The sequence below is a fragment of the Jannaschia rubra genome (assembly GCF_001403735.1).
In the GTDB taxonomy this organism is placed as follows: domain Bacteria; phylum Pseudomonadota; class Alphaproteobacteria; order Rhodobacterales; family Rhodobacteraceae; genus Jannaschia; species Jannaschia rubra.
Genome location: NZ_CXPG01000024.1, coordinates 1 through 87,071 on the forward strand (window position 1 = coordinate 1; position 87,071 = coordinate 87,071).

An 87,071-nucleotide genomic window follows, 5' to 3' on the forward strand; every position below is an offset into this window, starting at 1 on the left:
AACGGCTACTGCGGNCGCGGATCGCCGATCACCGGCCTGTGCCACAGCGTCGACGATGCGGGCGAGGAACACTCGGCCGACCTCGAACTGGGTCTCGACGGCAAGCCCTATACGGCCATCGGCTACATGAACGGTCTGGGTGCCGTCGTCACCGAACAGGCGGACGGCAGCTATTTCGGAACCCGGCCCGTGCTGACGCAGGAGCAGGCGCAGGATCCCGACTACCTGCAGCAGGCGACGCTTCCCCTCTCGTCCGAGACGCATTCCCCGGTCGACGTGGCGATCTACGCAAGCGGGCCTTGGGCGCATCTGTTCGACGGCACCGTCGAGCAGAGCTATGTCTATCACGTGATGAAGCACGCCGTAGAGGCCGAATAAGGCCAGAAAAGGTGCCGGCCCCACGGCCGGCACCTGCCGTCCTGCGCCGGATGACCGGATCGCGTGAGACACGGGGTCAGGGCAGGGCAGGGCCATCTCCGGCTGCGTCCCGGCCGCCGAAGGCACGCCCGGACGGCGACAGGCGCCGTGCCGGAAGCTCCCTTCGTGCCACGACGAGGCCGCAAGACGGGTCCGCATGGGGGCGCCCGTCGGAGCATCGGCCACCCGCACCGGACCGCTCGACCGGGTTCATGCCCCCTCACCCACGCCTCGAAGGACGCGCCGGCATGAGTGTGGACCCGGGTCCGTCATGGCAGCGCCGCCGCACGGGTCCGACCCGGTGACGGCAAGGATGTCGGGGATCGTCCGTCGCTCCATCGGTCGAGACGTGCCCGCGCCGCAGTTTCGGCGTCGCCGGATCGGCAGTTGGCCGACACGCAGAGACCCCCGCCCACCCCGCGCGGCGGTCGGCCCGCCGATGGCCCATCCCGGGCAAACCGGCCGCGTGGGCCATCCGCCCGCATCGCGCCCGACAGCACCGGGGGCGCCGATGGAAAGGGCCGCCGGTCCCCCGGCGGCCCTCCCCTGCCCTGCCGCGGTCTCTTGCGGCCGAAGCTATTCCTTCGTCTCGCCCCGCACTTCGGCGGCGCCGTTCACCACCGCGCTCTGGAGCGCGATGACGCGCGAATGGTAGGGATAGACCATCTCGGCGAAGTCCGCCTGCGAGTTGTAGACGCGGGCAAAGAACTCGTCGCCGTCGATATAGTCCTGCACGACCTCGTTCTGCGCTTCGATGAACAGGTCGTAGTACTCCTCGGGCGTGTCGAGCACGTTGATCCCCTGTTCCTCGTAGTCGCGCACGGCCAGCGCGTTCTCGTGCAGGTTGGTGGCGTTCGTCATCGCCACATTGGCCAGCGCCGCCGTCTCGATGATCGCCTTCAGATCGTCCGGCAACCCCTCCCAGAGCGCGCCGTTGATCAGAAGCTCGCCCACGTCGGTCTGCTGGTGCAGGCCCTGGAGATAGTAGTATTCCCAGATGTTGCTCAGGCCGAGGTTCTTGTCGTCCGCCGGTCCGATCCATTCGGCCGCATCGATGGTGCCGCGCTGCGCGGAGGGGACGATGTCGCCGCCCGGCATCGCCACGGCGGGCACGCCCATCGCGTTGTAGGTCTGCCCCGCGATCCCCGGCGGGGCGCGATACTTGATGCTGCGGAACTCCTCCATGCTCTCGAACGGCCGCGAGAACCAGCCCAGCGGGTCCGGCCCCATCGGCTGCACGAGGAACGGCACGACGTCGAGGCCCATCACCTCCTGCACGAGTTCGGTATAAAGCTCCCGTCCCTCGCCGGCGTAATACCATGACATCAGCGAGGGCTGGTCCATCCCCGTGCTCGCCGGCACGTTGGAGAACAGCACGAAGGCCGAATGTTTCCCCGACCAGTAGTGCGGCCAGGCATAGCCCGCGTCGATCACGCCGTTGCTGACCGCATCAAGGATCTCGAAGGCCGAGACCTCGGCCCCGTCCGGCAGCACCTCGATCTGCAGACGGCCGCCGGACATGGCTTCGGCGCGTTCTGCGAAATCCTCGGTCAGCTTGAAATACAGGCTCGAATTGGGAACGGCGGTCTGGATGTTGATGGTATGGGTCTCGTCCTGCGCGTGCAGCGCCCCAGCCGCGAAGACCGCGGCAATCCCGATGGCGCCCGCGCCCGTCAAAGTTCTCGTCATCTGTTATCCTCCTCCTGTCGATTGCGATTGTCGGGCCGCCTGGTCCTTCGTGCCGTCGCGGCCCCCTGCCCTGCCCTCCTCCTCAATTCGCCAGCGCCCGCGGCAGCCACAGCACCAGTTCCGGAAACGCCACCAGCAGCAGCACGACGAAAAGCTGCAGCGCGACGAACTGCGTCATGCCGACGTAGATGTCGCTCATCTTCCATTGCGGCACGACGCCCTTGAGGAAATAGGCCGACAGCGCCATCGGCGGCGTGAGCCACGATGTCTGGAGCGTGACCGCCACGAGGATGCTGAACCACAGCGGGTCATACCCCATTTCAACCATCGTCGGCAGGAAGATCGGCACGATCACCAGGACGATGGGGATCCATTCCAGCGGCGAGCCCAGCACGAAGACGATGCCCAGGATGATGAGCAGCATCACCGTGGGCGAGAACGGCAGCGCCAGCAGGAACTCGGTCAGGAGCCGCGCGCTGCCCAGCCGCGAGAAGACCGCCCCGAAGAAGTTGGCCGAGCCCAGAAGGAACATGATCATCGCCGACAGGACGAGCGTGCTGTAGACGCAGCGCTTGAACGCGGCCCAGCTCATCCGGCGATAGAGAAGCGCCAGCACCAGCGAGGCCAGCGCCCCGCTTGCCGCCGCATCCGTCGGCGTGGCGATGCCCGCGATGATGACGCCCAGCGTGAAGGTGATGACGACGATCACCGGGATCACGCCGAAGAACAGCTCCCGGAACTTTTCGGCGGCCGTGGTCTCGCTGATTTCCGCGGCCGTCAGCGGCGGCCCCAGGTCCGGGTTCAGATAGCTGCGGACGAGCGTGTAGATGATGTAGACGGTCGACAGCATGAGGCCCGGAACGATGGCGGCCGTGAACAGGTCCGTCACCGGCACGCCCACCACGGGCCCCATCACGATCAGCAGGATGCTCGGCGGGATCAGTACGCCCAGCGTCCCCCCCGCCGCGATCGCGCCCGCCGACATGCGGATGTCGTAGCCCGAGTTCTGCATGATCGGCGCCGCCATCACGCCCAGCACCGTGACCGAGGCACCGACGATGCCGGTCGCGGCGGCAAAGACCGTCGCCACCAGCAGCACGACCAGAAAGAGAGATCCCCGCACCCGCCCCAGCAACAGCCGCAGCGCCTTGAACATGCGCTCCATCAGGCCGGACTGCTCCAGGATGAACCCCATGAACAGAAACAGCGGAACGGCCGCCAGCGTCGTGTTCCGCATCAGCGCGAAGAACTGGAACTGCATCAGCGAGACGACGCGCTCGCCCATGCCGAACCAGCCGAACACCAGCGCGATGAAGATGAAGGTGAAGGCCATCGGGTATCCGGTCAGGATGCCGACGAAGGCGAGGCCGAGGGCGACCAGACCGAGGACCGCGTCGCTCATGGGTGCCCGTCCTCGTCGCGGAAGCGCCGGTTGGACGCGATGCTGTAGTAGCTCTTGAGCAGTTCCGAGATGCCCTGGATGAACAGAAGCGCGCCCGTCAGCGGCATCACCGACTTGAGCGGATAGATGATCGGCATCATCGGGCTCGTGGGGATGCGCTCGCCCTGCTGCCACGACGTCGCGGCATATTCGAACGTCGCCACGGTGAAGAAATACATCGCCGGAAAGAACAAGAACAGCGTGAACGCCCCGTCGATGATGCCCTGCCACCGCGGCGACAGGATGTTGAACAGGAAATCCGCCCGCACGTGGCTGTCGAGCCCGAGCGTATAGGCCGCGCCCAGCATGAACAGCGCCCCGTAGAGCATGAAGGTCGCGTCATAGGCCCACATCGTCGGACTGTTGAACACGAACCGCGCGATCACCTCGTAGACCAGCGCGCCCACCATCGGCACGATGAGCCAGGCCGCGGCCTTGCCGACGATCATCCCCGGAATATCGAGGATCCGCGTTGCACGTCGCAATCGGCGCTCGTGCGCCTCGCTCATGGACATCCGCGGCTCCTCCCTGATCCGCGTGACGCGGGGCAAGGCGGCCCCTACCCGGCCCCCGCTCCGCTCTCCCGTTTCGGAAAAAACGAGACTTCCAGGCTCATTGAGCAGAGATTTGCAACGATTCGCAATGTTTTTCGCGCAGGACCGAATCGGGGGCGGGCGATTCCCCCGCGCGGGCGGCGATCAGTCCGCGACGATCAGCCGGGACAATTCGGCCGAAGCCGCCCGCATCTGCGGCACGAAGGCCAGGGCCCGGTCGAGGTCGAACCGCTGCGTCGGCGCATGGAACGACAGCGTGCTCATCAGCCGCCCGTTGGTCTCCAGCACGGGCACGGCCAGCGCCACCATCCCGCCGATGAACTCCTCCGCATCGGTCGCATGCCCCCGCTTGCGGATGTCGCGCAATTCGGCCCGCAGCCGCTGTGGTTCCGTGATCGTGGCGGGCGTATGCGCCTCCAGGTCGGCCGCCGCCAGATAGCGCTCCAGATGCCGTTCGGTCAGGGTGCTGAGATACATCTTGCCGCTGGCGGTGCAGTGGAACGGAACCTGCGTGCCGATGGGCAGCTGGATCCGCAGCGGCCATTCCGTCTCGACCCGTTCGAGATAGGTCATCGCCGTCCGGTCGGGCAGCGCGATGTTGCAGGTCTCGCCGATCTCGCCGGCCAGCCGGGTCAGGATGGCGATGCGCGCCGTCCGCACCCGCAGCGACGACAGGATGCCGCCCGCGATCTCCCGCATCCGGCGGCCGGGGGTATAGCTTCGCCCGTCTATGTCGCGCTGCAGGAATCCGGCCTCCTCCAGCGTCGCGAACAGGCGGTGGATCGTCGGCTTGGGCAGGCCCAGACCCTCGTTCACTTCCGTCGGCGTCACCGGCACCCCGGCCCGCGCGACCCCCTCCAGGACCAGCAGCAAGCGCAGACTGGGAAGCGATGTGGCTTGATCGGCATCGGTCACGGCGCGGCTCCCCTCTGGCGACGGCACTTCAGACCACGAAACGGCGGCATCCGGAAGGCTGCCCCAAGACGCTCGCAGTAATTGAAACTTGCGGTCTCATTTATCGACATGCTACGGCTTCTTCAGGCATTCCGTCCAGAGGAGACCGGCATGGACAGCCTGACGGCCGATTACGTCATCGTTGGCGCGGGCTCCGCCGGCTGCGTGCTGGCGAACCGCCTCAGCGCGGACCCCGCGATCCGGGTCATCCTGCTCGAAGCGGGGGGGCGCGACTGGAACCCGTGGATCCACATCCCGGTCGGCTACTTCAAGACGATGAACAACCCCTCCGTCGACTGGTGCTACACGACGGAGCCTGACCCCGGCCTGAACGGCCGCCGGCTCGGCTGGCCGCGCGGCAAGGTGCTGGGCGGCTCCTCGTCGCTCAACGGGCTGCTCTACGTGCGCGGGCAGCCGCAGGATTACGACCGCTGGCGGCAGATGGGCAACGCCGGCTGGGGCTGGGACGACGTCCTGCCGCTGTTCAAGCGCGCCGAGGGGCAGGAACGCGGCGCCGACGCCTACCACGGCGCCGACGGGCCGCTGCATGTCTCGAACATGCGCCTGTCGCGGCCGATCTGCGACGCCTGGGTCGCCGCGGCCCAGAATGCGGGCTTCCCCTTCAACCCCGACTACAACGGCGCGGCGCAGGAAGGGGTGGGCTACTTCCAGCTCACCGCGCGCAAGGGCCGGCGGTGCAGCGCGGCCGTGGCCTATCTGAACCCGGTGCGTCGGCGGCCGAACCTGCGCATCGTGACCCACGCGCAGGCCGCGCGCATCGTCGTGCGGGACGGCCGCGCCACCGGCGTCGCCTTCCGCGACCGGAGCGGCACCGAAAGGACCGCCGACGCCCGCGCCGAGGTCATCCTCTCGGCCGGTGCCATCGGCTCGCCGCAGCTTTTGATGCTGTCGGGCATCGGCGAGGCGGCGCATCTGCGCGACCACGGCATCGACATCGCCGCCGACCTGCCCGGCGTGGGCCGCAACCTGCAGGATCACCTGCAGGCGCGCCTTGTCTACAAGTGCAACGAAAAGACGCTCAACGACGAGGTTCGCAGCCTGATGAACCAGGCCGGCATCGCGCTCCGATACGCGATGTTCCGGTCCGGCCCGATGACCATGGCCGCCAGCCTCGCCACCGGCTTCCTTCGCACCTCCGACCGCGTCGACACGCCCGACATCCAGTTCCACGTCCAGCCCTGGTCCGCCGACAGCCCCGGCGAAGGCGTGCACCCGTTTTCCGCCTTCACCACCTCGGTCTGCCAGCTCCGCCCCGAAAGCCGGGGCGAGATCCGGCTGAAGTCGTCCGATCCGGCGGCCTATCCCGCCATCCATCCCAACTATCTCGCCACGGAAACCGACCAACGAACCATGGTCGAAGGCATCAAGATCGCGCGCCGGATCGCCGCCGAACCGCCGCTCGCCGGCAGGATCACGACCGAGTTCCGACCCGGCCCCGCCGCGCAGGACGACGCGGCGCTGCTCGACTGGGCGCGCAACTCGGCCACCACGATCTACCACCCCACCGGGACGTGCCGGATGGGTGCCGACCGCCAGGCGGTCGTCGATGCCCGGCTGCGCGTCCACGGCATCGCGGGCCTGCGCGTGGCGGACTGCTCGATCATGCCCGAAATCGTCTCGGGCAACACCAATGCCCCGGCCATCATGATCGGCGAAAAGGCGAGCGACCTGATCCTGGCCGACCGCCGCGCCCCCTCCCCTGCCCCGCAGGCCGCGGGCGCCCGCTGATGCCGCGCCCGCCTGCGCCGCTCAGGCGATGCCCGCGCCGCCCGTGACGCCGTAGACCTCGCCCGTGATGTAGCTGCCCTCCTGCGACGCCAGCAGAACGTAGACCGGCGCCAGTTCCACCGGCTGCCCCGGACGGCCGAAGGTGCTCCACCCGCCGAACTTCTCGACCTTTTCCTGCGGCGATCCGCCGCTGGGATTGAGGGGCGACCAGATCGGGCCGGGTGCGACCGCGTTGACGCGGATGCCCTTCTCGATCAACTCCGAGGACAGCCCCTTGGTGAAGGCGACGATGCCGGCCTTGGTCGCGGCGTAATGCAGGATCGACGCCGAGGGATCATAGGCCTGGGTCGAGGCCGTCGTGACGATCGACCCCCCGGCGGGCATGATCTTCGCCGCCTCCTGCGTCATCCAGAACAGCGCGTAAAGGTTCGTCCGCATCGTCGTGTCGAAGTCGTCGCTGGTCAGTTTCTCGAACGATTCAAAGAACTTCTGATGCCCCGCATTGACGATCAGGATGTCGAGCCCGCCCAGCTCCTCCGCCGCACGCCCGGGCAGGTCGCGGGCATCGCTCTCCTCGCTCACGTCGCCGGGCAGCGAGATGCCCTTGCGCCCCGCCTTCTCGATCAGGGCAATCACCTCGTCGGCGTCGGGCTGCTCCTCGGGCAGATGGGAGATGGCGACATCCGCCCCCTCGCCCGCGAAGGCGATGGCGACCGCGCGCCCGATGCCGGAATCCCCTCCTGTTATCAATGCCTTGCGCCCGGAAAGCTTACCCGAGCCCTCATAGCTGTCCTCGCCGTGATCCGCCGGCGGCTCGAGCTTCTTGGCCAGCCCCGGCGCGGGTTGGGGCTGCTTGGGGAACGGGGGTTCAGGATACTGCTGTCGCGGGTCCTGCATCTTGTAACGGTCGGCCATGGGTTCCTCCCTGGGCTGTTCAGCGCGGCGATCCCTCAACGACCCGACGCGCGTCCTTGTTCACGGCCCGACGAAGGTTTCACGTCGCAGGGCCGAGCCCCCTGCCCGCCCGGCACTCCGCGGCCTGGCGCGACCCGTAGCCGGAGCGGCGATTTCCCCGCGGGGAAATCAACGCTCCAACTCGCGGAAGAACGCCTCGATCGCCGCTTGCAGGCGGTCCTGCGGCACGTTCGAGAAATCCATCCGTGCCCGGATCTCGACCTTGCCGTCGGCCGCCGTGCAGCGCGCACCCGGCCCCACCGGCACCGACAGCGACACCCGCCCCCGCCGCGCCGCCTTGGGTGCCCCGCGCGGCTTGGGCGCGGCGGTGAACCCCTCCACGGCGGCGCGCAGGATCGCCCCTTCGGTCGCCGCGTCACGGTTCGGGGCGGCGCTCAGGTCGCCCAGAAGGCGGTTCATGGCGTCGATGTCGCCCTCGATCAGATCGGCAAGCTTCAGGCCGAGCGCGCGGGGAAGCGCCTCCGGATGCTCGATCGCCTTGCCCATCCGGCGCAGCAGCAGCGCGAAGCGCCGCACGTAGGACCGCTTCTGCGCCGAGGTCGAGGCGTAGAGACGGTTCACCGCCTCGTCCACGTCGGCGCAACCATCGACATGGTCGTCGGCGTAGGCGATGGCGAGCGCGGCCATTTCGGCGAAGGAGATATCCTTGCGGACCAGATTCTCGTCCACCATCCGCCGGTAGAGCGCGCCCTCCCCCTCGCCGTCGGTCAGCAGCGCCGCCGGGATGCGCGCCCACCGCGGGTCGCCCGTCTCCTCCAGCAGCGCCTTGTAGGCCGCGAGCCGGCGAAAGCCTTCGATCAGGTCGTGCCCGCCCCCGGGTCGCGGCGCGACGCGGATCGGATTCGACAGGCCGATGGCCAGCAGCGAGGTCTTGAGGTCGTCGAGGTCCGGATCGCCCCGCGTCGAGCGGTCGCGCACCAGCCGGTGCACGTTCACCTCCTCGACCGGCACGCGGTCCACCACCAGCCCCTCGCGCTTGAGGCGGACGAACTCATGCGCTAGCGCGTCGTTCTCGGCCCGGATGTCGGCTTCGACCTGCTTGCGATGGCGCAGCGCATCGCCCGTCTCGCCGATGGCGGCGGCCATCGGGCCGCGGCGGCGGGGGAACATGGCCTTGGATTCATATTCGGCGGGCAGGTCGTCTTTCCCCGCGGGGAAATCCGCCGCCGGTTCCTCGGGCAGATCGACGTCGAAGACGCGGCGCTTGCGGCTCATGGCAGTTCCTCCAGCTGGGTCCAGGCGGCGAGGACGTGGGTCTTGAACTCGTCATAGGCCGCATCGAAGGTCGAGCGGGCGCGTCGCCATGTCTCGCGCGTCATGTCGCGGTAATCGATCTCATAGACCGACGACAGGAAGCGGCCCGATTGTTCGACCGCACGGGTATGCTCGATCGGATGCGCGGTCATCCGGTCGCCGAAGACCTTGCCGAAAGCGTCGCGCATCGCCCGGTGCAACTCGTTTCCGGGCTCGTAGCGCGTCAGTAGGAAGCGCACGTCGAGGAACGCCTTATGCGATTTCCCCGCGGGGAAATCCGTCCCCGTCTCGAAATCGTCCAGGTCGGCGAGCGCCTCCGACAGCTGCCCGATGAAGGAGGTGGTGGAGTCGTATTCCCAGTAGCCAGGCCCGGAGGGGATATAGAGGATGTCGGCGGCGAAGACGGCGTTCATGCTCTGGTAACCGATGGCCGGGGGGCAGTCGAAGATGACGATGTCGTAGCCGTCGGGCGGCAGCGCATCGAGCCAGCGTTCGACGGCGGCGAAGAAGGACCAGTCGGGATTGACGTGGCGGTACTGCGCCGAAGCGAACTCGACGAAGGCCGCATTGGCGCAGGAGGGCACGATGTCGATGGTCGGCCAGCAGGTCGGGCGGATGAAGTCGCCCACGCGCAGATCGCCCAGGCCCGTCTCGGCGATCGAGGCGGGCACGCGGCGGCGGGGCAGGGCACGGCCCGATTCGGCGCCTTCCGCCACGCGGTTCATGCGCTCGGTCTCGCGCATCAGATCGCGCGCCATGATGCCCCAGACGGTCTGCTCCTCGGTCACGTCGGTCAGGCCCATCGAATGCGACAGCGTGGCCTGCGGGTCGAAGTCGATGCAGAGCACCCGATAGCCGTCGAGCGCGGCGGCATGGGCCAGATGCAGCGCGGTGGTGGACTTGCCCGCGCCGCCCTTGAAGTTGGCGACGGCCACGCGGACCGCGCGGCGGTTGGCGGGGCGTTCCGGCTGGAGCGACTTGCGGTTGATCCGCATCCGGCGGCGCAACTCGTTGATCTCCTCGAGCGAGAACCAGCGCTGCCGCCCATCGGGCTCGACCTCGCCCGAAGGCAGCGAGGGGTCGGCGGCGAGACGGCCGCGAAACGTGTTCTGATTGACGCGGAAGATCAGCTCCGACACCTCCCAGGAGGAGAAGCGGCGCAGCGTCTTGGCATGCTCGGGCGAGAAGGTCTGCCGGCGGATGTGCCCCTGCATCCGCAGCGACGAATCCCGCAGCGCCCCGAGATCGGCGTGATCGAACATGTCCTACCTCAACGTTCTTGCATCATCGAAACCGGATTACGCCGAAGTTGACGATCCTGCAATCTTTGATCACGCTGTGGCAGGGTTCGGCTTTCCCCGCGGGGAAAAGGCGCCGGGCGGGCGGGCCAGCGGGGCAGGGCGGGTCGAAGGTGATTCGCGGTTGCGGGACGAAGCGGGCCGATCTTGGGGGGACAGCCCGGCGAGGCCCCCAGGGATTGAGGAGACACGGTGTGCTCATTGGGGGACACCCAGCCCGTCCCCCAATACCTGTCCATACCGATTCTTCTGGAGGAATGGGCGAAGGGAAAGGGAGGCTCTTGACAGGGAGGCTGCTCACAACGCTAATCCGGCATAATGAATGAAGAACGACCGGAGGGGCGGCGATGGCGGGGGCGAGCAGCCCGGCGGGCACGGCGCAGGGCAGGGGCCCCGCCTTCAAGTACGACCTGCTGACGGCCCTCGGGGCGCATGCCTGCCGGTCGGACAAGCATGCACAGCGGTTGGTGCTGCGGCTGATGACGCTGGTGACGGCGCGCTATGACTGGCGGCACGACCGGCTCAGCACCGGCCAGCGCGAGATCGCCGCGCTCTGGGCGGTGGACGAACGCACCGTCAAGCGCGAGATGGCCAAGCTGCGCGAGCGCGGCTGGCTGGTCCTGCGGCATCCGGCGGCGCGGGGCAGGGTGGCCTGCTACGGGCTGGGCGTGCCGGCGATCCTGGCGGATACGTGCGGAGCCTGGGGCGCGGTCGGCCCGGATTTCGAGGCGCGGTTGGCGGGGCCTGTGCCGGAAGGGCAGGGGGCCAACGTCATTCCCTTTCCCGAAGGGTCCGGTCCCGGCGGTGAGGCGGGCATGACCGGGCCCTGGGGCGAGGTCGCGGCACGGTTCCGGGCGGCGGATGCGGCGGCGCATGCGGCCTGGATCGCGCCGCTGCGGTTCGAGGGCGTGGCCGACGGCGTGCTGCGCCTGCGGGCGCCCTCCGCCTTCCATGCCTCCTTCGTGCGGACGCATCTGGCGGGAACGCTGGCGGACCTGGCGCGGGGGGTGGCCTCGTCGGTCGAGGTGCTGGCCTGACGGTGCCGGCGGGCGGGCGTCAGGGCGCGGTCAGCCCGGGCGCGTCGAGCACGACGATGCAGTCCAGACCCGGCACGGCGACGATGGCGACCGCCAGCCAGCGTGTTGCCCTCCTTGCCCTCCTCGCGCGCGCGCGGTGGCGATCATCGCGTCGAGTTCGCTGTCGATGCGGGTCTCGACCTCGTTCCGGTAGAGGTGGTCGGCCAGACAGGGGTGGAAGGGGGGGCTCGGCGGTTCGAGCCTGTGGGGCAGGGGGCTTGCGGGATACTGCGGCCGGAGCGGCGAGGCGGAGCCCGACCGGTTCGGGCGTGGCGTCACCTTTTGCGGCGAGGGAACGCAATGCACGAAGCTGCTGGGCCAGCACCCCACGGCCTGGACCTTCGACAGTCAGGTCATGGGAATCCGCCCCCGGAAAGGGAGAGGCCGTCCGCCGGTCGGCGCGACACGGTTCGGGATCAGGATGCCTCCGGGCGAGCGGGAAGGTCGAGGTTTCCGGTGGCGAGGAACCGCTCAAGCGCATCCGTCCAGGGGGCCAGATCGAGCTTTTCCGAAGCGAGCCAGTCTTCGTTGTAGTAGGTATCGGTGTAGCGCGCGCCGCTGTCGCAGATCAGCGAGACGAGGGAGCCGGTCTGCCCGCGCCTTATCATCTGCGACGCGATCCAGCACAGGCCGAAGAAGTTGGTGCCGGTCGACCCGCCGACCCGTCGGAAGATCCGGTCGGACAGGATCCGCATGGCCGCGATGGAGGCGGCGTCCGGCACGCGGATCATGTGGTCGATGACATCGGGCAGGAAGGACGGCTCCACGCGCGGCCGGCCGATACCTTCGATCCGGGAAGGCCGCGGGCAGGTCACGCTCCGGTCCCCGCTGCGATAGCAGTCGAAGAAGGCGGAATGTTCCACATCGACCACGCAAAGCCGCGTCGGCAGGTTGCGATAGCGGATGTAGCGTCCGAGGGTGGCCGAGGTGCCGCCTGTGCCCGGGCTCATCACGATCCAGTCGGGAACGGGGTTCTCCTCGCCCTCCATCTGCTCGAAGATGCTTTCGGCGATGTTGTTGTTTCCGCGCCAGTCCGTCGCCCGCTCGGCGTTGGTGAACTGGTCGAGATAGTGGCCACCCGTCTCATCCGCGATCTTCTGCGCGCAGTCGTAGACCATCGCGGCATTGTCCACGAAATGGCACTGGCCGCCGAACTGTTTGATTTCCGCGATCTTCTGGCGCGAGGTCGAGTGCGGCATCACCGCGATGAAGGGCAGGCCGAGAAGGTCGGCGAAATAGGCTTCGGACACGGCGGTGGAGCCGGAGGATGCCTCGACCAGCGTCGTGCCGCGCCCGATGCGGCCGTTGCAGATGCCGTAGAGCACCAGCGATCTTGCGAGCCGGTGCTTCAGGCTGCCGGTGGGATGGGTACTTTCGTCCTTGAGGTAGATGGATATTCCGTCAAGGCCCGGAAAGCTGGGGTTGATGAGGTGGGTATCGGCCGAGCGTCGCGCGTCGCCTTGCAGGATGCGGATGGCCCGTCGCTGCCAGTCGTCCCGGACCCGATCGGGCAGGGGCGGGAACGGGTCGGCCGGGGCCTTCTGTTGCTGATGCTCGGTCATCTTGCCATGTCCTGCTGCCGCGTCGCGCTGAAGTCGAACGGCCGCCTGCGAGCCGCGTCCATCAGGCCGTGCATAGCGGCCCACGACGTCGAAGTCATGTCGCGCGCGGATGATGTGGTCGCCACCCACGCGGCATGACGTTCTTTGTCTGCGCCATGCCGTGCCCTGCGCGCGGGCAGGTGGCGACGCGTCAAGCCGCCGATCCAGTCGCCTGTCCTGCACACGCGTCGATGGCGGCTCTGGCCGAGGCGTGCGACGTGCCGGACGAGGTCTTGAGGACGATCGTGCCTGGACCTTCGCCCGCAACGTCCGTGTGTCGTTCTGCATGTCGGGCAAGAGGGCGCCCGCGGGCGGGACGTCGGGAATGGTGTCCGGCGACATCGCATGAAGGGCGTCGATCCTCCTGTCAGGCTTCCCCTCCGAGATCGTCGCATCCGCTTTCCGGACACAATCGGCCTTTTCGGTCGGGGCCTTGGTGATCTTGATGTTCGGCACGACCTTTTTCTCCCTGCGCCACCAGAGCGCGGCCGGCGTTCGACGCGGAAACGTGGCGTGCGTCGCCGCGGTTCGATCCGCGATTTCGCTCTGGCTGTCCGCGAGGAGAGAACCGGATGGTGTTTGCCGAGCGTGGAACCTTGCGGGCGTGAGGGGGACAAGGCCAGGATGAAGCCGGCGTCGGGTTCGTTCTATCCGGTCATGCCGGTCGCACTTGGGTGCGACGGAGCAGGCGTCGACCCGGCTACTTCGGGATCGGCATGTGGATCGTCGTCGTATAGGTCGCCCCATCCGAGCGCGAGGCGATTTCGGCGCCGATCTGCGGCGCCAGTTGCCGTATGAGCAGCGAGCCCAGCCGGGAGGACGGGATGGCTCCGTCCTTGCGCAATTCCACGATGGCGTTGGACAGGGTGATCCGCACGCCGTCGGACCCGATCCCCGCGGACAGGCGGATATCGGACGGCCCCGCCCGTGCGATGCCGTATTTCAGGGCATTGGTCAGAAGCTCGTTCAGGATCAGCGCGAGCGTCACCGCCTCATCGCTGTTCAGCGACAGGTCGTCCTCGACACCCTGAAGGACCAGATCATCCGTCCCGAGGCTGGCGCTGTCGCGCGTATATTCGACGATCCGCTCCATCAACGACCGGAGGGAGACCGTCGTCTGCCGATCGCCCATCTGCATCAGACCGTGAATGCTGGAGATGGCGCGGACCCGCGCCTCGAGGTTCTTGAGGGCGTCCCGCGCCTCCCCGACCGAGACATCGTCGGACTTGAGGGCGCGCGCCTCTATCCGGATCATCGCCAGGGCGATGGCAAGGCTGTTCTTGATCCGGTGATTGGCCTCGGCGACCAGCGTCTCGCGGATGGCGTTCTCGCGCTCGAGCGCGCGGCGGTTCTCCTCGATGTCGGTCAGGTCGATGAAGGTTCCCACCAGCTTCGGCCGCCGGTCGGCGGGATCGGTCGCGATTTCGCCGCGGATGCGGATGAACCGTTCGGACCCGTCGGGGATCCGGACGCGGTAGTCGAAGGAGGCGATTTCGCCCTTGGGCGCAGCGAACACCCGCTCCACCTCCGCGTGGACGCCACCGACGTCATCGGGGTGGACGCGGTCGAAGAAGGGGCCGGCATCGTCGCCGATCTCGCCGGGCCCGAACCCGAACATCTCGTCGACGGCGGTGCTGCGATCGAAGCGCCCGGTTTCGGGGTCGAAGCTGAAATAGCTGAGCGCCGCGGTCGATTGCGCGGCGCGGCGCAGGGACTCCGACAGCCGATCCGACAGCACGGTCGCGGTGACGTCCTGCGCGATCTGAAGGATCGCCACCAGACGGTCCTGCCGCTGGACCGGCGACAGGCGCATCTGCCAGTGATGTTCGGCGTAGGTGCCATCCGTCCTGAGGATGTCGAAGCGGTAGGGGCCGATTTCCTCGGGCATGCCGGTGGCGCGAATGCGGTCGACCGCGTCGCGGATGGCATCCATCGCAGCGGCGCCGCCGTCTTCCTCGGTCGGGGGAAAGGCCTGGAACATGCCTTGGCCGGCCACGTCGCGGCCGACGGATCCCGAGATGACGGCGTGGGCCCGGTTGCGCCAGACAAGCGTCAGTCTTTCGTCCGACCGGAACAGGAGGACGGCGATCGGCGCCTGGTCCAGGGCCGCACGGAGGCCGGCTTCGTCGACCAGACCGTCATCCCGGCCGTCCTGCCCCGAACTCATGCCCCTGATCCCGTCCCCTCGATGCCGAATGCGCGAGATAAACGAATTCCGGAACCGAAATCAACATTGCTGTCACCAGCATTTTTCCGAAGTTTTCGTCTCATCCGACAGACCGCCTTGCCGGTAGCCGGGAACCCGAACACCCTCGGCATGGGCCGCGCCTTCACGAGGCGGCGTTGCGGCAGGAGGCTTGCCCATCCGGCCCGTCGAGCACCATGGCTTCACGTCATGGGCCGTCCGGGGTCGGAGCTGTGCACCATTCCCCGTTCACCGCCGCCATCGACCCTCTTTCGGCTCAACCGATCCAGTTTTCGACACGCAGCCCCCGAACCCGGCTGAACTCTCCGACATTCGCCGTCACGACGACCGCTCCCGAGGCGAGGGCATGGGCGGCGATGAGCATGTCATTGGGCCCGATCGGCGTTCCCGCGAGTTGCAGCGCGTTGCGGATGCGGCCGTATTCCGCATCGGCCGGCAGGTCGAGCGCAAGCACCGGGATGCTTTCCAGTATCGCCTCGATCTGGGTCGTCAGCTTCGCGGACCCCTTCTTGGCACAGCCGAAGCGCAACTCGGCCGCGACGACGATGCTCGTGCAGATCGCGTCCGGCCCGACCTCGGCGATGCGGTGGGACACGCGCCCCCGGGGGTTTCGAGCCAGTTCGGACACGATGTTCGTGTCCAGCATGTAGACCTCGCTCACAAGTCGACGTCCCTCACCGGCGGCAGATCGTCGTCGATGTCGGGAAACCCGTCCTGCGGCGCGAGCGGCTTGAGCCCGGCCAGCACCTCGAGCAGGTTCTTCCGGCGCACAGGCTCGATCACCAGCCGGTCCCCGTCCCGGTGGATCATCACCGAGGTGCCGGGCAGTTCGAAATCGGCCGGAATGCGAACGGCCTGGCTTTTGTTGTTGCGAAAGAGCTTCGCTTCACGCGACGACGACTGTTGCTGCGGCACGGCGACCTCCCCCGCTGGGTTGCATATGCTTGTGCATATACATCTTGCGTGACCGCCGTTCAAGGGCGCGCAGCATCGATCGACCGAGGACCCTCTTGTTTCTACCCGCGATGCGCATTCGTTCAAACGAAGATCCGGCCGTTCCTACAGCCCCATGCGCCGGGCAAGGCGCAGTTCGATCTGCACCATGGCGTCGTAGATCAGCATTGCGAACAGCCCCACGATCAGTCCTCCCTGCAGCACGAAGGCGGTGTTGTTGGTCAGAAGTCCGGCGATGATGACTTCGCCCAGCGTGCGCGCCGCGACGGTCGAGCCGATCGTCGCGGTGCCCAGTGCGATGATGACGGACAGCCGGATCCCCGTCAGCGTCACCGGCAGCGCCAGCGGCAGTTCCACCCGGATCAGGCGCTGCCAGCGGCTGAGGCCGATCCCCCGCGCGGCTTCCATGGTCGCGGGCGGCAGGGTGGTCAGTCCGGCTATCGCGTTCTCGAAGATGGGCAGCAGACCGTAGAGAAACAGCGCCACCAGCGTCGGCCCGGCCCCGAAGCCCAGGACCGGCACGGCCAGCGCCAGCACGGCAACGGGTGGAAAGGTCTGCCCCATGTTGGCGATCGAGCGCGACAGCGGACGGAACGCCGCCCCCGCCGGGCGGGTCACGAGGATGGCCAGCGTCACCGCGACGACCGTCGCGGCGGCGGAGGCGGCGGCGACGATGCCCAGATGGCTCAGCGAGAGCGACAGGAGCGAGGTGCGTTCATAGATCACGGGGCCGCCTTCCGGCGCCAGCGGCGCGAAGACCGGCGTGAACCATTCGGGCCGCAGGATCAGTGCCAGCAGCAGGGCCACGAGAGCAGGTCGCAGGACCGTGCCGACCTTCATTCGTGCAGTCCCGCGCGCGCCCGGATCGCGTCGAGCGTCACACGCCCCGCGGATGTGCCGTCCCGGTGGATCGGGACCGCCGTTCGCCCGGTCCACAGGCAGGCGGACAGCGCGTCGCGGAGGCTTGATCCGGCGGGCAATGGCTCGCCCTCGGCGGGACCGTCCTCCACGGCCTCGGACACCGGGATCAGCGACAGCAGCCGCAGGGGCCGCTCCACGTTGCCCACCATGTCGGCCACGAAGGCAGATGCGGGGCGGGCGATGAGTTCCGCCGGGGTGGCATGCTGCACCAGCCTGCCGCCGTCCATCACCGCCACGCGGTCACCGAGGCGGATCGCTTCCTCCATGTCGTGCGTGACCAGAAGGATGGTCGAGCCGAGCCTTTGCTGGATATGGCGCAGGTCGTCCTGCGCGCGGGCCCGGATGATCGGGTCCAGCGCCCCGAACGGCTCATCCATCAGCAACAGGTCCGGCCGCGACGCCAGCGCGCGCGCGACGCCCACGCGCTGCTGCTGGCCGCCCGACAATTCGGCAGGATAGCGGTCGCGGAACTGCGCCGGATCCATGGAGAAGAGGGTCAGCAATTCATCGACGCGCGCCTCGATCTTTTCGCGCGGCCAGTTCAGAAGCCGGGGCACGGCGCCGATGTTGCGCGCGACCGTATGATGCGGAAACAGGCCGTGGCCCTGAATGACATAGCCGATGCGGCGCCGCAGGATGTGCGGCTTGACGGACAGGGTGGACTCGCCGTTGATCCGCACTTCGCCCGATGTCGGCTCCTCCAGACGGTTGATCATCCGCAGAAGCGTGGTCTTGCCGGAACCGGAGGTGCCGACGATGACGGTGATCGTGCCGGTCTCCACCGTCATCGAGACGGCATCCACGGCCTTGGCGCCATCATAGACCTTGGTGATGCGGTCGATCTCGATCATTGCGTCACCGTCTGCGTCGGGCGGGCCAGCTCCACCAGGATGTCCATCACGATCGCCGCCACGAGGGCCAGAACGACCGTCGGCAGCGCGCCCAGCAGGATGAGGTCGGTCGCCGTCTGGTTCAGCCCCTGGAAGACGAATGTGCCGAACCCGCCGCCGCCGATCAGGCCCGCGATGACGGCCAGGCCGATGTTCTGGACCAGCACGATGCGCAGCCCGGTCAGAACGATGGGCAGGCCCAGGGGAAGCTCGACCCGCATCAGGCGCTGACGCGGTGTCATGCCCATGCCGCGCGCGGCCTCGATCGCGGCGGCGGGTGCCGAGGCCAGCCCCGCCGCCGTGTTGCCCACGACCGGCAGCAGCGAATAAAGCAGCAGTGCCACGAAGGCGGGCGCGAAGCCGATGCCCGCGATGCCGATGGCCTGCGCGCCCGGGACCGTCGTGCCGACCCAACCAAGGATCGGGATCATCAGGCCGAACATCGCCAGGGACGGGATCGTCTGCAGAAAGCTGAGAACCGGCAGGGTGGCGTTGCGTAGCCGAGACCGGCGATGGCACAGGATGCCAAGGGGAAAGCCGATGATCGTGGCCGCGGCGAGCGAGCCGAAGGCAAGGCCGAGATGCCGCAGGAACTCGCTTCTGAAAGCGTCGCGGCGCCCGGCATATTCCTGCATGACAGACAGATCCGACAGTGCCCCCGACGACAGGATCGCCGCCGTGGCCACCAATGCCGCGGCCAGGAACGCAGCCCGCAGAAGCGGCCGCGGCGTCATGGCCGCCAAGGCGTCCGCCATCAACAGCATGAGAACGACGAGAAGGAACCAGAACCCCACCGAGGGGGACACCCGCGCGTAATCTCCCGCTCCGTCCAGAAGCGCCGATGCGCCCTGCATCAGCACCCACAACACGCCTCCCAGCCCGAGCACCGCCCCGGCGAGGTGCAGGCGCGTCCGGCCCGACGGCAACCCCAGCATGAGCCCAGCCACGATCGCCGCAAGGCCGGGCAGCGTCGCGGAAGGATCGGCAACCCGCCACGCAAGGACCCCGTCGCCCGCGACGATGCGGTTGGCGGACAGCGTCATGAACGGCATCGACAGGGCCGCCAGCCCCAGGGCGGCGAACAGGAGCCCCGGTGCGGACAGGACCGCCCAAGGCCCCTGGAGCGACACGGCGCGGGCGATCAGTCCAGAACGCCGGTTTGGGTCAGATAGTCACGCGCCACGGCTTCGGCCGGCTCGCCGCCGACCTGGATCCGGCCGTTGAGCCTTTGCAGCGTGACCATGTCGAGCCCGGCGAAGATGGGATCGAGCACCTCGGGGATCGTCGGATACTCCTCCAGCACCTCGGCGCGCACGATCGGCGTCGGCTCATAGACCGGCTGCACGCCCTTGTCGTCCTCCATCACCACCAGCCCAGTCGCGCCCACACCGCCATCGGTGCCATAGACCATCGCCGCGTTGACACCCGAGGTGCCCCGCGCCGCGGCCTGGATCGTCGCCGCGGTATCGCCGCCCGACAGGATCACCGTCTGGTCCGACGAAAGCGCGAACCCGTAGGTGTCCTGCATCGCCGGCAGAACCGCGGGCGACGAGACGAATTCGGTCGAGGCCGCAAGTTTCACATCGCCCCCGCCGGCGACCCAGGCGCCGAAGTCGTACATCGTGGAAAGGTTGTTCTCCTCCGCGACCGGGCCGGTCACGGCGATGGCCCAGGTGTTGTTCGCGGGCGCCGGGTCGAGCCATTCGATGTCGTTCTGCGCGCTGTCCAGTTCGGCGGCGCGGGCATGGGCGGCCCCGGCGTCCTTCCAGACGTCGCTGTCCCCTTCGTTGAAGAAGAAGGCCGCGTTGCCGGTGTATTCGGGATAGATGTCGATCTGGTCGGCCAGCAGCGCCTCCCGCACCACCTGCGTGCCGCCCAGTTGCAGGCGACGCTGCACCGGCAGGCCGGCATCTTCGAGCGCCAGCGCGATGACATTGCCCAGAAGGCCGCCTTCCGTATCGATCTTGGAAGAGACGACGATATCGGCGTTCACAAGCGACCCTGTCAGGATCGACATGCTGACCGCACAAAGGAACAGACGGACTTTCATGAGAGGCAGACTCCTTGACGCCATGGTTCGGACCCCCGGCTGCGGAGATCCAGATCGACATGGTAGAAGCATCTGCGCCCAAGTGAAGGCATGGCCAGCCCCCGAGACGGATTTATCCCTCCGGCCCGACAGATATCCCGGTTCATCAGGCGAACGTCCGTATCGTTTTCGCCAACCGGGACTACCGATCCCGTGACCCTTACCCGATGGGATCGGTGGGCCGGGGCGGGTCCGCAACGGTCGCCGGCGAGGACGATCATGTGGGCGAGCATCCCGGTCGGCCCGGGTCCGGCGAAGGATGTGTTCCGGGTGCATGGGGCCGACGGCCGTGACCGCGCCGTCCTGCACACGAAGCCGGCGCGGCCCCCCCGCATTCGCGGGGGTCACTTTCGGGAAAGGTCGGCATGCTCCGGCACGTGGCGCGCCGCAAGGATGCCGTCGCGCCCGGCAAGGCAGGAAATCCAGCGTCGGCCCGCCGGAATGGGAATCCGGCACGTATCGGCGAACAGCGCCGCCCGACAGCGAAGGCCGGCGTGTTCATCATCGGAAGGACGATCACCCGCCCGGTGATGTCTTCGGGCCGCAGCGTCATCGCCGGGTCTTCAGCCGCGATCCGACCTTCGTATTCGCCGCCGTGGTTTCCCCCGGTCCGCAGAGCCGTGGGGCCCCGCCCGTTGGCGATGACGGTGATCGGGACTATGACCGAGCCCCAGGCGCTGTCGTCGCGGCGGAAGGGACGGTTCAGATAGCCGTGATGCACGCCATTGGCGTCCGGCGGTATCGTCGGCCTGGTCGGGTTCTCCGTCACGGTTTCACCCACAGTTCGCGTGGCGTCGTGCAGAAGCATTCATGACCGTTTTCGGTGATCAGGATCGGCTCGGTGATTTCGAGCCCGCCGTCATCGAGCCAGAGCGCGGGCATGAAATGGAAGGTCATGCCCGGTTCCAGCACCGTCGTGTCGCCGCGCCGGAAGGAAATCGTGCGCTCGCCCCAATCCGGCGGGTAGCTTATCCCGATCGCATAGCCGCAACGGCTGTCCTTCTCGAAGCCGGCCTTGTTCAATGTGGCGTTGAACGCGTTGGCGATATCCTGTGCCTGGTTGCCCGGCCTGGCCTGCGCCAGCCCAGCCTCGATCGCGTCGAGCACGGCCGCTTCGGCATCGCGGAACTTTCGTGGCACCTCGCCCAGAAAGAGCGTGCGCGACTGCGGACACTGATAGCGCCGATGCGCTCCGGCAATCTCGAAGAAGGTCGCCTCGCCGGTCTGCATCGGCCGGTCATCCCATGTCAGGTGCGGCGCGGTGGCATCCAGCCCCGAAGGGGCCATGGGCACGATCGCGGGATAATCGCCCCAGAACCCGTCGACACCGCGAATTCCGGTCGCGTAGATTTCCGCGATCAGGTCGTTCTTGCGGATGCCCGGTTCCGCCAGTTCGAGGATACGGGCGTGCATCTCCTCGACGATGCGCGCGGCGCGGCGCATGTATTCGATCTCGCGCTCGGATTTGACGGCGCGTTGCCAGTTCACAAGCCCGGTCACATCCGTCAACCGTGCCTTGGCCATCGCTTCCGTCAGGCACCGATGAGCGGCGGCGGAATAGTAGTAATTGTCCATCTCCACGCCGATCCGTGCCGTCTCCAGCCCCAGGTCGGCCAGAAGCCGCGCCAGATCTTCCATAGGGTGCTTGTCGGGGTTCTGGACATAGGTGTCGTCATAGCCGCGAATGTTGTCGTCATCCTCCATGAACACCGTGCGTCGCGCACCGACCGCGTCCATCGCCCGGCCCCACCAGTGCGGATCGCCGTCCTGCTTCAGGATCACGGCCTGGAACGTGTAGAACGACCAGCCGTCGTAACCTGTGAGCCAGGACATGTTGGACGGATCGCAGACGACGATCGCCTCATGTCCGGCCGCGGACATGGCGGCGCGGGTCCTGTCGATGCGGCGTCTGTATTCGGCAGTGGTGAAGTTCTTCTCGAAGGTGGTCATGGTGCCCCCTTTCCCTTGCTGACGCCGTCCGCGCTGTCGCGGCCGGCCGCGGTGCCGGTCAGTACCGCTTTCAGTTCGGGGAAGCTGCGGTTCGGATCTGTTTCACCTGCGTCAGTGCGATGTCGTAATTCGTCCGTCAGCCGTCGCCGGGACAACCGGTCCGGCGCATACGGTCAAGCGGCCGGTTCTGGACGTGGGCGGCCGCGCCAGCCGCGCCATGCGGTTCGGGATGGTGGCGGTGGACCGCACCAAGGCCACCGGCGCGCCGATGCCGTTCGACGGGACAAAGCGATCCGGCCCGGGGCGCAAAGGCCCGCGCCAGGGGGCAAGACGACTTGACCGGGGTCCACCATGCACGCCCTGACTTGCCCGCGCAGAAAGAACGGCACCGGGGACGACCACGCCGGGTACGAGGCACTGACCAAAGAACAACTGACCCGGTAAAGTCACGATCACGTCTGTCACCCGTCCACCCATCCGGGCCGGTTAGCGCGGCGCGAGATTGGCAACAGGATCGTTACCCGCGCCGGCGGCGAGACCGGTATGTCATCGCGCGCGCCATGTCGCAGGGCGACATCATCGGGGCCGCGCTCCCGTTCTCGCTCAACCTGCGAGGACGGCAATGAATTGGGAGCGACAACCGAGGCGACTCTGGACGAAACCCTTCGAAGGGCACGGAGAAAAGCGGATGCAACGGGGCAGTCCGCATCACGTCGGACCGCCTCGGCATTTCGCGAACACGCCTATCCGAGGAATGGTATCGAAGGGTCCAAGCCCGTGATCATCGCCGAGGCAGTTTGCAGACACCTCCGTATTCCATGTACCAGACGGCGTCGGATCGCCGGTGCCCTGCTCCTGAAGCCATGCGCTCAGGGTCGATCCGACGTTTCGAATAGGTGGCGTCTGGCCTCCCGTCTCATGCATGAGGCACCCGCATCGCCCGCGCAGGCCTTTCGCCGCACGACTGAAGGCCCCAAGGGCGCAGACGCGTTCAGTCCCGCCCGCCGAAGACCGCGACCGCGACGTTTCGTCCATCGTCCCGGGCCGCCGCGGCAAAGCCGAGATGGCTTGCGCGCGCCCCGCCCGATGCCAGCTTCTCGACGAAAGTGACCACGTCTCCTTGCGACAGTTCCGCGCCGGACCCGCCCCGGCTGGCGCTGCGGACCGTGAGGCTGGTCCAGCCGCTTGCGCCTTCGGGCAGGAGATCGAAAAGACCTTCCGGCATCTCCTGTTCAGACAGGCGGGCATCGAGCACCCGCTCGGCCACCGCGTCGAGCGCCTCGCTCGCGTCCAGCGGGGCAAGGTCTTCGTCCTGCCGGCGGCGGTTAACTTCCTCGAGCGCGGCGGCGCGGGCACCGGCGGCGTCGAGCCGCGGCCCATCGTCTGCCTCCCCCGGGCCCGCGAACGTCTGCACGGCATAGGTCCGGTCCACGCCTCCCGCGATGCCGAAGCCGAAGCGGTCGAAGCCCGGGTCCAGAATATTCTCGCGATGGCCGGGGCTCTGCATCCAGCCCTCCTGGAACGCCTCGACGCGCGATGTGTCGGGGGGCGGCGCGCAGCCCGTGCATCGGGCGATGTTCTCGCCGCTCAGGGCCCAGCGGCTGCCTCCGGCGGCACGGAACCGGTCCGCGGGCGTCTCTCCGTCGGGCGCGACATGGGCGTAATAGTCCTGTTCGAGCATGTCCTCCGCGTGATCCTGTGCCGCCTCGTCCAATGCGGGACCGGGGGCAAGTGCGGCCACGCCCCTTTCGATGCGGGCGGCATTGACCAGATCGAGCGTACGCTGGCGCAGCGGCTCCGGGTCGACCGCCTCCTGCGCGGCGGTCGGGAGGACAATCGCGAGCGAGGCGGCAAGGACAGCCCCCCGGGTGACGGCGCGTCCGGTCATGAGGTGTCCCCCCTGTGTTTCCGGTTGGATCATACCCCGCTGTAACGGATGGCGGGACGCACGCGTTCCGCTTTCAACCGGCCAAACTGTCGAAACCCGGATCGCCCCCTTCAACCGGTCCCCGTTTCGACCGGAGACGCGGGCCGGGTTGCCACTTGCGCAGCCAGACGGGTTCTGTCGCCGAAACAGCGACCGAGGGATATGAGGCATGAAAGAAAACCGGAAAACGCGTTCTGTCGATCTGAACCGGCTCGTTGCAGGTCGCTGAACTCGACACCCGCAGTTATCAACGACATCCTCACCACTCGGCATGCCAGAGACAGAACGGCTCGGCTGGTCCCTCGACCACTTCGCTCACGTTTGCTCGGACAGAAGCCGAGCCTGAGCGACGATCCTCCGCTGATCACACCCGGCCGCATTCCTTCGGCTTTGGTATCGAAGCGGATGATCTTGGTCGAAAACGGTGCGTTTGGCGCCACCGACTGGTGAGCGTGTTCGATAGATGACACCTTACCCTATGCCCCGGTCGATGCGTATGATCGGCGTCCTCATGCGGCCCGCTCCGACGCGGAAACATCCGCTCCCTCACGAGATGAACCCGTCGCGATACGGTGCATGACGACAGGGTTTCTATCCGGCCGTCCGGGGCCCGAACAATCTGTTCTTCAGCCTGTCCCATCGTCTGCCGGTCGTAGCTTCGGCCCCTTTCAGGCGCTCGAAGAGGCGCTGGACATGGAGATCGACATCAAGGCCCTCGTCCCGCGCTATCTGGTACAGGTCGATCAGGAGGACCCGTTCGTTCCTGTCGTGGATATCGATGGAGTTCGTGAGGGATGCATCGAATGAATTATCCACGAATATCTCGGGAATGTCGCCGAAGACCGAGAACATGATCTTCGTTCGCACGCATTTCGAACAGGTTCCGCAATTCTTGGGACGGATCGCCCTGCGCTTGCAGAAGGAAACCGCCTGGAGCGCCATCTTGTCCTGTAGCAGCGCCTTCGCCTTGATGGGACGGGTCTTCTGGTCGCCAACCGTCGAGATGCGAAAATTTTTTCCTTTCAGATAGCGGTCTGTCACGTGGTTCAGACCCCATGGGAACAGCGCCATATCCTGTTCCCAGTTGGCATCCGCAGCCAGAATTCCTTCGCTGAACATGCCCGAGAAGAGAAAGCCCGCGGCGGCGAGGCGAAGAGCGTAGGAATGACGTCCGCCAGCGACGCGGGAAATGCTCAGCGTCACATGCCTGTAGTTCAACGCCTCAAGGAAAGGGGCGACCTGATCACGCAGTTCGGCAAACTGGTCTCCTGCGGAGCTTGGATAGTCGAAGCCGTGCACCGTCAGCGCCGTGCCCGGGTGGGGCTGTCGTCCGAGTTGCAGGAGCATGTCGGTCGAATCGAGGCCACCCGAGTAGAACGTAAGTCTGTCTTCGCCCGTAGTCGGTTCGGCGCGAGATGCCGCGACCACCGTGACCGGATTGAACTTCGAAGGTTCCCACAATTCCCAGGCGTTGGAAAACCGCCTGATGTTCTCGATGGCCAGAGGGTCGACCGGCCCGTCAATCTCGATCGCCTCTCCCGTCTTCATCGCCCATGGGAGCATCAGCCACGCGGCGAAAGTGTGATCCTGAAGGGGCGGAAGATCGAGTCCGGTCACATCGAACCGGATCGGGTCTCCGAACCCGCTCACTTCCACACTGTTGCCAGCCTGACTTACAGATATCCGCATTCGGTTCCCCCGCAGCGTGTTCCTGAGGATGATATCGCTCGCTCGGCATCGCGATGCCAACGCCGTCTTGATACCCTACATTCCGTCGAACTGAAGCGCATGCAGTTGTGCGAAAAACCCGCCCCTTTGCGGAAACTTTCCCGGGTGTCTTGGTCGCTTACGATGCCGCCGCTCATCGTGATGATGCCGGGGCGCGCGCAACGGTCGACAGGCGGTGTACGATCACGAGAACCGTGCGTCCCTTCGACAGCCTTTCGATGGCCGACTGGAGGCGCGCGGCCCCGAGCGGGTGTCCAGGACCAGCGGCACCGCGTTGACCAACTTGGCCACGTTGGCCGCCTCGACCGCGGCCCGCACCCGCTCCCAGGGCGCATCCTCCCGGCCGAGGAGAATGGTCTCGTCGAACAAGAGCGCGTCCTGCGTCACGACGGAGAAGATCGACCTGAGCCCGCGAAGCTCCGTCGCCGCGATGTCCTGCCCGCCGGTCACGACACGGTCCGCATCCGGGTCCAACAGACGCGTGGGAACATCGAACACGGTGCTCTTTCCCGTGCCCGACGGCCTGACGCCTAGAAGGCGGATCGTGATATCGGGAAGGTCCGGTTTTCGCATGACAGGCGCGGGCCCTGGAAACTTCGGGCGGATGTCGAGCAGATCGAACACCCGTTCCGGGCTCGCCGCCGCCTTCTGTCAAATGCCGGTGAGCGGGCCCCACCGTCGCAGCGGCTGGAACGCGAGCGTCGCGCCGGCAAAGAAGGGCATGAAGTCTGCCACTGTCTTCTCGCCCGAAATGATTTCCTGTCCTCCGTAGATCCGGACGCAAAAGAACCCCAGGCCGATAGCCAGGTCCATCATCGCCGGGATCGGCGCCGTGCCCGCGGTTGTCTTGACCTTTGCCGTCACGAACGCCCCGGTGAGTGCGACGAACCGACCGTGTCGATATCGCTTCAACCCGTTCAGCTTGACCGGCGCGACACCGTGGAACACTTCGGCGAGGCGGGTCGTCCGGGCAGCCGTTATATCGCGCAGAACCATGCTCTTCTTGCGATTGTAGCCCAGGACGACGAGCGGCCACATCGGGTCGATCAGGATGGCGGCGACGGCGAGCGACATCAGGGAGATCACATCTCTGCCCGCCCCGAGGACCAGCCTGCCAGATGCCGTGGGTTGCGCTGGCATACGAGGCCACACGGGCAATCATGGTGCCGGGCAAGGTGGACTGGAAGAACGCGTTGTCCAGCATCCGGACGTGAGCCGGAATGTCCCCCCGCATCGTCGCGGCGTTGCGATTGGAAATCCGTGTCGTGACCAGCTTCGATGCCACGCCAGCGACTGCACGAACCGCGAACAAACCGAAGATCCCGGCGGCGATCCACCAGATCGCGTCGACGCCGCCGAAGACGAACACGAGTTGGAAGGTAGGCCCGAGCAGCCAGCAAGGCAGCTCCACGGTGCTCCCCTTGTCTGGTTCGACTGCGGGCTGTTCGACGACGATGCGGCCGTGACGCTGCATCGGACGGACGTGTCCGACTTGCTGGAAGCCGCGAAGCTCGACTGGTCGGACATCGACCCCTCGATCCCCGGCACGCTGTTCGAGCGCGGCCTTGATCCGGCCAAGCGTTCGCAGCTCGGCGCGCACTACACCGACCGGGACAAGATCATGCAGATCGTCACCCCGGTCGTGGTCGAGCCGCTGCGGGTAAGATGGGCCGAGACGCGGACCCGGATCGAGGGTTTGATCAGAGAAGCCCCGAAGGAAACCTCAAAGCGGTTGCTACAGGACCGGGAGTTTGCCGCCCGAACCAAGACGCTGAAATACCCAGAAGGGCTTCACAGGGCCTTTCGAAAGCGTTTGGCGGCCTATCGGGTTCTGGATCCAGCCTGCGGATCGGGAAACTTCCTCTACCTCGATCTGCTCGCCGCCACGGACATCGAGCACCGCGTGAAACAACCTATTTTCGGGCGTCGGCAAGCGTCAGGAACCAGTCAACGTTCGGGCACTCCGATCGCAGCTTGCGGTCGAATGCCTCCATGAGGCCGTCGTCAGTGAGCTTGCGCGACCGTGAGAGGTCCAGTGTGACCTCGTTGGCACAGGCCCGAAGATCACGGTCGCGGCAGATGAGCTCGCTGTCCTGATCGACCCGGATCGTCTTTGGGTGGTCCGTCTTCGCACAAACCCGATCCAGCGTCGTGGTTCCCATCCCCGCCCCGAGAGCTGATCCGCGCGTCGAACACAGGCGGGTACGGCGCGAAGATGTCGACGACCGTCAAAACCCGAAGTGTCCTGCCCGTCGCCAGTTGGCCATGGGCAAGATCCATCGCCCAGACGTCGTTCGGCCCGACAGCGGCCCGACCGGCGCGGCGAGATTTGTAGCGGAACCTTGAACGGTGGAACCCGATGGCCCGCGGGCCGTCCGGATCGCCGCACTCCACGCTTTCATTCCCGCAGGGCAGGGCGTCACAACGAGTCCATCCAGTCGGCGATTTTCCAACCGATGGTCTGCGTATAGGCCGGTTTCGACGGATCCGCCCAGAGGCTGGTCAGCGCCTGGTCCGCCTCGACCAACCCGTCGGAAATCACGGCGGTGGGCGATAGATCGCTGCCCAGGTACTCGCGAGAGGCCCAGCCGATCCCCTCGTCCACCGCGCGTGTCACGCCGTAGCTGATGGAGAAGACGGCGCCCACGGGGCCGGCATAGCCGATCAGATCGGCAGTCAGGTCCGCCCCGGTCAGGATGCGGTCCTCGGTGGTGTTGGCAGTGGCGAAGCTGTAGGCGCTCATCCCGGTGCCGAGCGGCCCGAGCGCCTCCAGCGCGACGCGTCCACCGGCCTTGACCGCGCCAAGGGCGCGTGCGCCGCGCCCGGGATTGGGCACATCCGGCACCGATGGCGCGTCGATGCTGAAAGTCGCATCGAAGGCCGCGTCGAGATCGTCGCCATAGCGGGCCAATTCGTCCGGGTCGGCCCCGGCCAGGAACTCCGCGGTGGCGCCTCGATCGTTGCCGTGGAAGTTGGCCATCTGGTGGTAGATCGCCGTGTCGATGGATGCCGCTGGCACGGGTGAGTTGGTGGCGATTCGGGCTCGCTGCGCGTTCTCGCGGGCGTCGACGAAGGTTCCGGCGACATCGTGGCCCCTTCCGGCTGCGGTATCGACCTGCATCCGGCTGGTGACGGCATTGTCCGCCGTCGCGCCGCCATGTGTCTTGTCCAGCGCCGCATCGCGGTCGTTCCAATAGGCGATATCGTTGTGATAACTGCGCCCTTGACCGCTGCGGGTATAGCGCGTGGTGCCATCGGGATTGCGTGCGACCTCCTCGAGCTGGGCCCCGGCGGCGCCGTGCTCGCGTTCGGTAAGCCTTTCACCGGGCAGGGGGTTGTCCTGATCGAGATAATCCGCGCCTCGTCCGGTTTCGGCAGAGGTCATGCGGCTGTAGGGGCCGACATGACCGTATTGCCCGTTGGTGGGACCGAAGGGGTCGATCTGGCCGGGTGTTACCCCTTCGGGCAGGGGGGTCGCCTCGATCGGCTGGTTCAAGGTGGCCCGATGCGAGGGGCTCTGCGACTGCACGCCTTGATGCACATCGTCCAGCCGGTCCTGGCTGAGCCCGTCGAGCCCGTAGTCGCGTGGCACCTGCCCGTTCTGGAACTCGGGGCGGGCAAGCAGGGACGCGCGTGCCTCGCCGCTGTCGCCCCAGAGAAGCGCTTCGGGTGGCAAATCGGGCGAAACGAAGTTCGGGGATGCGCCGGGGACCATGCTCGCGGCGCGGGCGGCGGCGGACACGGAAACGCCGGGAACCTCGGGGCCGTTGCCCTCGGCAGAGGGGGTGCCGCCGGCGTCGGTCCGCGCCGGTGTTGTCGCGGCATTGGCCGGAACGTTGATTCCGATGTCGGATGTCGTCGCGCTTGCGGCGGCGGGTGTGGCGGGCGTCACTGCCGCGTCACTGTCGCCGACGGGCACAGCGTCGGGGATATTTTCAGGCCGGAAGGGCGAGTTTTCACCCATTTCCTCGAATGACCGCGTGAGGTCCGAAAGGGAATCGAGTGCTTGCCTGAGCTCGGCTGCTTCGGGGCTGATGGTGCGGATGGCGGTCATGGTTCCCGCCTCGACCCCGGCCAGGGTCGCCGCCGGATCGGAAACTTCGTGGAGCCCCGCGCGCGATTGGTCCATGATGTAGACCTGCGCGCCCAGGGCTGACGCCTGCAGCCAGCCGGACCGTGCCTCGGCCTGCACGTCCCGGGGAAGGCTTTCGAAACTGACGACATGGCTCATCAGCTCTTGCCACTGGCGGGATCGTCGCTCGGCGTCGGTTTCCAGCCCCAGGTCGTCGCGATAGGTGACGGGATTGCCGTGCGCATAGGCGTAGAGGTTCGGCCCGTCGCCCGCGCCCAACGGGTCGGGGCTGATCCAGCGGCAAAGCCAGGGGGCCAGATAGCGGAAGGGGAAGGCGACAAAGCCGGTCGCATCATCCCGTTCGCGCGCGGCAAAGCGGTGCTGGCGCGGCAGCAGGTCGCGTATGTTGTCGCCTGCCACGAACATGGTTTCGCCAAAGGGCGCATGTTCTTCGTAGGATACGACCCGCCCAGCCCCGTCCAGCACCAGCTGGAGATGTCCGCCCTGGATACCGACCGAATAACGGATGGCGGTGGTGCCATCGGCGTCGACTTCCCGGTTCTGGCTGTCCTGCACCCAGTGATGCACGACGCCGAGAACCCGTGTGCCGTGCAACGCATCGGAGCTGTGCCGCGCAAAGAGCAGCGTGCCGTCGCGCCGCCGCCGGGTGATCCGGCAACCGCCAAGATAGCGTGTTTCGATGACGACGCGAGCGCCCCCTTCGTAGCGTTCCTCGACCTTTCGCGCCCGCTGTCCGGTGGAATCGTATACGTAGTACTCCGCGTCATCGATCCCGCCGGGCCGCGCGATGACGACCGCCGCGGCCAGCTTGTCGAAAGCGGACCAGCGCATCGCGGCGAGGTGATCCAGCGTGGCCAGCCGTCCTGCGGCATCGAACATGCGACCCGGATCCTGCCGCGCCAGCCCTCCCGGCCCGTCGCGCGTGATACTGCGGTTGCTGACCGGATCGACCCACATGCTGCGGGTGAAATTTCCTGCCGCCGAAAGCTGCCGCATCTCCTGGAGGTTGTTTGCGGTGTCCCACCGATAGGTCCGCCGGTAGGGACGCAGCATCTGTCCGTCGTTCAGCGAGATGCGGCGCGCCCCGCCGACCAGCCCCGGCGACCGGCCCTGCGTCCCGGTCGCGGCAAAAGCCATATGGGTCCAGCCGGTCGCTTCGGTCAGCCGGTAATGGGCGTCGTAGGAAAAGCGGTCTGCCTCTTGCCCCGCGGGCACGGGCGGCAGATTGGACAGGATATGCCCCCGCGTCCGGTTGCGCCGGCAGGTCAGGTTGCCCACCGGGTCATAGGCGTAGTCCAGTTCCGCGATCTTCACGACCCCGCGCCGGGTGACTTGCCGTGACAGCCGCCCGGTGTCGGCTTCATGGGTCAGCGTCGTGATGGTGCCATTGCCATAGCTTTCGGAAATCCGGTCGGCGCGCGCATCTTCGATGGCGCCTTGAAAGACCGTCTCATCCACCGCCCCGTCGGCGGCGCGGATCCGCACGGTGGCGATGGTGCCGCCGGTTTCATAGGTGGTGCGCTGTTCGCTGCCATCTGCCCGGTGCTCGCGGGTCTTGCGCCCAAGCGCATCATAGCTGGCGCGGGTGCGGAAGATTTCGGTCTCGAGCGCGGGGGCGGCACTCCAGTCGATCTCGGTCCGGTAGGCTTCGGCGTAGCGCCGCGTGGTTTCCAGCGCCCGCCCGGCGTGATCGTAGCGAAGGACTTGCCTCAGCCCCGCCTGATCGCGGGTTTCGACCAATCGTCCGATGGTGTTTCTGTCTTGGGCGGCAGCATCGGCGCCCTCGTAGCGATGCTCTTCCAGCGTTCGCAGCCCGTCGCCGTCCGTTTCGCCCTGCACTGCCGTGATCCGCCCCAGCACGTCGCGGGTGTTGACGAGATGCACGCCGCTGGCCTCCCATAGGTGGGCGATCTGTTGCAGCGTGTCGGTCAGCGTGCGGGTGGTGCCCGCATCGGCGGTGGTCTCGACAAGCGGGACGCCCTGCATGTCGCGGATGTAGCGGGCACTGGCCACTTCTGCGCCCGGTGCACGCCCACCATTGGCGGCGAACTGGCGCGGATCGGTAAGGGCGGCGGTGCGCCCCATGGCATCATAGGCAAGGTGCGTGCGCGCAGGCGGTCCACCCGCGACCAGCAGGGTCTCGGTCAGGAACTGCCGCCCCTTGGCATCCAGATGGGCGGTGATCGGCGTGTCGCGATGCGCCTCGGCCCCCTGGATCGCGGCCAGGGTCGCGGGCTCGGCGATCTCGCCTGCCGGGATCCGTTCCGTCACTGCGCGGGACCGGGCGGCGCTGTCGTTTTCGTCGTATGTGACCAGCGCCCAGGGGGTGCGCCGTGCTTCGGTCCTGAATCCTGCGGGGGTTTCCGATCCGTCTAGCCGGCCCATGGGGTCGTAATGCATTATCGTGGCCCGCCCGACCGCATCGAAAAGTCCGATCGGTTCGAACCCCGGCCCGACCGCATGCAGCGGCGCATGGCTGCGCAGGGTCAGCCCCTTGGCGTTGGGCACCTGCCGACCGGCCACAAGCCAGCGATCGGCGGCATCGGGCACGTCTTCCACCGCGCCGCCGGCCATTGGCCGGAAGACCGCGCCCCGGGCGACCCGCCGTTTCATCTGGGCCGGGTGCCCGCTACCCGCCAGGTGATGCACGAGTATTTCCAGCGGAGCGTTCGGGGCGTCGCGGTGATGCTCTGTCCGGGTGAAGCGGGCCATGGCGGCCGGCGGGGCGGTCGCCGGATCGCCGCCGCCGTTCACATGGGTGAACCAGGCCAGATCGTCATACAGGGCCGCCGCCCCGGCCGTCTGGACGAAGGCCGCCGGATCGGCGATTGCCGCAGTCAGATCGGTGCCGGACCGGGGATCATGCCCAGCCAGATCGCCGTCGCCCGCCAGCACCGCGTTGCCATCGGCCTGCAGCGTCCGGCCCCGGCTGCTGCGCGCCCGCACCCGCCCGAAGGGATCGAAGCGGACTTCGCCGACAACACCGGAAGGGTCAATGCGCCGCATGGGTTGCAGCGCGATGTAATCCGTTTCGACCGTGGTGCGCAGGCCGCTCGCATCGGTGATGGCTGCAACGCTGCGCAATTCACTATCGTATTCGAGGGCTTCTCTGGCACCCAACGGGTCGGTCATGCTGTCGAGAAGGCCGAAATCTGCGGTTGGTCGATAGCCATGCCGCGCGCTGCGCCGCCACCAGTAGCCTGCATCGGCCAGATAACCCAAACCGGTCAGCATGGCGGCATCGACCTGGTCCGGAAGCGCACTGGCGCGCAATGTATCCGGGAAGGCGGCAAGCTGCGTATGGTCGAGCCTGCGCGGATCGGCCATCGCCCCCGCATCCTGCGTCGGCGCGCCTGCGTCATCCTGATAGAACAGCCGCTCCCAGTCGATCCGCCGGGCGGTGGGCCCGGGGGGCACCGCCGCCGGATCGGCATCGAAGTCGATCATGGCAAGCCGGGCCGTATCGGCCTGTGGCTTCAGCGTCGCAGCGGTCAGGTAGCCGTCGCCGTCGAGCGCGATGCCGGTAAGCGCGAAACGCTCACGGCTGAGGGTGGTGTCGAGCATCCGGTCGGAGGCCGCATGGAGCGTGGCGGCGGCGGCCCCTTCGGCATGCGCCGCGGTCGTGACCTGCAGGTCGATGTGGGTGACGGCCTGATCGGGGTGCACCGCGCGCGCACCGCGCCGCCCATAGGCGACGGTTGCCAGCTCGATCGTGCGCCCGAAGCTGTCGGCGGCGAGGTGTAGCGTGTGTTCGATCCGGGCATCGCCGGTGCCGCCTTCGTAGACATGGACGAGCGTTTCCGCAGGCAGGAGCATCGTGCCGCCGCGCCGACCGGCGGGGGCGCTGGTGGCCGGTTGCACCGGTAGAACGCGGTACCGGCTCTCGCTGACCTGGTAGGGGGCGCCGAAATCGCGGTTGGCATAGACTTCCTGTCGGATGCCTTGCCCTTGCAGGCTGCGCAGCGCCGCGCGCCTTGTGCGCAGATCCGAGCCGGCGCCGGGCCAGGCGCCGGTTTCCGTGCTGCTGGCGGTCAGGGGCCGCGCCTCGGGATCGCCGGAAAAGACCTGGCTGTCGCGCCGCGCCATCATCCGGGCATCTTCGCGTTCACCCGCATGAAACCATGTGCGTACCGTGGCGGCGGTGACATCGCCGCCGCCGGGTCCGGGGGCTTCGCTGTCGTGTCGTTCGACCATGCCGAAATGCGACAGACCCCCGCTTTCAGGGTCGGAAAGCCCGTCGTGATAGGTGAACCTCTCCACGGTCAGCGCGCCCGTGACATGATCGGTCCGTTCGATCCGCTGCACGACGATGGGATGTGCGGCCAACGGCATGGGCCAGCGGTCGCCCGAAGCCGATGCCGCGAGATAATGGCTGGCCGAGGAGGTATAGCCGATGCTGACTTCGCCACCGATGTTGTTGGCATAGCCGATCAGCCTCCCCGGCGGCCCGTCGGTCATCATCGGCAGATAGGAAACCGGTGCGCTGCTGTCGCCGGGCAGGCCCGAAAAGCTGACGAGGCAAAGCGTGCCGTCCGCCAGCAAATCGACCAGTTCCGCCCCTTGCGCGGCGTGCGGCATGGTCAGCCCCGGCAGATCGGCCGCTCGCCGGAACCCGTTGCCGGAGAGGTTTTCCCAGACCTCGGTTCGATCCGGCCCGAGATAGAGCAGGTCCGGCACGCCGGTTCCTGTGATATCGGCAAAGCGGACGCGGAACGGGTCGTATTCGTCGGAGTGATCGAACAACGGGGCACCGGCGACCGGCACGGCGGGGCCGAAATCCCCGTGACCGAGGTTGGGCCAATAGGTCACCTGACCGTTATGCATGAGGACGACGTCGGCCAGTCCCGATCCGGTCATGTCCGCCACGAAGATCCCGCGCCCCGGCGCGGGTGCCAGCGACGGTGGCCCGTCGGCAGCGCCCGCGCGGCGCTGAGGCAGGTGATCGCCCGCCCGCCCGTCGCTTTCGATCCAGACGATGTCGTCGCCCCCGCCCAGCAGGAGATCGGTCTGCCCGTTTCCGCTGCAATCCATCAGCCCCGGCCCGGTGGTGCCGGGGCGGGCCACCCGATCGAAGCTTCGCATCGCATCCCAGTTTTCGCGGCCGGCGTCATAGCGGTGAAATCCGGCGGTTGCCGGGGACGCGACGACAATGTCGCGCGCGCCGTCGGTCTCGACATCGCCCAGCACCCCGCGCCCGACGATGGTGGTGCTGGGCAGGCTGTACAGCTGTTCTTCCGGGCCAAAGCGCCCGCCGCCCAGATTGCGCCGCAGCGCCCAGGCGGTGCCGCGCCGGAACAGCGCGTGGCGGATGCCTTCGCCGAAGGGATCGGTCCACTGCGGAGCGGCAGCGGCGCGGAAGGGCGTGCCGTCTTCGGCCTGCAATTGTCTCGGCGAGGAAGCGGGCCTTACCGCGCTGTAGCGGAAGGTGAGGGGTGGCGCCATAGCGGTCCAGCCCTCATCGCCGCGCCTGCCGGTGCGGGTAACGGATTGCAGCCGCGAGCCCGCGGCGGCGGCCTCATCGGGCTGGAAGGCAAGGCGGACGATATCCGTGAGCTGATCCGCGGGGGCGACTGCGGGATATCGGTTGAACAGCAAGAGCGCCCGACACCGGCGATAGCGCCGGATCTCGAACCCCGGATAGGTCGAGAACGGGTCCGGGCGCAGGAGCCAGGGGGCGGTTTCATCGCCTGCGGTCGCGGGCGCGTCGGTATCGTGTTCGCCGTAATCGAAGACGACTTCCAACCGGAATTGAAGATCGGCCGCGGGGGTGTCCGGGTCGAAAGGAACCCGATTGGCGTAGCGCACGCGCTTGAGGTAGGTCGCGGCAGGGTCCGGCCCGCGCATGCGTTTCGCCTCGGCGGCGCTGGTGCGGGGGACATTCGCGAAGTCCTCGGGCTTGTAGATGAATTGCGCGGCATTTCCCTGCGCATCGCGGTGGTGTTCAAGATGCCAGCAGAGGATCCTTGCGGGCCGCATCGGGTCTGCCAGCCGGGCGGCCGGGGTTTCGCCATAGATCGCCACGCCGCCATCGGACTTGGCCACGCGCCACCGGGCGATGCCGGTGGCGCGATCGGTCCAGCGTTCGATCACATGTTCGGCGGCCCCGGTAACCGGGCGGAAGCTGTCGATGCGGATCTGGCCCTGCTGTCGCCGCACCGGTTGCCAGCGGTCGCCAGCCCGCTCCAGCAGCGGGCTGAGTTCGCCCACGCCCGTCAGCGAAAAGCGGTCGGTGTCGTCATAGCGCGGCGCGCCCCGGTCGCCCAGCCGGGTGATCGTCGGCGGGTCGAGCGACCAGCCCAGCCCCGCGATCGAATTGCCGCCCCCGGTATGCACCAGACTGAGCGGCGGCGCGTTGCCGGTCCGGTCGATGGCGAAGGGCAGCGGTACGGTGAGTGTGGCACTGCCCTGGCCGGGCGCCACATCAAGGCTTTCGCCAAAGCCCACCGGGCCGGGTGCAAAATCCGGGAGGGGAGGGCCCGCACTCATTGCCGCGCCCCGATACCGTAGTCGATGATCACATAGATGTCCCGGACCGCATCGGTATCGAGCGCTGATCCATCGGCGCCACCCAGATCGCCCGCATCGCTGACGGTGATGGGCCATGTGCCGCGCGGATCGTTCCCTGCCATGGGTGCAACCGCAGCCGCGGCCATTTTGCCCAGGTCGGCCGCAGCGCCGAAGGCCGTTGTCGCATCGCCGTCAACCGTGAATGCCAGGGTGCCGACGCCCCCGCCGGTCTGGACCGCCAGCCGGAAGTTGCTGATCGTCAGCGCGCGCCCTGCCACGAAGATGGGGAAATGCCGGGGGCCGACGGTCAGGTCCACAGCAGTGTCGGGCGGCCCCGCGACAAGGGCCTGGAAGACATCGCGGTGTTCCTGCCTGAGGCTGATCAGCCTTTGCAGCCCGTTGTCCTGAAAGGTCTGTGCCAGGGTTCCGGCCAGGGCCGCGTTCTGCGTTTCGGTGTGTTCCCGCAGGATGCCGTCGAATTCGGCGGTATAGCTGATGCGCAGCAGCACATCGCTGATCGCGCTGTAGTCGAAGGGCGGGAAGCCGTCGGCACGGGGCAGGGTCAGCCGCCACTGGCTGATGACGCCTGCGCCTTCGAAAGGCAGGTACTTCGCGGCGCCGAAGTTCAACTCGAACACGCCTGCGTCGCTCTGCGCCGTGCTGGTCGAGATCGTCTGCCCCCGCGCCGCCGGCACTGCCTGAAGGGCCGCGCCCGGGTCGGGATCGCGCCGCAGGAAGCTGTCTTCGAGCGTCAGCATCGCGCTGATGTTGGCATGCGGTCCGGCCACCGTCGGGACTGTCACGCGCACGGCCTTGATCAGGCGCAGGAACATGCCCGGATAGTAGATATCGCAGAAGGACTCGGGCAGCGAGAATCGCGTCGTGCCTGTGGTCTTCAGTTCGACCAAGGCCGCAGGATCGATCTGGAACAGCGAGAACGTCTGGTCGATCTCCTGATGGCTGGGCGTAGTTTCGAGGAACCGCTTTTCGAGGTTCTGAAGGTCCACCGTCAAGCGGGCGCCTGCGTGCAGACCGGACCGCCCGCTGTCCCAGTAGTTGCCGGACAGCAGTTCGGACGTCTGGTCGCCGCGTTCGAAGCGGTAGGCCGCCTCGGCCATCCGCGCCAGCGACATCGCACAGTTGAAGGCGTCGCGGTGCACCGTTTGCAGGGTGGCCGCCGCCCAGTCATGAAACGCGAGGTTGCTGAACTTGTTTTCCGCCTGACTTTGCAGCTCCTCGGCATGGGTGATCGACAATTCATGCAGCGTGACTGCGCGCTCGGCGATCCTCGTGCGCAGTTCGGAAGCGGCGAGTTCCTTCTCCAGCTCCTTGAGCTGGTCGCGTTGCTGGCCAGCGTGATGGTTCCAGCCTTGCGTCCGGCGCGTGAAGGTCGCCTCGAGCGCGGCGGAGGAGGCGACGGCACCTGCCAGATCGGCAAGCGCACGGGTGCCGACCATGAAGCTTTGCGCGGAATCGCCTGCCTGCTTGCCGCCGTATTTCATCGCGAAGGGGCTGCCCGCTTCGGGAATCAGGTGAACGGCACCGGCCAGGAAACCCAGCACCGCCTCGACCCCGCGCAGGGCGGATGCGGTGTGATGGGCGATCCGTTGGGTCGCCTCCTCGGTGTTCAGGCCGTCGTCGATCAGGCCCTCGGTCCGGCTCAGGGCGTTGTTCAGCGTGACCTGCCGTGCCAGCATGGCTTCGTGGTTGCGCAGCGCGATGTCGCGTTCCCAGGTGCGGGTCTGGGTGGTGCGTCCGAGCACATCGCGGCCCTGGGTAAGCCGCAGCAGGTTGAGGGCCTCGCCGTCCTTCTTCTCCAGCGCTGCCTGCAGGGCGCTGCCGAAGGATTGTACCGTGCCTGCGAATTGCTTGGCCTTGTCGATCAGGGCCCCGAACCGCAGGGGCGGGGCGCTGCCGTTGAGCGCGGCAAGGATGTCATCGGTGGACAGACCGGCGGCGCGGGCCCGGATCAGCGCGCGCGGATCGATTTCCGGTGCAAACAGGGTCAACTGCCGGCGGTTGCCGTCGATGTCGAGGCAGTTGTGGATCTTGTAGAGCCGGTCGTCGACAAGGTTCCAGTAGCCCAGCAGTTCCTCGTTGCCGGGCACGCAGAACACCGGAGAGATCGTCCGCAGCACCGAAAACACGAAGCGCGGCCCGCGGCGGCGACCGCGCTTCTTGCGGGCCACCCCGCGCCAGTCGCCGGAATCGGCATCCGGGGCGGCGTCACGCACCCTTTCGCGCAACTCGGCAAAAGCGGCAACCGAGGTGCCCGGTACGAAGCGGGCGCGGGTATCGCGCAGGTCTGCGACCAGCATTTCATCGGGTTCCGCCGGGGCGGCGGCGGCGGCGGCGATGGAAGGATTGATCATCGGTTCATCGACCTGCGCCCGGACTGCCGTATCGGCAGCAAAGCTGGTACGGGCCTTGAGCTTCTGGTTCGGCGTGCCGTCCAGATGCACGGTGGCCCGGCGCCCGTCGAGATGGCTTTCGCCCACCACGACCAGCCCCTTGGCCTTCATCTCCTGCGACATCGCGGCTTTCCAAGTGGCGGACGAGGCGACCTCGACATCCAGAGTCAGGCCGAGGTCGGCCTGGGCCACGAACGCCGGCCTGCCCGCCTGCTTGTCGACCAGCAGCCAGTTTTCCAGCTCCGCGAGGAAGGTGCTGCCGCTTTCGAGCGCCGGCTTGATGGCGTCATAGCTGCGGCTGCCGCCGATCTGGCCGCAATCGCCGATCTTGCGCGGCCGTGGCCCGAGAATTTCGCGGGCGGTCTGATAGTGGATGATCGCTTCGGCGATGGTTTCCTGCTGGAACTGCCGGAACAGCCGGTCGCCCCAGTCGATTTCATTGCGCACGTAGGACATGACGGTGGCCTTCTGATAGGCCGAAATGCGCAGCCGGGCGATGGCATGGGGATTGAACGGGTCGTCGCGATAGGCGGCGATGGCATCCTGCTGGGTCAGGATGGTGCGCAGGCGGGGCACCGAAAGGCCGCGGAACTCGACATAGCGCCAGTTGCGGTCCCGTTGCCGCGCGGCGTTCTGCTCGTCCGAAAGGGCGGGGATGTCCGCGATGGTTTCGGTCGTCGTCGGGTCGAAGATGTATTCGTACCAGCGCTTCGCCTCCGCATGACTGCCTTGTTCCTGCAGCGTGCGCGCCAGCAGGAAGGGCACGTGAAAAAGGATTTCGCGATAGTAGGTGCCGAAAGCGCCGTTGAAATCGATCCCGTCGTCGACGATGGCATCGATCACGGATGAGCTGGTCACCCCGATCGGGGTGCTTCTTTCCCGCAGGCTCTCCTGCTGGGCCATCTCAAGCAGTCCGTCGATGCCGCCGGTGAACAGCCGCCGCGCGATGGTGCGCGCGAGGGTCGTGCCGATCCGCTTGAGCACCCAGGTCTGGCCGGGCAGGGCCGTGCCCTGAAACAGCAGCAGATCGCCGTCGCGGTCGATCACCGCGTCGATCAGCGAGCCGTTGATGGGCTGCACGTCCGCCCCGCGCAGGTTGGCGAGCTTGCCCTGGAACAGCCCGTCGGAGGACAGGTTGCGGAAGTCCTCGGGGGCGTGGCGCTGGACCCTTTGGCGCGCGTCGCCGTCAGCGGCCAGCGCGACGAAGGCATAGTCGTCGAAGGGGGCCGAAGCGAGCTGTCCGAACCAAAGCTGGTCGTCGCGTTCGCTGAGGATGGGCGAGGGCGGGGAGGAGTTCTTGGTCCATCTGATCCGGCCCTGCCGCTTGGTATGGGGGGCGGCGCGGGTGTCCTTGTCGAACAGATCCACCATGGCGCGCATCTGACAGCCGACTCCCGAGAGGCGAATGCCTGACGGGGTGGATTCGGGATGGACGCGGCTCCATTCCGGGGTGACCAGCGAATAACCCTCGCGCGCGGTGGTATGCGGTTCGGTGTCGTAGCGCGGGGTCAGCATGGCCTTGATCGCGCCATCCAGATCGGCCGGGTCGGACGAAAAGATGCCGAAGCCGAACATGTCCCTGATTGCGTCGAAGAAAGCTTCCGCCTCTTCGGGATCGACCAGCGGGTCGTCGATCAAGCCATCGGTCTCGCCGAATGGCGGTGTGCCGTAAAGCGAGATGGCCTGCGGGACCGTCCATTCCCCATCCAGCCGCAGGGTGGAAAACTTGATCGCGAACCGGTGCTTGTAGCCGATGAACCTGGATCCGGCTTCGCGCACCTCGTTCTGGGCGGTGGTCACGATCTCGACCCAGAACACATGCAACCGGCCGTCATGCACCACGGGCGAGACTTCGCGCACCGGAATCTTGATGTTGATCGGCTTCCAGGGGTTCCACCTGGTGTTCCTGGTCCGGCTGCGGTGTCCGAACTTGATGTTTTCGGCAGTCCGATAATAGAAGGTCGGCGGGTCGCCCGGAGTGACGCCGATCAGGTGCAGCACATCGGTCTCATTGGCGTCGTCGATGGCGTGGAACGATCCTGCGATACGCAGGTTCGCCAAAACCTCGAACCCTTCCAGATAGCGCGCATAGGCGTCGAGGATCGCCTGTTCATCGAGTTCGTTCTGCAGCACCTCGGCCTCGAAGGTCTCGAAGAGGGGTGTCTTGTTGTCCCGGAATCCGGGGTCGAGGTAGTTTTCCGTCCAGAGAAACACCTTGCGGTTCGCCTTCCAGACCTGAAAGTTCCTGCGCCAGTCCCATTCTTCCGCAGGAATGAGTCCCGGATCGACCCGGATACTGCCGTCGGCGCTTTGCTCGCGGTTCATCTGGATGCGGTTCACGTAGGCCTGCAACGATGTGGTGCCCGCCACGACCCGCGACGTTGGAAAACAGCCGTCGACCTCGGTGGGCAGTAGGAAATAGTCGTAAAGCTGGCTGAAGTTCTCGAATTCGGGGTGAATGGAGTGGATCAGATAGGCCGCCAGCCCGTCGCGTCTTGCGTTCAGGATCTTCGCCTCGAGATCCTTGTTGACCTCGGCCCAGGCGTGATCGTCGGGGTGCTGCACGCGCAAGGCGGCGATCACCGCGTTTGCCGCAGCGTCGAGCCGGTCGTAGTCGTTCGCCGCGGCATTGCCGAGGAAGTCGGCCGTCACCCCCAAGGTGCCGGTCAGCCCGGCGGCCAGCTCCATGAGGCCGAGTGCGTCCAGCGCATTGACCGGCAGCGCCACCGCATCGCTCAGCGCCATCGCGGCTCCGGCGCTGAGCCCGAGGAAGCTGCCGAGCGCCGGGCCGGTGGTCGGATCGAACCCGGCGCCGTCGTAGCCTTCGAGCACGGGGACGAGTGCCATGGCCGCGGCGGGGGCCATGGCGGCGAAGCCGGCCAGACGCAGGGCGGCCATCGCGTCGATCGCGCCTGCATCGGGGGCGCCGAACAGGGGCATGTGGCTCGTGGCATAGGCCAGCACTTCGGGCGCGGTCCGGGCGGGAGGCATGGCAGCGGTGATCCGCAGGAGCGCCGTCATGGCCGGCAAGAGCGGATCGATCCCGCCGTCGCCGCGCAGCGCATCCGCGGTGGCGGCGGCGGTGGCGTCAATTCCGCAGGCGGTGATCAGCGTTTGCGCGGCCTCGCGGATTGTGGCGAACTGCCCCGCCACGGCCTCGGCCAACAGGTCCGGGATGGCATGCGGGTTCAGTGCTTCCTTCAGAGCCCCGTCATCGGCGACGACCCCGGCGGGCAGGGCCAGGGCCGGGGCAAGGTCCGCACCGGCGATCAGACGATAGAAGCCGTCCGCACCCGCAGGTTCGAAAATGCCGGCGTTGGCATCGATGATGTCCTGCGATTGCAGCGCGGTCAGCCCGTCTGTGCCGGCAAAGACGGCTCCGGCAAAACGGCTGCCCTGACCCGTGACGATCCTGTCGCGCAGGGTCTTGGCCAAAGCGGTTGCTTCGACCTCCAGATCGGCCAGACCCGCCGCGCGATGGGCACCCTCGATCGACAGCGGTGCCGTTCCGATCCGGTCCGCGAAGTTCAGAAAGGCGATCACCTCATCGAAATCGGTCAGGGCGGGCCCGGCGATGCCGGGGGCCAGTTCGATGAGATGCCCCAATTCCGCGACCGTGATGCCGAGCCAGTCGAGCAGCGTCGCATGACGGAACAGGAGGCCCAGGTTGTCGGCCGAGAGCGCGAACCTGCGCGCGGTATCCGTGTCGCCTTGCAGGTCAGCCCCCAATGGCACCGCGAGCAGGGCGATCAGATCGGCGAGCACATCGGCCTTCAGCCCGAGCCCGCCGCGAAGCCGCCCGAGGGTGGCATCGGTGGCGGCATCCGGAACCAGCGCGTGCACCGGGTGCACGAAGCTCTCGCCGGCACTGGGCCAGGCGACCCCACGTTCAAGGTGATGATCGGCGTTGAAGCGCCGTTTCAGCAGGCCGGCCCCCCGATCGCCCGGTTCGTTCGACACCCGCCCCAGAAGCGACGCGGCTTCGGCGACATCCGCGCCATGGCGTGCCATGAGGTCCAGCAGGGCGGCGACATCGCCCAGGGCTTCGGTCAGGTCGCCGCCGCGCCCGGCCTGCCGGACCGCGACGTCAATCACATCGAGCGCCGGATAGCTGAGCCCGGTCGCCCGCGACAGACGAAAGATGCGGTGCATCCGGTCCAGCACGCCCAGGTTGAAACCGGCTGCGCGTTCGATGTCGAACTGCACGCTTCGATCATCGCGTTTCCCGCCGCGCAGGCGCGGGTTCTCGGCGCCACGATCGGTCACGAAACCGCACCGCACGAGGGCCTCGAGATCGCCGGCTTCGAGCCCGGTGGCCGTGGACAGCACCGCACTGTCGAATGTCGAAACGGTCTGGCCGGTCCCGGCGAAGTCGAACCCGTAGATCCGGCGCAGGCTGGCGCGTTGAATGTTGGGCGTGGCGATCAGGTCGCGTGCGACACGAGGCAGACCAAGGCGGATGGCCTGCGCCTGTTCGAGGGCGATATCGACAAAGGGCAGCACCACGTCCTGCGTCAATCGGAAATGCGCCAGATAGGCTGTCAGCGTCCGATGCGGCAGCACCATGGGCTGATCGAAGCTTTCGACGGTGGTGGCCAGATGGTCGCGATAGACGAACTCCACCAAGGCCTTCCGGTTGCCGCCCCCGAAGCCTTGACGCTTGGCCAGGTAGGTTTCCATGACCTCGTTGACGATCACCAGCAGGGGAATTTCGGTATTGGTATTGGCGCAGCTGAGTTGCAGCGACCAGAGATCCGGCCGGCGGTTGCGCAGCGCCAGCACCGCATCGGCATTGGCCCCGGTAAAGACCACGTCGAGCACGTGGTCTTCGACGAATGTCATCAGGTCGGCGTAGTAGGCCGCCGCACCCAGCACCGAGCCGCATTCGGGGCAGTCGCAAAAGGTCTGCGCGCCGAAAAGCTCTTCCCAGCCGTCAAGCTGACGGAAGAAATCACCGATGTCTGGCCCGATGTTGCCGGAATCGAGCCATCCCAGACCGCCTGCCACTGCATCGCGGATGCCGACGGCGGCGACACCGACATCGGCGGCGATGGACAACGCCTTGGCGTGATACACCTGGGCCGTTTCGCGATCGAAGGGCACGGCGGCGACGAAGGCGTCTTCGGTCAGCGCGGCGATGGCATTGGCCCCGGCGAACCCGTTGACGATCAGTTCGGCGGCATCCAATGCATCTTCATCGGCGACCATGTAGGCGCGCTGATACGCACGGGCATTGGCCAGCACGAGCGGCCGCATCTCGTCATCGATCCGGTCGAGCTTGAGTTGTTCGGTCAGCCTGTCATTGGCGGCGGTAAGGTCGAAGGACAGGAAATCGACATTGGCGTTGGCTTCGCGAAAGGTCCTGTCGGCCTCCAGCCGCCTGGCTACGATCTCGGCCCGTTCGTCGTCGGCGGTGTCGATGTCATCGAGTACCTGCGCGAGCTTCAGCCCCGGGTGGGCCGCGATCATCTTGAATACGGCGGCATGACCGTCCTCGGCGGCGGCTCTCGTGTCATCGTCGATATCGTCGCGGCCCGAGAGATCGAAGCTGCCGGGACGGGCGGCGGTGCTGATGCCTGCGACGGCAAGCGGTTTGAGCCGCGCGATCAGATCCGGGTCGGGGGCATCGCCCGAGCCGACCTTGCGCAGCAGGGTGACGGTCGGAAAGAGCGCGGCCAGCTTGCGCTTGATGAGCCGTGCGTGATCGGCGCGGTCCAGCCCCGGCGGCGGGGGGGTATCGGCCTTCTCCAACGCGCGCTCCCAATCGCCGGCGTCCAGCCCGGCCAGCGGGCGGAGCGTATCGGCCGCACCCGCGTCGTCGGGCAGCCGCACCTGTTCCTGGACCACTTCGATGAGGGCGAAATCCTCCTCCAGCAGACGATAGAGCGACAGCCGCTTGCCAAGGCGGGCGGCCGCCTCCTGATCCAGGATCTGCCGTTCGGTCAGGGCTTTGACATCGTCATCCTTGAGCGAGAAAAGCTGCACCCCGCTTTCGACAAGACGTTCGGCGACGGTGGCGTCGATATCGGCCTCCTTGGCCAGCCGGAACGAGCGGGCCGTGGCCAGTTCGCGGGCAAAGAGCGGGTTGGCGGCGATGGCCGTGCCCCGGTGGAGCAGGGCGCGGGGCTGGGCGGGCAGTTCGAGGCGGGACAGGCGGTTCAGCGCGCGGTCGCGGTCGCGGTCGGGCAGGTCGGCCATACGCAGTCGCGCTTCGATATCCCGGCGGGGAACAGCACGGACGGGATCTTCGAAATCCAGGTCGCGCACGGCCTCCCGGATGATATCGGGCTGGTCTTCGAAATGACGGTCGACAGTCCGCCTGAGCCGCTTCTTCAGCTGGTCCTGCAGCCGCGCATAAAGATCGGGGTGTTCGGTTTCTATATCCTTCGGAGTTTTGCCGGACAGCGCATCAAGGGCAATGAAATCTTGAAAGTCCACCGGTCACCTCGTGCAGATCTGAGGGTTGAAAGGGCGGTACGCAAACAGCCGGACTCATCAGTCGGCTTACCTAAGGTAACATAGATTTTGCGTATCGGAAAATGCGTGTCTCCGAGTGACGGCAACAGGCCTGCGGACCCACAGGTGCTGGCTGGCCATCGAATGGCGCATCTTCCCGATGCGCGAGCGGCGCGCCGGGTTGTCGAGCATCAAATCCGTTTCCGCCTGTTCGGCGACGTGCTGAATTCGGGAAGCTCCGGATGATCCCGTACAGGGAGGCCCGTTCTCGCCGCAGATCTCTGCGAATGCGGTGCCCGACGGCACTGGCTTCGGTGGCGCTCAGGCGGTCCGGTCGTCCATGGCGGGGTGGTCCAGGATCGCCCGCGCCTCGGCCACGCTCGGCATCGCGGACAACGAGCCGAACCGGGATACGGCAAGGCCGGCGGCAGCGGCGCCGCGGGTCAGATCCTCGACCGCGAGCGGGCCGCCCCGCCGCCGCGCCGAGGCGATGGCGACGGATTGAAACGTATCGCCGGCCCCGGTCGTATCCACCACCTTGGCAGGTCGGGCCGGCACATGCACGATCTCGTCACCCCGCCCCAGAAGCGCGCCGCCCCCGCCCGATGTGAGGGCGACGATGCCCCTGCCGGCCCGAAGCATCGCCGCCACCGCCGCCTCGCCCCGCAACCCCGTCAGAAGCTCTGCCTCCGCCTCGTTGAGGAAGGCCAGGTCCACGCGGGTGAGCGCCTCCGACATCCAGATCCGGGTCGGCGACGGGTTGAAGACGACGGTCATGTCGCGGGCGCGTCCGGCATCGATGAGCGCCATCGTGACGTCCTGCGTCAGGTTCCCCTGCAGGACCAGCAGATCGCCCGCCCCCGCGTCGTCAAGTGCGGGCAGGGCATCCCTGGGACGCATCGCACGGGCGCAGTCGGTGGTGGTGACGATGACATTGGCCCCGGTCGCATCGGACAGGATGATGGACCGATCGGTTGCCGTGGCCGGTACCAGGTGCAGGTCCGAGGTCAGAGGTTCGACCGCCAGAAGGCTCCGGACGGTCTCGCTCGCGACATCGTCGCCGACCGCGCAGCGCAGCCGGACCGACAGGCCGCAGCGGGCCAGCATCACGGCCTGATTGGCCCCCTTGCCCCCCAGACCCGCATGGCGGTGCGATCCGAAGATGGACTCGCCTCCCTGCGGAAGGGCTTCGACAGCAAAGGTTTCATCCAGTGCGACATTTCCGATCACGATTGCCCGCATCTTCCGTTCGTCACCTGTTCCCGGTCCGCCCGGATTGTCATGTGAAAAGTTCACCGTTGACACGACCTGACTTTCGCCCTGTTAATCGGTTTACTAAACCGCTTTACCGGCCGATGGAAGCGCCACGGAATGAAGGTCAGGCACAACCTCAGGGATGTCGCGCGCCAAGCGGAGGTCTCGGTGACGACAGTATCGCGCTACCTGAACGGGACGCTGGATCTGCCCGCGGGTACGCGCGGACGCATCGACGCGGCGGTGACGCGCCTCGGCTATGCGCCAAACCTTCAAGCGCGACGCCTGAGCCTCGGGCGCTCCGACAGCATCGCGCTGGTCCTTCCCGACATCGCCAATCCGTTCTTCTCCCGCCTGGCCGCCGCCATCGCCGCGCGGGCCGAGGAGGCGGGCAAGATGGTGACGCTGCACGCGACAATGAATCGCCCCGAGCGCGAGGCCGCGGCCATTGACCTGGCGGTGCGGAACATGGCGGACGGCCTGATCCTGGTGACGACCGATCCGCCGCCCGAGGCCGTCCTCCACCGGCTCGCCCGGGTCGTCATCCTGGACGAAGACGTCGCCGCCGACGCACCCCGCGTCCTCTGCGACAACCGGCAGGGAGGTGAGCTGGCGGGTCGACATCTTTGGGCAGCGGGGCACCGGCGGATCGGCTACATCGGCGGCCGGGAAGATCTGGCGAGCACTGCCGCGCGGCTGGAGGGGCTGCGCGAAGGGATGGGCGGGATCGCCCCGGTCTCGATCCATGCCGATGTTCATGCCAAGGCGTCGGGCCGGCATCTGGCGCTGCGGTTCCTGGCACGGCGGGCAGGCGAGACGGCGCTGTTCGTGGGCTCGGACGAACTGTGCGTGGGCGTGCTGGAGGTGTTCCGGGAGCGGGGGATCCGCGTGCCCGAGGACCTGTCGCTCATCAGTTTCGACGATGTGCGGTCGCTGCATCTTTTCGCGCCCGCGATCACCGCGATCACCCAGCCGGTCGAGGATCTCGGCCGGTGCGCGGTGGACCTGCTGCTGCAGGGCGACTGGGACGATCCCGCCTTTCGGGCGACGACAAGACGACTGCCTGTGCATCTGACCGAACGCGCGTCGGTCCGGTGCATCGGCCAACAAGAAACCGACACTGACCCCAACAAGGAGAAACGATCATGATCACGACTTTCAGGACTGCCCTTCTGGCGGCGACCGCAATTGCCGGACTTGGCGCCGCGGCGGCCTCGGCCGAGACATACGCGATGGTGCAGATCAACCAGCAGGCGCTGTTCTTCAATCAGATGAACGAAGGCGCCCAGGCCAAGGCGGACGAGCTTGGGCATGAGCTTGTGATCTTCAACGCCAACGACGATCCGGCGCGCCAGAACAGCGCCATCGAAACCTACATCCAGCAGGGCGTGGACGGCATCGCCGTGGTCGCCATCGACACGAACGGCATCATGCCCGCGGTCGAACAGGCCGCCGCGGCCGGGATACCCGTGGTTGCCATCGACGCGGTCCTGCCCGAAGGACCCCAGGCCGCGCAGATCGGTGTCGACAATGCCGAGGCCGGTGCGATGATGGGCGACTATTTCGTGGAGTACATGAACGCCGAAATGGGCGGCGAGGCCAAGATCGGCATCGTGGGCGCGCTGAACTCGACCATCCAGAACATCCGCCAGAAGGGGTTCACCGACGTGGTCGAAGGCATGGAGGGCGTGGAAATCGCCGCGGTCGTCGACGGGCAGAACGTGCAGGATCTGGCCCTGTCGGCGGCCGAGAACCTGATCACCGCCAACCCCGACCTCGACGCCATCTACGCCACGGGCGAGCCGGCCCTTCTGGGCGCTGTGGCCGCCGTCGAGAGCCAGGGCCGCCAGGGCGACATCAAGGTGTTCGGTTGGGACCTGACGCAGCAGGCCATCGACGGCATCGACGCGGGATACGTCCAGGCCGTGATCCAGCAGGACCCGCGCGAGATGGGCAGCACCGCGATCGCGATCCTGAATGACCTCGCCTCGGGCGGCTCGACGGACGCGAATGTGTCGGTGCCCGTGACCATCGTCACGAGCGGGAACGTGGACGACTTCCGGGGCATGTTCGAGTGACGGCCACGGCCACCCGGACACCCGCGTCGGAGGGCCCCGTGCCCTCCGGCGAAACCGAGCCGCCGCGCATCGCGCTGCGCGGCATCCGCAAGAGCTTCGGCTCGATCGAGGCGCTGCGCGGCGTCGATCTGGACGTCATGCCGGGCGAATGCGTTGGTCTCATCGGCGACAACGCTGCCGGCAAATCGACCCTGACCAAGATCATATCGGGCACCTATGTTGCCGATGCGGGCACCATCGCCGTCGATGGCGAGCAGGTGCGCTTCACCGCGCCCGCCGATGCCCGCGCCCATCACATCGAGATGGTGTTTCAGGACCTGAGCCTGTGCGACCATATCGACGTCATGGGAAACCTGTTCCTCGGCCGCGAGATGACGCGCTGGTCCTTTCTCGACAACCGCCGGATGAAGGCGCGCGCGCGCGAGATGCTGAGCGATCTGGATATCCGCATCCCGAACCTGCACGCCAAGGTCGCGCAGCTTTCGGGCGGTCAGCGACAGGCCATCGCCATCGCGCGCGCCGCGTCGTTCCAGCCGCGCCTTCTCATCATGGACGAGCCGACGTCGGCGTTGGCCGTGGCCGAGGTGGAGGCGGTGCTGCGCCTCATCAACCGGGTCAAGGCGCGAGGCGTCTCGGTCATCCTCATCACGCATCGCCTGCAGGATCTGTTCGAGGTCTGCGACAAGATCGCCGTGATGTACGAAGGCACCAAGGTCGCCGAACGCGAGACGCGCAGGACGCAGCTCGACGAGCTGGTCAAGCTGATCGTCGGCAAGGGGGAAGCGATATGAGCGTGACCTACACCGAGCGCAAAACCGGTTCGGCACTGGCCGACTTTCTGACGGAAAAGGCGCAGGTCCTGTCGATCGCGGCGTTCTTCCTCATCTGTGTCCTGTTTTTCACGCTGGCGACGGATGTGTTCCTGACTGCCGGCAACCTGCTCAACATCCTGCGGCAGGCCGCGCCCATCCTCATCGTCGCCGTGGCCATGACCTTCGTCATCATCACCGCCGGCATCGACCTGAGCGTCGGTTCGCAGGTGGCACTCGTCAATGCATCGGCCGCGCTGATCCTCGCCATGGGCGTGCCCTGGCCGCTCGTGGTGCTGGCGATGCTGCTGCTGGGCGCGGCCATCGGCCTCGGGCAGGGCTGGTTCATCGCCTATCAAGGCATCCCCGCCTTCATCGTGACGCTGGCCGGCCTGTCGATCCTGCGGGGCGCCGCACTCTACATGACGCAAGGCTACTCCATCCCGATCCGCGACGTGGCGGGGTTCTTCTGGCTCGGGCGGGGCACGATCCTGGATATTCCGGTGCCGGCGCTGATCGCGCTGGCCATCGCGGCGCTCGGCGCACTCGTCCTCAGCCGGCAGCTTTACGGCCGGCAGGTCGTGGCGGTCGGCTCCAACCCGGAGGCCGCGCGGCGGGTGGGGATGCCCGCGAAATGGACTATCGCATCGGTCTACATGCTGACGGGGCTCGCCTCGGCGGTGGCGGGGCTTCTGATCGCGGCGCGGCTCGGCTCGGGCTCCTCCAACGCGGCCGTGGGGTTCGAACTTCAGGTGATCGCCGCCGTGGTGCTGGGGGGCACGTCGCTGTTTGGCGGGCGCGGCTCGCTTCTGGGAACGGTGCTGGGCACGCTGACCATCGCCGTCATCGGCAACGGGCTGATCCTCATGCACATCTCGCCCTTCTTCACGCAGATCGTGACCGGCACGATCATTCTCGTGGCGATCTGGCTCAACACGCGGATCTTCACCGCCAACTTTTCGTTCAAGCGGAAGACCTGACATGACGCAGTCGATTTCATCGACGGGTGGCGACGCCATCCGCACCATCTTCGGCCGCCCAAAGGCGCTGATCGGCATGATCCACTGCCCGCCCTTTCCCGGAGCGCCCCGCTATCGCGGCCAGAGCATGGAGGCGATCCACGACGCCTGCCTGCGCGATGCCGAGGCGCTGGTGTCGAACGGCATCCACGGGTTGATGGTCGAGAACCACGGCGACATTCCCTTCTCCAAGCCGGAGGACATGGGCCCGGAGACCTCCGCGTTCCTGGCCGTCGTGGCCGACCGTCTGAAGCGCCGCTTCGACGTGCCCATGGGCGTGAACGTGTTGGCCAACGCGCCCATACCGGCCTTCGCGGTGGCGCGCGCGGCCGATGCGGCCTTCATCCGGGTGAACCAATGGGCGAACGCCTACGTCGCCAACGAGGGCTTCATGGAAGGCCGCGCGGCGGAGGCGATGCGCTATCGCAGCCTTTTGCGCGCCGAGGGCATCCGCGTCTTCGCCGATGCGCACGTCAAGCACGGCAGCCATGCCATCACCGCCGACCGATCCGTGGCCGAACTGGTGCGCGATCTGGAATTCTTCGACGCCGACGCCGTGATCGCAACCGGTCAGCGCACCGGCGACAGCGCCACCGCCGAGGAAATCGAGGCCGTCGCCGCGGCCACGTCGCTGCCGGTCCTGGTTGGCTCCGGCGTGACGGCGGAGAATGTCGTGGAGATCCTCGGGCCGGCGGATGCGGTGATCGTGGCGTCGTCGCTCAAGGAGGGCGGGGTCTGGTGGAACCCGGTCGATCCCGCCCGCGTCCGCGCCTTTACCGAGGCGGCGAAGCCTGCAACGGAGGGGTGAGATGACGCTGTCCGACCGCATCCTGGACCGTTGCGCGCCCGAACTCGACGCGATGCTGTCGCACCGCTTCGTATGCGAGATCGCGGCGGACACCCTGCACCGCGATGTGTTCGACCGCTATCTCGTCTACGAGGGCGCCTTCGTGGACACTGCCATTGCCATCTTCGCCTTCGCGGTGGCTCGGGCGCCCGATGCGGGCGCACGCCGCCACTTGATCGGGGTGCTCGACGCGCTGGCGAACCGGCAGGTACGCTATTTCGAAGCGCGCCTTGCCGCACGCGGCCTGTCGTCCGACATGCCCCTGCCTCCGCAGGCCGCAGCGTTTCGGAACGGGATGCTGCGGCTGGCCGAAACGGGGTCTTTCCTCGACATCGTAACCGCCATGTTCGCCGCCGAATGGATGTACTGGACCTGGTGCACCCGCGCGGCGCAGTCGGCGATCACGGACCCAGACCTGCGCGCCTGGGTCGTGCTTCATGCCGAGGCGGAGTTCGCCGCGCAGGCCCGCTGGCTCAAGGATGCCGTCGACCGCTACGGAACCGAGGCCGACCTCGACCGGTTGGCGGCGATCTTCGCCCACGTCACCCATCTGGAAATCGCCTTCCACCACGCCCCCTACGAGGTGCCGCAATGACCCATGCCTTCGCCCCGGACGTGATGACCGTGACGGGCCCCGTGCCGCTCGACGCGCTCGGGTCCACGCTGATGCACGAACATATCCTCAACGATGTGACCTGCTGGTGGCGGGGTCGCGATGTCGATTTCGTCTCGCCCATACGCGACCGGGAGGTGACGCCCAACATGCTTTGGATGCTGCGTCAGGACCCGTTCGCTTCCCGTCACAACTGCGCGCTGGACGACGAGGATGCGGCGGTGGCGGAGTTGGGCCTTTTCGTGGCCGAGGGCGGACGCACCGTCGTCGATCCGACCTGCCGGGGCATCGGTCGCGATCCCGAAGCGCTGGCCAGGATCGCGCGGGCCACGGGGCTGAACATCGTGATGGGGGCGGGGTATTATCTGCAATCCTCGCACCCGGCGCATCTGGCGACCATGTCCGAGGACGACATCGCCGATGAGATCGTAGCGGAGGCCGAGACCGGTGTGGGCGACACCGGCATCCGTATCGGCCTGATCGGCGAGATCGGCGTGTCGGCCGACTTCACCGCCGCCGAGCGCCGGTCGCTGCGTGGGGCTGCGCTGGCGGCCGCGCGGACGGGCCTGCCGCTGATGGTTCATCTGCCGGGGTGGGAGCGACTGGGCCACGACGTGCTGGACGAAGTCGAAAGCCGTGGCCAGCCTGCCGACAGCACCATCCTGTGCCACATGAACCCGAGTTTCGACGACTCCGACTATCAGCGTGCGCTGGCCCGGAGGGGCGCCTTCCTGGAATACGACATGATGGGCATGGATTTCTGGTATGCTGACCAGCAGGTGCAATGCCCCTCGGACGAGCAGACCTGCGCCGCCATCGCGGGCCTGTTCTCGGAAGGGTTCGGTGACCGGATCCTGCTATCGCAGGATGTGTTCCTGAAGATGATGCTGACGCGGTACGGGGGCAACGGCTATGCCCACGTGTCGCGCCACGTGCTACCCCGGCTGTCGCGTCACGGTCTGTCCGGCGGCGATCTTGCGGTGCTGATGACTGACAACCCGCGCCGGGCGTTGGGCCGGCGGATCGTCGGCTGACGATACCGCGCGCCCGGCCGCCGTGGCCGGGCACGCTCCGCCCCTCTCAGGTCCGCGCCAGCCAGCGCAGCATGTTCAGCCAGAGCGTCGGATACCCCTCCCATTCCAGGAACTCCGGTGGCAGCCAGTGCGGCGCCATGTCCGACGCCCAGGCGATGGACCGGCCCTTGCCGTATTCACCGGCCACGAGCAGGGGATGGCCGCCCTCGTCGTCGGGCAGACAGGCCAGGACCTCGGCTCCGTCGCGGGCGACGATCTCGTTGGCGCCGAGCGCATGCGGCCAGTCCGACGGAACGCCCCTGAGGATCGGATGCCCTGCGTCGCCGGTGATCCGGGCCTTGAAGCCGTCCGGCACCTCGATCCGGTCGTCGTAGGGCAGGCATGTCACCGGCAATGCCTCCTCGACCGGGGTCCGGTGCCAGCGACCGCTGCCGTCGATGCCCTGGAACGTCAGGTAGCCGCCGACCATCATCAGCCCGCCGCCGTCATGCGTCCAGTCGCGCAGCAGCTTCAGCCGGTTGGGCCGCCGCTGGCTTCGCAGGAAGACATCGGGCGGCAGCAGCAGCGAGTTCGCCCCGATGTCCGAAATCAGGATGACGTCCCAACGGTCCAGCCCCGCACGGTCGAAGGGCAGCTCTTCCACCGCGAGGTGGGACGGCATGTAGGTGACGTCGAACTCGTCCCCCTGCACCGCCTTGAGGAACGGCTCGGAGCCGGTGTGGTAATGGGCGCTGGAAAAACTGTCGAAGCCCTTGAAGTGGGTTTCGCTGGTGATCCAGCTTTCGCCGACCAGCAGCACGTTCTTTGTCATGGTGTCATCTCTCGCTATCGTTGTCGAAGGATCCCCGGGCGCTGGTCCGCGTCCGGCGGCATGGTGGCAAACGGAGACAATCACTCCACCGTGGCGAACTGCAGTCGGAAGGCGCCGTCGGACCACCGGGTCCAGGTGATGTCGTCCACCGATGCCCGAAGCTTCTGCGGGATCACGAGAAACAGCAAGAGTGCCTCGTCCGCGATGATCCGTTGCGCCTGGGCGTAGAGTGGGACGCGGGCGGCCTGATCGGTCTCGACGCGCGCGTTCCTGCGCGGGCGGTCGACCTCCTCGTTCGCCTGCGCCTGCGGGATCTGAGCGATGCGGACTTGACTGGGCGAGTTCGTGACGGTGATATCGATAGGCACGGGCGTCTCCCTGTCCATCTCGGCCAGAAGCTGCTTTGTGCCCTCCGGGCCGCCGCATGGCGTCTCCAGACGCATGTCGCATGCCCAGCCGATGCACGGCGCTTTCCTTCAGCTTCAGCCAAGCGGCGTCGTGGATCGGCGGTCCGAGTTGCGGCGCCACTTCGTCGACCAGTTGCACCGTCCACGAGCGCGCCGCACCGGTAGCCATCGCAGACGTCGAGCTTCAGTTTGGAATGCCTGGTCCAGGCGACGACCTTGTCGGGTCCAGCGCCGACGGCGTGGATGGCGAAGTCCTTGCCCGGTGCCTTGACCGCGGTGGGCGACACCATCATTGCGGCCCGGTCCGCCAGAACCCGAAGGAAGGGCGTTCAGAGGTCGCGCACTTTCAGCGTCGCCTCCAGCGGACAGGTCACCTCGACGCTTTCGGACGGCCGGAGTTCGCCGGCACGGGGCGAACCGATCTCGACATCCCCGCAAAGGTCGGAATCGACCGCCACCGCCTTGGCGCCGAGCGCGGTGCCGTGGTGGAACGTCGACCCGTCGGGCAGCGTCAGGACCCAGGGCGTCCCGTCAGGCATCCAATAGGACGCCAGCCCCGGCTCGATCTCGAGGTCGGGCGTGATGCGCAGCAGCGACCCGTGGACCGGCATGAGCGTCGCAATGTCGGGCAGGATTTTGCGAAACAGGATGGTCCCGGCTTCGAAGCCGAGCGAACGGACGGCGGGGCAAATGCCTCGAGGGTCGTTCAACGCATCGGACCCCCATGACGGCCGCCGCCCGCGCGGGCCGGTGCGCCCGGAGACGCGCTCCGGGCGTTTGTCGCGGGCGCGGAACCCGGGATAGCAGTCCGACGGCGGGGCCGAGCCCGTTCGCCGGCTCGGCCGTCGGATGAAGCCGGATCCGTGACAACGCCAACGTCGCCGGGCACGCCGCGCGCGAGGCGTCCCGCCGACGCAACGCAGTCCCCGGAGGCGCTACTGTTCCTCGATCTCGAGACCTACGGCCGCGTACCAATCGGCCACCGCCCGCATCTCCGCGTCCGAAAGGTCCTGCGCGATCGGGGTCATCACCTCGCTCATCCGCTTGCCGGACCGGAAGGCCTTCAACTGCGTCTCGATGTAGATGTTGCTCTCGCCGGCCAGGTTCGGCACCTCCTCGACGACCGAAAGCCCGTCCGTCCCGTGACAGGACGTGCACAGGTCGGGCGCCTCGGCCGGGTCTGCCTCAAGGGTCGCCACGGCACGGTGGGCCGCGTACCAGGCCGCGAGGTCCGCGATCTGTTCGTCCGAAAGCGACGATGCGACCACGCTCATCATCTCGTTCACCCGCTCGCCGGATCGGAAGGCCCGCAGCTGACGCTCGAGGTAGGGCGCGGGCTCTCCCCCGATGTTGGGCGCGACCGGAATCCGCGCGAGGCCGTCGAGGCCGTGGCAGGTCCGGCACTGCCCGGCGAGCACGCGGCCGGCTTCCGGGTCGCCGGATTGCGCCATGAGCGGCCCGGCGAGGAGAACCCCGCCGAGCGCCAGAACCAGTGGCTTCACTGGCCACCCTCGTAGCTGATCCGGTAGATCGCGCCGGCCAGGTCGTCCGAGACGAGAAGCGAGCCGTCGCGCAACTGCGCCACATCGACGGGGCGGCCCAGATATTCGCCGTTTTCGTCGAGCCATCCTTCGGCGAAGGGTTCGGTCGTGGCATTGCCTTCCTCGTCGAGGGTCGTGACCATGACGCGCGCGCCGACCGGTTCGGTCCGGTTCCACGATCCATGCTGGGCCGAGAAGATGGCGCCCTTGTACCGCTCGGGGAACATGGAGCCTGTATAGAAGGTCATTCCCAGGTCGGCCGCATGCGCCGTCATCTCCACGACCGGCATCACCGCGTCGGCGGGCGGCGTCTCCGCCTCGTATTCGACGGTCCGGATGTCGCCGCCGCCGTAGTAGGGGAAGCCGAAGTCCTGGCCCATCTTCGTCTGACGGTTGATCTCGCCCGGCGGAATGTCGTCGCCCATCCCGTCGACCTGATTGTCGGTGAACCACAGGTCGCCGGTTCCGGGCTGGAAATCGTGCCCGACGGAATTGCGGATGCCCGTGGTATAAACCTCCCGCTCCGTCCCATCGGTGTTCATGCGGATGATGCCGCCGATGCCCCAATCGCGGTAGAGGTCCAGCTTTTCCGGCGGTGGCACGTTGTGGGGCTGACCGAGCGAGATGTAGAGCTTGCCGTCATCCGGTCCGATCCGGCAGACGCGGGCGGAATGGTTGAAGCTCTCTTCCTCCTGCGGGATAAGCTCGCCCTGCGCCACGACCTGCCCCACGGCGACGTCGGGGCTCTCGTAGAAGAACTCCGCCGCCGGGAAGATGAGAACGCGGTTCTGCTCGACCGTGTAGAGCATGCCGTCGGGGCCGAAGCAGACGCCGTTCGGGATGGTAAAGGCGAGCGACGGCGCGAAGTCCTTCACCTCGTCGGCCACGCGGTCCTTGTTGCGGTCGGTGACGGCCCAGATCTTGTCTTTTCGTGTGCCGACGAATGTCACGATCCCCTGCGGCCCGACCGCCATGTGCCGCGCGTCGGGAACGACCGCGTAAAGCTCGATCTGGAATCCCTCGGGCAGTTCGATCTGCTCGAGCGTCGCGCGGATGCCGTCGGCGAACGGCCCGTCCTGTGCGATCTGCTCGAAGCTTGTCGTGCCGGTCGACTGCATGTTCTGCAGTCGCTCGATGTTGTCAGGCAACTCCGCCTGTTGCGCCGCCGCGGGTGTGACCAGCAGAGCCAGCGTCCCGGCCAGTATCGTCGTCGTGAAGTAGCTGTTCATGGCGTTCCTCCCTTAGCCAGGCCCCCTACTCCGGCAGACCGACAGCCAACGCGATTCCTCCGTACGTCGCGGCGGCCATGGCGTTCGCCCCCGCGCGTCGCGGCGGGACAGAGTGGCAGGCAGCATCACGATGACCAGTGCCCGTGGTTCGCGCAACTGTTTCCATCATCTGGACGGTCAGATCACCGACGCGATCGCCACGAAACCCGTCCTTCCACGTCTGGCGGCCGGCCCGCCGGATGATGGAATGGACCCGGATGGATGCGGTCGATGCAGCACCTGAAGGCCGCGTTTCCTGCATGTGGAAAAGTGCGCCTCATGAAACGTGACCGACATATCCGTTGGACATTTCCACGCCGACGCCGCCAATATGCCCCATGGCATGTCCGCGTCCGTCATCCGAGATATTCACCGCAACGCGCCCGGCGCCATGACCGCTCGACCCCCGTCCGACACGTTCACCGTCGGCGTCATGAAGATGGAGGTTGAGGGGCGCGACTCAGCGCGGTTCGACGCCGTCGTGACCCGCGCGGTCGGGATCGTGGATGAGACGCTCGCGCAGGACAGGCGGCTGCGGACGCGGACGATGGCCTTTGCGGGTGCGCATCTGACGCCGGGGGCGGGCAACTACGCGCCGCTCGACTTCCTCGAAATCGGGCTCGCCGAAAAGCTGGAACGCGACCTGCCGTTCCTCCTGATCGTGACCGAGGTGGACCTGTCCTCCTCCTCGCTGACCTACACGCTGGCGCTGCCGAGCCAGCTTACCAACATCGCGGTGCTGTCCACCCGGCGGCTCGACCCCGGGTTCTGGGGTGACGCGCCCGATCCGGAGCGGATGGCCGGGCGCCTTGCGGCGTTGATGCTGCACTGCCTGGGCCACCTGAACGGGTTGCGCCATGCCGAGGCGCCCGACAACGTCATGTACGGGCTGGAAGGTGTCGGGGATCTCGACCGCATGGAGCGGCTGGAGCCGGAGCAGGTGGCGCGGATCGCCCGCAGCCTGCCGCGCGAGGCGCGCGAACGCTCCACCCGCGACGGCAAGGGGCGCTTCGTCCTGCGGATCCTCGCGGAGGATGCGGGCGCCATCCTGGGCGCGGTCGTGCGCGCCAATCCGTTCCGCCTGCTGGCGATGATGCCGACGATGCTGGCGGCGGCGCTGTCGGTGATCGTCGTGCTCCTGTTCAGCGCCGAGACCTGGGACGTGGCGAGCGCCGTTTCGGTGGCGCAGATCGCGATGTTCTCGCTGATCTGTCTCGCCTCGGCGGCCTTCGTCCTCTACCGCGCCTTCGCCTTCGATACGCTGCTGAGCCGGGACCGGCGGATCACCGAGTCGGGCATCGTGACGATGGCCGCGACGATCCTGTGCCTCGTGCTGACGCTGCTGCTCATGTTCGCGCTGTTCGGCGGGCTGATGTATCTCGGCATCGTCACCGTCTTTCCGGAGCGTCTGATGGAAAGCTGGCCCGGCGCGGGCGAGGCGACGACGGCGGTGGACCATTTGAAACTCAGCCTGTTCCTCGCGTCCATGGGCGTCCTCGCCGGCTCGCTCGGCGGCCGCTCGGACAGCCGCGATCTCGTCCGTGGCGTCCTGTTCATCACCGAGGAAACGTAGCCGGTCGAAACCGGCCGCGGCGGTGTGGACGGCACGAGATATCCAAGACATGCGCGCGCGTCAGTGGCCAGGTCGGCACTGTGCCGGTGCATCGACCGGACGACCTCCGCGACGTCCGTGTTGCGTCGCATCCATGTGGGGAAGCGGGCAGGGCGCGACCGCCTCAGCGATCATCCGAGGCAGGGACCGTGGGCGCAACGACATGATGGGTGGCGCCGGGGCTGCCGTCCTCGGCAAAACCCCCGGCGATCAGCGGCACGATCCAGGGTTGTGACATCGTCTGCCCTTCGCCGATCGGCAAAGGCCTCGCGCCGGACGCCGCGCATCGCCTCCGGCACATGACTGTCGCGTACGCCGCGTCGCGCGATCCGTCGCTTTCGCTTCGCCGATCCGTCAGTCGCGTCGTTCCCGTCGGTCCTCCGGTGCGGCGGGCACGTCCGGTCGTCGAACCGCCGATCGGCAACAGTGGACGGCGAGGCCGCGCGTTGCGCGACGCATCGGGGTCGATGTCGCGAGACGTCCGTCTCGCGCAGACCTCCGCATCCTTGATCCGCCGGGGCGGGTTTCTTCCGACGCTACTGTTCGGCCGGCTCCAGTTCGGCGCAGGCGATCGGCAGGGTGACACGGGCCGGGACGCCTTCCAGCGATTGCGCACTGTCGGGCACATCGACCTGCTCCGTCACGCCGTGGATGAACAGGACGCGTCGCTCCAGCGCGGGAGGGGCGTCGAACTTGTCCCGCAGCGCCTCCTCCAGCGCCGTCAGATCGACGGTCTGCCGGTATTCCATCGCGCCGTCCCCATTTGCCTCCGGATAGGTGTCGGCCTGGATGGCAAGGCTTGCCGGATCGGCGGTGAGCGGGATCATCGTCACACCTGCGGCTTCGCGCGTTTCGATCAGATCGACGACCCCGTCGCCATTGCTGTCCGCGTCGGCGCCCGGGCAGCGCGCCTCCGCCGGATCGGCGCCCTCGAAGCCGTGCAGATGGGCGAGATGCATGCCGGGGCTCAATCCCTCGGCGGTCAGTTCGATCGTCAACTGTCCGTCCCCGCGGCTGAGCGTGACGGTCCCCGACGGCGACTGGGCGGTCCGCTCCTGGTTCAACGGCACGATCTCGCCGCGCCAGGTCTCGGCCGTGGCAGCAACCGGCGCCCCGACCAAGAGTGCGACGAGGAGAGGCAGAAGATCTGGCGTTTTCATGGCTGTTTTTCCTCCGTTTGCCGGCAGACGGCTTTTTACCGCCTGTCGAAGCGTCGCGGCACGGGACGGCAGCTCGACCTGTCGACCGTCGCGCCGGACCGGACACAACCACCGGGTCAACCGCGTCGGATCGGAATTGTTGCACCAAATTCGCCGGATTTTTCGCGAAAGCCGCCGCCGTACTTTCTTCAGGTCTCCGGGAGACCGCCGGGCATCCACGAGACGGAGCAGAGCCCGGTTCCGCATAGCGTGGATCGCCGGCTGTGCAATAACCCGACTTATGTAATTCATGACGTGACCGCATCCTGCGGGCGGGTCTGGGGCGCGCGATCCGCTGTGTCATGCAGATCACCGGATCCGGCAGCGGTCCAGGGGTGATGGGCAAGGCAGGTCCGACTGACCCGTCATCCGGAATGACCGCTGCGGAAGGCACGGTTGCGGGTTCCGACTCGGCGCCTCGCCACGCCTCCCGACGCCGGGCCCGATGTCTGCCGAATGACGATCCCGCCTGGTTTTCGATCCGTTCGACGTGGTGCAGGTCTGGTCCCGCCGCGCGATCTCGGGCACACCGTCTTGACGACCTTTCTGACGATGCAGCGCCGGAGGAAGAAGCGACATGCGCAAGGTGGACGGCGTCGAGCGACCCGACTGGACGGCGCGCGCGGAGGCGGCGGGGTTCGTGTTCCATACCATGCATGGCGAACCCTACTGGGACGAGACCAGCGCCTATGCCTTCACGCTGGAGGAGATCGAGACCCGGCTGGAAGACCCGTCGACCGCGCTGCATGCGCTGGTGCGGGAGGCGGTGGCCCGCGCGGTCGGGGACGAGGCGACGATGGCGCGGCTGGACATCCCCGAGGCGCATATGGAGTTCGTGGCAGACTCCTGGCGCAGGGATGACGCGGATCTCTATGGACGGATGGATCTCGCCTATGACGGGAACGGTCCGGCGAAGCTTCTGGAATACAACGCCGATACGCCGACCTCGCTCTACGAGGCGGGGCATTTCCAGTGGGACTGGCTGGAGGGCGCGCGCGAGGCAGGACTGATCCCCGGGGGCGCCGATCAACTCAACCGCCTGCAGGAGGCGCTGACCGAACGCTTCGCCGAGATCTGCGCGCCGGGCGACGATGTCCATTTCGCCGCCGTTGCGGGCGTCGAGGAGGATTACGCCAATGTCGAGACGCTGGCCTATGCGGCGCGCGATGCCGGGCTCGGCGCGCATTTCGTCGAGATGGGACAGATCGGCATCGACCCCTCCGGGCGTCTTGTGGACGAGGAAGCCCGCATCATCGGCACGCTCTTCAAGCTCTACCCCTGGGAGGATTTCCTGCGCGACGAGGGTGCGGATGCGCTCGCCGCCTCCGGCACCCGCTTCCTTGAACCGCCGTGGAAGGCGCTGGTGTCGAACAAGGGCTTTCTCGCCGTGCTGTGGGATATGTTCGAGGGGCATCCGAACCTCCTCCCGACCTTTTTCGCAGACGACGCGGCGCGCGGATCTCCCGCTTTCGACCGCGCCATGGCCGCGGGGCATTTCGCGCGCGGCACCGTCCGAAAGCCGCTCTTTTCGCGCGAAGGGGCCGGCGTGCGGATCGAGACACCCGACGGCGCGCTTGTCGAGGCGTCCGGAAGCACCGCCTACGACAGGCACCCGCAGATCGTGCAAGCCTATGCGCCGCTGCCCGACATGGGCGGCTTCCATCCGGTGATGGGAACGTGGATCGTGGGCGGAACCTGCGTCGCCCTCGGCATCCGCGAGGATCGGTCGCGGATCACGCAGGACCTCAGCCGGTTCAAGCCGCACTATATCGAGCCGTGAACACCCGGAGGAAATGAACATGAACGTATCGCGAAGAAAGGCATCCGCACCCCGCAGGATCGCGCTTCTGGGGGCCGCCTCGGTGATGGCGCTCGCGGGCTGCCAGGAGGAGCAGGCGGAGGTCGTCGTCTTCGACGATCCGGCCGCCTGCACGGCGAGCGGCGTCGACGCCCGGACCTGCGAGGAACAATTCGCCGAGGCCCGGGCCGAACATGCCGAGACCGCGCCGCGCTACGACGCGCTCGCGGTCTGCGAGGAGGAACACGGCGCCGACGCCTGCATCGAGGATGAGCAGCGGCCTTCCGTCTTCATGCCGCTGATGGCCGGGTTCCTGATGGGCCAGTTGCTGTCGGGTCGCGGCTTCGCCTCTCGCGCGATGGTGCCGACCGCCGGATCGGGTTTCGCCACGACCGACGGGAGCACGCGGGCGGGGCGCCTGTCGGGCAAGGGCACCGTCGCCGCATCGGCCCTGAGCGCCCGCGCCCCGAGCACCCGCAACGCGGCCCCGATGACCCGATCCTCCGTGGCGCGGAGCGGCGGCTTCGGCGCATCGCGGACCTCGGGCGGGTTTGGCAGCGGGGGCTGAAACGGTCCGGGCCTCGGCGCGGCCCGCAAAGAACGGCGAAACGGGGTCTGCGCACGCTTGCCATGCCCTGCACAGGCGTCGTTTCTGACGGGTCGGGCGGCGACATGCGCGGCCTCCGTCCGATAGAAGGCTCCGGAGGGCGTGTCGGCACAGGGTCCGGGGAGACGAGGCATGGACGTTCGACGCATCGCCGCTTTCAGCCATGACAGCGCAGGCGGCAACCCGGCTGGCGTCGTCCTGCTGGACGCCCCCGCGCGCCGCGCCGACATGGCCCGCGTCGCGGCGGAGGTCGGTTATTCCGAAACGGCCTTCGCGGTGCCGGACGGGGACGGCGACAGAAGCTGGCGCGTCCGCTACTTTTCCCCCGAATCCGAGGTGCCGTTCTGCGGCCATGCCACGATCGCGCTCGGTGCCGCCCTGGGCGCGCGTTACGGGGCAGGCACCTACCGGCTCCTGCTGAACGACGCCGAGATCACGGTCGATGCGGAGCCGACCGGCGCCGACATGGCTGCCACGCTCGTCTCGCCGCCGACGCGAAGCCGGCCCGCGACCGAGGCGGAACGTCGGGATGCGCTCGCGCTTTTCGGGCTCTCGTTCTCCGATCTGGACGACCGGCTGCCGCCGGCGCGCATTCACGCGGGCGCGGACCATGTCGTGCTGGTCCTGGCGGACCGGGCGCGCCTCGCGTCCATGAACTACGATCTGGATGAAGGCCGCAGGATCATGCGCCTGCACGGTCTGGTGACGATCATGCTGGTCCACGTGAAGGACGAGCAGGCATTCGTCGCGCGCAACGCCTTCGCTTCGGGCGGTGTGCCGGAGGACCCCGCGACCGGCGCCGCCGCCGCCGCTTTCGCGGGCTACCTGCGGGACCGCGGCTGGCGGCACGGGGGCCGCCTGACGATCCGGCAGGGGGAGGACATGGGCGCGCCCTCCGTCATCGCAGTCCGACTGACGGACATCGCCGGATCGCCGGTCCGGGTTTCGGGGCAGGTCCGCGTGATCGGGGCAGCCGAATAGTCCAACGAGGACAGGAGACGCAGGATCGCCCTACCTGAGCCGGGGCAGCCCGCGACCGTGGACGCGCGGCTTCCGATCCCGCGGCTTTTGCGGGACAAGGCGGGGATAAGACGTCGAGCGAGGACAGACATGATCCGGATGATCCGCTATGGCGACCTGGTCGAAACTCCATGGAAGAACGGCGGCGGCCTGACGCGGGAGATCGCCCGCGGCGGCCCGGGCGAACCGGCCCCCTGGCGGCTGAGCCGGGCCAGCATCCTGCGCGACGGGCCCTTCTCCCGCTTCGACGGCATGATCCGCATCCTGACGATTGTGGAAGGGCGCGCCCTGACGCTTCGTGTTGGATCGTCCCGCCTGATGGTCGAGCCGCTCTGCCCGGTCCGCTTCGACGGCGGCGCCGCGGCCGAAGCGCAGTTGCCGGCCGGACCCGTCTCGCCGCTCAATCTCATGTTCGATCCACGTCTGCACGAGGGGCGCGTAGAGGTGCTGCGGGGGCCATTGGAGCGCGGTCTGCCGGCTTTCCCCGCGGGGAATCGCGCGGTGCATTGCGTCGACGGCGATCTGCGGGTGGGGCGCCAGTCGCTGCACCCCGGCGACACGGCGCTGTCCGGACCCTCGCCCGTGCGCGTCCACCTGGCGGAGGGCGCGACGGCGCTGCTCGTCACGCTCGACAGGCGCGCCTAGACCGTCGCGATCAGGTCGGACAGCGCCTTGCGATAGTCCGCGACGATGGCATCACGCGCGACATGCCGGCCGTCGCGGACGGCGTGGCGGCCCGCCGACCACAGATCGGTGACGACGCCGTCGCTGGCGGCGAAGACCAACCCGTCGAGAAGCTGATCCTCCGGGAGCGGATCGAGCGTCGGACAGGTGCCATCGATGGCGAGAAGGTCGGCAAGTCCGCCCACTTCGATCCGACCCGCATCGCGGGCAAGCGCCCGGGCCGCACCCTCCGCCGCCCCGCAGAACAGCGCCCGCCCGACCGAGCCTTCGCCGACGACCATCACGTTGCGCGACAGATCCCGCAGCCGTTGGGAATATTCCAGCATGCGCAGTTCTTCCGTCAGCGAAATCCGCACGTTGGAATCCGACCCGACCCCGAAGGCGCCGCCCGCCGCAAGATAGCGCGGTCCGTTGAACGGGCCGTCGCCCAGATTGGCCTCCGTGATCGGGCAGAGCCCCGCCACCGCCCCGCTGCGGGCCATGGCGTCGGTCTCGTCTCCGGTCATGTGCGTGGCATGGATCAGGCACCAGCGCCCGTCCACCCCGGCATGGTCGAGCAGCCATTCGACGGGGCGGGCGCCGAGCCAGGCTTGCACGTCGGACACCTCCTTCGGCTGTTCGGCGGCATGGATGTGGACGGGGCCGGTGGGCCGGGCCGCGAGCAGCACGGACAGATCCTCCGGCGCGGTGGCCCGCAGGGAATGGGGCGCGACGCCCAGCCGGCAATCCTCCGGCAGCCCGCCCATCGCGGGGCCCATGGCCTCGACCAGACGCAGGAAGCGGTCGACATCGTTGCCGAACCGCGCCTGCCCCGGCTCCAGCGGCACCCGCCCCGCCCCGCCGTAGCTGTAGAGAACCGGCAGGTGCGTCAGGCCGATCCCGGTCGCGGCGGCGGCCGCGAAGATGCGGGCGGAAAGCTCCGCCGGGTCGTCGTAGGGTGCCCCGCCCGGCTGGTGGTGCAGATAGTGGAACTCGCCCACGGCGGCATATCCCGCCTCCTGCATCTCCATGAAGGTGAGGGCCGCGATGGCCTCGACCTGCTCCGGCGTCAGGCGGGCGGTGAACCGGTACATCAGGTCGCGCCAGGTCCAGAAGCTGTCCTGCCCGGCCCGGCGGTGCTCGGTCATGCCCGCCATGGCGCGCTGGAAGCTGTGGCTGTGCAGGTTGCCGGGCGCAGGCAGAAGGGTGTCGACGCGGACATCGCCCGGCTGCGCCGCGGCATTGGTGTCGATCGCGGCGATCCGGCCGCCGTCCAGTGTCACGCGGACGCGGCCGACCCAGCCGCCGGCAAGAAGGGCTCGTTTCGCGAAGATCATGGTCTCGACTCGCCTCCGGTTTTATGTATAGACATATCGCAGATTCATTTGTACGCGAAAAGCGGAGAATGCGATGCGGGAGAGAATACATGGCCGTGGATGACCGCCTCCTGACGGACCTGCGGGCGGCGACCATGGCCGACGGCGCGGCGCCCTACGGGTTGATCCACGATGCGGAAATCGCGATCCGGGACGGTGCCATCGCCTGGGTCGGCCCGCGCGCGGAGCGACCGGACGAATTCGCGTCCCTGCCCGTCTCGCCGCAGGGCGGCCGGCTTGTCACGCCCGGCCTGATCGACTGCCACACCCACATCGTCCATGGCGGCAACCGCGCGGCCGAATTCGAACTGCGGCTGAACGGCGCCAGCTACGAGGAGGTCGCGCGCGCCGGCGGCGGCATCGTCTCCACGGTCCAGGCCACGCGCGCGGCGGATGAGGCGGCTCTCGTGGCCTCCGCCCTTCCCCGGCTCGACGCGCTGCTGGCGGAGGGGGTGACGACGTTGGAGGTCAAGTCCGGCTACGGGCTCGACCGCGATACCGAACTGGCGATGCTGCGCGCCGCCCGCGCCCTGCCCCGGCACCGGCCCGTCCGCGTCGTCACCAGCTTTCTGGGCGCGCATGCCGTCCCCGCGGACTACGCCGGGCGCGCCGATGCCTATGTCGACGACGTCTGCATCCCGACGCTGCGCGCGGCCCATGCGGAGGGGTTGGTCGATGCGGTCGACGGCTTCTGCGAGGGGATCGCCTTTTCCCCCGGCCAGATCGCCCGCGTCTTCGACGCCGCCTGCGAACTGGGCTTGCCGGTCAAGCTGCATGCCGAGCAACTGTCCAACCTCGGGGGCGCGAGGCTCGCGGCCTCCTACGGGGCGCTTTCGGCCGATCATGTCGAATATCTCGACGAGGAGGGCGTGCGCGCCATGGCCGAAGCGGGCACGGTGGCCGTCGTGCTGCCGGGCGCGTTCTATGCCCTGCGCGAGACGCAGGCCCCACCGATCGCCGCGTTTCGCGAACACGGCGTGCCGATCGCGCTCGCCACCGACTGCAACCCCGGCTCCTCGCCGATGACGTCGCTGCTGCTGGCGATGAACATGGGCTGCACCCTGTTCCGCCTGACGCCGGAGGAAGCGCTGGCGGGCGTCACGCGCAACGCCGCGCGCGCGCTCGGCCTGACCGATTGCGGCACCATCGCTCCCGGCCAGCGCGCCGATCTTGCCGTCTGGGATGTGGAGGAGCCTGCCGAGCTTGCCTATCGCATCGGCTTCAATCCGCTCCATGCCCGCATCTTCGCGGACGGCGCCGCATGACCCCCCTCACGCTCACCCCCGGCGCGGTCACGCTGGCCGATCTGGCGCGCATCTGGCGCGAGGATCTACCCGTCCGGCTCGACCCGTCCTGCCGGCCCGCGATGGAAGCGGCGCAGGCCCGCATCGCCGCCGCGGCCGCCGGCGACGTGGCGGTTTACGGCGTCAATACCGGTTTCGGCAAACTCGCCTCCGTCCGCATCGCGGCGGAGGATACGGAGACGTTGCAGCGCAACCTGATCCTGTCGCATTGCTGCGGCGTGGGCGCGCCGATCCCGACCGGCATGGCGCGGCTGGTCATGGCGCTCAAGCTGCTGTCACTGGGGCGCGGTGCCTCGGGCGTGCGGCTGGAGCTGATCGACCTGATGGAGGACATGCTCGCGCGCGGCGTGACCCCGGTGATCCCGGTGCAGGGGTCGGTCGGCGCGTCGGGCGACCTCGCGCCCCTCGCGCACATGGCTGCCGCGATGATGGGCGAGGGCGAGGCCGAGTTCGAGAGCCGCGCGATGCCGGCGGCCGAGGCGCTCGCCGCCGCCGGCCTGGCACCCGTGACGCTTGGCGCAAAGGAGGGGCTGGCCCTCATCAACGGCACGCAGTTCAGCACGGCCTTCGCCCTTTCCGGCCTGTTCCGTGCCTGGGCGGCGATGCAGGCGGCACTCGTGACCTCGGCCATGTCCACCGACGCGATCATGGGCTCGACCGCGCCGCTTCAGCCCGAGATCCACGCGCTGCGCGGCCATGCAGGGCAGATCGAGGCCGCGGCAACGATGCGCGCCCTTCTGGATGGCTCCGTCATCCGCGAAAGCCACCGCGAGGGCGACGCACGGGTGCAGGACCCCTACTGCATCCGCTGCCAGCCGCAGGTGACGGGGGCCGCGATGGACGTGCTGCGCCAGGCCGCCCGGACGCTGGAGATCGAGGCCAATGCCGCGACCGACAATCCGCTGGTGCTGGCGGAAGCCGACCTGATCGTCTCGGGCGGCAACTTCCATGCCGAGCCTGTCGGCTTCGCCGCCGACATGATCGCGCTCGCCATGGCCGAGATCGGGGCCATCGCGCAGCGCCGCATCGCGCTGATCGTCGATCCGGTCCTGAGCCACGACCTGCCGCCGTTCCTCACGCCCGCGCCGGGCCTCAATTCCGGCTACATGATCGCGGAAGTGACGACGGCGGCTCTAATGAGCGAGAACAAGCATCTCGCCAACCCCTGCGTCACCGATTCCACGCCGACCTCCGCCAATCAGGAGGATCACGTCTCGATGGCCGCGCACGGGGCCGTTCGGCTCGGGCGGATGGCGGACAACCTCGAGCGCATCCTCGGGGTGGAACTCCTCTGCGCCGCGCAGGGCATCGACTTCCGGGCGCCGCTGGCGACGAGCGCGCCGCTCGCCGCCGTGGTCGCGTGCCTGCGCCGGGACGTGGCGACGCTGGGTCAGGATCGCTATCTCGCCCCCGATCTCGAACGCGCCGCGCGCCTGATCGCGGACGGAGAGGTGGTGGCCAGCGCGGGCGTGGCGATGCCGGAGGTCGGCGCGTGACCCCCGTCGAGGTGATCCGCGGCGACGGCCCGGTCGTGCTGGGTCTGCCGCATACGGGCACGCATGTTCCGGACGCCATCGCCGCCCGTCTGAACGCGCGCGGGCGCGGGCTGGACGATACCGACTGGCATGTCGAGCGGCTCTACGACGGGCTGCTTGTCGGTGCCACGACGGTGCGGGCGACGTTCCATCGCTACGTGATCGACGCCAACCGCGACCCGGCGGGCGCCTCGCTCTATCCGGGGCAGAACACGACCGGGCTGGTTCCGCTGACGGATTTCGACGGCGAGGATATCTGGGACGAGCCGCCGACCGCGGACGAGATCGAGGCGCGCCGGGCGGCGTTCCATGCGCCCTATCATGCCGCGCTTGCCGCCGAACTCGACCGGGTGCGCGAGGTGCATGGGGTGGCGATCCTCTACGACTGCCATTCGATCCGGTCGCATATCCCTTTCCTGTTCGACGGCACCCTGCCCGATTACAGCATCGGCACCAACGACGGCGCGGCCTGCGACCCCCGCGTCGAGGCTGCCGTCACGCGGATCTGCGCAGCCGCGGACGGCTATACCAGCGTCGCGAACGGCCGCTTCAAGGGGGGCTGGACGACGCGCCACTACGGCAGGCCCGCCGACGGCGTCCACGCGGTCCAGATGGAGCTGGCGCAATCGACCTATCTCGCCGCGGAAAGTGCGCCGTGGGACTATGACGACGACAAGGCATCCCGCCTGCGCCCGCATCTTGCCCGTATTCTCGACACACTCGCGGGCCTCGCCCCGCAGCTCGGAGGCCCCCGATGACCGATCCCCGCAAGAACACCCGCGACGTCTATCCCGCCACCGGCACCGAGATCACCGCGAAGTCGTGGCTGACCGAGGCGCCCATGCGGATGCTGATGAACAACCTGCATCCGGACGTGGCCGAAAACCCGCATGAACTCGTCGTCTACGGCGGCATCGGGCGCGCGGCGCGGACGTGGCAGGATTTCGACACCATCGTCGCAGCGCTGCGCGATCTGGAGGACGACCAGACCCTGCTGGTGCAGTCCGGCAAGCCCGTGGGCGTCTTCCGGACCCACAGGGACGCGCCGCGCGTGCTGATCGCGAACTCCAACCTCGTACCCCACTGGGCGACCTGGGACCATTTCAACGAGTTGGATAGGAAGGGTCTGGCGATGTACGGCCAGATGACCGCCGGGTCGTGGATCTACATCGGCAGCCAGGGCATCGTGCAGGGCACCTATGAGACCTTCGTCGAGGCGGGGCGGCAGCATTACGGCGGCGACCTCACGGGCAAGTGGATCCTGACCGGGGGCCTCGGCGGCATGGGCGGCGCGCAGCCCCTGGCGGCGGTGATGGCGGGGGCCTGCTGTCTTGCCGTCGAGTGCAATTCCGACAGCATCGATTTCCGCCTGCGGACCCGCTACGTCGACGAGCGGGCCGAGACGCTGGACGAGGCGCTCGGGATGATTGAGCGCTGGACCAAGGCGGGCGAGGCCAAATCCGTGGGCCTTCTGGGCAACGCGGCCGATGTGTTCCCCGAACTGGTGCGGCGCATGAAGGACGGCGGCCCCCGCCCCGACATCGTCACCGACCAGACCTCCGCCCACGATCCGATCAACGGCTACCTGCCGCAGGGCTGGACCATGGCCGAATGGCGCGACAAGCGCGAGAGCGACCCGAAGGCGGTGGAAAAGGCGGCGCGGGCGAGCATGAAGATCCATGTCGCGGCGATGGTGGACTTCTGGAATGCGGGCGTGCCGACCCTCGATTACGGCAACAACATCCGGCAGGTGGCGCAGGACGAGGGGCTGGAGAACGCCTTCGCCTTTCCCGGCTTCGTGCCCGCCTACATCCGCCCGCTGTTCTGCCGCGGCATCGGGCCGTTCCGCTGGTGCGCGCTGTCGGGCGACCCGGAGGACATCTACAAGACCGACGCGAAGGTGAAGGAGCTGATCGACGATCCGCATCTGCACAACTGGCTCGACATGGCGCGCGACCGGATCTCGTTCCAGGGTCTGCCCGCGCGCATCTGCTGGGTGGGCCTCGGGGTACGCGACAAGCTGGGCCTCGCCTTCAACGAGATGGTGCGGACGGGCGAGTTGAAGGCCCCCATCGTGATCGGGCGCGATCACCTCGACTCGGGGTCCGTCGCCTCGCCCAACCGCGAGACGGAGGCGATGAAGGACGGGTCCGACGCGGTATCGGATTGGCCGCTCCTGAACGCGCTTCTCAACACCGCCTCGGGGGCGACCTGGGTGTCGCTGCATCACGGCGGCGGCGTCGGCATGGGGTTCAGCCAGCATTCCGGCATGGTGATCTGCTGCGACGGGACCGAGGAAGCCGACGCGCGCATCGCCCGCGTGCTCTGGAACGACCCGGCCACGGGCGTCATGCGCCACGCCGATGCGGGCTATGACGACGCGCTCGATTGCGCGCGCGAAAAGGGGCTGAACCTGCCGGGGATCCTCTAGCCCGGCGAAGCCTCAATACCGCGTCATCATCCGGTGTCCGGGCCGCCAGGCGAGGCGGACATGGGTGATGGCGCGGCCTTGCCACCAGGTGGCGCGTTCGGCCACGAACAGCGCGGCCCCCCGCTCGCACCCCAGATGCGCGGCCAGAACGTCGTCGGCCGCGGCGGCCGAGAAGGCGATTTCGGCATTGGAAAACGGCACCGTCGCAACCAGCCATTCGTTGGGGCTGATCCGGTCGAAATCGGCTGTCTCGGCCTGCGGCAGCGTCGACAGGGAAATCCAGCGGTCCTCGAACTGATAGGGCGCCCCGTCGGCAAAATGCATGCAGGTCAGGTGGACGACCCGATCGCCCACATCGAGCTGCATCCGCGCCCGCAACCAGTCGGGCGCGTCCTGCACGGTCCGGTCGACGATGGCATGGCGATAGCTGGCGCCGGCTTCCTCGATCTCGATGCGGACGACGGGAATGTGAAAGCTCGCCTGGCGCAGGGGGGCCATGCGGACGCGCGTTCCCGCCTTGCGGCGCCGCTCGACGATGCCTTCGTCGGACAATTCGCGCATGGCGCGGTTCACCGTCGCCCGTGCGCAGCCATAGCTTGCCGCAAGCTCGACCTCGCTCGGCAGCAGGGTGCCCGGCCCCCAGACGTCGGAGGTGATGCGGGACAGGATGTCCGCCTTGACGTCTCGGAATGTCACGGTCACGTTTCGGCCCTGCCGCTTTGAGACAGACATAATGGCATCACGTTCGGTCTTGTGGCCATAGCCGATGGAGGAGGCGGCCGGAAGGCGCGCGGGAGCGCGATGCCCGGTCCCCCTGCCCCGCGCCGCACTGTCAGAAGCTGTTGCGTTCGTGGAAGGTTCGCAGGAACGACTGGATGCGCGGGTCCTCCGGTCGGGTCAGGATGGCCTCGGGCGTGTCCACGGCGACCAGTTCGCCCCTGTCCATGAAGGCCACCCGATCCGCGACATGCGCGGCGAAGCCCATCTCGTGGGTCACGACGACCATCGTCATGCCCTCGCCGGCGAGCGTCTTCATCACGCCCAGCACCTCTCCCACGAGTTCGGGGTCCAGCGCCGATGTGGGCTCATCGAACAGCATCAGCCGCGGCTCCATAGCGATGGCGCGGGCGATCGCCACGCGCTGCTGCTGACCGCCCGAAAGCCGCGCGGGGTGGTTGTCCATCCGGTCGCCCAGCCCGACCTTCTCCAGCGCGGCTTCCGCCCGTGCCATCGCCTCGGCCCGCCGGAGCCTGCGGACGCGGAGCAGTCCTTCGGCCACGTTCTCGCGCGCGGTCATGTGCGGCCAGAGGTTGAACTGCTGGAACACCATCCCGATGGACTGCCGCATCCTGCGCAACGCACCTCCCGACATCCGGCGGCCGCCGGGCGCATCGTAGCCGATCATCCGCCCGTCGATCCGGATTTCGCCGGAGTCGTAGACCTCCAGAAAGTTGATGCAGCGCAGGAGCGTCGATTTCCCCGACCCCGAGGGCCCGATCAGGCAGGTGACCTTGCCCGGCGGCACCGACAGGTCGATGGCCGACAGGGCCTGGAACGACCCATAGAACTTGTCGACCCCGCGGATCTCGACGGAGGATGCGTCAGCCATGTCCCGGCCTTTCCAGCAGATGTCGTGTGATGCGCGTCTCGAGGCGCCGCCCCCCGCGCGAGATCAGCTCGACGAGACCCCAGAAGAACAGGGCGAGCACCAGATTGGCCTCCAGATAGCGGAACGTCTCGGTCGACATGCGCTGCACCTGATACATCAGTTCCGGCACGGTGATGACCGACAGGATGACCGTCTCCTTCGTCAGGATAATCGAGAAGTTGACCAGCGCCGGCAGGGCCGAGACCAGCCCGAGCGGAAGCAGGATGCGCCGCACGATGGCAGGTTCGGCCATGCCGATGGCGCGCGCGGCCTCGGCCTGGCCCGGCGGCACGGCGTCGAAGCCCGACCGGAAGATCTCGGCGAAGTAAGGGCTTCCATAGATCGTGAGCCCGACCAGCCCCGCCGGCAGCGCGTCCAGCCGCAGGCCCACGAGAGGGCCGCCATAGTAGAGGACGAAAAGCTGCACGAGGAACGGCGTGCCGCGCACGACCTCGATATAGGCCTGAAGCACCCACCGCACGGGCCGCGCGCCGTAGCGCTGCGCCAGCGAGATCACGAGGCCGAGCGCCATGCCGAAGACCGTGCCGAAGGCCCAGGCGAGGATCGTGATCCCGAAGCCGCGCAGCAGGATCGGCGCGTATTGCCGCAGGACATCCCAGTCCATCAGACGGCCATCCTGTGTTCCAGGTATCGGCCCAGCCCGGCAAGGCACAGGTTGATCAGAAGGTAGATGCAGGCCGCGGCGATATAGACCTCCAGCGGGCGGAACGTCGTGGCCGCCTGCGCCTGGCTCGCGCGCGTGACTTCCATGATCCCGACGAGCGAGACGAGCGACGACGCCTTGACCAGCAGGATAAGTTCGTTGACCAGCGCGGGCAGCGACATGACCACCGCTTGCGGCAGGATGATCCGGGTCCACAGATCGCGATTGTTCATGCCCACGGCCACGGCTGCCTCGCTCTGACCGGGCGGCAGCGCCCCGATGGCGCCGCGCCAGATTTCCGAGATATAGGCGCTGGCGCATATGCCCACCGTCACCACGGCCGCGACGATGGCGGGCACGTTGATGCCGATGACCGGGAGCAGGTAGTACATCAACAGAAGCTGGACGAGGAGCGGCACTCCGCGCAGGAAGCTGACCCAGAGCGCCGCGACAAAGCGGGCCGCCCGCCACCGCGACAGGGCCGCGGCGCAGACGAGGGCGCCGAGGACGAGGCCGAGCGCGATGCCCAGCCCCGAGACGAGCAGGGTATAGCGCGCCGCCCAGAGCAGGGGCCCGAAGCTGTCGAGGAATGCCTGGATCGAGAACATCAGGGCTCCGTTCCGCCGGGGTGCCTGCGGGAGGAGCGCGCCCCTCCCGCAGGATGCGCCTTACTGGCCCGGCGCGGTGGCCGGAAGCTCGGTGTAGCTGCCCAGCCACTTCGTCTGGATCGCCTCGACGCGGCCATCCTCCGTCATCTTCGCCATGGCGTCCTCGATGGCGGCCAGAAGCGTCTCGCTTTCCTCCTCGCGGCGAAGGACCCATGCGAAATAGGTGGGCTCCCCGAACTGCGCCGGCTCGAACTTGGCGAAGGTCTCCGGGCGGTTCTTCACCAGATAGGTGAGGTTCGGCAGCGAGCCCGCCACCGCGTCGAGCCGTCCGGTGGCGAGATCGGCATAAGCCTCGTCGGTGGTGCCGTACTCCTTGACGTCGACGCCGCCCAGCGTCTCGCCGTAGGCCTGAAGCTGGCGGAACTGCGCGGTGCCCTGCTGGACGCCGACGGTCTTGCCAGCGATGTCCTCGGGCGCCGTCATCTCGTCGTTGCCCGCGGCCTTGACCAGCGCGACCGTCGCATCGGCGATGGGCGGCGTGAAGCTATAGCGCTCCAGCCGTTCGGGCGTGATCGTCACCGGCGCGATGACGATGTCGAACTTGCCCACCTCGAGCCCCGGCAACTCCGCCGTCCAGGGAATGTCCTGATAGACCGGCTCGACGCCGATCTCCTTGGCGACCTCGTCGAACAGGTCCTTGGTCATCCCCTCGTAGGTGCCGTTGTTGAGCATGTCGAACGGGGCGTAATGCATGTCGGTCGCGGTGACGATCTTGCCCGCGGCCTTGATGTCCTCGAGCTGGTCCGCCGCTGCGGGCATCGTGAAGCCGATGGTCGCAGCCCCCAGAAGGAGGCTGCCGAGTGTGGTCTTGAATGTCATGTTCTTCTCCTGTCCTGCGGTTGCGTCCGGCCCGGATGCCGGCGGTTTCGTCGGGCCCCGACGGGGCCGTTCACACGCGACACTCCACGGCGGAATCGCCGCGCAGGTCCAGCGGTAATTTTCGCGGGCGTCATCCCGCGGCCAGCATCTGGCCGGAAACGATGACCCGCTGGATCTCGCTCGACCCCTCGTAGATCCGCATGATGCGGAGATCGCGGACGATGCGTTCGACCGGGAAATCGCGTGTATAGCCGTAGCCACCATGAAGTTGCAGCGCGGTGTCCGCGATGCGCCCGGCGGCTTCGGACGCGGCGAGCTTGGCCATCGCCGCGGCCAGCGAGAACCGCGCGCCGCTTTCCTCCGCCGCCTGCCGTTGCCGCGCGGCATCCTGCGCCAACAGAAGCGCCTGGCGGTAGGCCACGCCCATGTCCGCGATCATCCAGCGCACGCCCTGCCGTTCGGTCAGGGGTTGCCCGCCGATGACGCGCCCCTTCGCGTATTCCATGGCGGCCGACATGGCGGCATCGGCCATGCCCAGACATTGCGCCGCCACCTCGATCCGGCCATTGTCGAGAACCTTCATGGCGGTGCGGAACCCGTGCCCCTCCTCCCCCAGAAGCGCGTCCGGGGGCAGGTCGCAATCGAGGTTCAGGGTGAAGACATGCCCGCCCTTCAGGCCCATCGTCCGCTCGGGGGGGCCGGCCTCGAACCCCGGCGTGTCCTTCGGCACGATGAAGGCCGAGATGCCGCGATGCCCCTGCTCGGGGTCCGTCACCGCGAAGACGACGACGAAATCCGCGACCCCTCCGTTGGAAATGAAACACTTCGATCCCGTCAGGCGCCATCCTTGCGCGGTCCGCCGGGCCCGCGTCCGCATGTCCGCCGGGTCCGACCCGGCCGCGGGTTCGGTCAGGGCGAAGGCCCCGAGCGCCGCGCCGCTCGCCGCCTGTGGCAGCCAGTGGTCCCTTTGCGCTTCGGTTCCGCCGATCAGGATGGAATCGGTCGCCAGATAATGCGCCGTCAGCGCCGATGCGGTCGAACCGCAGGCGCCGGCGACGATGGACACCGCGCGCAGAAGCGCCGGTGCGGACAGGCCGCCGCCATCGTGCTCCTCGGGCAGGTTCGCCCCCAGCATTCCCGCTTGGCCCAGCAGCGCAAGCTGCGTGTGGACGAAGGCGGACGTCTCGTCCGTCTCGGCCGCATGCGGCGCGATCCGTTCCGCGCAGAGACGTGTGAGCATGTCGCAGAACGCGCGCTCCTCGGGGGCGAGCATGTGCCAGTCGTCCTGCATCAAGGCCGCTCCAGTCCCAAGGCGGCGAGAATCGCCGCGACATCCTTGCCCAGATCGGGCGCCCCCGTGGCCGCCACCGGTTTCCGACCGTCGAACCGCACCGGCTGGCCGACCACGGGAACATGGCCAAGCACCGGATGCGGCAGGTCTTCCACCAGACCGCGCGCGACGGCATGCGGGCTCTGCGCCGCCTCCGCGATCGTCCAGATCGGCGCGGCGGGCAGCCCCTCCGCCGACAGGCCCGCAATGGCCGCATCCGTCGTATGCTGCTGCGACCACCGCCCGATCAGCTCGCGAAGGGCAGGCTCGTTCCCGGTCCGCAACTCGTCGGTGGCGAAGCGAGGATCTTCGGCCGCTTCGGGGGCGCCGATCAGGCCCGCCAGCCGCGTGAACTGCCTTCCGTTCAGCACCGCGATGACGACCTGCCCGTCGCGCGTCGGAAAACACCCGAAGGGGGTGGAGAGCGGATGGCGGTTGCCGACCCTCTCGGGCAGCTTGCCGGCATAGAGATGCAGGGCGTGGCTTGTCGTCAGCATCGAGAAGAGCGCGTCGAACATCGCCACATCCAGGGTCGCGCCCTCTCCCGTCCGGTCGCGCTGCACCAGGGCGGCGGCGATCGACCAGCTTGCGAACAGCCCGGCGATCAGATCGGCCACGCTCTCGCCCACCTTCATCGGTGCGCCGCCCTCCTCGCCGGTGGCGGCCATGAGGCCCGACATGGCCTGCACGACCAGATCGTAGGCCGGCAGATCGCGGTAGGGGCCATCCTGGCCGAAGCCGGAAATCGAGCAGTAGATCAGCGCGGGGTTCGCGGCGCGGAGCGTCTCGGCGCCCAGACCCAGACGCCCGGCCACGCCGGGGCGGAAGTTTTCGACCACCACGTCGACGCTCGCCGCAAGCTTCAGCGCGACATCGAGATCGGCGGGGTCCTTGAGGTCCAGCGTCAGGCTTTTCTTGCCGCGGTTGTTCAGCAGGAAAAGCGCGCTCTCGCCCTCCCGGAAGGGGCCGACATGCCGGTAGTCGTCGCCGGCCGGCGGCTCCAGCTTGATGACGTCCGCGCCCAGATCCGCGAGAAGCGCCGTGCAGTAGGGCCCGGCCAGAACGCGGGTCAGATCGAGAACCCGGATGCCGGCGAGAGGTTTGCTCATGCCCGGCCCTGCGACCCAGCCGCCGCCGGGCGGGCCGATGACGCATGTCGTCCGGTCGTGGCAGCCTTGCAGATCGACATGACATCCTCCTCCAACGTGAATATGTATGCTCATAATAGCCATGAGTGTCTACAAGAGAATCGAGCCCCCGAAACCCGATCCTCGCCCCCGCCCGGACAGGAGCCTTTGAATCGGGGCGTGCCGCAGCGGACACTTCGCACCGGACCCGCTCGTGTCTGGCCGGACACATCGCGGAACGGCGAGGCATGCACTGGAGCGGTGCGCTGATGGTGGTGTCGGCGGCGATGCTGACGACGCCGGCATGGGCCCAGACGTCGGAGACCTGCGAGGGGTTGCTGGGCTATCCGCCTTCGGGCGGCGCGGTCACCTCGGCGCGCGTGGTCGATGCGGTGCACGACGGCCCCTTTCGGTGCCCTGCCCGCCTATTGCCAGGCGCGGGCGACGGCGCGGGCGCCCCGGTCATGGATCATTCGGGGCCGGTGGGCACGCAGATCGCATGTCTGATCCAAGCCAACACCAGCCCCGACGGCGAGCGCCTGTTGGAGACCGACGACGCGGCCCTGATCGGTGACGCCGTGCTGGCCCAATGCGACGCCGCCGACGGCGAGGAGGACGGCGCGGTGGCCGATCCCGGTGCCTGCGAGGTCGACCTGCGCCGCCGACACGGAAGACGGCTATCTCGACGAGGCGGGACGGCCGCGCTCGCCGCTCGACCGGAAAGCACGCGGACAGCCGACGGAACGCAGCTCTACCCCGCCGGCATCATCCTCGGGTCCGAAGCGTTCCGGCCTGTCTTGCTGACGGGCACCGACAGCGCGGCGCCGCTGCTCGATGCCTTCACCGGGAACGTCCTGGCGCACTTGGCCTGTTCCGACGATCCGGGTGCGGGCCACGACCCGCGCGACTTCGATCTGGCAACCGCCCCGGCCCGGATGGCGGCCGCGGCCACCTACAACGGCGAAGGCCCCGGCAGCTCGGCCTTCCACGCGGCGCGGGACGAAGCCGTGTCGCGGCACATGATCCCGGGCCTCGACCTCTGCGGCATCCAGAGCGGCCCCCCCCGCCTTACGCATGCCGATCTGGACCCGCTGACGGCGATGGAAGCCTGGCTCGACACCGGCACGCCGCCCGAGATGCTGCGGGCACGATAGAGGCATCCCGCCGCCCCCTTCGATCCGCAGGCGGACCCCGCGAGCCCGACGACCTGCAGCTTAGGCGGTCGGTCCTGGACGGAGTGACCAGAACGTCGCGCGGAGGGTGCCACCAAGGAGGCGGGCGGCCGCTTCAGCCCCCGCCCTCGTCGTCGATCCGCGGCAGGAACCACGTCAGCAAACCGGCCAGCGGCAGGAAGGCGCAGATGCGGTAGACGGCCTCGACCCCCTGACTGTCGGCGATGATGCCCAGGAGCGCGGCCGCGACACCGCCCAGGCCGAAGTTCAGCCCGTAGAACAGCCCGCCGATCAACCCGATCCGGCCGGGCAGCAGATCCATCGCGTAGATCAGGATCGAGGCGAAGGCGCTGGCCATGACGAGGTTGATCAGCACCGTCAGGACACCCGTCCAGAAAAGATCCGCATAAGGCAGGATCAGCGTCAGGGGCAGCGGCCCCAGAACCGAGATCCAGATGATCCTGTAGCGACCGATCCGGTCGCCGACGATCCCGCCGATCAGCACGCCCACGGCCGCGGCGAACAGGAAGATGAACAGCATGATCTGCGATTCCGGGATCGACAGGCCGAAACGCTCGATCAGGTAGAAGGTGTAGAAGGAGCGGAAGCTCTCGCCATAGGCATTCTTCGTGAACATCAGGAAGGTCAGGACCACGAGCCCCGTGGCGATGGTCAGCGGGGCGTGGCGCGGCGCGACGTGGCCTGTTTTGCTGCGCGCCCGCATCGTCGAGAACGCGGCGCTGATCCTGCCCTGCTGGCCGCCGACCCAGACCAGCAACACCATGGCCAGAAGCGCCGCGACCGCGAACCAGGCAAGGCTCTGCTGGCCCAGCGGCACGATGATCAGCGCCGCCAGCACCGGCCCCAGGGCGCCTCCCGCCTGGCCGCCGACCTGAAAGATGCCCTGCGCCAGACCCTGCCGCCCGCCCGCCGCATAGCGTGCGGATCGTGTCGCTTCGGGGTGGAAGATGGATGAGCCGATGCCGATCAGGGCCACGGAGACGAGGATGACACCGTAACTTCCCGCGAAGGCGAGGCTGACCAGACCCGCCAGCGTGAACAGCATCCCCGCCACGGGCGAATAGGGCGCGGGGCGCCGGTCCGTGACCAGGCCGACGACCGATTGAAGCAACGCTCCGGCGATCTGGAAGGTCATGGTGATCATGCCGATCTGCACGAAATCCAGCGCATAGGTCCGCTTCAGGATCGGGTAGACCGCCGGAATGAGGGACTGCATCAGGTCGTTGAGCAGGTGCGTGGCCCCCAGGACCATCAGAACGGACAGGTGAAATCCGGTGCGGGCCCTTGTGGTCATGTCGTAGCCTCCGGCGGTCGCGTCTTCATGGCGCCGATAAGACCCGAACGCGCCGCGATGTCGAGCGCGGGCGATCGGGCCGCCTTTCGCCATCGCGGTTCAGCCACGACAGGATCGAAGCCGGGTCGTGGGCCGATCGTCCGCGTCTCCTGTCGATGCGGCTCTGGCGAACCTCGCCGCGCGGGCGCCCATGCCGTCCGGTCCCGGCGACGGCCCACCAGCGAACGGCGGACCCTGACTGCCCGACAGGAAACGCAATTTCGTTGCATTGATTTTCGCAAGCCGCTTAACTGACGTTACGGCACGCAATTTTCGGTGATCGATGTCACAACGCCTTCTCGCTTCCGTTGTCTGCCTCATGCTCGCCGCTGCCGCCACGCCCATTCCGGTGTCGGCGCAGCAGACGGCGGCAAGGGGTGCAAACGACGCCGCCTCCTCCGGACAGCAGCCCGCGTTTCCGGACGTGATCGCGCAGCTGGAAGAGGAGATCGGTCTGCTGGAGGCCGATATCGCGGAGAGGACGGCGGCGCAGGAGGCCGCGGCGGGCGATGAGGCAGAAGCGGCCCGCGACGATCTTCTGAAACTGCGGGAGACAAAGGAGGCAGTGACCGCGCTTCTTGTCGAACTGCGGCAGCAGCAAGCCGAAGTGGAGGCCGAGCCGGACGTTGGAAGCGGAACCGACGGCCTGCCCGTTCGGGAAGTCGGGACGACGGATCAAGGGATCGATGCGGCCGCGCTGCGGGCCGAGCGCGACGCGCTCGCCGCCGAGGTCGCGACCTTGCAGGAGGAGCGGCAGGGGTTGCGGGAGGAGGCTGAGACGCTGCGCGCCGAGGCGGAAGCGGATCGTGCCGAGTTCGACCGCGCGCTGGCCGAGGAACGGAGCGAGAGCGCGAAGCGGGCCGAGGACGCGGCCACCGACGTGACCGCGCGGCAAGACGCGGCGACGGCACGTCTCGCCGAGCTGCAGGAGCGGATTGCGACGGCCGAAGCCGCGCTCGCCGGATTGGCCGAGACGGAGGCGGCCCGGCAGGACGCGCTCGAGGCGCTCTCGGCCGACGCAGAGGCGGCGCGCGGTCTTGGCGCCGAGGAAGCCGAGGCACGGCGACGGCTTGAGGAGCGGAACGAGGCGCTCGTCGCGCGCCGGCAGGAGCTTGACGGCGTCACCGCCGAACTGGCCGACGAGCAGGCGCAGGTGGATGCCGCGCGGACGGCCTTGACGGATCTGGAGGCCCGCAGCGCTTCGGCGCAAGCCGAGCTGACCGAAGTTCTGACCGCGGCGGAAACCGCCCGGACCGAGGCGGCCGACGAGCTGGCAGCGATGCGAGCCGCGATGGATGCCGCGCAGGCGGAGCGCGAGGAGGAGGCCGGGCGCCTCGAGACCGCGCGCGACGAGCGTCTCCAGCTCGACCGGCAGATCTCGACGCTGCGCGCGGAAGCGTCCGCGCTCGAAGACAGCGTGGAGACGACCCGTGCGGCGCAGCAGTCGGCGATGGTCGATCTTCAGGCCGCCAAGGAGGCGGCCGACACGCAGGAGGCGTCCGGCCGGGACGCGCTCGACGGTCTTGCGGCGCAGGCCGATGCGCTGACCGGGCAGATCGCCGCGGCCCAGGCCGAGCTGTCCGATCTCGAAAGCCGCCGGTCTGAAATGGCGGCGGAGGTCGCCCGGCTGGAGCAGGACCGCGCCGCGCGCCTCGAGGAGCTGTCCGGGCTTCAGGCGCAGGTCGCGACACCGGAACCGGAACCGGAACCGGAAATCGCCGCCACGCCCGAACCGGAACCCGAACCCGCCACGGATCCCGAACCGGCCGTTGCGTCCGGACCCCGCGATCCCGCGATGGTCGCATTCGCGCTGGACGCCGCGCCCGGCCTGCCGCCACGCGGCTCGGCGGAGATGGATCGGCTGACCGAGGCACTCAATGACGGGGCCTGCCCCACGAACGCGCTGCGCGACACGTTGGGGACGATCAATCGGCAGACGCTCGTCGCGCTGATCAGGGCGCTCGGCCCGTGCTGAGCGTCGAAACCAAAAGAAGGAAACATGCGATGAAGGCACTGAAGTCGGCTCTTTCGGGAGCCTGCGTGGCGGTTCTGGGCCTGGCGGGGTTTGTCACCCCCCTTGCCGCGCAGGGGGTCGAGCGCAACATCCTCACCGGCGGACCGACCGGGACCTACATCCAGTTCGGCCGCGACATCGCCGAGGCCGCGAAGAAGTGCGACATCGACATCAACGTTCGCGAAAGCGCGGGATCGCTGGAGAACTTCCTCGGCGTCCGCCAGCGGCCACAGACCCAGTTCGCCATCGTGCAGTCCGACGTGCTGGAATACCTCAAGACCTTCGCCGCCGGAGATTCGGAGCTTGCCCGCGCGGTCGCCGGCGTGCGGATCGCATTCCCGCTCTACAACGAGGAGGTGCACATCCTGGCGCGCCGCGAGATTGCATCGCTCGAGGACCTTGCCGGACAGCGGGTCTCGATCGGAGTGGCCGACAGCGGCACCTTTCTGACCGCGTCGCTCGTCCTCGATCTCGCGCAGGTGGAGCCGAGCGAGCGGGTGACGGAAAATGCCGACGAGTCGCTGCGCCAGCTGCTGGCCGGTAAAATCGACGCTTTCTTCTATGTCGTCGGCGCCCCGACCAAAATCTTCCAGTCACCGCAGATCGACGAAGAGCGGTTCCACCTGCTCCCGATCACCGATCCGACGCTGCAGACGGTCTACCAGGTCACATCCATCCCCGCCGGGACCTATCCGTTCCAGACCGATCCGGTCGACGTGGTCGCGGTGAAGGCGGTGCTGATGACCTACGAATACAATCCCCGTCGCAATGCCTACCATGCCGAAAGCTGCAAGGCGGTGTCGGACGTGGCACATGTGATCAGCACCCAGTTCCGCGACCTGCAACAGAGCGGTCATCCCAAATGGCAACAGGTCGACCTGACCGATCTGCCGCCGGGATGGGACATCGGAGGCTGCGTGAACACCGGCGTGGACCCGAGCTACGAATTGCGCTGCGACCAGACTGCGGAGACTTCGACCTCCGACGCCGCACCTGCGACAGCCGGGAGCGACGCCAGCCGCGCCTATCGAGACCGGATCTGCGCCGCCATCGGCTGCTGACGCCGGGGCGGGAGGATCGGACGGGTCCGGGGCGCCGGCCATGTTGCGCCCCGGTCAGAAGGGGTCGCTGTCGAACGGGTCCTCCCGCGTCCTGTCTTTCGGCCCGACCGGATGGCCGGGCGTGAGGCACGGTAGCAACAGACGAGGTTGGGAACCGCAGCGCCCCCTCCAGCCGCCCGACAAGCGGCGTCCCGGGCCGCACCGGTCGTCCTGACCCGCGCGACCCCGGACGGGCGGTTCGCGGTGCCGGCCGCACCCCTTCGAGACGGATGCGCGCGTCGGGATAAGGCTCGAAGCCCGAGACGTCGTCGCGCAGCGCCCATATCCCCGTCGGGTGGTAGAGATAGACCAGCGGCGCATTCTCGGCCAGAATGTCGCGCGCGGCGGCGTAGAGGGCCTTGCGCTCCTCCGGGACGGTCGTGGCCCGCGCCTCATCGGGCAGACGGTCGACCTCCGGGTTGGAATAGCGCGCATCGTTGATGCCGCCGTCCGTGGTCACGAACTGATGCAGGTTGGCAGAGGGATCGAGGTAGCCCGACCAGCCGACCTGACTCGCGGTGAAATTGCCCACCGACTGATCCTGAAGCATCGTCGCGAACTCCTTGGCGGCGATCGCCTGCACGACCTGCATGATCTGCATCGGCTCGGTCGTATCGGGCACCTGCACCTCGAGCGTCAAACCGTCGGGATAGCCTGCCTCGGCCAGCAGGGCGCGGGCGGCCTCCACGTCGCGCGCAGGCGCGGGATGATCTTCCGCGAACCATTGCGAGCCCGGCGCGGGCGGCGGCGGGCGAGATCATCACGCCGGGCCGGTTCGCCATCTCGGTCAGCAGCGCCGCGTCGGGCGGGGTCAGGTCGATGCGGCTCTCGTGATCGCCCAGGACTCCGGTGCCCGCGACCGAGGCCAGGTCCGACCTGCGCCGGCTCTCGTCAAGGGTCATCGACCGCTCGATGTTATAGGCCACGGCCTCCGCGTCGAAGGGCGTGCCGTCATGGAACGTCACCCCCTCGCGCAGCTTGAACGTCAGCGCGGTCCCGTCCTCGCTCCAGGACCAGTCCGTGACAAGCTGCGGCACAAGCTCCAGATCGCGGGGGATGTCGATCAGCTTGTCGCAAAGCCAGGTAAACACGATCTCGCCCACGAAGGTGCGCGACTGATCGGGTCCAGCACGTCGGCATCCGATTGCAGCCCGATCCGCAATTCCTGCGCGGATGCGCCGCCGGCGAGGGCGAGCGCGAGGCCGAAGGCCGTGGCGGGATGTCTGAAGGTCCGCATGAAGGTCTCCGGCGGTCGAAAGGGTTTCTGGCGGTGCGGAACCGATCGGGTATTGGTTGTGGCAGCGGCATGTTGGAAACCGGCCGGACGACGTGTCGACACCTCCGTCGACGGTGCGGGAACGGGCGGAACGCCACCCGACGGGCCGCATCGCAAAAGGACGCATATGACGGATCACCACCTTCCCGCCTCGGTCGAGACCTGCGCCTGGGGCTATTTCGACGCGGCCCGCGCACCGGTCCTGACGATCGCCAGCGGCGACCGCGTGACCATGGACACCGTGTCCGGCGCACCCGAAGTGCTGCCGGGGGACGGGTTTCACGTGCCGCCCGAACTGCTCGATATCCACGCGCGCGCCGCGCGGCCGGTGCCGGGCCACATCCTGACCGGTCCCGTCGCGGTCGAGGGCGCGCGCCCCGGCACCGTGCTGGAGGTGGCGATCGAGGACGTGCGCCTGCGGCAGGACTGGGGCTACAATTCGATGCGGCCGCTGGCGGGCACCCTGCCCGAAGCGGTGCCGGAAGCCCGCACCATCACGATCCCGCTCGACGGCGAACGGATGACCGGGCGGCTTCCCTGGGGCCTCGACCTGCCGCTGCGACCGTTCTTCGGCGTCATGGGCGTGGCCCCGCCCGCCGCATGGGGGCTGATCCCCTCGATCCAGCCGCGCCGCCACGGCGGCAACATCGACAACAAGGAACTGGTGTCGGGGACGACGCTCTACCTGCCGGTCTGGACCGAAGGGGGGCTTTTCTCCTGCGGGGACGGGCACGGCGCGCAGGGCGACGGCGAGGTCTGCGTGACCGCCATCGAGACGGCGCTGCAGGGCACGTTCCGGCTGACTGTGCACGAGGACATGACCCTGTCCTATCCGCAGGCCGAGACGCCATCGCACTGGATCACGATGGGCATGGACCCCGACCTGGACCGCTGCGTCGAGATGGCGCTGACGGACATGATCGCCCTGATTCGCACGAAGGCCGGGCTGAGCTGGGCGGATGCCTATACCCTGTGCAGTCTGGCGGGCGATTTGCGGGTCACGCAGACCGTGAACGGCAACAAGGGCATTCACATGATGCTGGAGAAGACCCTGCTGGCTTGACCATTCTGGCGCAATCGACGCCGGCAGTCGGAAAATCCGTGCAGAACGCCTCCGTCGGCTCCACAATGGCGGCGCGGCCGCCCGACGGACGGCCCCGGACAACCGCCAAGGCGAGGATTTCCAGCATGGATCACGATCCCGACGACCTCAGGAGCGAGGAGGCGCGATTGCTGGCGCAACTCGCGAAGGTCCGGCAGGCCATGACCGCGGACGAGGCCGAAAAGGCGGCCGTGGTGGGCGATGCGGTCCTTCGGGAAGCCAAGGCGGACCCCGTCTTCCGGGCAAAGCTGCACGCCGTCCTGGAAAAGCAGGTGAAGCCCCGGCGGCACCGGGAACTGGTGGGCCTGCAGGACGAGGACGGCCTCGATCACAGACGGACCGGCGACTAGGGACAACTCCGGCGCTTTCCATCTCATGCAGAGCCGGGACTTGCCCGACAATCGGATTTCAGCCAGCCTTGCCACAGGTGGTGCAGGTCGCTGATCCGCATGGCCGTTTTCGAGAAATGGGAGGTTTCATCATGTCCAGGTTCCGCATCCGTCTCTTTGCAGGCGCATCCGTTCTCGCGTTCTGCGCCGCCGCCGTCGCCGCGCAGGAAAACGCGCCGGCCACTCCGACCGAGCAGCCCGGGGGGACCGAAGGCGCCACGCCGGAGGGCGTGCCTCACACCGCAACCACCGTCGAGGAGACCGCGGGGCAGGACGCCCCTGTCGACGCGGCCGAGGATGGCCCGGCGCAGCAGGATGCCCGGTCCGCCGATGCGTGGATCGCTTCGGGCCAGGCGGCTTTGCAGGAACGCCTTGAGCGCCAGCCCGTCACCGGCCGGGCGAGGAACGTCATCCTGTTCGTGGCCGACGGCAACAGCATCGGCACCAACTATGCGACGCGGATCTATCAGGGACAGCAGGCCGGCGGCTATGGCGACGAGAACGTCCTGGCCAAGGAACGGATGCCCTATCTGGCCCTTTCCAAGACCTACAACACCAACGCACAGACGCCGGATTCGGCGGGCACCGCCGTCGCGCTCAATTCGGGCGTCAAGACCAAGGCCGGCGTGATCGGCGTGGACGAGACCCTGCGGCGCGGCGAATGCGGCGACGTGGAGAGTGCGCGCATCGACCTGTTCGGCGAGGAGGTCGCCGGCATGGGCAAGTCCGTCGGCATCGTCACGACGGCGCGCCTGACCCATGCCACCCCGGCGGCGGTCTATGCCCATGCGGCCGATCGCGGGATGGAGGACGATGCCGCCCTGCCGGAAGGGTGCGAGGTGCCGGACATCGCGGCGCAGCTTCTCGAGAAGATGAAGGAAGGCGAGGTCGATCTGGCCTTGGGCGGGGGGCGCCGCCACTTCCTGCCCGTCGACGTCGAGGGCGAGGAGAGCGATCCGGGCAAGCGGACCGACGGCCGCAACCTCATCGAGGAAGCGAGGGAGGCGGGAGCCCAATACGCCTGGAACGGCGAGACCTTCGCCGACCTGACGCTGGATCACTCCACCCCGGTCCTCGGCATCTTCGAGAGCAGCCACATGCTCTATGAGCATGACCGGGCGGACGAGCCGTCGCTGGTGGAGATGACCGAAGCCGCCATCGACTATCTGTCCAACAACGAGGACGGCTACTACCTGATGGTCGAAGGGGGCCGGGTCGATCACGCCAACCACGACGGCAACGCGTTCCGCGCCATCACCGACGGCGTGATCTTCGACGAGGCCGTGGCCAAGGCGATGGAGATGACGGCCGACGAGGACACGTTGATCATCGTCACGGCCGATCATGGTCACGGGCTGGAGTTCAACGGCTACTGCGGCCGCGGATCGCCGATCACCGGCCTGTGCCACAGCGTCGACGATGCGGGCGAGGAACACTCGGCCGACCTCGAACTGGGTCTCGACGGCAAGCCCTATACGGCCATCGGCTACATGAACGGTCTGGGTGCCGTCGTCACCGAACAGGCGGACGGCAGCTATTTCGGAACCCGGCCCGTGCTGACGCAGGAGCAGGCGCAGGATCCCGACTACCTGCAGCAGGCGACGCTTCCCCTCTCGTCCGAGACGCATTCCCCGGTCGACGTGGCGATCTACGCAAGCGGGCCTTGGGCGCATCTGTTCGACGGCACCGTCGAGCAGAGCTATGTCTATCACGTGATGAAGCACGCCGTAGAGGCCGAATAAGGCCAGAAAAGGTGCCGGCCCCACGGCCGGCACCTGCCGTCCTGCGCCGGATGACCGGATCGCGTGAGACACGGGGTCAGGGCAGGGCAGGGCCATCTCCGGCTGCGTCCCGGCCGCCGAAGGCACGCCCGGACGGCGACAGGCGCCGTGCCGGAAGCTCCCTTCGTGCCACGACGAGGCCGCAAGACGGGTCCGCATGGGGGCGCCCGTCGGAGCATCGGCCACCCGCACCGGACCGCTCGACCGGGTTCATGCCCCCTCACCCACGCCTCGAAGGACGCGCCGGCATGAGTGTGGACC

General features: G+C 67.8%; 67 protein-coding genes. 26 read left to right on the forward strand and 41 right to left on the reverse strand.

The window, feature by feature from the left end:
- Window positions 1-87 precede the first annotated feature (87 nt).
- Window positions 88-378 carry an alkaline phosphatase gene (locus JAN5088_RS16830; RefSeq protein WP_442354557.1) on the forward strand — a complete coding sequence of 97 codons (291 nt, stop codon included), beginning with the start codon at window positions 88-90 and terminating at the stop codon, window positions 376-378.
- A 615-nt stretch (window positions 379-993) separates the two neighbouring features.
- On the opposite strand, the gene JAN5088_RS16835 is transcribed toward JAN5088_RS16830, so the two are convergent.
- The 4 genes from JAN5088_RS16835 to JAN5088_RS16850 form a co-directional block, all read right to left on the reverse strand.
- Entirely contained in the window at window positions 994-2,106 is a 1,113-nt protein-coding gene (locus JAN5088_RS16835) for a TRAP transporter substrate-binding protein (protein ID WP_082430086.1), read from the reverse strand.
- A gap of 82 nt (window positions 2,107-2,188) precedes the next feature.
- Entirely contained in the window at window positions 2,189-3,508 is a 1,320-nt protein-coding gene (locus JAN5088_RS16840) for a TRAP transporter large permease (RefSeq protein ID WP_055684007.1), read from the reverse strand.
- Window positions 3,505-4,062 carry a TRAP transporter small permease subunit gene (locus JAN5088_RS16845; RefSeq protein ID WP_055684008.1) on the reverse strand — a complete coding sequence of 186 codons (558 nt, stop codon included), beginning with the start codon at window positions 4,060-4,062 and terminating at the stop codon, window positions 3,505-3,507. The genes JAN5088_RS16840 and JAN5088_RS16845 overlap by 4 nt, the downstream gene beginning before the upstream one ends.
- A 183-nt stretch (window positions 4,063-4,245) precedes the next feature.
- Entirely contained in the window at window positions 4,246-5,016 is a 771-nt protein-coding gene (locus JAN5088_RS16850; RefSeq protein WP_055684009.1) for an IclR family transcriptional regulator, read from the reverse strand.
- A 150-nt stretch (window positions 5,017-5,166) separates the two neighbouring features.
- On the opposite strand from JAN5088_RS16850, the gene JAN5088_RS16855 reads away from it, so the two are divergent.
- Entirely contained in the window at window positions 5,167-6,804 is a 1,638-nt protein-coding gene (locus JAN5088_RS16855) for a GMC family oxidoreductase (protein WP_055684010.1), read from the forward strand.
- Between the two features lie 21 nt (window positions 6,805-6,825).
- On the opposite strand, the gene JAN5088_RS16860 is transcribed toward JAN5088_RS16855, so the two are convergent.
- The 3 genes from JAN5088_RS16860 to JAN5088_RS16870 all read right to left on the reverse strand — a co-directional run bounded on the left by JAN5088_RS16860 (window position 6,826) and on the right by JAN5088_RS16870 (window position 10,295).
- Window positions 6,826-7,719, reverse strand: a complete 894-nt coding sequence (locus JAN5088_RS16860) for an SDR family oxidoreductase (protein ID WP_055684011.1) — start codon at window positions 7,717-7,719, stop codon at window positions 6,826-6,828.
- Window positions 7,720-7,887: 168 nt separating this feature from the next.
- Window positions 7,888-8,994, reverse strand: a complete 1,107-nt coding sequence (locus tag JAN5088_RS16865) for a ParB/RepB/Spo0J family partition protein (RefSeq protein WP_055684012.1) — start codon at window positions 8,992-8,994, stop codon at window positions 7,888-7,890.
- Window positions 8,991-10,295: an AAA family ATPase gene (locus JAN5088_RS16870; RefSeq protein ID WP_055684013.1), complete on the reverse strand. Its 1,305-nt coding sequence runs from the start codon at window positions 10,293-10,295 to the stop codon at window positions 8,991-8,993. Before JAN5088_RS16870 ends, JAN5088_RS16865 begins: the two co-directional genes overlap by 4 nt.
- A 383-nt stretch (window positions 10,296-10,678) precedes the next feature.
- Between JAN5088_RS16870 and JAN5088_RS16875 the strand changes: the two genes are divergently transcribed.
- Window positions 10,679-11,368: a hypothetical protein gene (locus tag JAN5088_RS16875; RefSeq protein ID WP_055684014.1), complete on the forward strand. Its 690-nt coding sequence runs from the start codon at window positions 10,679-10,681 to the stop codon at window positions 11,366-11,368.
- 455 nt (window positions 11,369-11,823) lie between these two features.
- Here the strand turns inward: JAN5088_RS16875 and JAN5088_RS16880 are convergent, their stop codons facing one another.
- The 14 genes from JAN5088_RS16880 to JAN5088_RS16940 form a co-directional block, all read right to left on the reverse strand.
- Window positions 11,824-12,969: a PLP-dependent cysteine synthase family protein gene (locus tag JAN5088_RS16880; protein ID WP_082430090.1), complete on the reverse strand. Its 1,146-nt coding sequence runs from the start codon at window positions 12,967-12,969 to the stop codon at window positions 11,824-11,826.
- A 739-nt stretch (window positions 12,970-13,708) separates the two neighbouring features.
- Window positions 13,709-15,175, reverse strand: a complete 1,467-nt coding sequence (locus JAN5088_RS16885; protein ID WP_055684015.1) for a sensor histidine kinase — start codon at window positions 15,173-15,175, stop codon at window positions 13,709-13,711.
- Window positions 15,176-15,470: 295 nt separating this feature from the next.
- Window positions 15,471-15,875: a type II toxin-antitoxin system VapC family toxin gene (locus tag JAN5088_RS16890; RefSeq protein WP_055684016.1), complete on the reverse strand. Its 405-nt coding sequence runs from the start codon at window positions 15,873-15,875 to the stop codon at window positions 15,471-15,473.
- Window positions 15,872-16,129 carry an antitoxin gene (locus JAN5088_RS16895; RefSeq protein WP_055684017.1) on the reverse strand — a complete coding sequence of 86 codons (258 nt, stop codon included), beginning with the start codon at window positions 16,127-16,129 and terminating at the stop codon, window positions 15,872-15,874. The genes JAN5088_RS16890 and JAN5088_RS16895 overlap by 4 nt, the downstream gene beginning before the upstream one ends.
- Window positions 16,130-16,273: 144 nt before the next feature.
- Window positions 16,274-17,008, reverse strand: a complete 735-nt coding sequence (locus JAN5088_RS16900) for an ABC transporter permease (protein WP_055684018.1) — start codon at window positions 17,006-17,008, stop codon at window positions 16,274-16,276.
- Window positions 17,005-17,940 carry an ABC transporter ATP-binding protein gene (locus tag JAN5088_RS16905; protein WP_055684019.1) on the reverse strand — a complete coding sequence of 312 codons (936 nt, stop codon included), beginning with the start codon at window positions 17,938-17,940 and terminating at the stop codon, window positions 17,005-17,007. The genes JAN5088_RS16900 and JAN5088_RS16905 overlap by 4 nt, the downstream gene beginning before the upstream one ends.
- A complete protein-coding gene (locus tag JAN5088_RS16910) occupies window positions 17,937-19,109 on the reverse strand; it encodes an ABC transporter permease (RefSeq protein WP_055684020.1) in 1,173 nt (390 codons plus the stop codon). The genes JAN5088_RS16905 and JAN5088_RS16910 overlap by 4 nt, the downstream gene beginning before the upstream one ends.
- Window positions 19,110-19,120: 11 nt before the next feature.
- The gene (gene osmF, locus JAN5088_RS16915) at window positions 19,121-20,029 is read right to left on the reverse strand and encodes a glycine betaine ABC transporter substrate-binding protein OsmF (RefSeq protein ID WP_055684021.1); all 909 of its coding nucleotides are present in this window, start codon (window positions 20,027-20,029) and stop codon (window positions 19,121-19,123) included.
- 256 nt (window positions 20,030-20,285) lie between these two features.
- Window positions 20,286-20,876, reverse strand: a complete 591-nt coding sequence (locus JAN5088_RS19710) for a succinylglutamate desuccinylase/aspartoacylase domain-containing protein (RefSeq protein ID WP_370736425.1) — start codon at window positions 20,874-20,876, stop codon at window positions 20,286-20,288.
- Complete coding sequence (locus JAN5088_RS16920; protein ID WP_055684022.1) at window positions 20,834-22,018, reverse strand: M24 family metallopeptidase; 1,185 nt, start codon at window positions 22,016-22,018, stop codon at window positions 20,834-20,836. The genes JAN5088_RS19710 and JAN5088_RS16920 overlap by 43 nt, the downstream gene beginning before the upstream one ends.
- Before the next feature lie 991 nt (window positions 22,019-23,009).
- Window positions 23,010-23,906, reverse strand: a complete 897-nt coding sequence (locus tag JAN5088_RS16925; RefSeq protein WP_055684023.1) for a CAP domain-containing protein — start codon at window positions 23,904-23,906, stop codon at window positions 23,010-23,012.
- Between the two features lie 630 nt (window positions 23,907-24,536).
- Window positions 24,537-25,634 carry a hypothetical protein gene (locus JAN5088_RS16930; protein WP_074962701.1) on the reverse strand — a complete coding sequence of 366 codons (1,098 nt, stop codon included), beginning with the start codon at window positions 25,632-25,634 and terminating at the stop codon, window positions 24,537-24,539.
- Window positions 25,635-25,856: 222 nt separating this feature from the next.
- Entirely contained in the window at window positions 25,857-26,246 is a 390-nt protein-coding gene (locus JAN5088_RS16935; protein ID WP_143114887.1) for an ATP-binding cassette domain-containing protein, read from the reverse strand.
- Window positions 26,247-26,324: 78 nt separating this feature from the next.
- Window positions 26,325-26,747 (reverse strand): 6TM ABC transporter family protein, encoded by a 423-nt coding sequence (locus tag JAN5088_RS16940; RefSeq protein WP_143114890.1) that lies wholly within the window; start codon window positions 26,745-26,747, stop codon window positions 26,325-26,327.
- 136 nt (window positions 26,748-26,883) lie between these two features.
- On the opposite strand from JAN5088_RS16940, the gene JAN5088_RS16945 reads away from it, so the two are divergent.
- Window positions 26,884-27,669 carry a DNA methyltransferase gene (locus JAN5088_RS16945; RefSeq protein WP_144431874.1) on the forward strand — a complete coding sequence of 262 codons (786 nt, stop codon included), beginning with the start codon at window positions 26,884-26,886 and terminating at the stop codon, window positions 27,667-27,669.
- 423 nt (window positions 27,670-28,092) lie between these two features.
- Here the strand turns inward: JAN5088_RS16945 and JAN5088_RS18985 are convergent, their stop codons facing one another.
- From JAN5088_RS18985 to JAN5088_RS16960, 3 genes are all read right to left on the reverse strand, one after another.
- The gene (locus JAN5088_RS18985) at window positions 28,093-36,252 is read right to left on the reverse strand and encodes a SpvB/TcaC N-terminal domain-containing protein (RefSeq protein WP_158448508.1); all 8,160 of its coding nucleotides are present in this window, start codon (window positions 36,250-36,252) and stop codon (window positions 28,093-28,095) included.
- Window positions 36,249-45,122, reverse strand: coding sequence for a Tc toxin subunit A-related protein (locus JAN5088_RS16955; protein ID WP_055684029.1), 8,874 nt, complete (start codon window positions 45,120-45,122; stop codon window positions 36,249-36,251). The genes JAN5088_RS18985 and JAN5088_RS16955 overlap by 4 nt, the downstream gene beginning before the upstream one ends.
- A gap of 339 nt (window positions 45,123-45,461) precedes the next feature.
- Window positions 45,462-46,382 (reverse strand): PfkB family carbohydrate kinase, encoded by a 921-nt coding sequence (locus JAN5088_RS16960; RefSeq protein WP_055684030.1) that lies wholly within the window; start codon window positions 46,380-46,382, stop codon window positions 45,462-45,464.
- A gap of 129 nt (window positions 46,383-46,511) precedes the next feature.
- On the opposite strand from JAN5088_RS16960, the gene JAN5088_RS16965 reads away from it, so the two are divergent.
- The 7 genes from JAN5088_RS16965 to JAN5088_RS16995 are packed head-to-tail and all read left to right on the forward strand — an operon-like array spanning window position 46,512 to window position 52,794.
- Entirely contained in the window at window positions 46,512-47,543 is a 1,032-nt protein-coding gene (locus JAN5088_RS16965) for a LacI family DNA-binding transcriptional regulator (protein WP_055684031.1), read from the forward strand.
- Entirely contained in the window at window positions 47,540-48,472 is a 933-nt protein-coding gene (locus JAN5088_RS16970) for an ABC transporter substrate-binding protein (RefSeq protein WP_055684032.1), read from the forward strand. The genes JAN5088_RS16965 and JAN5088_RS16970 overlap by 4 nt, the downstream gene beginning before the upstream one ends.
- A 38-nt stretch (window positions 48,473-48,510) precedes the next feature.
- Entirely contained in the window at window positions 48,511-49,263 is a 753-nt protein-coding gene (locus JAN5088_RS16975; protein ID WP_233489835.1) for an ATP-binding cassette domain-containing protein, read from the forward strand.
- Entirely contained in the window at window positions 49,260-50,261 is a 1,002-nt protein-coding gene (locus JAN5088_RS16980) for an ABC transporter permease (protein WP_055684034.1), read from the forward strand. The genes JAN5088_RS16975 and JAN5088_RS16980 overlap by 4 nt, the downstream gene beginning before the upstream one ends.
- A 1-nt stretch (window position 50,262) precedes the next feature.
- The gene (locus tag JAN5088_RS16985) at window positions 50,263-51,108 is read left to right on the forward strand and encodes a BtpA/SgcQ family protein (RefSeq protein WP_055684035.1); all 846 of its coding nucleotides are present in this window, start codon (window positions 50,263-50,265) and stop codon (window positions 51,106-51,108) included.
- Window position 51,109: 1 nt separating this feature from the next.
- Window positions 51,110-51,742, forward strand: a complete 633-nt coding sequence (locus tag JAN5088_RS16990) for a TenA family protein (RefSeq protein ID WP_055684036.1) — start codon at window positions 51,110-51,112, stop codon at window positions 51,740-51,742.
- Window positions 51,739-52,794, forward strand: coding sequence for a phosphotriesterase family protein (locus JAN5088_RS16995; protein WP_055684037.1), 1,056 nt, complete (start codon window positions 51,739-51,741; stop codon window positions 52,792-52,794). The genes JAN5088_RS16990 and JAN5088_RS16995 overlap by 4 nt, the downstream gene beginning before the upstream one ends.
- Before the next feature lie 46 nt (window positions 52,795-52,840).
- Here the strand turns inward: JAN5088_RS16995 and JAN5088_RS17000 are convergent, their stop codons facing one another.
- The 5 genes from JAN5088_RS17000 to JAN5088_RS17020 form a co-directional block, all read right to left on the reverse strand.
- Window positions 52,841-53,605 (reverse strand): glutamine amidotransferase, encoded by a 765-nt coding sequence (locus tag JAN5088_RS17000; RefSeq protein ID WP_055684038.1) that lies wholly within the window; start codon window positions 53,603-53,605, stop codon window positions 52,841-52,843.
- 80 nt (window positions 53,606-53,685) lie between these two features.
- Complete coding sequence (locus JAN5088_RS17005; protein WP_055684039.1) at window positions 53,686-54,048, reverse strand: periplasmic substrate-binding domain-containing protein; 363 nt, start codon at window positions 54,046-54,048, stop codon at window positions 53,686-53,688.
- Between the two features lie 293 nt (window positions 54,049-54,341).
- Window positions 54,342-54,722: a hypothetical protein gene (locus JAN5088_RS17010; protein ID WP_055684040.1), complete on the reverse strand. Its 381-nt coding sequence runs from the start codon at window positions 54,720-54,722 to the stop codon at window positions 54,342-54,344.
- Window positions 54,723-54,947: 225 nt separating this feature from the next.
- Window positions 54,948-55,463 carry a c-type cytochrome gene (locus JAN5088_RS17015; RefSeq protein WP_082430093.1) on the reverse strand — a complete coding sequence of 172 codons (516 nt, stop codon included), beginning with the start codon at window positions 55,461-55,463 and terminating at the stop codon, window positions 54,948-54,950.
- A 47-nt stretch (window positions 55,464-55,510) separates the two neighbouring features.
- The gene (locus JAN5088_RS17020) at window positions 55,511-56,782 is read right to left on the reverse strand and encodes a PQQ-dependent sugar dehydrogenase (protein ID WP_055684042.1); all 1,272 of its coding nucleotides are present in this window, start codon (window positions 56,780-56,782) and stop codon (window positions 55,511-55,513) included.
- A gap of 325 nt (window positions 56,783-57,107) precedes the next feature.
- Between JAN5088_RS17020 and JAN5088_RS17025 the strand changes: the two genes are divergently transcribed.
- Entirely contained in the window at window positions 57,108-58,394 is a 1,287-nt protein-coding gene (locus JAN5088_RS17025; RefSeq protein ID WP_055684043.1) for a zinc metalloprotease, read from the forward strand.
- A 575-nt stretch (window positions 58,395-58,969) separates the two neighbouring features.
- Here JAN5088_RS17025 and JAN5088_RS17030 read toward each other — a convergent pair.
- Window positions 58,970-59,593, reverse strand: a complete 624-nt coding sequence (locus JAN5088_RS17030; RefSeq protein WP_055684044.1) for a superoxide dismutase family protein — start codon at window positions 59,591-59,593, stop codon at window positions 58,970-58,972.
- 616 nt (window positions 59,594-60,209) lie between these two features.
- On the opposite strand from JAN5088_RS17030, the gene JAN5088_RS17035 reads away from it, so the two are divergent.
- From JAN5088_RS17035 to JAN5088_RS17050, 4 genes are all read left to right on the forward strand, one after another.
- Window positions 60,210-61,412 (forward strand): glutathionylspermidine synthase family protein, encoded by a 1,203-nt coding sequence (locus JAN5088_RS17035; protein WP_055684045.1) that lies wholly within the window; start codon window positions 60,210-60,212, stop codon window positions 61,410-61,412.
- 19 nt (window positions 61,413-61,431) lie between these two features.
- Window positions 61,432-61,998 carry a DUF1190 domain-containing protein gene (locus JAN5088_RS17040; RefSeq protein ID WP_074962704.1) on the forward strand — a complete coding sequence of 189 codons (567 nt, stop codon included), beginning with the start codon at window positions 61,432-61,434 and terminating at the stop codon, window positions 61,996-61,998.
- Between the two features lie 171 nt (window positions 61,999-62,169).
- Window positions 62,170-63,018: a PhzF family phenazine biosynthesis protein gene (locus JAN5088_RS17045; RefSeq protein WP_055684047.1), complete on the forward strand. Its 849-nt coding sequence runs from the start codon at window positions 62,170-62,172 to the stop codon at window positions 63,016-63,018.
- A 129-nt stretch (window positions 63,019-63,147) separates the two neighbouring features.
- A complete protein-coding gene (locus JAN5088_RS17050) occupies window positions 63,148-63,702 on the forward strand; it encodes a HutD/Ves family protein (RefSeq protein ID WP_082430089.1) in 555 nt (184 codons plus the stop codon).
- Here JAN5088_RS17050 and JAN5088_RS17055 read toward each other — a convergent pair.
- Window positions 63,699-65,057: a formimidoylglutamate deiminase gene (locus JAN5088_RS17055; protein ID WP_055684048.1), complete on the reverse strand. Its 1,359-nt coding sequence runs from the start codon at window positions 65,055-65,057 to the stop codon at window positions 63,699-63,701. The genes JAN5088_RS17050 and JAN5088_RS17055 overlap by 4 nt on opposite strands.
- An 89-nt stretch (window positions 65,058-65,146) precedes the next feature.
- On the opposite strand from JAN5088_RS17055, the gene hutI reads away from it, so the two are divergent.
- Genes hutI through hutU form a run of 4 tightly spaced genes read left to right on the forward strand, consistent with a single transcriptional unit; the run spans window position 65,147 to window position 70,366 of the window.
- Entirely contained in the window at window positions 65,147-66,361 is a 1,215-nt protein-coding gene (gene hutI / locus JAN5088_RS17060; protein ID WP_055684049.1) for an imidazolonepropionase, read from the forward strand.
- Window positions 66,358-67,896: a histidine ammonia-lyase gene (hutH, locus tag JAN5088_RS17065; protein WP_055684050.1), complete on the forward strand. Its 1,539-nt coding sequence runs from the start codon at window positions 66,358-66,360 to the stop codon at window positions 67,894-67,896. Before hutI ends, hutH begins: the two co-directional genes overlap by 4 nt.
- On the forward strand, window positions 67,893-68,693 hold the full coding sequence (gene hutG / locus JAN5088_RS17070; RefSeq protein ID WP_055684051.1) for an N-formylglutamate deformylase: 801 nt from the start codon (window positions 67,893-67,895) through the stop codon (window positions 68,691-68,693). The genes hutH and hutG overlap by 4 nt, the downstream gene beginning before the upstream one ends.
- Complete coding sequence (gene hutU, locus JAN5088_RS17075) at window positions 68,690-70,366, forward strand: urocanate hydratase (RefSeq protein WP_055684052.1); 1,677 nt, start codon at window positions 68,690-68,692, stop codon at window positions 70,364-70,366. Before hutG ends, hutU begins: the two co-directional genes overlap by 4 nt.
- 12 nt (window positions 70,367-70,378) lie before the next feature.
- Here hutU and hutC read toward each other — a convergent pair whose 3' ends face one another.
- From hutC to JAN5088_RS17110, 7 genes are all read right to left on the reverse strand, one after another.
- Complete coding sequence (hutC, locus tag JAN5088_RS17080; protein ID WP_233489836.1) at window positions 70,379-71,068, reverse strand: histidine utilization transcriptional repressor HutC; 690 nt, start codon at window positions 71,066-71,068, stop codon at window positions 70,379-70,381.
- A 130-nt stretch (window positions 71,069-71,198) separates the two neighbouring features.
- Window positions 71,199-71,975, reverse strand: a complete 777-nt coding sequence (locus tag JAN5088_RS17085) for an amino acid ABC transporter ATP-binding protein (protein WP_055684054.1) — start codon at window positions 71,973-71,975, stop codon at window positions 71,199-71,201.
- The gene (locus tag JAN5088_RS17090) at window positions 71,968-72,639 is read right to left on the reverse strand and encodes an amino acid ABC transporter permease (RefSeq protein WP_055684055.1); all 672 of its coding nucleotides are present in this window, start codon (window positions 72,637-72,639) and stop codon (window positions 71,968-71,970) included. The genes JAN5088_RS17085 and JAN5088_RS17090 overlap by 8 nt, the downstream gene beginning before the upstream one ends.
- Window positions 72,639-73,286 carry an amino acid ABC transporter permease gene (locus JAN5088_RS17095; RefSeq protein ID WP_055684056.1) on the reverse strand — a complete coding sequence of 216 codons (648 nt, stop codon included), beginning with the start codon at window positions 73,284-73,286 and terminating at the stop codon, window positions 72,639-72,641. The genes JAN5088_RS17090 and JAN5088_RS17095 overlap by 1 nt, the downstream gene beginning before the upstream one ends.
- A gap of 60 nt (window positions 73,287-73,346) precedes the next feature.
- Window positions 73,347-74,165 (reverse strand): transporter substrate-binding domain-containing protein, encoded by an 819-nt coding sequence (locus tag JAN5088_RS17100; protein WP_055684057.1) that lies wholly within the window; start codon window positions 74,163-74,165, stop codon window positions 73,347-73,349.
- A gap of 130 nt (window positions 74,166-74,295) precedes the next feature.
- Window positions 74,296-75,456, reverse strand: coding sequence for an acyl-CoA dehydrogenase family protein (locus JAN5088_RS17105; RefSeq protein ID WP_055684058.1), 1,161 nt, complete (start codon window positions 75,454-75,456; stop codon window positions 74,296-74,298).
- Entirely contained in the window at window positions 75,456-76,604 is a 1,149-nt protein-coding gene (locus JAN5088_RS17110; RefSeq protein WP_055684059.1) for a CaiB/BaiF CoA transferase family protein, read from the reverse strand. The genes JAN5088_RS17105 and JAN5088_RS17110 overlap by 1 nt, the downstream gene beginning before the upstream one ends.
- Window positions 76,605-76,870: 266 nt before the next feature.
- On the opposite strand from JAN5088_RS17110, the gene JAN5088_RS17115 reads away from it, so the two are divergent.
- Entirely contained in the window at window positions 76,871-77,776 is a 906-nt protein-coding gene (locus JAN5088_RS17115) for a tannase/feruloyl esterase family alpha/beta hydrolase (protein WP_055684060.1), read from the forward strand.
- Between the two features lie 133 nt (window positions 77,777-77,909).
- Here the strand turns inward: JAN5088_RS17115 and JAN5088_RS17120 are convergent, their stop codons facing one another.
- A complete protein-coding gene (locus tag JAN5088_RS17120; RefSeq protein ID WP_055684061.1) occupies window positions 77,910-79,109 on the reverse strand; it encodes an MFS transporter in 1,200 nt (399 codons plus the stop codon).
- Between the two features lie 322 nt (window positions 79,110-79,431).
- Here JAN5088_RS17120 and JAN5088_RS17125 point away from each other — a divergent pair, with 322 nt between their 5' ends.
- Both JAN5088_RS17125 and JAN5088_RS17130 read left to right on the forward strand, forming a co-directional pair.
- The gene (locus tag JAN5088_RS17125) at window positions 79,432-81,123 is read left to right on the forward strand and encodes a coiled-coil domain-containing protein (RefSeq protein WP_055684062.1); all 1,692 of its coding nucleotides are present in this window, start codon (window positions 79,432-79,434) and stop codon (window positions 81,121-81,123) included.
- Between the two features lie 29 nt (window positions 81,124-81,152).
- Window positions 81,153-82,223, forward strand: a complete 1,071-nt coding sequence (locus tag JAN5088_RS17130; protein ID WP_055684063.1) for a TAXI family TRAP transporter solute-binding subunit — start codon at window positions 81,153-81,155, stop codon at window positions 82,221-82,223.
- Between the two features lie 431 nt (window positions 82,224-82,654).
- Here JAN5088_RS17130 and JAN5088_RS18450 read toward each other — a convergent pair whose 3' ends face one another.
- Both JAN5088_RS18450 and JAN5088_RS19365 read right to left on the reverse strand, forming a co-directional pair.
- Window positions 82,655-83,365: an ABC transporter substrate-binding protein gene (locus JAN5088_RS18450; protein WP_074962695.1), complete on the reverse strand. Its 711-nt coding sequence runs from the start codon at window positions 83,363-83,365 to the stop codon at window positions 82,655-82,657.
- Window positions 83,326-83,499, reverse strand: coding sequence for a hypothetical protein (locus JAN5088_RS19365; RefSeq protein ID WP_233489838.1), 174 nt, complete (start codon window positions 83,497-83,499; stop codon window positions 83,326-83,328). The genes JAN5088_RS18450 and JAN5088_RS19365 overlap by 40 nt, the downstream gene beginning before the upstream one ends.
- 166 nt (window positions 83,500-83,665) lie before the next feature.
- Between JAN5088_RS19365 and JAN5088_RS17135 the strand changes: the two genes are divergently transcribed.
- The 3 genes from JAN5088_RS17135 to JAN5088_RS17145 all read left to right on the forward strand — a co-directional run bounded on the left by JAN5088_RS17135 (window position 83,666) and on the right by JAN5088_RS17145 (window position 86,771).
- Window positions 83,666-84,601, forward strand: coding sequence for an acetamidase/formamidase family protein (locus JAN5088_RS17135; protein ID WP_055684064.1), 936 nt, complete (start codon window positions 83,666-83,668; stop codon window positions 84,599-84,601).
- Window positions 84,602-84,726: 125 nt separating this feature from the next.
- Complete coding sequence (locus JAN5088_RS17140; protein ID WP_055684065.1) at window positions 84,727-84,990, forward strand: hypothetical protein; 264 nt, start codon at window positions 84,727-84,729, stop codon at window positions 84,988-84,990.
- A 131-nt stretch (window positions 84,991-85,121) separates the two neighbouring features.
- Window positions 85,122-86,771 (forward strand): alkaline phosphatase, encoded by a 1,650-nt coding sequence (locus JAN5088_RS17145; RefSeq protein ID WP_082430094.1) that lies wholly within the window; start codon window positions 85,122-85,124, stop codon window positions 86,769-86,771.
- Window positions 86,772-87,071 lie beyond the last annotated feature (300 nt).

Coding starts and splice junctions, on each gene's coding strand:
- JAN5088_RS16835 (WP_082430086.1), bottom strand. CDS start 2,106: ATGACGAGAACTTTGACGGGCGCGGGCGCCATCGGGATTGCCGCGGTC.
- JAN5088_RS16840 (WP_055684007.1), bottom strand. CDS start 3,508: ATGAGCGACGCGGTCCTCGGTCTGGTCGCCCTCGGCCTCGCCTTCGTC.
- JAN5088_RS16845 (WP_055684008.1), bottom strand. CDS start 4,062: ATGTCCATGAGCGAGGCGCACGAGCGCCGATTGCGACGTGCAACGCGG.
- JAN5088_RS16855 (WP_055684010.1), top strand. CDS start 5,167: ATGGACAGCCTGACGGCCGATTACGTCATCGTTGGCGCGGGCTCCGCC.
- JAN5088_RS16860 (WP_055684011.1), bottom strand. CDS start 7,719: ATGGCCGACCGTTACAAGATGCAGGACCCGCGACAGCAGTATCCTGAA.
- JAN5088_RS16865 (WP_055684012.1), bottom strand. CDS start 8,994: ATGAGCCGCAAGCGCCGCGTCTTCGACGTCGATCTGCCCGAGGAACCG.
- JAN5088_RS16870 (WP_055684013.1), bottom strand. CDS start 10,295: ATGTTCGATCACGCCGATCTCGGGGCGCTGCGGGATTCGTCGCTGCGG.
- JAN5088_RS16875 (WP_055684014.1), top strand. CDS start 10,679: ATGGCGGGGGCGAGCAGCCCGGCGGGCACGGCGCAGGGCAGGGGCCCC.
- JAN5088_RS16880 (WP_082430090.1), bottom strand. CDS start 12,969: ATGACCGAGCATCAGCAACAGAAGGCCCCGGCCGACCCGTTCCCGCCC.
- JAN5088_RS16885 (WP_055684015.1), bottom strand. CDS start 15,175: ATGAGTTCGGGGCAGGACGGCCGGGATGACGGTCTGGTCGACGAAGCC.
- JAN5088_RS16900 (WP_055684018.1), bottom strand. CDS start 17,008: ATGAAGGTCGGCACGGTCCTGCGACCTGCTCTCGTGGCCCTGCTGCTG.
- JAN5088_RS16905 (WP_055684019.1), bottom strand. CDS start 17,940: ATGATCGAGATCGACCGCATCACCAAGGTCTATGATGGCGCCAAGGCC.
- osmF (WP_055684021.1), bottom strand. CDS start 20,029: ATGAAAGTCCGTCTGTTCCTTTGTGCGGTCAGCATGTCGATCCTGACA.
- JAN5088_RS19710 (WP_370736425.1), bottom strand. CDS start 20,876: ATGCTTCTGCACGACGCCACGCGAACTGTGGGTGAAACCGTGACGGAG.
- JAN5088_RS16920 (WP_055684022.1), bottom strand. CDS start 22,018: ATGACCACCTTCGAGAAGAACTTCACCACTGCCGAATACAGACGCCGC.
- JAN5088_RS16925 (WP_055684023.1), bottom strand. CDS start 23,906: ATGACCGGACGCGCCGTCACCCGGGGGGCTGTCCTTGCCGCCTCGCTC.
- JAN5088_RS16930 (WP_074962701.1), bottom strand. CDS start 25,634: ATGCGGATATCTGTAAGTCAGGCTGGCAACAGTGTGGAAGTGAGCGGG.
- JAN5088_RS16935 (WP_143114887.1), bottom strand. CDS start 26,246: ATGCGAAAACCGGACCTTCCCGATATCACGATCCGCCTTCTAGGCGTC.
- JAN5088_RS16940 (WP_143114890.1), bottom strand. CDS start 26,747: ATGTCGCTCGCCGTCGCCGCCATCCTGATCGACCCGATGTGGCCGCTC.
- JAN5088_RS18985 (WP_158448508.1), bottom strand. CDS start 36,252: ATGAGTGCGGGCCCTCCCCTCCCGGATTTTGCACCCGGCCCGGTGGGC.
- JAN5088_RS16960 (WP_055684030.1), bottom strand. CDS start 46,382: ATGCGGGCAATCGTGATCGGAAATGTCGCACTGGATGAAACCTTTGCT.
- JAN5088_RS16965 (WP_055684031.1), top strand. CDS start 46,512: ATGAAGGTCAGGCACAACCTCAGGGATGTCGCGCGCCAAGCGGAGGTC.
- JAN5088_RS16970 (WP_055684032.1), top strand. CDS start 47,540: ATGATCACGACTTTCAGGACTGCCCTTCTGGCGGCGACCGCAATTGCC.
- JAN5088_RS16980 (WP_055684034.1), top strand. CDS start 49,260: ATGAGCGTGACCTACACCGAGCGCAAAACCGGTTCGGCACTGGCCGAC.
- JAN5088_RS16985 (WP_055684035.1), top strand. CDS start 50,263: ATGACGCAGTCGATTTCATCGACGGGTGGCGACGCCATCCGCACCATC.
- JAN5088_RS16990 (WP_055684036.1), top strand. CDS start 51,110: ATGACGCTGTCCGACCGCATCCTGGACCGTTGCGCGCCCGAACTCGAC.
- JAN5088_RS16995 (WP_055684037.1), top strand. CDS start 51,739: ATGACCCATGCCTTCGCCCCGGACGTGATGACCGTGACGGGCCCCGTG.
- JAN5088_RS17000 (WP_055684038.1), bottom strand. CDS start 53,605: ATGACAAAGAACGTGCTGCTGGTCGGCGAAAGCTGGATCACCAGCGAA.
- JAN5088_RS17005 (WP_055684039.1), bottom strand. CDS start 54,048: ATGCGTCTGGAGACGCCATGCGGCGGCCCGGAGGGCACAAAGCAGCTT.
- JAN5088_RS17015 (WP_082430093.1), bottom strand. CDS start 55,463: ATGGCGCAATCCGGCGACCCGGAAGCCGGCCGCGTGCTCGCCGGGCAG.
- JAN5088_RS17020 (WP_055684042.1), bottom strand. CDS start 56,782: ATGAACAGCTACTTCACGACGACGATACTGGCCGGGACGCTGGCTCTG.
- JAN5088_RS17030 (WP_055684044.1), bottom strand. CDS start 59,593: ATGAAAACGCCAGATCTTCTGCCTCTCCTCGTCGCACTCTTGGTCGGG.
- JAN5088_RS17035 (WP_055684045.1), top strand. CDS start 60,210: ATGCGCAAGGTGGACGGCGTCGAGCGACCCGACTGGACGGCGCGCGCG.
- JAN5088_RS17040 (WP_074962704.1), top strand. CDS start 61,432: ATGAACGTATCGCGAAGAAAGGCATCCGCACCCCGCAGGATCGCGCTT.
- JAN5088_RS17045 (WP_055684047.1), top strand. CDS start 62,170: ATGGACGTTCGACGCATCGCCGCTTTCAGCCATGACAGCGCAGGCGGC.
- JAN5088_RS17050 (WP_082430089.1), top strand. CDS start 63,148: ATGATCCGGATGATCCGCTATGGCGACCTGGTCGAAACTCCATGGAAG.
- JAN5088_RS17055 (WP_055684048.1), bottom strand. CDS start 65,057: ATGATCTTCGCGAAACGAGCCCTTCTTGCCGGCGGCTGGGTCGGCCGC.
- hutI (WP_055684049.1), top strand. CDS start 65,147: ATGGCCGTGGATGACCGCCTCCTGACGGACCTGCGGGCGGCGACCATG.
- hutH (WP_055684050.1), top strand. CDS start 66,358: ATGACCCCCCTCACGCTCACCCCCGGCGCGGTCACGCTGGCCGATCTG.
- hutU (WP_055684052.1), top strand. CDS start 68,690: ATGACCGATCCCCGCAAGAACACCCGCGACGTCTATCCCGCCACCGGC.
- JAN5088_RS17085 (WP_055684054.1), bottom strand. CDS start 71,975: ATGGCTGACGCATCCTCCGTCGAGATCCGCGGGGTCGACAAGTTCTAT.
- JAN5088_RS17090 (WP_055684055.1), bottom strand. CDS start 72,639: ATGGACTGGGATGTCCTGCGGCAATACGCGCCGATCCTGCTGCGCGGC.
- JAN5088_RS17095 (WP_055684056.1), bottom strand. CDS start 73,286: ATGTTCTCGATCCAGGCATTCCTCGACAGCTTCGGGCCCCTGCTCTGG.
- JAN5088_RS17100 (WP_055684057.1), bottom strand. CDS start 74,165: ATGACATTCAAGACCACACTCGGCAGCCTCCTTCTGGGGGCTGCGACC.
- JAN5088_RS17105 (WP_055684058.1), bottom strand. CDS start 75,456: ATGCAGGACGACTGGCACATGCTCGCCCCCGAGGAGCGCGCGTTCTGC.
- JAN5088_RS17110 (WP_055684059.1), bottom strand. CDS start 76,604: ATGAGCAAACCTCTCGCCGGCATCCGGGTTCTCGATCTGACCCGCGTT.
- JAN5088_RS17115 (WP_055684060.1), top strand. CDS start 76,871: ATGCACTGGAGCGGTGCGCTGATGGTGGTGTCGGCGGCGATGCTGACG.
- JAN5088_RS17120 (WP_055684061.1), bottom strand. CDS start 79,109: ATGACCACAAGGGCCCGCACCGGATTTCACCTGTCCGTTCTGATGGTC.
- JAN5088_RS17125 (WP_055684062.1), top strand. CDS start 79,432: ATGTCACAACGCCTTCTCGCTTCCGTTGTCTGCCTCATGCTCGCCGCT.
- JAN5088_RS17130 (WP_055684063.1), top strand. CDS start 81,153: ATGAAGGCACTGAAGTCGGCTCTTTCGGGAGCCTGCGTGGCGGTTCTG.
- JAN5088_RS19365 (WP_233489838.1), bottom strand. CDS start 83,499: ATGCGGACCTTCAGACATCCCGCCACGGCCTTCGGCCTCGCGCTCGCC.
- JAN5088_RS17135 (WP_055684064.1), top strand. CDS start 83,666: ATGACGGATCACCACCTTCCCGCCTCGGTCGAGACCTGCGCCTGGGGC.
- JAN5088_RS17140 (WP_055684065.1), top strand. CDS start 84,727: ATGGATCACGATCCCGACGACCTCAGGAGCGAGGAGGCGCGATTGCTG.
- JAN5088_RS17145 (WP_082430094.1), top strand. CDS start 85,122: ATGTCCAGGTTCCGCATCCGTCTCTTTGCAGGCGCATCCGTTCTCGCG.